The sequence below is a fragment of the Novipirellula caenicola genome, from assembly GCF_039545035.1.
Classification (GTDB): domain Bacteria; phylum Planctomycetota; class Planctomycetia; order Pirellulales; family Pirellulaceae; genus Novipirellula; species Novipirellula caenicola.
The window spans coordinates 1-115343 of the sequence record NZ_BAABRO010000006.1 but is presented as its reverse complement, the minus strand read 5'-3'; the positions used below and the strand labels follow the sequence as shown (position 1 = coordinate 115343).

Annotated in this window: 83 protein-coding genes (1 of these 83 running past the window's edge); 40 read left to right on the top strand and 43 right to left on the bottom strand. The window is 55.0% G+C overall.

The window, feature by feature from the left end; genetic code table 11:
* The 3 genes in view from ABEA92_RS14290 to ABEA92_RS14280 are tightly spaced (at most 25 nt apart) and all read left to right on the top strand, a layout consistent with a single transcriptional unit that may run on beyond the window.
* A protein-coding gene (locus ABEA92_RS14290) for a ribonucleoside-diphosphate reductase subunit alpha (RefSeq protein ID WP_345684523.1) crosses the window boundary here: on the top strand, window positions 1-31 show its 3' end. Its footprint begins 2831 nt before the window's first position; the window shows 31 of its 2862 coding nt (coding positions 2832-2862); its start codon lies beyond the left edge, outside the window; it ends in the stop codon at window positions 29-31.
* Window positions 32-56: 25 nt separating this feature from the next.
* Window positions 57-338: a hypothetical protein gene (locus ABEA92_RS14285; protein WP_345684522.1), complete on the top strand. Its 282-nt coding sequence runs from the start codon at window positions 57-59 to the stop codon at window positions 336-338.
* Between the two features lie 3 nt (window positions 339-341).
* Entirely contained in the window at window positions 342-1388 is a 1047-nt protein-coding gene (locus ABEA92_RS14280) for a ribonucleotide-diphosphate reductase subunit beta (protein ID WP_345684521.1), read from the top strand.
* Between the two features lie 568 nt (window positions 1389-1956).
* Here ABEA92_RS14280 and ABEA92_RS14275 read toward each other — a convergent pair.
* Window positions 1957-2394, bottom strand: a complete 438-nt coding sequence (locus ABEA92_RS14275; RefSeq protein WP_345684520.1) for a DUF3859 domain-containing protein — start codon at window positions 2392-2394, stop codon at window positions 1957-1959.
* Between the two features lie 220 nt (window positions 2395-2614).
* On the opposite strand from ABEA92_RS14275, the gene ABEA92_RS14270 reads away from it, so the two are divergent.
* From ABEA92_RS14270 to ABEA92_RS14240, 7 genes are all read left to right on the top strand, one after another.
* Window positions 2615-3613 (top strand): TIGR00266 family protein, encoded by a 999-nt coding sequence (locus tag ABEA92_RS14270; protein WP_345684519.1) that lies wholly within the window; start codon window positions 2615-2617, stop codon window positions 3611-3613.
* A gap of 14 nt (window positions 3614-3627) precedes the next feature.
* Window positions 3628-4326, top strand: a complete 699-nt coding sequence (locus ABEA92_RS14265) for a tRNA (adenine(22)-N(1))-methyltransferase (protein ID WP_345684518.1) — start codon at window positions 3628-3630, stop codon at window positions 4324-4326.
* 267 nt (window positions 4327-4593) lie between these two features.
* Window positions 4594-5097, top strand: a complete 504-nt coding sequence (locus ABEA92_RS14260; RefSeq protein ID WP_345684517.1) for a hypothetical protein — start codon at window positions 4594-4596, stop codon at window positions 5095-5097.
* A gap of 61 nt (window positions 5098-5158) precedes the next feature.
* Window positions 5159-6418, top strand: coding sequence for an outer membrane protein assembly factor BamB family protein (locus tag ABEA92_RS14255; protein WP_345684516.1), 1260 nt, complete (start codon window positions 5159-5161; stop codon window positions 6416-6418).
* Window positions 6419-6612: 194 nt separating this feature from the next.
* On the top strand, window positions 6613-7935 hold the full coding sequence (locus ABEA92_RS14250) for a Gfo/Idh/MocA family protein (protein WP_345684515.1): 1323 nt from the start codon (window positions 6613-6615) through the stop codon (window positions 7933-7935).
* 291 nt (window positions 7936-8226) lie between these two features.
* Entirely contained in the window at window positions 8227-9024 is a 798-nt protein-coding gene (locus ABEA92_RS14245; protein WP_345684514.1) for a 3-keto-disaccharide hydrolase, read from the top strand.
* A 166-nt stretch (window positions 9025-9190) separates the two neighbouring features.
* Window positions 9191-11269 carry an FAD-dependent oxidoreductase gene (locus tag ABEA92_RS14240; protein ID WP_345684513.1) on the top strand — a complete coding sequence of 693 codons (2079 nt, stop codon included), beginning with the start codon at window positions 9191-9193 and terminating at the stop codon, window positions 11267-11269.
* Window positions 11270-11275: 6 nt separating this feature from the next.
* Here ABEA92_RS14240 and ABEA92_RS14235 read toward each other — a convergent pair whose 3' ends face one another.
* From ABEA92_RS14235 to ABEA92_RS14225, 3 genes are all read right to left on the bottom strand, one after another.
* Window positions 11276-11536 (bottom strand): BON domain-containing protein, encoded by a 261-nt coding sequence (locus ABEA92_RS14235; RefSeq protein WP_345684512.1) that lies wholly within the window; start codon window positions 11534-11536, stop codon window positions 11276-11278.
* 258 nt (window positions 11537-11794) lie between these two features.
* Window positions 11795-13522: a Na/Pi cotransporter family protein gene (locus ABEA92_RS14230; RefSeq protein WP_345684511.1), complete on the bottom strand. Its 1728-nt coding sequence runs from the start codon at window positions 13520-13522 to the stop codon at window positions 11795-11797.
* Window positions 13523-13565: 43 nt separating this feature from the next.
* On the bottom strand, window positions 13566-14558 hold the full coding sequence (locus ABEA92_RS14225) for a potassium channel family protein (protein WP_345684510.1): 993 nt from the start codon (window positions 14556-14558) through the stop codon (window positions 13566-13568).
* 460 nt (window positions 14559-15018) lie between these two features.
* Between ABEA92_RS14225 and ABEA92_RS14220 the strand changes: the two genes are divergently transcribed.
* On the top strand, window positions 15019-15969 hold the full coding sequence (locus ABEA92_RS14220) for a universal stress protein (protein ID WP_345684509.1): 951 nt from the start codon (window positions 15019-15021) through the stop codon (window positions 15967-15969).
* 554 nt (window positions 15970-16523) lie between these two features.
* On the opposite strand, the gene ABEA92_RS14215 is transcribed toward ABEA92_RS14220, so the two are convergent.
* Entirely contained in the window at window positions 16524-17465 is a 942-nt protein-coding gene (locus ABEA92_RS14215) for a DUF4238 domain-containing protein (RefSeq protein ID WP_345684508.1), read from the bottom strand.
* A gap of 471 nt (window positions 17466-17936) precedes the next feature.
* Window positions 17937-18839, bottom strand: a complete 903-nt coding sequence (locus ABEA92_RS14210) for a universal stress protein (protein WP_345684507.1) — start codon at window positions 18837-18839, stop codon at window positions 17937-17939.
* A 362-nt stretch (window positions 18840-19201) separates the two neighbouring features.
* Here ABEA92_RS14210 and ABEA92_RS14205 point away from each other — a divergent pair, with 362 nt between their 5' ends.
* Complete coding sequence (locus tag ABEA92_RS14205; RefSeq protein ID WP_345684506.1) at window positions 19202-19615, top strand: hypothetical protein; 414 nt, start codon at window positions 19202-19204, stop codon at window positions 19613-19615.
* A gap of 100 nt (window positions 19616-19715) precedes the next feature.
* The gene (locus tag ABEA92_RS14200) at window positions 19716-20978 is read left to right on the top strand and encodes a WG repeat-containing protein (RefSeq protein WP_345684505.1); all 1263 of its coding nucleotides are present in this window, start codon (window positions 19716-19718) and stop codon (window positions 20976-20978) included.
* Between the two features lie 60 nt (window positions 20979-21038).
* On the opposite strand, the gene ABEA92_RS14195 is transcribed toward ABEA92_RS14200, so the two are convergent.
* Window positions 21039-22913: a heavy metal translocating P-type ATPase gene (locus ABEA92_RS14195; RefSeq protein ID WP_345684504.1), complete on the bottom strand. Its 1875-nt coding sequence runs from the start codon at window positions 22911-22913 to the stop codon at window positions 21039-21041.
* Between the two features lie 347 nt (window positions 22914-23260).
* Here ABEA92_RS14195 and ABEA92_RS14190 point away from each other — a divergent pair, with 347 nt between their 5' ends.
* The 4 genes from ABEA92_RS14190 (at window position 23261) to ABEA92_RS14175 (ending at window position 26710) form a co-directional block, all read left to right on the top strand.
* Window positions 23261-23857, top strand: a complete 597-nt coding sequence (locus ABEA92_RS14190) for a hypothetical protein (RefSeq protein WP_345684503.1) — start codon at window positions 23261-23263, stop codon at window positions 23855-23857.
* Window positions 23858-23918: 61 nt separating this feature from the next.
* Window positions 23919-24914 (top strand): helix-hairpin-helix domain-containing protein, encoded by a 996-nt coding sequence (locus ABEA92_RS14185; RefSeq protein WP_345684502.1) that lies wholly within the window; start codon window positions 23919-23921, stop codon window positions 24912-24914.
* A 136-nt stretch (window positions 24915-25050) separates the two neighbouring features.
* Window positions 25051-25464, top strand: a complete 414-nt coding sequence (locus ABEA92_RS14180; protein ID WP_345684501.1) for a hypothetical protein — start codon at window positions 25051-25053, stop codon at window positions 25462-25464.
* Between the two features lie 196 nt (window positions 25465-25660).
* Entirely contained in the window at window positions 25661-26710 is a 1050-nt protein-coding gene (locus tag ABEA92_RS14175; RefSeq protein ID WP_345684500.1) for a beta/alpha barrel domain-containing protein, read from the top strand.
* A 109-nt stretch (window positions 26711-26819) separates the two neighbouring features.
* Here ABEA92_RS14175 and ABEA92_RS14170 read toward each other — a convergent pair whose 3' ends face one another.
* From ABEA92_RS14170 to ABEA92_RS14155, 4 genes are all read right to left on the bottom strand, one after another.
* Window positions 26820-28565: a carbohydrate binding domain-containing protein gene (locus tag ABEA92_RS14170; RefSeq protein WP_345684499.1), complete on the bottom strand. Its 1746-nt coding sequence runs from the start codon at window positions 28563-28565 to the stop codon at window positions 26820-26822.
* A gap of 62 nt (window positions 28566-28627) precedes the next feature.
* A complete protein-coding gene (locus tag ABEA92_RS14165; RefSeq protein WP_345684498.1) occupies window positions 28628-29449 on the bottom strand; it encodes a PKD domain-containing protein in 822 nt (273 codons plus the stop codon).
* A complete protein-coding gene (locus ABEA92_RS14160) occupies window positions 29446-31113 on the bottom strand; it encodes a PulJ/GspJ family protein (RefSeq protein ID WP_345684497.1) in 1668 nt (555 codons plus the stop codon). The genes ABEA92_RS14165 and ABEA92_RS14160 overlap by 4 nt, the downstream gene beginning before the upstream one ends.
* Complete coding sequence (locus ABEA92_RS14155; protein ID WP_345684496.1) at window positions 31110-31619, bottom strand: prepilin-type N-terminal cleavage/methylation domain-containing protein; 510 nt, start codon at window positions 31617-31619, stop codon at window positions 31110-31112. The genes ABEA92_RS14160 and ABEA92_RS14155 overlap by 4 nt, the downstream gene beginning before the upstream one ends.
* 214 nt (window positions 31620-31833) lie before the next feature.
* On the opposite strand from ABEA92_RS14155, the gene ABEA92_RS14150 reads away from it, so the two are divergent.
* Window positions 31834-33645 (top strand): secretin and TonB N-terminal domain-containing protein, encoded by a 1812-nt coding sequence (locus ABEA92_RS14150; RefSeq protein ID WP_345684495.1) that lies wholly within the window; start codon window positions 31834-31836, stop codon window positions 33643-33645.
* Window positions 33646-33686: 41 nt separating this feature from the next.
* A complete protein-coding gene (locus tag ABEA92_RS14145) occupies window positions 33687-33857 on the top strand; it encodes a hypothetical protein (protein WP_345684494.1) in 171 nt (56 codons plus the stop codon).
* A gap of 20 nt (window positions 33858-33877) precedes the next feature.
* Here ABEA92_RS14145 and ABEA92_RS14140 read toward each other — a convergent pair whose 3' ends face one another.
* Window positions 33878-35515: an HD-GYP domain-containing protein gene (locus ABEA92_RS14140; protein WP_345684493.1), complete on the bottom strand. Its 1638-nt coding sequence runs from the start codon at window positions 35513-35515 to the stop codon at window positions 33878-33880.
* Between the two features lie 223 nt (window positions 35516-35738).
* Between ABEA92_RS14140 and ABEA92_RS14135 the strand changes: the two genes are divergently transcribed.
* From ABEA92_RS14135 to ABEA92_RS14090, 10 genes are all read left to right on the top strand, one after another.
* Window positions 35739-36146 (top strand): prepilin-type N-terminal cleavage/methylation domain-containing protein, encoded by a 408-nt coding sequence (locus tag ABEA92_RS14135; protein ID WP_345684492.1) that lies wholly within the window; start codon window positions 35739-35741, stop codon window positions 36144-36146.
* Window positions 36147-36276: 130 nt separating this feature from the next.
* Window positions 36277-36684 carry a response regulator gene (locus ABEA92_RS14130; RefSeq protein ID WP_345684491.1) on the top strand — a complete coding sequence of 136 codons (408 nt, stop codon included), beginning with the start codon at window positions 36277-36279 and terminating at the stop codon, window positions 36682-36684.
* 16 nt (window positions 36685-36700) lie between these two features.
* Window positions 36701-38143 carry a PAS domain-containing sensor histidine kinase gene (locus ABEA92_RS14125; RefSeq protein WP_345684490.1) on the top strand — a complete coding sequence of 481 codons (1443 nt, stop codon included), beginning with the start codon at window positions 36701-36703 and terminating at the stop codon, window positions 38141-38143.
* Between the two features lie 14 nt (window positions 38144-38157).
* Window positions 38158-38493: an STAS domain-containing protein gene (locus ABEA92_RS14120; RefSeq protein ID WP_345684489.1), complete on the top strand. Its 336-nt coding sequence runs from the start codon at window positions 38158-38160 to the stop codon at window positions 38491-38493.
* Window positions 38490-40226, top strand: a complete 1737-nt coding sequence (locus ABEA92_RS14115) for a GspE/PulE family protein (RefSeq protein ID WP_345684488.1) — start codon at window positions 38490-38492, stop codon at window positions 40224-40226. Before ABEA92_RS14120 ends, ABEA92_RS14115 begins: the two co-directional genes overlap by 4 nt.
* 18 nt (window positions 40227-40244) lie before the next feature.
* Complete coding sequence (locus ABEA92_RS14110) at window positions 40245-41453, top strand: type II secretion system F family protein (RefSeq protein WP_345684487.1); 1209 nt, start codon at window positions 40245-40247, stop codon at window positions 41451-41453.
* A gap of 13 nt (window positions 41454-41466) precedes the next feature.
* A complete protein-coding gene (pilM, locus tag ABEA92_RS14105; protein WP_345684486.1) occupies window positions 41467-42576 on the top strand; it encodes a pilus assembly protein PilM in 1110 nt (369 codons plus the stop codon).
* Entirely contained in the window at window positions 42567-43175 is a 609-nt protein-coding gene (locus ABEA92_RS14100) for a PilN domain-containing protein (RefSeq protein ID WP_345684485.1), read from the top strand. Before pilM ends, ABEA92_RS14100 begins: the two co-directional genes overlap by 10 nt.
* Complete coding sequence (gene pilO, locus ABEA92_RS14095) at window positions 43172-43756, top strand: type 4a pilus biogenesis protein PilO (protein ID WP_345684484.1); 585 nt, start codon at window positions 43172-43174, stop codon at window positions 43754-43756. Before ABEA92_RS14100 ends, pilO begins: the two co-directional genes overlap by 4 nt.
* Window positions 43753-44421 carry a hypothetical protein gene (locus tag ABEA92_RS14090; protein WP_345684483.1) on the top strand — a complete coding sequence of 223 codons (669 nt, stop codon included), beginning with the start codon at window positions 43753-43755 and terminating at the stop codon, window positions 44419-44421. Before pilO ends, ABEA92_RS14090 begins: the two co-directional genes overlap by 4 nt.
* Window positions 44422-44431: 10 nt before the next feature.
* On the opposite strand, the gene ABEA92_RS14085 is transcribed toward ABEA92_RS14090, so the two are convergent.
* The 11 genes from ABEA92_RS14085 to ABEA92_RS14035 all read right to left on the bottom strand — a co-directional run bounded on the left by ABEA92_RS14085 (window position 44432) and on the right by ABEA92_RS14035 (window position 56557).
* Window positions 44432-45292, bottom strand: coding sequence for a ferredoxin reductase domain-containing protein (locus tag ABEA92_RS14085; protein WP_345684482.1), 861 nt, complete (start codon window positions 45290-45292; stop codon window positions 44432-44434).
* Window positions 45293-45311: 19 nt separating this feature from the next.
* Complete coding sequence (locus ABEA92_RS14080) at window positions 45312-45512, bottom strand: hypothetical protein (RefSeq protein ID WP_345684481.1); 201 nt, start codon at window positions 45510-45512, stop codon at window positions 45312-45314.
* 1 nt (window position 45513) lies between these two features.
* The gene (locus ABEA92_RS14075; protein ID WP_345684480.1) at window positions 45514-46095 is read right to left on the bottom strand and encodes an electron transport complex protein RnfA; all 582 of its coding nucleotides are present in this window, start codon (window positions 46093-46095) and stop codon (window positions 45514-45516) included.
* On the bottom strand, window positions 46092-46751 hold the full coding sequence (gene rsxE, locus ABEA92_RS14070; protein ID WP_345684479.1) for an electron transport complex subunit RsxE: 660 nt from the start codon (window positions 46749-46751) through the stop codon (window positions 46092-46094). Before rsxE ends, ABEA92_RS14075 begins: the two co-directional genes overlap by 4 nt.
* Window positions 46748-47470 carry an RnfABCDGE type electron transport complex subunit G gene (locus ABEA92_RS14065; RefSeq protein ID WP_345684478.1) on the bottom strand — a complete coding sequence of 241 codons (723 nt, stop codon included), beginning with the start codon at window positions 47468-47470 and terminating at the stop codon, window positions 46748-46750. The genes rsxE and ABEA92_RS14065 overlap by 4 nt, the downstream gene beginning before the upstream one ends.
* Window positions 47467-48489, bottom strand: a complete 1023-nt coding sequence (locus ABEA92_RS14060) for an RnfABCDGE type electron transport complex subunit D (protein ID WP_345684477.1) — start codon at window positions 48487-48489, stop codon at window positions 47467-47469. Before ABEA92_RS14060 ends, ABEA92_RS14065 begins: the two co-directional genes overlap by 4 nt.
* Window positions 48486-49844 carry an electron transport complex subunit RsxC gene (gene rsxC / locus ABEA92_RS14055; protein WP_345684476.1) on the bottom strand — a complete coding sequence of 453 codons (1359 nt, stop codon included), beginning with the start codon at window positions 49842-49844 and terminating at the stop codon, window positions 48486-48488. Before rsxC ends, ABEA92_RS14060 begins: the two co-directional genes overlap by 4 nt.
* Window positions 49841-54760 (bottom strand): 2-oxoacid:acceptor oxidoreductase family protein, encoded by a 4920-nt coding sequence (locus ABEA92_RS14050; RefSeq protein ID WP_345684475.1) that lies wholly within the window; start codon window positions 54758-54760, stop codon window positions 49841-49843. Before ABEA92_RS14050 ends, rsxC begins: the two co-directional genes overlap by 4 nt.
* A 154-nt stretch (window positions 54761-54914) precedes the next feature.
* Window positions 54915-55778: an RnfABCDGE type electron transport complex subunit B gene (locus ABEA92_RS14045; protein WP_345684474.1), complete on the bottom strand. Its 864-nt coding sequence runs from the start codon at window positions 55776-55778 to the stop codon at window positions 54915-54917.
* 8 nt (window positions 55779-55786) lie between these two features.
* The gene (locus tag ABEA92_RS14040) at window positions 55787-56188 is read right to left on the bottom strand and encodes a hypothetical protein (protein WP_345684473.1); all 402 of its coding nucleotides are present in this window, start codon (window positions 56186-56188) and stop codon (window positions 55787-55789) included.
* 54 nt (window positions 56189-56242) lie between these two features.
* Window positions 56243-56557 (bottom strand): TraR/DksA family transcriptional regulator, encoded by a 315-nt coding sequence (locus tag ABEA92_RS14035; protein WP_345684472.1) that lies wholly within the window; start codon window positions 56555-56557, stop codon window positions 56243-56245.
* Between the two features lie 194 nt (window positions 56558-56751).
* On the opposite strand from ABEA92_RS14035, the gene ABEA92_RS14030 reads away from it, so the two are divergent.
* Together ABEA92_RS14030 and ABEA92_RS14025 are read left to right on the top strand one after the other, a co-directional pair.
* Window positions 56752-58371 carry a sulfatase gene (locus ABEA92_RS14030; protein WP_345684471.1) on the top strand — a complete coding sequence of 540 codons (1620 nt, stop codon included), beginning with the start codon at window positions 56752-56754 and terminating at the stop codon, window positions 58369-58371.
* Window positions 58372-58436: 65 nt separating this feature from the next.
* A complete protein-coding gene (locus tag ABEA92_RS14025; protein WP_345684470.1) occupies window positions 58437-59843 on the top strand; it encodes a sulfatase family protein in 1407 nt (468 codons plus the stop codon).
* Between the two features lie 1756 nt (window positions 59844-61599).
* On the opposite strand, the gene ABEA92_RS14020 is transcribed toward ABEA92_RS14025, so the two are convergent.
* The 6 genes from ABEA92_RS14020 to ABEA92_RS13995 all read right to left on the bottom strand — a co-directional run bounded on the left by ABEA92_RS14020 (window position 61600) and on the right by ABEA92_RS13995 (window position 71839).
* Window positions 61600-62592 carry a quinone oxidoreductase family protein gene (locus ABEA92_RS14020; RefSeq protein ID WP_345684469.1) on the bottom strand — a complete coding sequence of 331 codons (993 nt, stop codon included), beginning with the start codon at window positions 62590-62592 and terminating at the stop codon, window positions 61600-61602.
* Window positions 62593-62646: 54 nt separating this feature from the next.
* Window positions 62647-65652: an FG-GAP-like repeat-containing protein gene (locus tag ABEA92_RS14015; RefSeq protein WP_345684468.1), complete on the bottom strand. Its 3006-nt coding sequence runs from the start codon at window positions 65650-65652 to the stop codon at window positions 62647-62649.
* A 146-nt stretch (window positions 65653-65798) separates the two neighbouring features.
* Window positions 65799-68903, bottom strand: coding sequence for an FG-GAP-like repeat-containing protein (locus ABEA92_RS14010; RefSeq protein WP_345684467.1), 3105 nt, complete (start codon window positions 68901-68903; stop codon window positions 65799-65801).
* Window positions 68904-69051: 148 nt separating this feature from the next.
* Window positions 69052-69246: a hypothetical protein gene (locus ABEA92_RS14005; RefSeq protein ID WP_345684466.1), complete on the bottom strand. Its 195-nt coding sequence runs from the start codon at window positions 69244-69246 to the stop codon at window positions 69052-69054.
* 115 nt (window positions 69247-69361) lie between these two features.
* Entirely contained in the window at window positions 69362-70570 is a 1209-nt protein-coding gene (locus ABEA92_RS14000) for a DUF1559 family PulG-like putative transporter (protein WP_345684465.1), read from the bottom strand.
* 261 nt (window positions 70571-70831) lie between these two features.
* Window positions 70832-71839 carry a LacI family DNA-binding transcriptional regulator gene (locus tag ABEA92_RS13995; protein ID WP_345684464.1) on the bottom strand — a complete coding sequence of 336 codons (1008 nt, stop codon included), beginning with the start codon at window positions 71837-71839 and terminating at the stop codon, window positions 70832-70834.
* 254 nt (window positions 71840-72093) lie between these two features.
* On the opposite strand from ABEA92_RS13995, the gene ABEA92_RS13990 reads away from it, so the two are divergent.
* The 3 genes from ABEA92_RS13990 (at window position 72094) to ABEA92_RS13980 (ending at window position 78356) form a co-directional block, all read left to right on the top strand.
* Window positions 72094-73809 (top strand): MFS transporter, encoded by a 1716-nt coding sequence (locus ABEA92_RS13990; protein ID WP_345684463.1) that lies wholly within the window; start codon window positions 72094-72096, stop codon window positions 73807-73809.
* A gap of 106 nt (window positions 73810-73915) precedes the next feature.
* Window positions 73916-77377: a hypothetical protein gene (locus tag ABEA92_RS13985; RefSeq protein WP_345684462.1), complete on the top strand. Its 3462-nt coding sequence runs from the start codon at window positions 73916-73918 to the stop codon at window positions 77375-77377.
* A gap of 52 nt (window positions 77378-77429) precedes the next feature.
* On the top strand, window positions 77430-78356 hold the full coding sequence (locus ABEA92_RS13980; RefSeq protein WP_345684461.1) for a glycoside hydrolase family 16 protein: 927 nt from the start codon (window positions 77430-77432) through the stop codon (window positions 78354-78356).
* Between the two features lie 188 nt (window positions 78357-78544).
* Here the strand turns inward: ABEA92_RS13980 and ABEA92_RS13975 are convergent, their stop codons facing one another.
* The 6 genes from ABEA92_RS13975 to ABEA92_RS13950 form a co-directional block, all read right to left on the bottom strand.
* Entirely contained in the window at window positions 78545-80344 is a 1800-nt protein-coding gene (locus tag ABEA92_RS13975) for a TolC family protein (RefSeq protein ID WP_345684460.1), read from the bottom strand.
* 432 nt (window positions 80345-80776) lie between these two features.
* The gene (locus tag ABEA92_RS13970) at window positions 80777-83947 is read right to left on the bottom strand and encodes an efflux RND transporter permease subunit (RefSeq protein ID WP_345684459.1); all 3171 of its coding nucleotides are present in this window, start codon (window positions 83945-83947) and stop codon (window positions 80777-80779) included.
* A gap of 318 nt (window positions 83948-84265) precedes the next feature.
* A complete protein-coding gene (locus ABEA92_RS13965) occupies window positions 84266-85507 on the bottom strand; it encodes an efflux RND transporter periplasmic adaptor subunit (protein WP_345684458.1) in 1242 nt (413 codons plus the stop codon).
* Between the two features lie 759 nt (window positions 85508-86266).
* A complete protein-coding gene (locus ABEA92_RS13960) occupies window positions 86267-88495 on the bottom strand; it encodes an acetylxylan esterase family protein (RefSeq protein ID WP_345684457.1) in 2229 nt (742 codons plus the stop codon).
* Between the two features lie 144 nt (window positions 88496-88639).
* Entirely contained in the window at window positions 88640-90088 is a 1449-nt protein-coding gene (locus ABEA92_RS13955) for a DUF1501 domain-containing protein (RefSeq protein ID WP_345684456.1), read from the bottom strand.
* A complete protein-coding gene (locus ABEA92_RS13950) occupies window positions 90085-93165 on the bottom strand; it encodes a PSD1 and planctomycete cytochrome C domain-containing protein (RefSeq protein ID WP_345684455.1) in 3081 nt (1026 codons plus the stop codon). The genes ABEA92_RS13955 and ABEA92_RS13950 overlap by 4 nt, the downstream gene beginning before the upstream one ends.
* A 248-nt stretch (window positions 93166-93413) precedes the next feature.
* On the opposite strand from ABEA92_RS13950, the gene ABEA92_RS13945 reads away from it, so the two are divergent.
* The 3 genes from ABEA92_RS13945 to ABEA92_RS13935 all read left to right on the top strand — a co-directional run bounded on the left by ABEA92_RS13945 (window position 93414) and on the right by ABEA92_RS13935 (window position 100402).
* Window positions 93414-94772, top strand: a complete 1359-nt coding sequence (locus ABEA92_RS13945; protein ID WP_345684454.1) for an enolase C-terminal domain-like protein — start codon at window positions 93414-93416, stop codon at window positions 94770-94772.
* Between the two features lie 76 nt (window positions 94773-94848).
* A complete protein-coding gene (locus ABEA92_RS13940; protein WP_345684453.1) occupies window positions 94849-96120 on the top strand; it encodes a serine hydrolase domain-containing protein in 1272 nt (423 codons plus the stop codon).
* Window positions 96121-96190: 70 nt separating this feature from the next.
* Complete coding sequence (locus tag ABEA92_RS13935; protein ID WP_345684452.1) at window positions 96191-100402, top strand: DUF7133 domain-containing protein; 4212 nt, start codon at window positions 96191-96193, stop codon at window positions 100400-100402.
* A gap of 184 nt (window positions 100403-100586) precedes the next feature.
* Here the strand turns inward: ABEA92_RS13935 and ABEA92_RS13930 are convergent, their stop codons facing one another.
* The 4 genes from ABEA92_RS13930 to thiD all read right to left on the bottom strand — a co-directional run bounded on the left by ABEA92_RS13930 (window position 100587) and on the right by thiD (window position 104790).
* Window positions 100587-101582 carry an adenosine kinase gene (locus ABEA92_RS13930; RefSeq protein ID WP_345684451.1) on the bottom strand — a complete coding sequence of 332 codons (996 nt, stop codon included), beginning with the start codon at window positions 101580-101582 and terminating at the stop codon, window positions 100587-100589.
* A gap of 417 nt (window positions 101583-101999) precedes the next feature.
* Window positions 102000-103121 carry an FAD-dependent monooxygenase gene (locus tag ABEA92_RS13925; protein ID WP_345684450.1) on the bottom strand — a complete coding sequence of 374 codons (1122 nt, stop codon included), beginning with the start codon at window positions 103119-103121 and terminating at the stop codon, window positions 102000-102002.
* The gene (locus ABEA92_RS13920) at window positions 103118-103879 is read right to left on the bottom strand and encodes a methyltransferase domain-containing protein (protein ID WP_345684449.1); all 762 of its coding nucleotides are present in this window, start codon (window positions 103877-103879) and stop codon (window positions 103118-103120) included. Before ABEA92_RS13920 ends, ABEA92_RS13925 begins: the two co-directional genes overlap by 4 nt.
* Window positions 103880-104019: 140 nt before the next feature.
* Window positions 104020-104790 (bottom strand): bifunctional hydroxymethylpyrimidine kinase/phosphomethylpyrimidine kinase, encoded by a 771-nt coding sequence (thiD, locus tag ABEA92_RS13915; protein ID WP_345684448.1) that lies wholly within the window; start codon window positions 104788-104790, stop codon window positions 104020-104022.
* Between the two features lie 337 nt (window positions 104791-105127).
* On the opposite strand from thiD, the gene ABEA92_RS13910 reads away from it, so the two are divergent.
* Together ABEA92_RS13910 and ABEA92_RS13905 are read left to right on the top strand one after the other, a co-directional pair.
* Entirely contained in the window at window positions 105128-106534 is a 1407-nt protein-coding gene (locus tag ABEA92_RS13910) for an L-serine ammonia-lyase (protein ID WP_345684447.1), read from the top strand.
* 186 nt (window positions 106535-106720) lie between these two features.
* Window positions 106721-108310 carry an aspartate:alanine exchanger family transporter gene (locus ABEA92_RS13905; RefSeq protein ID WP_345684446.1) on the top strand — a complete coding sequence of 530 codons (1590 nt, stop codon included), beginning with the start codon at window positions 106721-106723 and terminating at the stop codon, window positions 108308-108310.
* A 138-nt stretch (window positions 108311-108448) separates the two neighbouring features.
* On the opposite strand, the gene ABEA92_RS13900 is transcribed toward ABEA92_RS13905, so the two are convergent.
* From ABEA92_RS13900 to ABEA92_RS13890, 3 genes are all read right to left on the bottom strand, one after another.
* Window positions 108449-108652 (bottom strand): cold-shock protein, encoded by a 204-nt coding sequence (locus ABEA92_RS13900; protein ID WP_040769577.1) that lies wholly within the window; start codon window positions 108650-108652, stop codon window positions 108449-108451.
* Window positions 108653-108820: 168 nt separating this feature from the next.
* Window positions 108821-108952 carry a hypothetical protein gene (locus tag ABEA92_RS13895; protein ID WP_339941552.1) on the bottom strand — a complete coding sequence of 44 codons (132 nt, stop codon included), beginning with the start codon at window positions 108950-108952 and terminating at the stop codon, window positions 108821-108823.
* Between the two features lie 158 nt (window positions 108953-109110).
* On the bottom strand, window positions 109111-110409 hold the full coding sequence (locus tag ABEA92_RS13890) for a DEAD/DEAH box helicase (RefSeq protein ID WP_345684445.1): 1299 nt from the start codon (window positions 110407-110409) through the stop codon (window positions 109111-109113).
* 634 nt (window positions 110410-111043) lie between these two features.
* On the opposite strand from ABEA92_RS13890, the gene ABEA92_RS13885 reads away from it, so the two are divergent.
* Window positions 111044-111979 carry a histone deacetylase family protein gene (locus ABEA92_RS13885; RefSeq protein ID WP_345684444.1) on the top strand — a complete coding sequence of 312 codons (936 nt, stop codon included), beginning with the start codon at window positions 111044-111046 and terminating at the stop codon, window positions 111977-111979.
* 116 nt (window positions 111980-112095) lie between these two features.
* On the opposite strand, the gene ABEA92_RS13880 is transcribed toward ABEA92_RS13885, so the two are convergent.
* Complete coding sequence (locus ABEA92_RS13880; RefSeq protein WP_345684443.1) at window positions 112096-114807, bottom strand: bifunctional acetate--CoA ligase family protein/GNAT family N-acetyltransferase; 2712 nt, start codon at window positions 114805-114807, stop codon at window positions 112096-112098.
* Window positions 114808-115343: the final 536 nt, after the last annotated feature.

Below are 115343 nucleotides of genomic sequence, written 5' to 3'. Positions count from 1 at the left end.
CGACGATCCCGATTGCGAGGCGTGCCAATAGTCGTGGCACGAACGAATTCGACGCAATGCTGTTTTACGTCAATTGGCTCGAACGCGGTTTCCGTGTTGTTCACACCCCAGGCATCGCGCGTGCGTTTGTTCGGGTCGAGAACAATGGCGACCATTTTACGCTGACGGACCTAGGCGGATTCGATTTGCCACAGCGAAACGGGCCTTTCCAAGCAACCCACTTTAACAAACACGATGAAGTGATCGAAGGTCCGATCACTTGCAACACCCGTCTTGGCTTAGCCGCTTGGCTTCGCTCTCGATCCACCATTCCCATTCCTACCGACCCGAGGATGTAGGCCATGAACGCACCCCAAAACACTCAACTTCAAGCCGATCGTTTTGCCGCTAACGAAAAACGTTTGATCAACTGCAGCCAGGTGGACGTCAACCAATTGATGCCGCTGAAATACAATTGGGCGTGGGAGCACTACCAAAACGGATGCGCCAACCACTGGATGCCAACCGAAGTGCCGATGACCAAGGACATCGAAACATGGCGAAGCGACCGATTGAGCGACGCGGAACGCCGCGTGATCATGCGAAACCTCGGCTTCTTTTCGACCGCTGAAAGTCTGGTTGGCAACAACCTGGTTCTCGCGATTTTCAAACACGTCACCAATGCCGAATGTCGTCAATACCTGCTTCGACAAGCGTTCGAAGAAGCCGTACATTCGCACACGTTCTTGTACGTCGTCGACAGTCTGGGGCTAGACGAAGGCGAAGTGTTCAACATGTATCACGAAGTCCCCGCGATCGCTCGCAAGGATGCGTTTGAAACCGAGTTGACCGCCGAAGTGCTTGATCCGCACTTCACCACGTCCACGGACGAAGGAGCTCAAGCGTTCCTGAAAAACTTGATCGGCTATTACCTGATCATGGAGGGGGTGTTCTTTTACACCGGCTTTGTGATGATGTTGTCGTTTCATCGCCGCAATCTGATGACCGGGATTGGAGAGCAGTTCCAATACATCTTGCGAGACGAAACGATTCACCTGAATTTTGGGATTGATTTGATCAACGGCATCAAAGCCGAGAATCCTCACTTGTGGACCGAAGCGTTCCAAAACGCGATGATCGACCGCGTCAAGCAAGCGGTCGAATTGGAACTTGATTACGCACGCGATTGTTTGCCGACCGGAATCTTGGGACTCAATCACGACCTGTTCCGCGACTACGTCCAATACATTGCCGACCGGCGACTCGAGCGGATTGGGTTACCAATGCAATATGGATCGTCCAATCCATTTCCCTGGATGAGCGAGACGATGGACTTGGCCAAAGAGAAAAACTTTTTCGAAACGCGTGTGACCGAGTACCAATCCGCCGGCAGTCTCAGCTGGGATTGACCCGCTAACGCCGCGACGCTTTTTCGAGTAGCTACCTTCGCCAGAAGGTGGTGATTCGTATTGGCTGGTGACCATCCACGCTCTGGCGAGCGTAGCTACAGGACGCAGACGCTGAAATTTGCAGTCTTAGGCCGGAGGCCGACACGCCCCATGTCGGTGGCGTGAGCCTGGACAACTAAAACGTTGCGGTTCTTGTGATTTTTGGTTGCGTTAGTATTCTGCCACCTCTCCACCAACTTCGTTGGGGGAGAGGTCGAATGGAGCCTTCAGCGACATTCGGGTGAGGGGGCTGACCGAGCAACTCGCTCACCAACGCAAAAGCCGTTTGCACCTGAATTGCTCGGATAATAGCGCGGTCGCCCCCTCACCCGAGCAACGCCTTAAGGGCGTGCTCGACCTCTCCCCCGACTTCGTCGGTGGAGAGGTGACTACGTTATAGGCTGGAAGAAAAACTCACCCCAATATCCGACATCAATACCAGAGTTTTAGCGGCTCAGCGCTAGCCACCGGCACCGAATTTCCGCCTATGTTCTCTCGCATGTCCGCTACCGCATCGGTACCGCTGGATTTACGGCCGTTCGTTTGGTGGAGCGAGGGTGTATTCCGCGGGGCCCTCATCGTCGCGGTAGAGTTCAAACGTTTTCTCGGCGACAACCTTTTCGTCCATCTCGATCGTCAACTGCCACAGCCCTAACTTGTCCTCGATCGGTTCCCAGATCGTATCACCGAGATAAAAATTCCAATCGTTTTGTTTGACGTACACGATCCCGTCAAACGGGGGTCTTCTCTTGCCGTCGGCGTCTAGGATGCCGGGGTGATCGATGCAATAACGCAGCGATTGGTTCTTGGCGTTTTTAATGTTGACCACAAAGCCAAATTCGACGCCGACCTCGGCTCGCACGGAGGTGGTTGATTTGCAGAATCGCGGAAGCTCTTTGGAATCGGCATCCCATTGGGTGTAGATCCCAAACGTACGCATCCGAATCTCAGGTTTTCGTTTCGCCATAAAAAGGTGGGAGAGGGAAAGCGTGTCGACGTGTGTGTTCGGGGGCGGATCATACCCGGTGATTCGCCCAGTGGCGCCCCCTGTGATGATTTCTTACGCTATAAATAGCAGGCTGTTTTAAATCATCCAGTGGCTGCGACGCGGGACGTTTTCCTGCGAAGCCCCTTGATTCAAAGACGAGCCGCAAAACATTCCTTGTCGATTTTGCCAGAGTACTCACATGACCCTCAATCTCCACTGCCAATGCGGAAAGCAATTGGCGATTCCTGAAACTTACGCCGGAAAACGAGTCAAATGCCCGTCTTGCGCTGCGGTCCTGCAAGTGCCTGCATTGCCCGAACCGATCGATGTGGTCGCCGATACGCCGGTCAGTTCGTTTCCGGTGTCCGCTGCCCCCAAAAACATGCATCGATCGGGGCATGGCGGCGGTGCCAATCGCCGTAGCCATGAAGTGGATTACGAAATCGTCGGCAACGACATGCAGATGGTGATCGTCGAATTGGATCCAGGCGAAACGGTGATCGCCGAAGCCGGCGCGATGACGTACATGGAAGAAGGTATCCAGTTCGAAGCCAAGATGGGGGACGGATCGGAACCCGATACCGGTTTCTTTGGCAAGATGATGAGCGTCGGCAAACGCGCGATCACCGGCGAATCGCTGTTCATGACCCATTTTACTCACACTGGTGCGGGCAAAAGTCACGTGGCGTTTGCGGCGCCCTATCCAGGCAAAATCATTCCTATCGATCTCGCGACCATTCCTGGCAACGATTTGATCTGTCAAAAGGACGCATTTTTGTGTGCCGCCTTTGGAACCCAAGTCACCATCGCGTTTAACAAAAAAATCGGAACCGGTTTGTTTGGCGGTGAAGGTTTTATCATGCAAAAATTGGTCGGCGACGGGTTGGCATTTATCCATGCCGGCGGCACGATCATCGAACGAGAACTGCATGGCGAGACGCTGCGTGTTGACACCGGATGCTTGGTCGCGTTTGAACCTCATATGGAATACAACATCGAACGTGCAGGGAATTTGAAAAGCATGTTCCTCGGAGGCGAGGGATTGTTCCTGGCCACGCTGCGAGGGCACGGACGAGTGTGGTTACAAAGTTTGCCGATGCGACGACTGTCCGAACGGATTGTCGCGAACGCTGGACCGTCCGGAAAAGGCGAAGGGTCGATCCTCGGCTCGCTGGGCAATCTGTTGGACGGCGACTGAGTGTCCTGATTGCCATGCCGAAATTAGATATTCGTTTGCGAACCGTCGCTGCGCTGATCAACCCGCACGGCGATTCGTCGGTCGTCCATGGAGACATCGGATCGGATCACGGTGGGCTGCTTGTGTCGCTGTTGCGAAGCAAGCGGATTGCCAAAGGGATCGCGGTCGAGAACAAATCGCAGCCGTACGAAAATTCGTGCTTTGCGCTAAAGGGGCTATCCGCCGACGTCCGCTTCGGCGATGGCTTGGCCGTGATTAAACCGGGCGAGCTGACCAGTTTGAGTATCTGTGGCATGGGCGCCGAAAGTATCGTCAAGATCCTCGAAGCGTTCTCTGATCGCGTTCCCGATCACGTTGTGCTGCAGCCCAATCGCCAACATGAACTCGTTCGTGGTTGGGGATTGCGGAACGGTTTTCATTTAAATGAGGAACAGATCGCTTGGGGGCACTGGCCGTACGCGGTGATTTCGTTGCAACGAGCGACGGACGCCACGCATAATGCATCCACGCCAAACGACCCCGCCTACGCCGATGTCGACCTCGATGCCGCGTTGCTGTTTGGGCCGTTGATCCTGAAGCGGTGGGAGCCCAAATTTGCGGCCCGGCTTCACGAAGAACAAGCCTACCTGCAAGGACTGACAAAACTCGACGGCGACTACGAACACCGGTTGCATCAGATTCAAAAAGTGCTGGCATCACATGCGGTTCGCTAAGCAGCTAGGCAGGAATCATACCGTGAAGCATTTCGTAGCGGAACTCGTCAAGAGTTTCGGGGGATGCGTCAGGGAACAAAAGTCTTGACGGCTTGTTGATTTATTGAGCCGTGACGCGTCAGCGGCCGGGTCCCACGCGGTACCCGGTGCCTTACGGCCCACGGCTCCCCCCCCCGTTCCGACCACCCAAATCGCTCTGGACGCCGCGTGCTTGAATAGGCGAAAAGATGCCAAACGCTTCCCTTCCTTTGGATGTCCTGTCGCATCATGTCGGACTCGAATTCCAGCAAATACGCGTCAATCCGTGATGGATTCGCCGCAATACGCGAGCTGATCATCGTGATGGCGATGCTGGCACTGCTATTCGCTCCGGCCACCATTCGGGAAATCCTCAGTGACGCAGGGATTCGCTCCTTTGCGGGAGTTGAATTCGACGAGCAAACGCTCGATGAAGTCGAATCGGCTCATTCACGCGTTGCCGAACTCGAACAACAATTGGCAATCGCTCAACAACAAATCGACAGCATGTCGCAATCGAGTGTGGTGCGCGCAGACCCCCGGTTTGGAACCGTGTCAAAGATGATTGCCGAAGCTCAGCAATACGCCTCCGAAACCGAAGACGATCTACGTGAGGTCAAGGAGAAACACGTCGAGCTTTGGAAGCGTGCGGGCCGACCACCTCGCACCCATCCCTCGACCGTGACCGCCGAAACGGCTCGCCCCAGCGAGCAGCAAGCCCTGATATCGCCCAGCGAAGTGCTCTCACGCTGAGTCAAGCTTGCCCCCCGACGACGAGTCGCCAATTGCGTCGCGGGCGTGCTATACTCGCTGCATGAATGCTTCCACCTTCGCAACCATGCCCACCTTCGTTGCTCTCAAAATGCGGTCGCTTGCGATGTTGACACTCGGCGTCTGCATCGCCACATGGCATTTCCCCACCACGCTACATGCCGAGGATTGGTATCGATGGCGAGGCCCAGACCTAAACGGCATCTCGACGGAAACCCATTGGCAATCCGAATGGCCTTCGGGCACGATGCCGATTGCCTGGACGATCGACGTGGGAACCGGGTTTTCCTCGGTGGTGGTTCAAGACGACCGAGCCTACACGTTAGGACATGTCGACGATCATTCCGTGGTGTACTGTGTCGACGTCAACGATGGTCACTTGATTTGGAAACACGCATATCCGGCCCCCTTGGATGCTCGTGACTTCGAAGGCGGTCCCACCACCACACCGACCATCGACGGTGATCGCGTGTACGTTCTCAGCCGTGCTGGTGAACTGTTCTGCTTTGACGCCGGCTCCGGCGAAGTCCGCTGGCAAAAACAAATCGCGGACGCGGCAGAGGTTCGCGTTCCTGGATGGGGATTCGCTGCGGCGCCACTTGTCGTCGGTGACAAACTTGTGCTGACCTTGGGTGAATCAGGAGCGGTCGTCAACAAACATGATGGCGAATTGATCTGGGCATCCCCGGACCGCGAGTGCGGCTACGCGTCACCGGTTCCGATTCCAAACACAAAGACCATCGTGTTTCCGTCTGGCCGATCGTTTACCGGAGTCGATTTGGAAACGGGACAGCCGCAATGGTCACTTCGCTGGTTAACCAGTTTTGGTTGCAATGCAGCCGAACCGATCATTCACGATGGCAAGATGTTTCTTTGCTCGGGATACAATCGCGGCGCGGCGTTGTTCAAATTGACCGACGGCGAACCCGAGTTGATTTGGAAGAACAAGAACATGCTGAACCAACTGCATGGCTCGCTACTGCACGATGGGCATTTGTACGGGATCGATGGCGACATGGAATCCGGTGCCCGGTTGACCTGTCTGAACTGGGAAACCGGCGACGTGGTATGGTCCGAAGACGATTTAAAGCCTGGTGGACTGAGCCTGGCCGATGGCAAACTGATCCTGTTGACCGAAGCGGGCGAATTGGTCTTCGCCGCAGCAACGCCGGCAGGATTCAGCGAAATTTCGCGAGCCAAGGTGCTCGATGGCAAATGTTGGACGGTCCCGGTGTTGTCATCAGGACGCGTTTTTTGCCGATCGATCCAAGGCCAAGTCGCTTGCGTCGATCTCCGCGATTAAGATAAGCAGCTCGGTAGGAGTCGTTCCACACAATGACCTGAGCCGCGGGCCGTAAGGCACCGGGTAATGCGTGGAACCCGGCCGCTTACGCGTCACGGCTCACTAAATCAACAGTCGAACTAGCGCCGTCGGCTTACCGAATAACCTGCTTAGAAGCCTCGCCCTTCCTTTCCCCAACCAAGGATCATCACTCGATGTCTCTCGATCGACGTGCCTTTATTGCCTCCACCGTTGCTGCTTCGACGTTGGCAGCCGCTCCCAAAATTCATGCAGCATCGAAGGACAAAAAGTATCGCACCGCGCTGATCGGATCGGGTTGGTGGGGCATGAACATCTTGCGCGAAGCGATGGCCGCGGGGCAAACCAAAGTCGTCGCCCTCTGTGATGTCGACCAAGACAAATTGGAACTCGCGGCCGAAGAGGTCAACGATCTTTCGGGCGAAGAACCAAAGCTGTATTCGGACTTTCGCGAGCTGTTTGAAAAGGAAGAGGTCGAGATTGCGATCATCGCGACGCCGGATCATTGGCATGCGCTAAACACGCTGGCAGCGATCGAAGCGGGCGCCCACATTTTCATCGAGAAACCGACCGGCCATACGATCGGAGAAAGCCAAGCAATTTTGAAGGCCTCGCGCGCGGCCGATCGCATCGTCCAAGTAGGACTGCACCGCCGCATTGGACCGCACCATGTTTCGGGAATGAAATTCTTGAAGGACGGCGGGGCTGGCGACATCGGTCTGGTGCGAATGTTTGTTCACAGCCGCGGCGGCGCCGAAACACCGACCAAAAACAGTGCTCCGCCGGAGACACTCAATTGGGACATGTATTGTGGTCCGGCTCCGCTGCGTCCGTACAACCGCAAGATCCATCCGGGCGGTTTTCGCCAATACCTCGATTTTGCTAACGGCACACTCGGCGATTGGGGCGTGCACTGGCTTGACCAAATGTTGTGGTGGTGTGATCAACAATCACCCAAGAGTGTTCATTCCACCGGCGGTCGTCCAGTGCGTGGCGAAGCCGTATTGAACGAGGACGTGCAAACCACGGACGCCCCGGATTCACAAATCGCGACCTATCAATTCGACGACTTCACCGCGATTTGGGAACATCGCCAATTTGGGGGCGCCGGTCCAGAGAAGTCGACCGTAGGCTGTAATTTCTACGGCAGCAAGGGAACCTTCCACATGGGATGGCGTGACGGTTGGACTTTCTATCCAGACGATGCCCGCAAACCTGTGGTGCATGAAGACCATCAACTGCAAGAACCCGACGGGCACAATCTAAAATTGTTATGGGCCGACTTTTTGCAAGCGATTGAATCAGGTCGACATCCGACTGCGGATATCGAAATCGGTCATCAAGCCACCACACTGAGTCTGTTGGGCATGTTGTCGCTCAAACTCGGACGCAGCGTGCGGTGGGATGGCGACGCGCAACGCATCATTGGTGATGACGAAGCCAACGGACTGCTAAAACGCAAATATCGAGCTCCGTGGACCTATCCTGAGATCGGTTAGGTGCGATTTTCGGCACTCCCAACCATCCTGCGATCCGCCGTAGCGATGCCGGCATGGGATAGTGAATTCGCGATCTGCCCCCACGATCCGAGCAACCGCGTCTTGTGGCAGCGAGATTAAGCCAAAAGGGCGTCGTCGCTCTCGAACCAATCATCCCTCTTGTTTTTTCGTTGCCGAGGCGGTTGCGACAACCGAGGGGGCGAAAAGGAGGGTTGCTCGTGTTAGGATCTTGCTATCAAAAACCAGTGTTTTTCCTTGTATCTAAAACTTGCATCCAAAACAGGAATCAAAATGTTGCTTCAATCCATCACGGTTTGCAAACCGTGGATCATGTTTAGTCTCGTTTGCGGAATGGTGTTCAGCGGAGCCGTCGCAGCGGCCGGCGAAGTCGATCCACAGCAAAAGGATTGGTACGAAAAGTACAAGAATCAACAGAACATTCCGCCCGCCGACGAGATGTTATTGAACACCGACGCGGAACCCGACTTGTCCGAAGGGTTCACCTCGCTGTTCAACGGAAAAGATTTGACTGGTTGGTCCCCCAAGGGCGGCACGTGTACGTTCGAAGCGAACGACGGAGTGCTGAAGGGAACCTGCGTCCCTGGATCGCCAAGCACTTACCTGTCCACCGACAAAGATGACTACCGTGATTTCATCTTTACATGCGAGATGAAATGGGAAGTCAACGGCAACTCGGGTGTGATGTTTCGCGCTCAGTCGAAAACGTCCGAATCGAAGAAGGGCGTCAAGTCGGAAACCGTGTTTGGACCGCAAGCGGAAATGGAAGGCATCACCGGCGACCGCCATTGGTCCGGCGGAATCTATGGTCAAAGCTGTGGTGGTTACTTCTACCCGCTGTGGTTGAAAGAGCATCAGAAGGTCCGCGCGGCACTGAAGAAAACCGACTGGAATCGCTTGACGATCATGGCCAAAGGCAACGTCGTCAAAACATGGCTCAACGGTGTCCCGGCAGCCCACTGGGTCGACGATGGCACTTATCCCGAAGGCTTCTTTGGACTGCAGATTCACAAAGGCAACAGCGGCACCGTGCTGTGGCGTGACATCCGCGTCAAAGAACTGACGCAGTAACGAGCGCTTTTTTTAGGCCGCAAATTACCGCATTTGCGTTTCGTAGCTACGCTCGCCAGAGCGTGGATTGTTGACGACCAATGCGGATCACCACCTTCTGGCAAAGGTAGCTACCAGAAAATCGTTCACGGCGTTACCCTCGCCCCACCTCAAGATCATTCCCACCATGGTTTCCATTACCAAGACGCTACTTCCTTCCCTTTGCACACGAGTTCCCCTGGCTGTCGCACTGCTGATCGGCATCAGCGGCCCGTCCCCAGCGGCGACCGAAGCCGATGTGATCGTCTATGGCTCGACGCCGGGCGGTTTCTGCGCGGCGATTGCTGCGGCCCGTGAAGGTGCCTCGGTGATCCTGCTTGAACCCACCGATCACGTGGGCGGCGTCAACACCGGCGGTCTCTGCTTTAGCGATTCCAATCAAACCGTTCGCACCACCGTGATGGGGCTGTTCGATGAATGGCATCGCCGAATCGAGCAAGACTATCAATCCCGCGGCGTCACATTGCCTTACGACGTCAGCGTCAAAGATCAAAGCAAGTGGTCCTACGAGCCGCACGTGGCCGCGCGGGTGACCCAGCAAATGCTCGGCGAGGCCAAGGTGACCGTGCTGACCGAACGTGTGCTTGAGTCGGTGGTCAAGGATGGCAGTCGCATCCAAAGCTTGCGAACAAGCGACGGAGATTTCGCGGCCAAGGTGTTTATCGATGGAACCTACGAAGGCGATTTGATGGCCGCGGCTGGCGTTAGCTGGACGATCGGACGCGAAGGCAAAAGCGAGTACGGCGAGTCGTTGGCGGGGAAACAGTATCCCAAAGCGAAGATGAACATTGCGGGACTGGATGACGACGGAAATCCATTGCCGTTGATCACCACCACCGACGCCGGCCCTGTGGACCAAGGCGATTCGAATGTGATGGTTTACAGTTTCCGATTGTGCTTGACTGCCGATCCAAAGAATCGTGTCCCGATGCCCAAGCCGGACCATTATGATCCGGCTCGCTTCGAGGCCGTTCGCCGCCACTTGCGGAACAACGGCAGCGGTGTTGGTTTTGACCTGTACGATGTGCCTGGCGGAAAACTGGACGGCAACAATTCGATCGGCGGCCAATTTTCGTTTGGGTTTGTCGGAGCCTGCAACGGATGGAGCGAAGCCGACGCGGCGAAGCGTCAACAGATCTGGGAAGCTCACAAACAATACACGCTCGAGTTCTTCCAATTCTTAACGACCGATCCTGCGGTGCCCGAGTCCACGCGCAAACACTACGCTCGACTCGGGTTGTGCAAAGACGAGTTCGCGAAATACGGCCACTTCTCGCCGCAGCTTTACGTTCGCGAAGGCCGCCGGATGAAGGGCATGTATGTGGTCAGCCAAAATGACATTTTGGTCGATCAACAGAAAGAGGATCCGATCGTGGTTTCCTCGTTTCCAATCGACTCGCACGATTGCCAACGCGTCGCGCTGCGTGACGGGGGCGTGGTCAACGAAGGGACGATTTTTCCCGTGCGGATGAAGGGAAAACGACACGGCTATCCGTACCACATTCCCTATCGTGCGATTTTGCCAGTGCCGAGCGAATGCTCGAACCTATTGGTGCCGGTGGCACTTTCATGCACCCACGTGGCCATTTCGTCGATTCGGGTCGAGCCGACTTGGATGATTCTTGGACAATCTGCCGGGATCGCTGCGGCGATGGCGGCTGATAAAGAGGCGGCGGTGCAGGAACTCGATTATCCCGAACTACGTGAGCGGCTGGTGAGACAAAAACAGGTGTTGGAAATCCCAGAGGGAATTTTTGATCAAGACACTGTGGATGTGTCCAAGTTGCAGGGGATCGTGTTGGATGATGAAGCGGCTCAACTGAGCGGTGTCTGGAAGCACTCGACGAATTTCTCGCCCCATGTCGGCCGCGGTTACGTGCATGATGACAAGATCGCCGATGGCGGTTCGAAAGCCACATTTCGCTTAACCGTACCCAAGTCGGGCAAGTACGAACTGCGAATGGCTTATTCGGCCCATCCGACGCGCGCCACCAACGTGCCCGTGCTCGTGACCAGTGATTCGACAGAAGCGAAGTTCAGTGTCGACCAAACTCAAACGCTGCCCGCAGGCGAATTGTTCCGCTCGATCGGTGTCGCGGATCTCAGCGACGCTGGCGAGACCGTCATCTCGGTAACCAACACCGGCACCGATGGGTTCGTCATCTTGGACGCACTGCAATTGGTGCCATTGGCGAATACGAAGTAACGATCATTATCGAGCAACGACAAGACGATTGTCGATTTGTTCGACATGCAGCACGTGTCGAATCAATTCCTGAGCGGTTTGCTTCATGTGGAACGAGGGCACTTCGCCACTGAGAATCAGGACGCCTTCGTGAAAGCGGCAGTGAACGTTTCGGAGGGACGAATAGGGGCAGGTGTGAAACAGTTCGTTCGCCTTGAGGGCCACGTCCAACGAGATCACGGAGGGCAATTCGGCGGCGTGGGAGGAAGAGGCTGTTGTTTGAATCATTACGGGAATCCGTAGGGGAGATAGGATCGAAACCGACGACATGAATATTGAAAGCAATCCGATGATTGCATTTGTGGATGCGTGCCAGATCCTTAGGGCAGCCAATAAAGAATTCGCGTGGCGAAGCTCGTCAGATTGAGGTGCCACCGTCTGACGAGGGTAGCGACTTCCTGTCGATACGTTTTGATGTTCACCTTCTCGCTATTCAACTCTAGCGGCATCCCGCCATCGGTCAAGAACGATTGTCGAGAAATGCGTTTAGGTGTTCACGTGGTCCGTTGCGTTGGTTGCGGACCACGACTCGTGCGGAGGCGGAGAGACGACTTCGTTTTCCAGAAGCACGCGGGCGATCCGCCGCGTCAGTGTGTTGATCCGTTTAAGGTTCTCGATGATATCCGTTTCCACTTTGAACGAAGCGAGCCGATTCGGTTCGTAGGCCACCAGTCGCTGGGCCAAGTGAAACGCGGCCTTCTCGGCAATTTTGTTGACTTCGGTTTTGCTTTCCGCTGCATCACGGGCTGCGTCGAAGTCTCGCTCTCGAAGCGCCGTGATCAACCGATCAAATGCCCAACAGACCTGCTTGTGCACCGTGCTTAGCACTTCGATCGTTCCGAGGCTAACAGCCACGTTGGACTGGATTCGTTTGGTCGCGTCGGTCAGCACATTGTTCTCGACGACGTCCCCAACATTCTCCATGTAATTGGCGACGCCGATGTAGCGATACAGCTGGGTGGATTGAGGATCCATGATATTCTTTTGCGAAAGCCGGGCCAGGAACGTGATGATTTCGCCGTGCAGATGGTCCACATCGGCGACCCGCTCGCGAAGCCGGACGATGTCTCGACGATTGCCTTGCGTTGCCACTGCAAGCGATTGTTTCAACAGACTCTGATTCAATTCGCCTAGACGCACCAGTTCGCGATGCACTTGGTCAAGTGCCAAGGCAGGATGTTCGAGAAACATTGCATCGAGATAGATTGCGTCGATTCCTTTGGGCTGCTCACGTTCGGGCACCATGCGATTGACCAATTTGGCCAGCGGCCCGGTGAACCCAATGAACAACAACGTATTCACCACGTTAAAAACCGTATGCGCGTTGGCGATTTGACGAGGTGTATCCGCCGCCAACCGCGCGGCGCCGTGCAAGTCATTAGCGGTCGGCGAAATGACACGCACGATCTGCGCAAATTCGGGGATAAAGAACATCCATAACAATACGCCGCCGACGTTAAAGAGAACATGGATCCAAGCGGCTTGCACCGCTTCACGCGGTCGGCCGAATGCGGACAAGATTGCGGTCACACAGGTTCCGATATTGGCGCCAAAAATCAATCCGATTCCCGATTCGAGCGAAATCAGTCCTTGGCTTGCCAACACAATCACGATCCCCGTGGTTGCCGAGGAACTTTGCACGATGGCGGTGAAGACAAAACCGATCACGATGCTCATCAGCGGGTTTTGCATATTCTGGATCATGTCGATAAACAATGGCAGCTGACGAAGCGGAGTGGTCGCCTCGCTCATCAGATTCATGCCAAAGAAGATCATCCCCAGCCCCATCAAGACCATGCCCCACTGTTTGATCTTTTCATTTCGGGCCACCACGTCGGTTAAGAAGCCAATGGCAATCAGCAACAAGCCGTATTGGTACACGCGAAAGGCGATGATTTGGGCGGTGATCGTGGTGCCCACGTTCGCACCAATAATCACTCCGATGGATTGGCTTAAGGTCAACAACCCTGCCGAGACAAAACCGACGATCAGTACCGTGGTGACCGACGAGGATTGAATCACCGCGGTGATAATCATGCCCGCGATCGCTGCGGTGAATCGGTTTGCGGTCAAGCGTGCCAGCAACGTCTTCATGCTGCTGCCAGCCACCGTCTTTAGACTCTCGGTCATCTGACGCATGCCAAACAGAAACAGAGCTAATCCGCCGCCGATTCCGGTGATGAGATTTCCAGCTTCGATCGCGACGGCGGACATGAACAGCAACCTTGGTGGGTTCGAGATGCATGCAGCGGGTTCATCAGGATGCGTCTTGGTATTCGCATGACAGCACGGCGGACACAGCAGCGACTTTGCCTAACGCGATCAGCACGTCGTCGGCGTGAATCACGGTGCTTCCCGCCGGTGGCAGCAACACTTCGCCATTGGGGCGACGCACCGCAACCACGATGACACCGCGGCTGCGGAAATCGGTCGCCGATAACGTTCGCCCTGCACATGGAGAATTGGCACCGACGCGAATTTCGGCAAGGTCCAACGTCGCTCCCGTTCCCGAGACGAACTCGAAAAAGTCTTCGACGTGCGGATTGATCAACAGCTGAGCCATGGTGGCCGCCCCATTGGCGAACAAGCTGACGACGCGATTGGCCCCCGCCTTTTCCATCTTGTGTGCACTGCTCTCGTCCGTGGCACGTGCGATGATTTGCAGCTCGGGCGCAATCAAACGCGCCGACAACACGACGTACAGATTATCAGCGTCGCTGTCTAAAACGACCGCCAAGCCGCGAGCACGCTCGATCCCTGCGTCCAGCAGCGTACAGTCGCTGGTCGCATCATCACGGACGCACGGCCAACCAAACTGCTCGCATTCGGCAAGTGTTTTTTCGTTTTGGTCGACCACCACAAACGGCAATCGACGATCTGCCAAATGATGACAAATCGTTCGTCCCATGCGACCAAAACCACACACGATGAAATGGTTTTTCACCGATTGAAGTGTCGAATTCATGCCTCGTTTCCTTAACCAAGTTCGCAGCTCTGCACGGACGATCATCTCACCGAGCTGGACGACCGCAAAAAGAAAGACGCCCAGACCGCAGACCAAATAGATCATCACAAAGACACGACTGCGGTCGCTCAATGGCCGGACTTCGTTGTACCCCACGGTGCTCAAGGTAATCACGGTCATGAACGCAGAATCCACCAGCGGCCAACCTTCGACCAGCCAAAACCATCCGGTTCCGACGCCAGTGAGAACCACGAGGACAACGATGATCCAGGCCAATTGACGCATCTTCGCTCCTCGTGCTTACGGCCCGCGTGAATTGAGTTGACTAGGGTTCGCATGAAACGAATTGCATTCATCATGCCAAAGAATCCAAGCGAGGGTGTTCGCGTAACAAAGACGCAAAACGCTCATCTCCACGTGCGATGGAGCACACTTCATCCCTGGATGACCCTCTACACTGGATCTATAACGCACACTAAAAAAAGGATCGCCGCAGACGGAACGTTGGCCTGTAGCCGAAGTGACGCTACGGCCAGGTGAGCGAATCGTTCCATTTGCTGCTTGGCACATCATTTGCCATTTTCCTGGCGAGTCAGCTCTAACGCGAATGCAATTGCATGGGTTGCACACGAACCCGCGTTCACGCCATGGGGGCGTGGATCGGGCGATCGCGTGTATTTGGGTAATGCGTGTATCAGGGTAAGGCGTGTATCTGGGTAACAGGAATCGGAGATAGGAAACGAAGATGAAGCGATTTAAATCCATCTTGGTGGGCGTCGACCTTTCCGAGGGCGACCGCCACGTCGTCGACACGATTCCCGCGGCGTCAATGAAAGCGGTCACGCGGGCGATTTGGTTGGCCAAAATCAATGCCGCCCATCTAACGTTCCTGAACGTGCTGTCGCCTTGGGCGCCGAATCTCGATGCCGAAACGCAGTTGCCGGTACAACAGGGGCATGACCAGCGTACCGTTCGCGATCATGCCAAGGAGGTGATGGCCAAGTTGGTGCAACATGCCAACGACGAAGGCGTCCGCGCGGACAATCGCGTCGTGTTCGGCAAAAGTTGGATGGAAACCATCCGGCAAGTGATTTGGAAGCATCACGATCTGGTGATCGTGGGTGCCAAGGACGAACACCCCAAGCACCCATTTTCAACCGGCAGTCATACGGTCAAGCTATTGCGAAAATGTCCCTGCGCGGTGTGGGTCACCAAGTTGCCGCCCGAGCAAAAGCTTCGCTCGGTCCTGGTCGCTCACGACCTGCGTCCGGTCGGTGACGAAGCGATGGAACTAGGCGGCGCGATGGCCGAATTGCACGATGCGGAACTGCATGTGTTACACGCGATCGAATACCCCGAATTTGACCACGTTTTCCCAGCCCCCGTGTCGGCTGAACAAGCGGCTCAATACCGTCACGATGCCGAGCAAAAGATCAACGACCAACTGAAACAATTCAATCTCTCGCGAGAAGCCCATATCCACTTTGCCACGCGGCCGCCGGACTTCGCGATCTGGCACTGCATCGAACAATACAACATCGATTTGTTGACGATGGGCACGCTGGGCCGCTACGGCATCTCGGGTCTGATCACCGGCAACACCGCAGAGCGATTGCTGCCGCTGGTTCCCTGCTCGATCCTGGCGGTCAAGCCGCTCGGGTTCGAGTCTCCTGTGACGCTTCCGCATCATCCTTAGCGCAAGGTGGTCAATGACTTGCCCAATCTATGCCTTACCCGAAAGTTAACGATCAATACGAAAATTTTGAATTTGCACTTTTGGGGCTAAAGCCACTTTGTGTGATAGTTTTAGTTTTAAAATAGACGTCAAGTTACATAGCGACGTTTTGCGTCGATCTATCGAAACGAGAAACTTCCGCCAAGACTCGATTGAACGTGATGAATATACTTTCGACGAAAGTCCAGTGTCGTCGAAAGGTCTTGCTTCTCGACAGCAGTCTATCAGCTACAATGCGATGGTTGATAGAGATTCAGTAATGTACCGACTTAATCGTCCAGCGCACTTGCCATCGCTGACAGTTGCAGTTTTGTTGTCACAAGAATTGTTGCGACAGAAACAGGAAAACACGTGATTGGGTTATGGAAATCGTGCTGTCGATTTAGTTTCCTGTCTATTCCTGGATGGTCCCCCAAAAATTGAGATCGCACGTCGCAGACGGCTGCCGAAGGGAAACAACGGCGTTTGTCCGAAGTTTTGAGCAGCAACCGTCTTAGAATGCGTTCTGAGATTGATCAGGGGCCCAATACTTCGCCAATAAGGTCTGGCAATTCTAGCCGGAAGTCTTGCTCCATGACGAGTAACTCCATCACCGAGGGCAATTTCCGTGAAGCATAAACGAAACGATTCGCCATTAATACAGTGAGGCGATTAAGCTCGAAAACGCGCGAGGACGATGCCGATTTACGGGTCCTCGGTGTGTCCCACGACGCGATTAAAAACTTTGAGGGACTAAGTGCAACGTACACCTCGGCGCCTAGATCATCGCGTTCAAACCCGACTAGATGTGTATCCCTTGGACGTCCACGGCGACGCACAAAAACTGGGTTGTCCGAAGTTACAAAAAACTGGTTGCAAGGCGCACGCTCAATTCTCCAATTCATTCGAAATATTGTATCGGTAAGTCTTGGAAGACCGATGAATGCGTGGAGGAGCGTCTGTTGTCTCGGAACATTGAGTCCCATTCCTGTTTCTATTGTACGATTTATTAACTTGTCTACTTCGAGCTGTCCAAACCGTTTTTCGAGGTCAGCATGATGTTTCTCTATATAAGCGAGGGTGTTTTCAGGGCGTGCAAAATCGGAGGCATGCGAATCACGATGCTGAAGCATTGCAGTGGTCCGTTTGAACTGCACCGCAAATAGTTCGGATATTCTGTATCGTTCTACTTTTTTTAAGCTCTCGATTCTTTCGCCACGCCTAAGCTTCAATAGCGGCAGACTGGCTTCAGACTCCAATTTCATGAATGAGTCCTCGAGAAAAAGTTCATGCACAAGAGGGTGATCGGGAATCGAGTAGGCGTGATTCTGCACCGTTGCTTTCCGAATCGCGACAGGAAAAACGTCGAGCGATTCTCTTGAGTATTGAAAGATCTGGTTTTCGTTCTCTTCACATGCGAAAGCAGACAGGAACATTTTTGGAACGGTATGCTGGTGTTTCTTTTTTGGCTGCTGCATCTTTGATTCGCCGATTGTATCTGAAGTGCCCCGCATCCTTTTGTTGCTTAGTTCTGGATAATATGCAAGTCGCAGTCCATCCAAGTTCAACGAAGTATGGCACCGAAATTTTACGCAATTGCCGGGCAACTGGATTGACACCACCAGTTGAAAGGTAGTTCGTCGAGCCACAACAATTTTCTAAAACTGCACATTGTCCTGCCGACCGTGCCGAATCTAGATGTCCGGCAATTCCAGATCTAGACCGGTTATTCGGTGTGACTTTGGCTATGATATTCCCGGGTTTTATATGTCCTGAACACCAAAACCGGTATCTATTGCTGCCGCTTGACGGCGTCGAGGCTCCGAATTCGATGCGACGCATGGTTTTAGTTACTGCTTCGGATCAAGAACGTCACATGATACGCTTGCATCTATTTTGCCCATCGAAGTCGAAGATAGCGGGAGACGCCCCCTCGTGTTTACGTTCGTTCATTCGCCTTCGGCTGTGTGATGATGGCGTGAAATCCACACGCTGCAGGGCGCATGACGCAAGACGTATTTGGTGGTGCTGCCAAGAAACAGATCGTGCAGCAAACTGTGCCCTGTGTCCCCTAGAATCACCAGATCACTCTGCTGATGCTCGGTAAAGCGAACAATGGCCTCGCCCTCGTGTTGGCTGCGAATCACATGCGGGTGCGTGTTAGGCAGTTTCTCTGCAAGTTGCTTGGCCATGTACTCGGCCTTACCCTTGGTTTGTTCCAAGGCTTTCGCTTCGTCCTCAAGGACGCCTGCCGCCACTCCCTCACTCATCAGGTAGTCGTAACTTGGCGCAATGCTGAGCACGCTGAACTCACAATCCGGATCCCACGTTAACTGCATCATTTCGTTGATGGCTTCGCGTGACGCGATCGACCCATCGTAGGCAATCGTGATCTTCTTGGGACAGACATGTGGGCGATGATCTTGATCGGGCGGTCGCACGACCAAAACCGAACATTTTGCATGGGTCGCGACGCGATCCGAAATGCTGCCCAATAACATCCGGCTGACCAACGAATGGCCGACTGCACCGATCACGATCAGATCCGCAACGATGCGTCGCGAGACCTCCAAAATCGACTGGGCCACATTTCCCGTGTGATGCAGTTTCGAGAAATAGTCGGGACACTGATCTTTGAACATCGCTTCGAGTTCGGCGTGATGCCGGGCGACGAACTCCTTTTCTTCTTCCTCGCGGGTCAAGTTCTGAAGATTACCGTGAATGGTCAGCTCAGGCCCTAACGAAACGGTAAGCACCGAAAGTTTCAAGGGCTGCTGGAATTTTAGATGGTGCAGCAACTCCGCAGCATTCTTCGCTAACGATGACCCGTCGGTCGCAAGTAGCACTTTCATCGCAGTAGACTCCCATCGAGGCAGAGGAAGGATCAATTCAGGATACCACAATCGCCTGCTAAAGTCCCGTTTTTTGTCAAAACGCAAGCAACGGTGACGGCTAACCCTGTGCTCACATCTTGCAAGTAATCAAAAATAGATCGGTCCTAGCGTGGCTGGAATCCTCGCAAGGCGATAGGCGCCAAACCACGTCGATCCGGTGGCGCAGTCGCACGATCAGTATCAACATTTTTTTGCGGGCACACCGACTCAGGTGCGTTGACAAGCAGACCGCATGCCGTAAGATTCCCAGACGCAACCGATTGCTATCCCTGCACACTCCCTCTGCCAAACTCAACACCATCTGGACCGGCGAGCATTTGATGGCGATTGACACATTCAAAGGCAATCGCACGGTGGTCCAAAAGCCATCAATCATCAGCGGCCCTTCCCATGGCGTGATCACTCGTTTGGGGCCAAACAGTGGTTTTACTTACATTCCCAATGATTACTCACTCCCTGGTTTGATTGATGCCCTAGGGCCTTCCGAATACCACATCGTGATTCCGAAAGATGAATCCTCCGTTGAACTCGTTCTCACTCCGCTCGCCGACGACGATCATGATGAGGGTGACAAATCGGCGACTCTCGAAGTGATTCACGCCAGCGGTTATCATGCTTATGGAATCGACTCAAACCTCAGGTCTGCAACCGTTGTGATCTTAAGTTCGAATCCCTGTTTGGAGCTTCAGCTAACGCCACTTCGATCGGCTGACTTCGAGTACCTCACCGACTGAATACCAACCCGCTCGATATTCAAGATGAATTTGACGCGACGTTGGAAGCCATCGCCGAAGCCGTGATTTGGCCGCTTGAGGGTTAGAGATGACAGGATTTATGAAGAAGCAAATCACGACCAAGCGAATCATCGTCGCCACTGCGATTTGCACGGCAGTTTGGTTCGGCTATTGGTGGCTCTCCGGTGGCATGCGTCTGTATCTAGAAAATCGCGACCGAGTCGTTCGCGATGAAGCCTACTACGAAAAACGCTATACCATCCCCGAGGGAGTTGAAGTCTTCTACCCGTTACCTGGTACAGAACATAATTTAGCAATTAGCCGTTCGGGAACGGCATTGTTTGACGGGCGGCCGATGGGAATTTCTTATTGCTATCTCAGGCCGCCTCGAAGTTCGTATGCCAAGCTAAGTGGGCAATCGACGGTCCTATTGCCAACTAGCAACTGGTGGGGGTTCGGCGATCGATATGGCCTTCAGAAACTCCCCCCTCCCATCCAGTATGTTTCAAAGATCCGAAACTTGGGTGACTCGCTTTTTCTCGTCTGGGATCTTTCCCGACGCGACGATGCGTTTGGACGTGTCCCCGCGATCACCTTCGATCCTTTGAAGAAATGGCGTGCGCCCGTGGAGTATGTGGCTCGTAGCCGGATTGCCGAGGATCGGGTCTTCGTCACGCACGAAGGGATCAACGGCAAGGTGGGATTGGCAGACCGAGAAGGAAACATTCTTGTGCAGCCCAAGTTCGAAGGATTTCAGGAATTTCGTGAAGGGCGAGCCGCCGTCAAGCTCGATGGCAAATGGGGATTCATCCAACGCGATGGGAGTTGGGCGGTCGCCCCGGAGTACGAAATCGTCACTTGGTACGATCAAGGCATGGCGATGGTACTGCAAGAACAGGGCGAGCGTCTGTTTTTTATCGATCCGGACGGCAAACGTTTGTCGGACTTCCCGCTGGATGCAACGCTGGAGCTATCACAACATCCCGACCACATTGCATACGAAGGTTTTGTCAATGGCCTGATCCGCCTAAGAGACCCCGCAAAACGTGGCAAGGACGGATATGACCCGACGATATACGATGAGCCCATTTGGGGCTATTGCGATCGTAGGGGCAAGTGGGTGGTGTCTCCGACGTTCCGCAGGCCGACACGCTACAGCGAGGGTTTTGCAATTGTCGAAGGGGACAATGCTGGAAAGTGGGGAACGTGGATCATGGACGAACAAGGCAACGAAGTTGCTCAAATTCCAAAAGGAAACTGGACACCGTTTTTTTATGGCATGAGCGCCGCGAACCATGTCGGCTACATCGACACAACCGGTAGGATCGTCTACAAGTTCAAACCCCGCCCCAAACCAAGGTAAGCCCAATGTATCCTTGCGACATCGCCCATTGCGGTCGACGACAAGGCGGAGCTTTGGCTTTCAAAAATCGACGAGCGTCTTAGGGGGCCAAGCGACTCGCAAGGCATTGAGCACTGCGATGACGTCGATCACCTCTTGGGTGACCGCACCGGCGACCGGCGGCAGGTAACCGGCCGAAGCGATCAGCATTCCAATAAAGCTCAGCGTCATGCCTCCCACGGCACTTTGCAACGCAATCGTTCGCATCCGCCGACTGATGTGCATGAACTCGTCCACCTTGGCCAGCGAACTGTCCATGATCACCACTCCAGCGGCTTCGCTTGTCACATCACTGTTTTGGCCGAAGGCAATCCCGATCGTCGCGGCCATCAAGGCGGGGGCGTCGTTGATCCCGTCGCCGACGAAGATCGTCTTGACTCGCTCGGTTTCCCGCCGCACAAAGTCCAATTTATCTTCGGGGCTTTGCCCACCATAAGATTCCGAGATGCCGACGAGTTCGGCTAAATACCGCACTTCGGATTCGCGATCCCCCGAAAGCAAGACAACTCGCTCGATCTGATGTCGCCGCGACAAATGGTTGACAAACAGCGCCCCCTCGGTGCGCGGTGCATCCCTTAATCGGTACGTCGCCGCATAGTCGCCATCGATCAAAACAAGGCATTCCAATCCGCCCACTTGCGGTGGCAGCAGATCGTTCGCCTCAGGATGACCCACAACGTATTTTTGACGGCTTGTGATGCGAATCTCCTTGCCCGCCACGATCCCGCGCAGTCCCTCGCCCGGACGCTCGCTCATTTGACTGGATTCTTTGAGAACCACATTCGCATTTCGACCGGCCGCAACGATCGCTTCGGCCAGCGGGTGCTTGGAATATTGTTCCAAACTGGCGACCAGCGAAAGTACCTCTCGCGGTTCGTACTCGGGCGAACAAAGCTGTTCGGTCAGCTGCGGCTTGCCGTAGGTCAGCGTTCCCGTTTTGTCAAAAATGATCGTCTTGCACCCATCAACTTGTTCCAGCACTGCTGGGTCGCGGATGATGATGGCGCGGCGTGCCGCCAGCGAGATGGATCCGATGATCGCTACCGGAATGGCGATCAGCAGCGGACAAGGCGTCGCGACCACCATGACTGCAAGAAAACGAATCGGGTCACCGGAAACACCCCAGGCGGCAACCCCCAAGGCGACCGCAAGCGGCGTGTAAAAGGCGCCCAATTGGTCGCCCAGTCGGCGAATTCGCGGTCGGTGTTGTTCGGACGACTGCATCACTTGCATGATCTTGGCGTAGCGTGAATCGACCGCCAACTTCTCTGCACGAATCGTCAAAGCGGAATCCCCATTGATCGCGCCGGACAACACCTGCGATCCAGGCGTCTTGGACATCATGTAGGGTTCACCGGTCAAATACGACTCGTCCATCACTCCGTGGCCTTCGACCACCGTACCGTCGATCGGACAGATGTCATGAGGCAACACGAGCAATTCATCGCCAATATTCACTTCGTCCAGCGCGATGTCCTCAAGCATCGAGCCGCGTTTGCGATGAGCCACCGAGGGCATCCGTTTGGCCAGCGCGTGCAGGACCGACGATGCACTACGCACCGCGTATGCTTCGAGCGCTTCGCCACCAGATAACATCAGCACCACCAAGGTGCCCGCCAAGTACTCGTGCAAAACCACCGAGGTCACGATCGAAATACCCGCCAACAAATCGGAACCGAATTCACGCCGGAATAACTTGACCAACAGCTCCCAAACCAGCGGGACACCGCCAAAGATTAAGGCCGCAAGCAGCGGAAGCTCGGCCACAAATTGGTCCGTGCGGATTCCGAAACGCAATATCAAATGAACGGTGATCGCTACGACCGCAAGGACTGCGATCGCACTTTGTTTTCGACTGACGGACGCTTCCGTCGCCGGGGTTTTCGGGGTGAGCACAGAATCGGGTGGGGGTGGATGTTGAAGGTGTGACGTTTGTTACACGCGGACCGGGCAAACGATGCGCCAAGCAAGTGAAGGGTGATCGACAATGGCGAAGTTCATTTCGCTTGTGCACTTTTTTTCAATCCCCGAGGCAACAATTTGAACGCCTACAGTGCGACAACAGTGCACATGTGTGCTGCGGCGGCACACTTTAATGACTCGCACCCACTAAGGAGCGGATGCTTTCCACAACAAAACGGCACGGGAAGCATCCCCGACAGTGATGGCACAACGTTTGCAATTTACTCCACTCGTTGCAATCGCAACCAAGTTCAAACGGGCAATCAACATGGGAGTAAGTAATGGTGACGAAAGACGCATTCACCGATCGTCGTCAAGCATTGGAAGATGAATTTTTCCATCGAGTCGACGAGCGACTCATTGCAAACATGAAGGCAAAAACGGAACTGGAAACGCACCGAAGACAACTAGCCGAGGTGACAGGGATTAGCGATGCCAAGTTGATCGACGAATTGTTGGCAGCCGGTGCGAATGCGGAAACGGTCGCCGCGTTATCGTTGGTTCCGTTGGTCCTCGTTGCCTGGGCCGATGGGAAAGTGGATCCCGAGGAACGCCAACCCATTTTGGCGGCGGCGCATGAAAAAGGGATTACCGAGGGAACGCCTGCTGCGGATCTGCTCGAGCATTGGTTGTCCAACAAACCGAAAAAGCAACTTGCGTTGACTTGGAAACATTACATCACCGAGTTGATCAGCCAAATGAGTGATGATGCGTTATTGTCGCTTCGCACGGACATCATGGATCGCGCCAGGGCGGTAGCGAATGCTTCGGGTGGCGTGTTGGGGTTTGTCAAAACGACGATCGACGAGCGACGCGTTCTTTCGTTTCTTGACGAGGTACTCGCTCGGGATGTCTCGCTTCCTCGGACACCGAAGTAATTCGGCAAGACCTGTCCGTTGAAACAGCAACGTTCTCTCCAACAAATCGCAGGTGGCTGTGATGGTCGCGATTCAGTCTCATCAACCCGACGAAATCGCTCGCGAGATCGAAACGGTTTCCGCGTCGTCGCACTTGGCGTTAGAGAATCAAGCCATTGCGGAACTGCTTGACGAAATCGCCAACCTGTTGGCGGAACAAGGTGCAGGTGAGTTTCGCGTTCGAGCTTATCAAAACGCCAGCAAGACACTCCGTTCGTTGGCGACGCCGGTTCGCAACATCATGCTGCACGAGGGTGTGGTGGGGTTGATCGAGTTGCCGACGATTGGGCATTCGATCGCAAACCTAATCGAACAGTACCTGCGATTAGGCCGCATTCCTTTATTGGATCGGCTGCGTGGCGAAGAGACTGCCGAACGATTGTTTGCGACTTTGCCCAGCATCGGTCCCGAGTTGGCGCACCGGATCCATGACGAACTCGAGATCGAAACGCTTCTCGAATTGTGGGCCGCCGCCAAGGACGGACGTCTTGCAAAGGTACCGGGGATGGGTCGCAAACGGATCCGAGCGATTCGCGAAAGTTTGGCGGATCGACTTCGCCATCGCGGCCCAAGCGGAACCGCCGCGGACTTGACACGATCAGAACAGGCTGTTTACGAGCATGCCGATTCCGCAATGAAGGATTCCGATCACACCGTCCCGGTGGCGGAGTTGTTGGACGTGGACGAAGAGTACCGCCGGCTTGCTTCACAGGGCGAGTTGCCAAAAATCGCACCTCGGCACTTCAATCCTGGGTCTGTCGCTTGGCTTCCGATTCTTCATTGCCAACGAGGCGATCGGCACTACACCGCGATGTACTCGAACACCGCGCGTGCACATCAGCTCAATACAACCAAGGATTGGGTCATTCTTTATCGCGACGATCCCAAATCACATGATCGATGGACGGTGATCACCTCGCAATTTGGCAAACTTCGTGGCTGCCGCATCGTTCGAGGACGCGAAGAGGAATGCTGGCAACATTACCGACACCACCGCTCGGGGGACACCCACGCATAACCCTCCTTCGGCAACACCATCCCGTTTCGGCGGTGCGTTCCCAAAGTGACCGGTTGGGTCGTTCGAACAAGCCACTTTTTTCCGGCTCAATCCCATTTGTTTCCTTCTCCCCCTCACCCGCGTCGCTGGAGTATCGATGATGAAAGTTGTCAGTGTCCTGGTATTGGCCATGTTTATCGCAACATCCGCTTGGCAGATCAGTTGTGCCGATCCCCCGAACGAAGAACCACCTCATCGAATCACTCCATTGATGAAAATGAAGCTCGACAAGTCGAAAGCCATCCTCGAAGGCCTGACGCTCGAAGATTTTGATGCCATTACCAAGAATGCCAAAGCATTAAAATTGTTGAGCCTCGAAAGTGGCTGGAATGTGTTACAGACACCGGAGTATGTCACTCAAAGTCAGGAATTTCGACGTACCGCGGATATGATCGCCGAAGCGGCCAAGGAAAAGAATATTAGCCGAGCCACACTTGGGTACGTGTCGATGACCGTTCGCTGTGTGGAATGCCACTCGTACATGAGAAAGCATCGAATGGAGCTGAACTGAAAAGTCGGGTCATTCAGTGGATTCGCACCTGCGAACCTTGCTGCTTTGTTCACACCACTGAAGTTCGACAACGTCGGCTCCGCGGATGTTTTGTTGAGAATAACTTGTGCCGGGGACCTTATAATCAAAGACGAGAAACTCGCAATCATCATGTGGGCGTTTGCGAGTTCTTGACTTCAAGATACAAGGGTTGCCAATGAGCATTGACCTGACCACCCACTTTGGCGGCTTGAGGCTCAATTCCCCGATCGTGGTCGGCGCCTGCCCCTTGACCGCAGAAGAACAAAGCCACGCTGCGATTGCTGCAGCCGGTGCAGGAGCGATCGTTTTGCCCTCGCTGTTTCAAGAACAGGTGCTGCAGTGGAATCAGCGGAGGGGACAAGAGGTCCGCGAAGCAGGGCTGCATTCGTTTCAGTACGGACGATTGGCATCGCTGAAATGGTGTTGCCAAAGTGCCGACGCCTATTTGTCTTTAGTCCAACGTGCGAGCTCTCGATCCACAATTCCGATCATTGCCAGTTTGAATGGCGAATACGGAGGGCATTGGTTGGACTTTGCCGGCGAACTTCAATCGGCCGGCGCTGCCGCAATTGAACTGAACGTGCATCATCCGCCACCGAGTGAATACGCGGGGCCGCGTGAAGTCGAAGATGCACTGATCGAGTTGGTTACCCAGATTGATGCGGCGATCACGATTCCGCTGTTTCTGAAACTCGATCGCTACTACACCAGCCCCAGCCATCTGGCACATCGACTGCTGTCGGGTTCCCAAGGATTGGTCTTGTTCGGACGCGCCCCCGACGTAGATATCTGTCTTGACAGTTTCCAATTGAAAACGAACTGGGCATTAACGCACGCAGGATCGATCGTCGAGTCGCTTGGAAAGATCATGCGAATTCACAGCTATTGCCCGGCCATGCCGCTTGCCGCTTGTGGCGGGATCGGTACGCCAAGCGACGTGCTGCGAGTGTTGTTGGCCGGCGCCGATGTCGCCATGGTGACGTCGGCTGTGTACCGTGAAGGCCCTGGCGTCGTCCGGACGCTGGTCGATGGTTTGCGAATGTTCATGGACAAACATCATCTGACGTCCATTCCTGAACTTGAAACCAAACGTCCGATCGAATTCAGCGGTTTTGAACAGCGTCAACAGTACATCGAAACGCTGTCGAAACGACGCGAAATGCACGAGATGGCACACCAATCAAACGCGACTCAGGGTGACCGCTGGGGACACCCCACGTTGTAAGTTCGGCCTTGTTAGCCTCGCCGAGTAAATCGTGTGATCCCGTTTCAGAACGACTCGCGACTCCGGACAGCTCGCGACACAGGATTATCGGACAATCCGGCGTGCTGCGTTAATTGACCTGTCGCTGCCATGTCCCTGGCACGACTTTCATGGTCACCGTCTCGGCATCGAATCCCGGCGGAGGATTTTCTAAGTAACTGCTGTCGTAATTCAGATTCAGCGATGTCGCCTCGATCCGTATTTTTTCCTCGGCGATCACAATCCCGCAAATCGTCGACTCTCCAGAGAACCTCAAGTCTCGCGTGGAGTAGATCAATCCCGAAATCTGCGAAGGATACGAGTCGGTGTCCGAGAACGACGAATTGGACGTTCCGCCATTGATCGGATACGGTGTTTCGGGTGGATTCAAATTGGTACCCACCTGAGTTTCATTAAACCCGGCCGCCGACAACCCAATCCACAACGTGGCATCGGTCAAAAGAGCCGGATAATTTTGTTCCGCAGGTTCCCACACCAAGGGCCCATGAATGATCGAATCGGAGCCGGGATTCAGAAACACCAACGTGCCGACGATCCTGGATTTTCCTACCCTCACATCCTTGCCCGCGCAATTAATCAAATAGATTCCTTTTGCGTTGGTCGATCCTCCAAATGGATTGTGGTGGGGAGTCAACAAACCATCCAACACGTACGAATCAGCCGGATAGGTTGTATTGAGCAAACTGACGCTGTCCATGAAATAGTCGTCGGCAATATCCATCAATAGATGCAGCGTCGCTTTCGTCAACGTCCCCGACCACGTCGGTGTAAGACGGCCGCCAACGCGGCCCCACTGGTTGCTATCCAGTGTGGTTTCCGATGTCATGAAGGACAGCGATGCTGCATCGGAGGTTTCGAGGGTCAACACCGCTTGGACTTTCGCATTGGCGGTGGGATACACATTCAACAAGACGTCGTAGGTATCGCCGCTGCGAAGTTTGTCCGGCGAAATGGCTTGGACCGCCACTGCATGTTGGTCAGCACGACCGGTAACTCTCAGCGAATAGAGTCCGTCCTTCTTTTGCATAAGACTGCGTTGCAGCGTACAGTCGCCCTGTGCCACCCAGTTCTGGGTGCCAGACTCGAACGTCGTATTGAGCAAGATTTCCGGCTGAGGCCATGTTCGCAGCGATGAATAATCGATCGTCGTGCCGTTGGACAAATAATAGTCTAACGCATGCAGTGGATCAGGCATGGTCCGCCGTGTCGTACGTTGCTGAGTTGATTTCGTATAGCTTGATCCATCGATGTTGTCGTACGCTTCGACATTGGCGTTGATCACCGCGCCACCACCGGCGTCCACTTTTTCGTTGGAGCAAATCGATTGGTCGCTCGAAAGCGTGGTGCCATCCACATCCAGGTCGTCGCCGCTGATCATCGATACCTCTAAACAAGATCCTGTTTGCGGGCCGACTTCCAAACGGACCGAGATTTGGAACCGTGCGTCTCCTTGCTGCCCCGTCCCGGTTAGGACAACCGGGTGGTTGTCGCCGACGGTCACATCGCCATCGACCGGATCGGTCGCGGAGAGCGAAAATGTACCGCGATCCATTGATTGTCGGGTGATCCAATCACCGTTACCCAATTGGGTGCGCCAAAACGGATCGCGGCGAACCCGAAGCATGCCGATATCCACCGCAGCGCGGGCGTACACGCGTGCGGCAATAAAGTCGTCACTCTCCTCGGCACTTCGACCTTGTAAACGCATCAATTGCAGTGACGCCAATCCGATCGAGGCCACGATCAGCGACGAAAACAAAACGATCGCATAGATCGCTCCATCGCGTTGGCGGGCACCGAGTCGATTGGGATTCACGTGACTGAATTCCGGTAACAAGGATTGCGAGTGTTTAGACACAAACGTTTGCGGGGGACTCATCATGGCGCAATCACCACGGTCAACGCAGCCGACGCGGCCCCCCCGCGACCGTCATACACCGTTAGCGTGCAGGTGTAATTTCCAGGCGTGTTGTAAAAATGACTCGTGCTGATTCCACTGCCCGTGTCGCCATCGCCAAAGTCCCATACGTAAGACAAATAATCGCCGTCTTGGTCACTCGATTGATCCGCATCGAACTCGACGGTTTGCCCCACATCGCGACTCAGATCCGGGGACGTTGCGACCGCGACCGGAGCATGATTGCCAGTTGCATCCGAAGGCGTTGGAATGGTTTGGACCCAACCGATGCTGCGGTAACCGACCAACGTGCTAACGACTTCATCGTTTTGAGAGACGGTCACAATGATTTTCTTTAACCCTGTGTTGGTGGCGGTCGTTTCGCTCAACGTTTCGGCGTCCGCCCAAGCAACGCGAACATGTCGCGACCATTGATCGAATCCGCTGATCGACTCGCCGCTACGATCTTGTGGCGGCGATGCAATCCAATCATGAAAATCGTCGACATCGTCAAACCGCGAACGATTTCCGGTCGACTCTCCTGATTCCGTTCCAAACGTGGCCTCGTTGTCCGTTTCCGGTTCGCGGTACGCTTGCAACAGGATTTCATTCATCATTGCGCCAGCCAATTGTTGGCCCAGCAAATGATCAAGCGTCGCGGTCTCGCGACGCTTCGATGCACCGATCGTCTGTAATGCTCCGACCATCAAGATGCCGACCAGCATGACTGAGACCACGGCATCCAACAGCGCAAAACCGCTACGTCGCACGTGGTCATGGTTTACGGGTGATGATGGTGTCATGGCGATGGCTCCATTACCCGAACGCGAACATAGGAGAACTCCGATTCGCTTGCATCCGACCCTAGACATACCGATCGAGTCGTATCGGTGGATTCAAACGCAGACAATGCATACGTGCCGTAATGGACCTCGTTCACTCGCAAACTGACGCTGGACGTTTCCGGATCCAGGATCAGATGTAAAAACACAGGCTGGTTCGGCAACCCCGGCACTTTCAGCAAGGTGCGTGTATTGGTATTGGACGATTTGGTCGCCAACGTCAACGTTTGGCTGCCATCGGATTGTTTTGCCAAAGAAGCAAACACCGGAGCACACATCGTCCCAGATCGAAACGCGTTAAGCTTGATTGTCGCTCCGGTTCCTCCCACCGTCGTGTTCTGGAATTTGACATCCACAACGGTGGGCGTATCAAAGTCACAATCCGGCGTGGTGTTTAGCTGAGTTCCGTTGGTCCGCCAAACTCCATCGACCAGCGAGTCGACATCGAATGGGTCCGGGTCGTCGACGATCCAGTCACCGGTGGCGTCGCCGTTGACATCCAACGTCGTTGGATCTTGGGTGAACTCGGTTTCCCATCGCATCGAAAGCAATTCGGGATGATTCAGGCAAGCAATCGTCCAGTTCAAGTTGGGCGTATTGGGCTTCATTCGCATCGTGACGCCCATCGACGTCAAATACTTGCTGTTGATCGAAAGCGTTCCGTTGGAGCGTGTCAATTTTCCGTACAACCGCGACACCAACGCTTTGCCGCTGTGGTAAGACCACGACGTGCCTCCGTTGGCTGACTTTAGCATTCCCGCCGCTGCAGTGGTGCTTTGCAAATCAACACCGGAACTTGAATGGCTGCGGTCCAGCACTAGGCACACCGCACCGCCCGAAGCCAGCGGATCCAATTCGTCGAATGTTGCTTGGTACCACTCGTGACTGTTTAACAACACATACACGGTGTCTTGTTCGTCGGAGCTGCCATGCGGAGTCAGATTGATCGTCGCAGGAAGCATCCGAGCACGAATCGAGCGAGGAAAAAAAGTGAAGGAAGACTTTCTCGCCACCAGCAACACACGGGTGGGACGCCATGCATAAGCGCCCGCAGGTAACGTCATGGCAAAATGTTGGCTCACCCAGGCATCGGAGCTTATTTCATGGTTATCAAGTCCCGTGGTACCCGAGTAATCGAGCAATAGCGATTCATTCGCGTCTTCGATGCCCACGCTCGGATAGGTCTCTGCCACACTTTCAAAGCTTGGCGTGAGGTTGAATTGATCGACATCTTCGGCAATCGTTATCGGTGTCGACTCGTTGTACTGCCGTGTCAACGGTCCTCCGGGCGTTCCGGTCCATGCGTAGCGAATTCGTTCGTCCCAACCATCACCATCACGGTCGGGTACCGTAAATCCGATCGTGGTCGCCGAGCGTTCGGTGATATGGACCGCCGTTTCGAGGTCTGTCGCCAATTGATCCGCAATGCGAGTTCCTCGCAGCGCCGACGCGGTGCTTCCATCGGAATCAGGGATGCTGCGAACTGAAATTGCAAGACAGGCATGCAGCCCCGCAACGATGATGCTTGACACCAACAGCGCAACGACCAATTCCATCAGCAACATGCCGTGTCGCTGGTCACACCCGCGAACTGCCATCTTAAGACGTGTCGAAGATACGGTCATTGAATCACCGCCGTTCCTGTGACCGCATCAACCGAGATAATTGCTTGCAAATCGCCTGATCCAACGACGATGTTTCCACCTTGGTTGGGGATCCCAAATCCGTCGAAGGTCAGCGTCTGAGTCCCCGTTCGTCCCCAAACCGAAACCAGCGACGATTTATAAGGCGACTCATTTAGCTTGATAACGTAATCCCCCGAAGGACGTTCAAGCGGCGTCACCCCCGCGATCGAATATCGCTCGTGGTCGACGTCAAAGGTGATCGTCTTTGCGGTACTCGAGCGAAACGCGGTCAATTGGGTTCGTTTGAGATCGGCAAGCACCCGGTTCGCCGTGTTAGCGACGCGGTAACGTTGCAACGAATCGGCCCAACGCGGTGCTGCGGCCGCCGTCATGATGCCTAGGATGACCAGCACGATCGTGATTTCGATCAACGAAATTCCTGATCGAAGCGGACCAAGTTCCGGTTTGTCTTGCGTCGATGCGGTCTTCTCTTTTGCAGCCTTCATCAAGTTGCCTAGCCAAACCGAAAACCCGAGCCTATTGCTACCAATTCACCAAGCAACTCTAACCCGCAATTAAGGACGCAACCTGAACAAGCTGTGCGTTAAACTAGGAAAGGCGGTCCGATTTTTCCGAGTTTTCTGATTATGCGGGCCGATGAGCGCCGATAGAAGCTGTAACGATTTTTCCGTTTACAGACTTTGGACGCTCCATTCCCCCATGAATCCGCCGTCGTTACCAATTCGAAACTACGGCATCTTCGATCTTCGTGGACCGGGACGTTGTGCAGCCATCATGCTAATCGCGTGGATGTGTCACAGTCCCCCCGCTGCGTTTTCAGATACGATTGCCCAACAGATTCGTAATCACCAGACGCGGCAATCCACTGGATCAGCGGAAAAGGTTGATCGTTCATCCCCACCGCTAACAAAACCTGATCCCGAGTGGCACAAAAAACCGACCGCAGTCGCCCAGACCGCTTGGCAGTCGGCGGATCCGTCCCCACGTGACCAAGTCGGATTGGTTGCACCGGCAACCAATCAGCAGCGTTTGTATTCGGACGCGATCCATCATGGGATCTCGATCACGGCCATGGATACCACCGTCGACTCGGTGCTGAATGTGATCGCCGAGCAACAGGGACTCAACGTCATCACCAGCGGCGATGTCAGCCAGCGGATCACCGTGAAACTGACCAATGTATCGCTGGCGGACGCGTTAAATTCCATTCTTCCCGCCAATGGACTGACGTGGACCCAGCGAAACAACATTATCGTTGTCTCCAATATTTCCAGCGAGAATAAAGGCCCGGCGAACCTTCAAGGCCGTGAAATGCGTGTGTTCACGCTGGACTATATCTCGGCCGAGGATGCAGAGAAAATTATCACGGGAATGCTCTCGCCGGTCGGTCAAGTATTCATCAATCAATCGATGGCCACCGACCACCGACGGACTCAAGAGCAGTTGGTGGTCGAAGATTTGCCAATGTATTTGTCGCGAGTCGAAGAATACATTGCCCAGGTCGACCATGCGCCGCGTCAAGTATTGGTCGAAGCCCATGTCTTGCAAATTAATCTTAGCGATGAAAACAAGCATGGGATCGACATGAACAATATGCTCCGCATTGCGGGGTCGCCGATCAAATTGGAATCGAAAAACTTTGCCGAACTGGGAACTCAAGCCAGCGGTGTATTGAGTGTCGAAGGCCGCGATCTAAACGGGGTGATCGAAGCGATCAAAAGTACGACCGATTCGAAAACCCTCGCGTCGCCAAAGATCGCCGTTTTGAACGGACAACAAGCTCGCATCCAAGTGGGCGGGCAAATTGGTTACCTACTAACCACCACGACTCAGACCAGCACGCTGCAGAGTGTCAATTTTCTCGATGTTGGCGTCATACTCGAAGTCACTCCCACGATCACCGACGATGGTCAAATCGTGATGCAGGTCAGCCCAGAGGTCTCCACCGGGCGAATCAACACCAACACCAATCTTCCCGAAAGTGAAACAACTCAGCTGCAGACGCGTATCATGTTGGCTGACGGTGAAGCGATGCTGATCGGCGGTCTGATCAAAGAAACCAACAGCGATGGTAGAAATCGGGTTCCATGGCTGGGTGATCTTTGGTTGGTTGGAAAATTGTTCCAACGGCACGAGGTGTCACGTCAGCGAAGTGAAATCATTATCGCGTTGTTGCCACGCATCCTGCCCGATGTCCCAGGATGCCGCAGCATCAATCCCGTCGAGGTGGAACAAGCGAGCACGCCGCTGTTCTACAACGGATTGCAACCGACCGATCGACGTTACTGGGAACCCGAGCTGCCCGACCCAAGTGCGACGCGACGCAAATCAAAGCCGTTCTTGTCCCGTTCACACGATGTCCCGTCCTCACGAATCGACGTTCGTGAGTATGTCGATCAATCCGCCAAAGCAGTGATCATCGACGCCCCAGCGGTCACGGACGATTACTCATCGGGGTACCACGATCCGGAATCAAATTACTTCCAACCTTCGCACTTGGATGCCCAATAACTGCGATCCAAGTGGCTTTCTTGCACGGAGATCTTCTGACGATGCCTAACGATCCCGACATTCCCGAAGAACTAATGCACTTGCTCGAGAAACGTGATACCCCAGATCGCCGGAAAGAAAACCGACGCAAACAGGACACGAAGCTGCCTAAATCGATGGAGCGTCGTGGGATGAATCGCCGAGTCAAACTGCGGCGAAAAAAAGAGAGCTAAGTTCCCACCCGCGTTTGCGGCTATTTGCTGAGCGACAAATTCACCATGAAATCGATTTCATCCCACGCGGCTTCCTGGCTGTGACATGAATTCATCAGCTCGGCCGGATGTTGGCGGTTGGCTTGGCAAATGCTATAGATTTCATCCGAACATCGCATGAACGCCGCGATCAGTCGATCGTCCCACTGTTCTCCCGCTCCCGCTTGCAAAATCGCTTCGGCTTTCGCACGCGGCATTCCATCTCGATAGGGCCGCGTGCTCGTCATTGCATCGTAGGCATCGACGATCGCAAGGATACGTCCCATCAACGGGATCTCGTCACCAGCCAATCCATAGGGATAACCACTACCATCGAAACACTCGTGATGGTGCAACACGCCAGGAAGCACAAAGTCGAGCTGTTTGAGGTGTTTCAAGATCGAATGGCCGATCTCGGGATGGCGTTTGACGATCGCAAACTCTTCCTCACTGAGACGACTCGGTTTACCGAGCACTGAGTCGGGAACCCCGATCTTACCAATGTCATGCAACAGCCCTGCCATATAGACATTGTGTTGTTCGTCGGCATCGAGTCCTAATTCGGCAGCGAGCGTTCGTGCCATCGCTGCCACGCGATCGCTATGACCGCGTGTGTAGCTGTCTTTTGCATCGATCGAGTTGATCATCGCGCGAATCACCCCGACAACGAGGTCTTCGATCTGTCGAAACGATTCCAAATTGCTGGCGTGAGCCGCCAAGTTAAGCGCGGCCGACTGTAACAATCCCGCTTCGAACGTGCCGAATTCGCAAAGCTGGGGTGATAAATCCGAGCACTGGACGGCATCGGGCTGAGCCAATTTGTTGACCATCACCAACCAACCGAAGCGCTGCGTGTTGTTGGCGATCGGGACCAATGCGCAACTGCGAATCCCCTCCAGGTCCTGCCACCCCTTATGCAGGCTATTGGAATTGCGAACGACTGGTTGATCAATCGATTGACCAGCATACTGGGCCACCAATTCGTTCATCGTGTGATCGCTGACCGTGGTCTCGCCAGCTCGAAATGCCAGCGTATCCGAATCGGTTTGCGCATCCGAAACAAACAGAAAAATTGCTTCGACGGACAAAACGTCGCAAAGTGGGGGGAGGATGACGTTGGCAATATTGATCAAATCATTCTGGGGATGCCAAAGCTCAGGCATCTCCGCAAGCGATCGAAGCCAACTGAGTTCTTCGAAGTCCCGAGTGACCTGCGAGGCGTATTCTTCGAGCTGCCGATCTCGCGACGCAAGTTGCTGCTGTTGCTTGACATTCTCGAGTGCCATCTTTGCCAATGGGATACTCAAATTGATGTCACTGGCAGCGATCTTGCCACACAATGCGAAGGGTTTGATTGGGTTTCCCATGGGGATCACCAAAACGGCTTTTTCCGCGGAAATCACGTGCACCGTAGGCTCTTTGCCTGCCAATAACGCATCGAGTTGGAGCTCGTCGGGCAGCCCACCATCCGCGTCGACCAGAGGCAACGACGATGGTGGCGAAACCGATAGCCGCACAGCGCCTTCAGGGGTGACCAACGAGAACGTGGTACGAAAGTGTTTGTGCAGGATCTCAGCGACCTTGCGAGGTTGCTGAAGATGTCTCGTTTCGAGCGGGCGTTGAGCACGGTGTTCGGACATCGGAAGAACTCATCTCGACTGGATTCAGGTGAACAAACGAGACGAGCGAGGTCTCGCAACTGTGCAAGGTTAGCCCGCAAAATTGCGAATCCCCCCGGAAATTACGTGAGAATAATTTTCTTGACTTTCCGTGCATTCCTTAATTGCGTTCTATGTTTTTACGTAAGCCGGGATTGTTTTAGTCACTCGGCATGAATCGTACTTCCGTAGGGGTAAATGCAAAGTGTTCAAGACAAGACGTTGGGGTCGCAAGGGATTTACGCTCGTTGAATTGGTCGTGGTGGTTCTGATCTTGGGCATTCTCGCAGCCGTTGCCGCACCTCGCATGTTTGATACAGCAGGCAATGCACGCGACAACGCCACACGGCAATCGCTTGTGGTGATTCGAGATGCCATTGATCTGTATAAAGCACAAACCGGTGGCTATCCGGAACGAGCTACATTGACCAGTGATTTGAAACCTTATTTACAAGGCGCCTTTCCCGCGACGCAGGTTGGATCCAATCCCGGTGCAGGCATCGTTGCTGGAACGTCACCGATTTCCACGGCTACCGAAGCGGGTGGATGGATCTATGACGAAGCCACAGGCGAATTTTGTGTGAACGACGACGAGTATATTACCAAATGGTAATTTCGTCCGTAAACGGCCGGCCTCGGCCTGCGATCACCCCACACAACGCAAAGACACATGTCCTCCCATGACGATTGCGTTCACCGGCCCTCCGCGCGGTGAACGCATTCATTCCTATTAGGCCAATCCAATGAGTGATGACAAAAGACGGATCTTGATCACCGAGGACAATCGTGTTCTCGGCGATGTGCTGCGATTCAATCTTGAGCGTTCAGGATTTGAGGTCACCATTGCGCATGATGGCGCCGAGGCGATGGATTTGATCGACGATCAAGCATTCGACTTGCTTATCACTGATTACCAAATGCCCAACGTTGACGGAGCGGAGCTCTGTCACTACATCCGACAAAACCGATCGCTCGACGGCATGTTCATCATCATGTGCTCGGCCAAAGGGATGGAATTGGACCGAGAACAGTTACGCAAGCAGTGGGATATCGCCAAACTTGTTCTCAAACCGTTTAGCGTCCGCGAGATCGTCGCCGCCGTAAACGACTTGCTCGCTGCCAGCGAAGACACTCGCGCCGTGTATTCGTGAACCCCAAACCGCATTCATGAATAATATCACCAACGCAATCCCGTCACTTAGCAGCCGAATCGTTGACCGATATTTGATGTGCGGTCTCGCTTCGATCTTGGGCGTCGTCAGCGTCGCATTGACACTTGCTTGGCGAGGTGCCCTGATTGAATCCATCTCGATCACCGTCGCCGTCCCGTTGTTTCTGCTTTTGGTGGGCAGTTTCATCATGCGCCGATCGGTTCAAATCAACGAATCGATCGAAAACCAATTGCAACACATCACCACCGGCGTCTGCAATTCTCCGGCCGACTTGGTCCCGCTGATTGCCACCACCCCGGTTGCCGCGGGATGGAACAAGCTGTTGCGACAAATCAATGAACAGGGAACGCTCGGATCCCTCGAAGAACGGCTTCGCGAAACGCTCGACGCTTCAGCCGGGAAACGATGGGAAGGGATTTTCAATGCGCTCTCCGAAGGGGTGGCATTGACCTCGCCCAATGGCAACGTGGTGCTTGTCAACAACGCATTGGTGGCGATGGTCGGCGCCACGTCCGGCGATGATGTCGTCGGCCGTGATCTTGGCCAGTGGTTTGCCACCGCGGTCAGTCCCGCCAGCGCAGCGGAACTCGAGCAACTGCAGCTGAAATCGAACAGTTTCACACTTGAACTGTTGCTCGGCACGGAACTTTCCGCTGGCGTATGGCGATTGAGCCGCACTCCGCTGATCGGCGAGGCATTTGAACAAGGCAGTTCGTTGTGGAGTCTTCGCGATGTGACGCAGCAGAAACTTGCCGAAGAAATGCGGAATCAATTTGTCTTTACCGCGACCCACGAACTGCGAACGCCGTTGGCGAACATCAAGGCCTACGCGGAAACATTGATCGACAATGACGACATCGATGTTGAACACCAAAAGGGCTTTTACAATATTTTGATGTCCGAAGCGACGCGGTTGGCCCGCTTTGTCGACGACCTGCTTGACGTCAGCCAAATGGAATCTGGCGCGATCTCGGTGGTGCGACATGAAACCGACATGCAGCGTTTGATCGAAGAAGCGGTCGAAAAAGTTACCCCATCGCTGCAAGAGAAAACGCTTGCGTTTGAGAGTAAGTTGCCTGCGAAATTGCCAAAGCTGCGAATCGACAAAGACAAAATCGCTGCCGTGCTCGTCAATTTGCTCAGTAACGCAGCCAAATATACGCCCGCCGGCGGCAGTGTTCGTTTGTTGGTCGAAACCGATGCGGACGTGATTCGATTGCAAGTCGAAGACACCGGGATCGGGATCGCGGCGGACGAGTTGCCACGACTTTGCGAAAAATTCTTCCGCAGCCACGACACGCGTGTTCAAGAGATCAGCGGTAGCGGACTAGGACTCGCGTTTGCGCAAGAAGTCGCGCGGCTGCACGGGGGTGACATCACCGTTTCGAGCGAACTGAATGTAGGATCCCGTTTCACGCTGACCTTACCCCTTAACTGAATGGAGTGAATCGAATGTTCGAATGCTCCAAGCAAGGCAGCGTATTTGTGCTGGCGGGAAACGATCCCCTAAGCCGAGATCATACCGTCGAATTAGCGGGTCATTGCGAGAAATGTTTTGGGCACGGCCAACCCAAAATCGTATTTGACCTGCGCAACATCCCGCTGTTTGATAGTGCCGGTCTGGAATTTTTGTTGGATTTGCGAGACCGTTGTTTGCAACACGGCGGCGCGATCCACCTCGCCTCGCTCAGTCCGCTGTGTAGTGAAATTCTGCAGGCGACGGAACTCGACCGTGATTTTGCGATTTTCGATGACGTGGTTTCTGCCGTCGGGAGTTTCTCGCGATGAGCATCGTTCTTGAATCCGCAACTCGAAATCACACCGCCGTTGCCGAAACGCCAATGCCGCTCGGTGAGCGTTTGGTTCGCGCCGGAGTCCTGACCCGCGATGAACTCGAAGCCGCACTCACCGAACATACCGCCAAAGGTGCGCGGTTGGGTGAGACGTTGCTGGAATTGGGTTTGATCGATGAAGGCACGTTACTGCGATTTTTGAGCCAACAACGTGACGTGCCGTACGCGCTGCTTCGTGACGGCATGGTCGATCCGGCGGTCGTGCAATTGTTACCCAAGGCCAAAGCCGAAGCGTTACAGTCGCTCGCGTTGTTCAAGGTGCGTGGCAAGCTTAGCGTTGCCATGGTTGACCCGCACAACCTTCAGCACGTCGATGAAATCGAACGCATCACGGGGCTTCAAGTCAACCCGGTTTTGACGCTGCGTTCGGTGATCGAGCGGATGCTACCGCGTTGCTACGAGAACGACTTTGCGGTCGACGCGGTAACTGCGGACATGGATCCAGACGCCGTCAATTTAGAGGCGGACCATTTCAATATCGACATTGCTGATTTGCAGTCGTTGGCCAACGGCAGCCCAATCATCAATTTGGTCAACTACATGATCGTCAGCGCGGTTCGTCAAAAAGCGAGCGACATTCACGTCGAACCGGGCCAGCGATGCACCTCGGTTCGCTTCCGTGTCGATGGATTGCTGCGTGAAACGCTACGACCTCGCCGCGATTTTCATCCGGCCATCATTTCGCGACTCAAGGTGATGGCGAAGCTCGACATCGCCGAACACCGTATTCCTCAGGACGGACGCATCCATTTGACCGTCGAAGGTCGTGAAATCGATTTGCGGGTATCCACGCTGCCGACCAATCATGGTGAAAAGGTCGTGATTCGCGTGCTCGATCGCCAAAACGTCACATTCAACCTCGATCAATTAGGCGTTCCGCCAAAATTGCTAAGTGACGTCAAAGGGATGTTGCATCGCCCTCATGGTTTGGTGCTGGTCACCGGGCCAACCGGCAGCGGCAAAACAACGACGCTTTATTCCGCTCTAGAACTAATCAAGTCGGTCGAACGAAACATCGTCACGGTCGAAGATCCGGTCGAATATGACTTGGACCAAATCGTGCAGGTTCCCGTCGGCGGCAACAAACCGATGTCCTTTCCTGGAGCGATGCGAGCCATTCTGCGGCAAGACCCCGACGTGATCATGGTCGGTGAGATTCGTGACGCGGAAACGGCAGCCGTTGCCATCCAAGCTGCACTGACTGGCCACTTGGTGCTTAGCACGCTGCACACCAACGATAGTTTCAGTGCCGTCACCCGGCTTCGCGACATGGGCGTCGAACCGTTCAAAATCGGGGCGGCGCTATTAGGTGTGATCGCTCAGCGTTTGGTGCGGATGGTTTGTCCCACCTGCAAAGAAACCTATTTCCCCAGCCCTGAAATGCTCGATTCGTTTCAATACCAAGGGGACCGGCGTCGTACGTTTGTACGTGGGGAAGGGTGTCGCAATTGTTACGACACCGGATCACGCGGACGAACCGGGTTGTACGAAGTCCTATGTGTTGACCGCGAAATGCGTGAAATCATCTCGGCCGGTGCTGACATCGAAGCGATCCGAAGTCAACACATGAAACAATCCGGAACGTTCTTGGTCGATGAAGGCATGCGTTTAGCCGAAGAAGGCAAAGTCAGTCTCGAAGAAGTGGCGCGAGTGGCTTTCGTTGATTAACGCGAGAGGGAACCTATCATGAAATTCAATTACCGAGCCAAACAACGTAGCGGCGATATTACCGTTGGTGATATCGAAGCAAACTCGTTGGCCGAAGCGCGTTCCCAGCTTCGGCAACAGGGACTGTTTCTGCTTCAGATCAGCGCCGAAGAGACCAAAGCGGTACGTCCGGCGTCCTTTTCGTTTGGCAATCGCATCAAGAAGAACGACATTGTGATGATGTTGTCGCAAATCACGATCATGAGCCAATCGGGCGTGGATCTGTCGGAAGCTCTGAAATCGGTTGCTGCCCAGTGCACCAACCCTGCACTGCAAACGGTGATGACCCGCGTCAGCGATGACATCGAAGGCGGATCCACGTTTGCCAGCGCCCTACGAAAACATCCTCACGTCTTTGATGACACGTTTATCGCCGGGATCGCCGCAGGTGAACAGAGCGGTTCGATCACCGAGGTGCTCGAGCGGTTGACCTATCTGCTGCGTAGTGATTTGCGGATGCGACAAACCGTGGTGTCAACCTTGATGTACCCGCTGGTACTCTGTGCCGTGACGCTGGTGGTGTTGTTCGTGCTGTTCTTCTTCATTCTTCCTCAATTCGCAAAGGTGTTTGCGGATCTCGAAAAAGCACCGCCTCCGTTCACTCAAATGATGTTGAGCATGGGCGAATTCGTTCGCGATCATTTCCTGTTGCTCGGCGGTGTTTGTGTCGGATTAGCGTTTTTCGCTTATTCGCTTCGAAACGCAAACTTCATTCGCGATGCCTGGGATTACGCATCGCTGAACTTCGCATTTGCCAAAAAGGCCACGCGTTCGCTATCGACCGGACGGACGTTCCGTTTGTTGGGAACGATGCTTAGCAGTGGCGTCCCGCTGATCGAAAGCATTCGGTTGTGCCGATCCGCTTCAAGCAACACGCTGTTTCGATCCATGTACGAACGGCTCGAATCCGAAGTGCTCCGTGGTGAAGGCCTAGGGCCAACGCTACTGTCGTCGCCCTTCCTGCCGTCGGGTGCGGCACAAATGGTTGCCACAGCGGAAAAAACAGGCAAACTTGGCGATGTTTTGAAGATGGTCGGTGAGTATTTCGAGGACCAAGGCGAACGTCATCTGCGTGACTTGGTCAAATTGCTCGAACCGGTCGTGATCGTCTTTCTAGGGATGGTGGTCGCCGGCGTGGCATTCTCGGTCATCCTGCCTCTGCTGGACGTCTCGTCCATGCCTCAATAAAGGAGCCGACATCATGTCCGTACTGACAACATTACCACAGCATGCAACACATCGGTTTGCCGCGATGCGAGGGTTTGGCTCGACACCGCGAGGTTGGATCGGAATCGATATCGGCAGCCGTTCGATCAAGTTGACTCAGGTCCAACGATCCGGCGACCGCTACCAAATTTGCCAACGTTGGTGCGTCAATCGCGAACAACATCCAAGTCAAGATTCGCCCACGACCGCGATCAACCTTGCGGACAAGCATCTTCGGCTCGCCGAACTACGTGAACTGTTTACCCGCTCGGAATGTGCCGCTGCGGTCTCGATGGCTTATCACTCGCTACGGTCGCTCGAGTTACCTGCGGCGTCGCCCGATGAAACACGTGACATGGTTTCCGAAGAACTTGCCGCAGACGACGAAATCGGTGACACCGACTATGTCTTCGATTTTTGGAGTACCAACAAAGCGGCGGATCAAGCAGCAACCGTCACCGCCCTGCGAATGCCGGCGACGCTCGCGACGGGCGTGGCCGAAGGGCTGACGTCCGCGGGTTACGAATGCCAGGTGCTCGATGGATTACCCTGTGCGCTGGCCCGCGCGGTGACGATGATGAACGGCCCCACTGCGACGCCCATTGTCGCACTGGACCTCGGTGATAGCGAATTCACCTTTGTGTTGGTGGTCAATGGGATGCCCATCTACACGCGTCCGCTGCGTGGCGGAGGGCTCCGCAGGTTGATCAAACCGGTACAGCAGGCATTCAAGCTGACACACGACGAAGCAATGCAACTGCTGGTTCGATACGCGATCGCACCTCCGGATCAATCGCTGCGTCGTGCGGTTTCGGGCCCAGCCCAAATGCTTGAACAACCGATGGCGCGATTGATCAATGAATTGAAACGGACGCTCGACTATGCAGTGCAACAGTTTGGCACCAGCATTCCAACGGAATTGGTTTTGTTCGGTGGTGGTGCATCGATTCGTCATCTTCCTGATTGCCTAAGTGAACAGCTTGGGGTTCCGGCGTTGACATGGCGACTGCCCACCAGCAAGCCGCACGAAGCTGCGGATGACTCGCAATTTGGGGTCGCCGCGGCGCTCTCGGCGCTGCGTTGGGAGCAACGATCATGTTCATAAACCTGTTGCCCGAAAAACTTGTCATCAAGATGCTGGTGCGACGACGACTGCGTCAATGGGCGTTGGTGTGGGCGGCGTTATTGATTGCCGGAATCGTGGTCATGGCCGGTAACTATCGCGAGGTCCAACAGAGCCAACTGCAGCTCGACGCGTTAACAAGCGAAATTCAGCCGCTGCAGCAGCTGCAGGCCCAAACTGCCAGCTTGGATTCGCGGCTGAACGTTTTGCAGCGTGAAGTCGAGGTGCTTGAATCAATTTGCGTCCCTGACCGCTCGCTCGCATTGCTGGCGGTGTTGGGCAATGCCGCAAAATCGAGTCGCGGCAAAGTCCAAATTGAACGGATGCATTTGTCGTCGAGCGCCAACCGAGAGGCCGCTAAGAAATCCACTGCGACAACACCGCCTGGTTACCTTTGCACCGTCTCGCTACAAGGCGTTACCGATGGCGACCAAAGCTTGGCTAGTTTCGTCGAATCGTTGCGAAATTCACAAGTGTTTCACCAAGTCGAACTGAAGTCGTCGCTGATGTACCAAATCGACGAAACTCATGGTCGTCAATTTCAAATAGAGTGCAAGTTTGCGGAGTCACCGGGAACATGAGTGAAATCTTCACAACGAAACGATCCTACAACCTGATGCTTCACGGCGGGGGCATCGCGGGCGTGGTCGTGATCCTGATCTTGATGTTGTTTGCCCGTCACGAACTGCAAGCAACACGCATCCAAAACGACGCTGCTCAATCCGAGTCGTTGGCGTTGATGGACAAACGCAATGACATTCATGAAACGCATCGAGACACCGAACAACGGGTTCAATCCACCGAGAATCGCGTTTCCCAGTTCAAAACAAAAATCCCAACAAAGGCGGGCGAAATCGACTTTCTCAGCGAGTTGTCCGAACTTGCCAAAGCGAGTCAGTTTCAAATCCGTGATTTTCGTCCTGGGGCAGTGGTCAACAAACCGCTACACAGCGAGATGGACATTCGCTTTGTCGGCGAGGGGCAATATGCCGGGCTGTGTCGATTCTTGGATGGACTTCAGCAGCTGCCGCGAAGCTATCGCATCGCCCGGTTGAGTGTGACGGCGCCTAAGAGCAGCGAACAAACGTTCTCGGCTGAGTGTCAATTGCGATTGCTGTTCGATTTAGACCCCGAATTAACGACGTCAGGAAAACGCAAATGAGTCAATCCGAGTTTCTATCGACTTCCAGCCTCACACCGAAAAAGCTCGCGTTGATTGTGGTGTTGGTCGGCGTGCTGGGCTTTGTGCTGTTTTCGCCTGCGCAGGAAAGCACTGAATTTGAGATACCGTCAACGCGACGAGACTATCGCGCGATCACCAATACATCGTTTCAAAAGTCTCAAGACAACGTCACAGCGCCGATTCGCTGGCCCGACGTCCGTCTGCAGCAGGTCTTGCAGACAAATCCGTTTGAAACCATTTTTGTCAAAAAGCAAGAATCGGTATCTACAGAACCTGAAGTCAAAGCGGTTGAGATTCCTACCGAACCGGTCGTCGAACCGATCGCCGCAGTGGAACCCAAGACCAAGATTGAGCATCGACCGCATGACGCCGTCGAGATCATTTACCAAAACACCTCGGGACGCATCGCCGTGATTGAATCCCAACTGGTACGCGTCGGAGACGTGTTGCCCCAGGGACGTGTCGTCGAAATCACGCCCAGCCATGTGATCATCGCCGTGGAGGTCCCCGTCGAGTCCGCTGCGAGTGAACCGGCATCGAACGAACCGGCATCTAAAGAGCCGGTCACAGGCGAACCGGTCACAGGCGAGCCAAGCACTGAATTGCCTGCGGTTTCAGGCATTCCAGGCAGTCTGAACGACTAATCGGCCCCGATCAATACAGCAGTTCGATCCAGCGGCCTTCGGCTTCGAGATCCTCTTTCCAGCGGAACCAGGTTTGGTTCGAGCCCGCGATCTCGGCCATCACTTCGTCCAGTTGGTCGCGGATGACCTCGAGCCCTGCCACGTAGACATAGGTTGTCGGTTCAGAGAGTAGTCGACACAGTTCTTCGCCACGATCTTCAATCGCCGCTCCCCAATCGGCCGTCTCGGACCAACCGGGGCGGTTGCTCAGTGCGTTGAACGCTTCGAACGTGTCGCGGTCGTAGTACAGCGCAAAATCATCCTTCTCTTGATTGCGATACAACAAATCGATCCCGGTTTGGCCACCGTGAAATAGCCAAACACGGCCTTTGAAATCACACGCCTCGGAATAAAGGTATTTGACGAAAGCGCGGAAGGGGGCGATCCCGGTTCCGGCGCAGATCAGAATCAAGGTAGCATCCGGATCCGAAGGCGCTTCAAACGTTTGACCGTACGGCCCGGTAATCGTCAGGGTTTCGCCGCGGGTCAGGTCGCACAGGTAGTTCGACGCCACACCGGGATACTGTTCGCCTGTGAATTCGTCGATCGTGTTGCAGCGACGCACACAGATGCGGATCTGCAGATAACCTTCGGGCGTGCTGTGCGGGACATCCGCGATACTGTACAGCCGGAAATGATACTCTTGGCCCATTTCCGCTTGCCCCGGCGCCAACACACCAATGTTCTGGCCCACGGCGACGTCGAATTCTTGACTTTCCACCTCGATCAAGATGTCGCGAACCTCCTCGTGGGAATCCACAGCAGTGATTCGTTTGCTGGCCCGCACCGTCGCTCGGTAGCGAGTCTTTGTATCGTAGTCTTGTAGTCGCATCCCAATTCTCCCTCGAAATCTAACCATCATGCGTAGGGTCATGTGTCGGTAAGTTTTCACAGTGCATTTTGCATCCGCATCCATGGCAACCGATTCGGCCAGCCAACACATCGACATCGGACGCTGCCCCCGTCACGATTCGCCAACGGTTTTGAACCCACAACCAACCGCCAAGGATGATCGAGACTCCGATGATGGCTTTGATTAGTGCAATCATCATCTCACCCCATTAACCCCGCGAACCCCATAAAACAAATCGAAAGCAATCCCGCAATGATCAAGGTCAATGCCGCCCCTTTGACAAGATCTGGTGGACGGGCAAGTTCAAGTTTCTCGCGAATTCCAGCCATCAGTACCAGAGCCAATGTGAAGCCCACTCCGGCACCGATCGCAAACACGATCGACTGAAGCCAGTCGTAGCCTCGGTTGGTTTGAAATAGGGCAACCGCCAGGATCGCACAGTTCGTCGTGATCAGTGGCAAAAAAATCCCCAATGATCGAAATAGACTTGGGCTGACCTTTTTAATGAACATCTCGACCAATTGGACCATCGATGCGATCACCGCGATGAACGAAATCAGTTGCAAATAAGGTGTGTCCAAGTACACCAACAACGTGTGGATTGCTGACGCGGCAATCGAGCTGACGGTCATCACCAGCGTGACTGCCGCCCCCATCCCCATTGCGGTTTGACGTTTGGCGGACACGCCCAAGAACGGACAAATCCCAAGAAAATAGGCCAGCACAAAATTGTTCACTAAACATGCGTTGATGAAGATCACGCCAAGCGACTCGTTGCTCATCGGACCACCTCACGCTGGGTTTCGGTGCCACCACGACGTTGTTCAAACCAGTGGATTAACAACAACCATGCTGCCAGCGTAAAAAATCCGCCCGGCGGCAGCATCATGATTGTCCACTCCTGGAACGACTCGCCGAACATTCGAAATCCAAACAGACTGCCATTGCCGAGCAGTTCGCGAACGGCGCCCAAGCAAAGCAACGCGACCGTGAAACCGACGCCCATCCCAAGTGCGTCCAGCGTCGAACGCCCCAGGCGATGTTTCGAGGCAAACGCTTCGGCCCGCCCCAGGATCAAACAATTGACCACGATCAGCGAAATAAAGGCTCCTAGCGACCGATGCAGCGGCAAACTGATCGCTTGGATTACGTAGTCGACAATCGTGACAAACGTGGCGATCACCATAATGAACGTCACAATGCGGACTTGGTTTGGAACGACGTGGCGAATCAGCGAGACGACAACGTTGGACATCAGCAACACAAACGAAGTCGCTAACCCCATCGCCAGCGCGTTGATCGCAGTGTTGGAAACCGCCAGCACCGGACACATCCCTAACACGTGGACAAAGACTGGATTCTGTTTCCAAATGCCATTAACGAGATCGTCCGTCGCGGGCGGCACTGCTTCAGGTTCGACGTGCGGAAAAGCCATCATCGCGTCTCCTGTGAGGTTGCCGTGAAATCGGCAAGGCGAGGATAGACGCGAGGGATCCAGTCCGCTGCACTGTCACCGATCATCGCCGCGGTAGCTCGCGACGAAATCGTTGCTCCGGTGATCCCGTCGATCTGCCAAGGGTCAGTCTTGTTTCCCGATTTGACAAACTCAATCGAATGGGCAAGCTGGTTCGAGGTGGATTCGAGCGACACATCCAATCGTCGAAAGTGACTCAGGAAATTGACATCCGTTTCAATGCGGTCGCCGAGCCCTGGCGTTTCACGGCTTTCTAGCACGCGAATGCCGATGATCGCTTGCTCGTGTGGCGAGTATCCATACATCAGCCGAATCGTGTCCTGATACCCCATCCCCTCGGTCTCGATTGCCAAACCGACAAGTTCTCCGCCCGGCCCAAAGCCTGCGTACACAAGATCGGAATCGGCGTCATCCGTCGCAGCAGGCTGGAACTGACCTAGGGTGGTGTCAAACTCGAACGGGATCACCGTCACTGCATCGGGCAGGACCGCCAGAATGGCGTCGTGACGCAGTGCCACTCGGTTACGGATGATCCGAGGCCCCGTCAACTGATAAACAATCACAACGGCAAGACTGCACACGATCCCGACACTCAACACCACTCCGTAAATCGATGCCGTTGGCGGAGGCGGCGTGCTTGCCAATCCGGACAACGTCGGGTCAGTGGGAAGCGAGCTATTCATACCACGTCTCCTCGAGATGCCGTGCCATAGACTCGCGGTTGAATCCAGTGGTCGATATGGGGCGAGATGGCATTGCCAATCAGAATCGCGTACATTACGCCCTCGGGCATGCCCCCCCAAACTCGAATGACGACGACCAACAAACCGATCAAAATCCCGTAGATGACACAGCCAAGATGAGTGATCGGCGAGGCAACCATATCGGTGGCCATGAAGACCGCTCCCAACATCAAACCGCCTGAAAACAACATCAACGAGGGTCCTGCATAGCGAGTCGGATCAATCGCTTGCAATAGCGTGCTGCCTAGGGCAACGGTGGAAAGGATCGCTACCGGGATCCGCCAACTCATCATTCGGCGAGCCACCAAGTAGACGCCTCCGAGCAAGATCAGGGCTGCACATGTTTCTCCGGTCGATCCCGAGACCGTGCCCATAAAAAGGTCCGTCGTGTCGGTTGGAATCTGCTCGAATTTCCATTTCGCCAGCGGCGTCGCCGCCGAGATGCCATCGTAAACCGGCTTGGTCAGTGGCAGCGCAAGTGTCGACGATGGGAGCGACGTGAACGAGGCGACGGATTCGGATGGCCACGTCGTCATTGCTGCAGGAAAGGCGGCCTGTAAGATCGCCCGTCCCACCAAAGCAGGATTAAACGCGTTGTAGCCAAGCCCACCAAAAAGGAACTTTCCCATCGCAACTCCGATCACTCCACCCGCAACCACCATCCAGAGTGGCAAACTTGGTGGCAGAATCAATCCATACAAGATGCCAGTGATCAGCACCGATCCGTCGCCGACGGTGGTTGGTCGGCCAGCGAACCAACACAGTAGGTGTTCCGTTAGCACGCAGGACAACACGGCCACCACCAAGATCAATGCGGCGGAAATCCCAAATACGTAAATTGCGAATGCACACACCGGCAGCAATGCAAACACCACGTTCCGCATGATCGAGTCGACACTTGACGTGGCACCAATGTGCGGCGAACTTTGGATCGTCAGCGTTTTGGATAACGGGGTCATCCCTCGCTCCTTGCCGCCTTGCGCATCGCCGCCTTGGCGACGCGAAATTGCTGGACCAAGGGAATGTGAGCAGGGCACACAAACGTGCAACAGCCACACTCGAAACAGTCCATCAAGTGGTGGTCGTTGACCATCGACGAATAACGACCATGTTCGGCAAGCAGTCCCAATTGTGACGGGTTCAAAAAGAGCGGACAGACGTCGACGCAGTCGCCACACTTGATACAGGGAAACTGCTTTCGTGATCTCAGCTTGCCCGTTTCACGCTCGGTAAACGCGATCACGCCGGTGGAGCCTTTGGTGATTGGGATATCCAAACTCGAGGCGGCCGCCCCCATCATCGGTCCGCCCATCACAACGGTCGAAATGTCGGGTTCGGTGCCCAAGGTTTCCAAAATAAACCGCAGCGTCGTACCGATCGGGATGCGGTAGTTGCCTTTCCGCTGGATCGCTGGTCCGCCCACCGTGACGACGCGTTCCTGCAGCCCGAGTCCGTGAGGAATCAATTTGCCAATCTCAGCCGCAGTCCCCACGTTGACGCAAATCGCATGCACATCGAGCGGCAATCCGCGTGAAGGAACCTCTCGGCCCAACAACGCGGTGATCAACATCTTCTCGGCACCTTGCGGATATTTCACGGGCAAGACTTCGATGGTGATCGGGACCGACGGCGGCAACACGCGTCGAAGCGATTCCGCCGCATCGGGTTTGTTTGCTTCGACCGCAATGATCGCCCGCTCGGCAGCGGTCGCGCGTAACAAGTAACCGACACCGGTGATCACGTCGTCGGCATGTTCAAGCATCACGCGGTGATCGGTCGTCAGATACGGTTCACATTCGATGCCGTTGATCACCAACGTGTCGGCAAACTTGTCGTCGGGGATTTTCAGTTTCGCATGGGTCGGAAATCCGGCGCCCCCGAGCCCGACAATGCCCGCGGACTGGATCGCGGCGAGGATCTGCTCACCGCTTGCCGAATCGATGTCCAGCGGAGTTCCCTCGACCACTTCTTGAGTCGATGCCGCAAACGGCTCAAGAAAAAATGCGGGTTCCATCTTTCCGTTGATGCTGGGGGTTGGGGCAATTCGGCGGATGATTCCTGACGCCGGAGCGTGGATCGCCACTGACATGAATCCGTCTGCCGCAGCGATCAACTGGCCGCGCACCACTTCGTCGTCTGCATCCACCACGGGAACAGCCGGTTTGCCGATGTGCTGCGAAAGTGGCACGATCAATAGCGGTGCAAACGGGAATTGTTGAATCTCGCGATGACAAGTCTCCTGTTTCGATTCAGGAGGATGAATCCCATGGGCGAATGTCTTACCGCGAAAAAAGTCAAACCGTAGATTTCTCATTGGTTGAACTTCTCAGCACGAGCGATCCATTTTCCAATGTCCTTTTCGCTGCGGTCTTTCGGCAACCCTGGGTGAATAATTTGGGCTGTACAGCGTTCGGCGGCCTTGACCAAGTCCTTGTAAGGCCCTCCTTCTGGATTTTGGATGAATGCCTTTTTCTTGTCGTTGTAGGCAAAGATATTGGGGTTCAAACGGACGCACTCGTCACACGAGGTACACTCGGGCGTGTCAATCCATGGTGCCATGAATTCGCTATTGGCATCCGCCGATGATTGGCGGTCGGGAATCGTCTGCACAGGGTCCGCGACGGCAACGGTCGCCCCGTTGCTTTCGCCAGTCAATAACTGCATCATCCCCGACGCGATACGGTTGGTCATTTCCCGCCGGACATCCGCTTCGATCGTGGTGCGATCCGGCTTCGTTTCGTTCACACGGGCGATCGCTCGCAGCATCGTCCAGAAGTCGCGACGATCCTCGCAGGATGCAACGATTGGCGGCGCGACCAATAAACGCATCAATTCCTGCTTGCGATTGACGCTCCACACATAAGGAAACCGTCCTTCACGTTCCTCCGCCGGAAGTTCCAAGAAATCGGCCAGAAGAATCATCTTGTCGTTCCACGTTTCCGGCGGTGCCGTCCGGAAATGTTTGCGGAATCGGATCTCGGTCGCGGCAAAATCCGCAAAGGTCATCGGCAGCGACATTGTCTTGTGACGACCATTCTCAGTGTACTTCAATTCGTAGCTAGGCCAATCTTGGTCGATCGCGGGATTACCTTCCAAATCGAAACACTGCTCGGGGCGATTGCCGTGATCGGGGTTGTAGCGAAACAGCGGATAGGCTCGCGATTCCACCGCCAAGCGGGCCTGATTAGCACTCATGTCATCTCCGATGCCATGCTCGGGTTGACACGAAGTGTAGAGATTGAAAAGCGCTGGTCGCCGTGACTTCAGCCCCTCGATGAATCCTTCGATCAAATGGTTCGGATGTGCAATCGTGCTCTGCATCACATAGGTCGTGCGATGCGCCATTCCGATCAAACCGATTTCTTTGCGAACCTCTTGTTTGCCCTGGATCGATTTGCCGTATTGAGCCATGTCAGAAATCTGCCCAAGAAATCCCGACGTGCAGGCTTGTCCGCCCGTATTGGAATAGACCTGCGTGTCCAAAATCAACACTTTGATCGGCTTGCCCGACATCATGGCGCGTGAAAGGTTTTGAAAACCGATGTCGTACATCGCGCCATCGCCACCGATGGCGACCACCGGCGGACAAAGTTCCCATTCCTCATCACTGAAATGCCGCCAATTGAAATAGGTCAACGACGAATCGGCTGGATCATTCCCATTGCCCGACAACTCTTGCTCGGCCAAGCGGATTGCTTTGAAACCGTCGGCCATCTTGCTCATGTGCCCTTCGAAAACTCCCATCGCCATCGAAGCGGCATCTTGAAACAAATGATTGGCCCAGGGGAAGGGATAGGGATTGAACGGAAACGTGCTGCCCCACACCGACGAACAGCCGGTCGAATTCAAAATTCCGGCGTTGGCACGCCCACGCCCGGTGACCCCTTCGACGTAGTTCCAGCGAAGACGTTTTAGTTTCGCCAACAAGCCGGTGACGCGGCGAAGCCATTGCTGATCAATCGGCTCGCCGCCCCGCTGGTTCTCGACTCGTTGCGCGATCCCTGAGAGCGTCACATCGGCAGTGCCTATTTCGTCCACGATCTTGGCAAGCGAATCGGGATCGCCGACATCGATTTCCTGCACCAATCGATGTTGGATGTGAGTTTCCAGTTTCGCAATCAAGTCGGTCAGTGAGGCGACATGCCGCTCGACACGAGGTTGCATGAGTGCTTCGACCGTTGCGGTAAACAAATGAATGACACTCTTTTCACCGCAACCGTTACAGGCGCCGTCGCCGCTTGCCAATGACGAATAGTTTCGTTTGTCCAACAACAATGTTTCGAGCACACCGATGCCCTCTTCGATGTTTTGCACGCGAATGTACTTTTTCGGTGTCGTGGGAAGGTCTTGCCAAACATCCCAATTTCGCCGCAATGTACTGAGCGACTCGTCCGTTTGCGGCACGACACGAAGTGCGTCGTCGTCACATACTTGCACGCATTCCATGCACCCTTTACAGGTATTGGGATTCACCGTGATACTCAATAACCCGCCTTCGCCAGGCGACTCTTTCTCTTTCAGCGTGTAATAAGGACGCGACAACGCAAACTGAAACTCGCCAATTTCTTCGCGGAACGCTTCGAGTTCGTGCTTGAGTTCGTCACGCGAACCCTTCTCGAGTTTGCTGTCGCGAAGAGTCTTGTTGATCGCCTCTTGTAACATTCCCAACACGTTGTCGTTTTCGCTCGCCTCGGCAAAGATCGGACGCAAATTTTTCTCGACGTCACGAACCGCTTTTGGCAGGTACTTTAAATCCATTCCCCGTTTGCGAAGCCGAGCGATGATCGTGTCAAAGACCTGAGTGACTTCGTTGACGAGTCCCGGAATCGCGGTATCGGGGCAAACGGTATAACAGCGTCCGCATGCGGTACAGTTCTCGGCGATCCATTGGGGATGTTGAAAGCGAATCCCGCTCATGTCACGAAACATCGTGGTCACCGCGGGGATGGTTCCCAAACCGATAAAGGGATCGGTGATCGTGTCGGATCCCATCCCACGTGCGTAAAGGTTGCCGGTTTGTTCCCAGAAGCGATGAATGTCCGACCGGCGAGACTTGCTTGCCGGTTGCGTCTTTAGTACCACCGGAAGTGCCGGTTCTCGCGTCGTCGTTTTACGAGGAGATTCCTCGTCGATCGCACCATAGGCAACCGCTTTGACTTCGTCGAACCCTCGTTTGACAACCGCCATGTTTTCTTGGACGACGCGAGCCCCTTTGCTGCCGAATTTGTGTTGCAATTGGCTGCGGATGGCCTCGATCAGACGTGCCTGAGACAATCCAGCTCTCTCAGCAACCGGAGACGCCGAGAAAAAGGCTCCTTGAAATGCAATGCCTTGCATACGCAACTGCAGATCGGGGTCACTCGCCTCGTCACGAGCAATTTGAAACGCATCCAAGTAGTAGAATTTGATCTTCTTATCAATCAAAATCCGGCGATACGGCTCCGGCACACTCTTCCACACCTCGTCGGCAGACGTCTTGTCACTTTGGATGATAAACACCCCGCCTTCCTTTAATCCCGCCAAGGCGTTGGTATGGTGGAACACGTTTGGATCGGGCGACAACACGACGTCAACATAGAAGTACTCGCTATTGATGCGAATTGGTTCGGGAGCCGCGGACAGGTAGTAGGTTGTCGGTTGTCCCTTCTTTTCCGAACCATATTTTGGGTTGGCCTTGATATGAAACCCAAGCAAATCGTATAGCGTTAACGCCAAGTTTTTGCCGGTCGTGATTGCGCCCCAGCCGCCAACCGAATGCATTCGCACCGTGATGCTACTTTCCGGCATCAAGTTCGGATTCTCCGATCCGCGGATCGCAAGTTTGCGGATGTCGGGATACTTCGATTCGATGTCTTGTTGGTGAATTCGCTGTTTGGGGCTGACCGGGTTTTCCCGCAGAAAGTCAATCGACAGATAGAAGAATTTACGATTCGGGCCTTGCGGAAGCATGTTCTCGATCGCTGCCACAACCCCCTCGGGTTGCAAATCGCGACTGCCCATCCCAAAGGAACCCGAATACAGCGAAGGTGCGTCCGTCAGCACGCGATAGGTTTCCAAGTTTGCAAAGGCAGGCTTCGATGGCTCACGCCCATTCTCGAGACAACGGCTCATCGTCGCGCGGACTTCTCGCATCAACGGCAAATCCACCGCAAGTGGTTGATCAAGTCGCTCGAGCAAAGCGACACCCTTTTTGCCCTTGAGTATTCGGCTGAGAAGATCGGCGGGAAAGGGGCGAAACATCACCAAGTTGATCACACCGACTCGAATGCCACGGCTTTCACGCAAATAATCGGCCACCGCCTCGGCCGTCGGAATTAGACTGCCTTGACCGACGATCAGGTATTCCGCATCGTCGACGCGGTAGCCGACTACACGATCGTAGCGGCGGCCGGTCAGCTGATAAAATTGCTCGAACGCTTGCTCGGTCAACTCCGGCAAATGATCAAAGAAATAGGGACGCTGGGCGGCGACGCTCTGCATGTACGAGTCTTGATTCTGAACCGTGCCCGTCATCACTGGGTTGTCGACGTCCCATACCTCGGGGATCCGTCGCCGTGTGTCGCCGTAAATAATCTGCTGCGCCGGGGTGGGCGTTTGAATAATGTCGTCGGGACGCCCCAGAAATTCTTGGATCAATTCGCGTTCGGGAACTTGGATCGATTCGATCAAGTGAGTCGTTAGAAACCCATCCTGTGCGATAACGCCCGGTGTCAATGCAAGTTCGGCGATGCGATGAGCGATGATGTTTAAATCGGCGACGCTTTGCGCATCTTTGGCAAACATTTGAAAGAAGCCGGTGTCATCCATGCAGTGATAGTCGTCATGCCCGGCGTGCACATTCAGCGTCGCTTTGGTCATTGCCCGTGCCCCGATATTCAGGACATAGGTCAACCGTTTTCCCACCGCTGCGTACAGCGATTCGTGCATGTAGGCGATGCCTTGGCCGGACGAAAAATTGCTCGCTCGCAACCCCGTCATCGACAGCCCCGCGGTGACCGCCGCGGCAGCGTGCTCTCCTTCCGGTTCAATAAAAATCAAGGGACGACCCGAGATATTCAAGTGGCCGCTCGCGGCGGCCTCGGCCCAATACTCGCCCATCTGCGTGGAGGGCGTGATCGGGTATGCCCCGGCCGCATCGGTCGACTCGCGTTCACACATCGCCACCGCAGTGTTTCCATCGACTGCGACACGAGTGCCTGGGTATTTGAATTCCCGTTTTGATTTCGTCATGGCCACCATCGCTCACGGAAAAAGCCGCTTCCATGCAATTCGGGCTGCGGCTCAAAAGCCAAACCTCAAAAAGCAAAGCATTCTCAAAAGTAACCATTCAGAACGCAAAGCCCATGCCGACGCAAAGCCCATGCCGCCCCCCGCGACGAATCGCTTACGAGATCCCCTCGCGTACATTGCCTTGGCGAATGATCTTTTTGGCCGCTCGGCCTTTCACGGGTCCAAGCGTTTTGTCGAGCCAAACGATCGCGCCGGTTGGACATCGCTGGGTGGGCATCGCCGACAACGAACCTTTGCTGTAGTCGATAACGGGCAAATGATGCTTCATCTGGATCTGGACCGGTGCGTCCATCGCACAGCGACCACATCCCGTGCAAGCGACTTCGCAATCGCTAAGGATTTCGTCCCCCTCGGCCAACGAAGCACACGCCACCCACAACCGCTGGTTCGCCGGGTGAAGTGAAAACAGATCCTTTGGGCACGCCTCGACACAATCGCCGCAGGCAGTACAGCGATCTTCGTCGACCACCGGAATCTGGTGCACATCCATTTCGATCGCATCAAAATCGCAGGCACGCTCGCAATCGGCTAACCCAAGGCATCCCCAAAAACAGGCTTTGCCACCTCCGGCAACCAATGCCACGGCGGCACACGAACCGAGTCCTTCGTAATGCGCGCGGTTTCGAGCCACATTGCTCCCACCCGCACATGCCAAACGTGCCACTCGCTTTGTTTGCGTGCCGACATCCACACCTAGAAAGGTCGCGATTTTGACGTGGTCCTCCGCCGTGCCGACGGTGCATTTCACAGGCAACGTCTCGCCCCGCACCAATGCCTCGGCAAACGCTCGGCATCCCGGATAGCCGCATGCCCCGCAATTGGTGTGCGGCAACATCGATTCCACCCGATCAATTCGGGGGTCCTCTTGGACGTGTAACCAGCGATTAGCGATCACGATCATCGACGCCAAAGCCAACGTCAATCCGGCAATCACCGCTACGGAGGTCACGATCGTCATGGCACAAACTACTGGCGTCGGATCAGCTGATGACAATTGACACAGGTGTGCATCATCTGGGTGTACGAGAGCATCGCTCCGTCGAGATTCTTTTGCTCCGCTGCCGTCATCAGCGTCCCGGTGGTAAACCAAAACACTTGGTTTTGGGTGCGGTAAGCAATCGAATCATTCTGCATCCACTTGTGTTTTGCCAGCGTGTTAAGCGATTTGGCATTGCCAAGGATTTTGTCGAAATCTTCGGTCACCAATCCATCGAGGATGTTTTTTGAATAGTCCAGCTTCTTTTGCATGTCCCGCTTCTGGACCTCCATCTGCGATCCGGGCTTTTCCGCCTGTTGCGACCGACCGAACATCGCGGACATCAAAACCATCGCGATACCACACACCATCAGGGGCAATCGAATGCGCATCACCGTCTCCGCTACAAGGGTCAATTTCGGTTTGATCGAGCGAGAATCACACGATCAACCACATCCGGTACACGTTGTGGCGTAGGGCACCACCTCGAGTCTCTCTTGCGGAATTTGTTTACCGCAGCGGGTGCACTTGCCATACGTTCCTTCGTCGATCTCGTGCAGTGCATGCTTGATCTGTTCAATCTCTTTGATTGCAAGATCGGCTACCGACGCCAGCACTTCGTCCCCTTCGGATTCCGCCGCCCGCTCTTCCCAATCTTCGTCGCCGGGTTTGCGGAGGTCGTTGTCGATCCCCTCGGCTCGGGCAACGAGCTCTTGAAGTTGTGCTTCGAGTTCCGTTCTCAATTTGGTGTAGTCAGTCATGAGACTTTCCTCGTGTAGGTCGGACAAGTTGCTAACAATCAAAAGCAAATCGCATACCGCAGAGGCAAACGGGATCATTACCCAGGTTGATGACACGCGTGCAGTCGCCGATGCCGCAGGCTACAATGAGATCCCTCCATCCCGTCGGCATGCCGAACCCTAATCCTTTCAAAAACCGCTTCGAGAGGCCCCTCGTGAAACGCAGCCCCCGTTCGACCTTTCTACGTTTCTTCGTCCTGGCGTCGTTCGCAGCAGTGAACGCGGCAACCCAGTCGCTCGCTGCGAATGACAACAACCATCCGGTTCAATCCAAACCCAACATCATCGTCTATATGGTCGACGACTTGGGATGGAATCATATCAGCGCGAAACAGGCGACCATGGGGACGACGAAAGAGGTCTACCAAACACCGACGATCGAAAGAATCGCCGCCGGCGGACTCAGCTTTACGCATGCCTATGCCCAACCCAATTGTGCTCCCACCCGAGCGGCGATGTTGTCGGGTCAATATCCGGCCCGTGTCAACAACAATGTTTATGTGGTCGGACATCTGAACCGTTTTGGCGGAGGCGGAATCAAAAAGGAAGCCGCTCGTTTCGAAGGGCCCAAGCAATCCGAGGATGTTGCTCCGGAGGCGATCACGGTGGCCGAGGCGCTTAAGCAAAACGGCTACGCCACCGCTCATATCGGCAAATTCCACGTTGGCGGTCATCGCGGCGAAGCAACGATGCCCGAAAATGTCGGCTTCGATATCAATTTGGGCGGATATGGCCAAGGTCATCAACCAACCTGTTTTGCTTCACAGAAAAACGACAAGTGGAAATTCAAAGGTGTCGGACTCGGACACTTTGATCGCTACGCCGCTCCGTATGACAACGCCTATTTGACGAAACGAGGACTGCCAAAATCGCTGCTCGATACGCCCAAGCACATCAGTGATGCGTTAGGCGATGCGATGCAAGACACCGTCAAAGAGCTTGCCAGCGGCGACAAACCTTTCTATTTGCAATTTCACACCTACGCGGTGCATGGACCGGTTCGCGCTCGGCCGGACCTAAAACAAGCTGCCATCGATCGCATCGGCGGTGCAAATAAAAAGATGGCCGAGTATGTCGGCTTCATCGCAGGCGTCGATGAAAACTTGGCCCGGATACTGGCGATGCTCGAGGATCCCAATGGCGATGGTAACCCCGACGACAGCATCGCGGCCAACACGCTGATTCTATTTACCTCGGACAATGGCGGTACTCACGCAGACAATCAACCGCTGCGAGGCGAAAAAGGAATGCTGACCGAAGGCGGCATTCGCGTTCCCCTGATCGCCTATTGGCCTAGCGTGATTCCGGCGGGCACCGTCACGGATCATAAAGTCCACTCGGTTGACTATTACCCAACCTACCTTGAGCTAGCCGGAAAAGAATGGGTTCCCCCGTCAGACCAACATCCGCTGGACGGCGAGTCGTTTGCCGATGTGTTGCGAAATCCCAACACGCAGCGAACGCGAAACACCGTGTTCTATCTGTTCCCTGGCTACATGGACAAACGAGCCGAACCGGCCGTTTCTGCAATCGCAGACATCGATGGCCAACGTTACAAGTTGATGTACGTCTACGAGACCGATTCGTGGGAGCTGTACTGTTTGAGCAAAGATCAAGGTGAAACCAAGAATCTGATCAAGACACGTCCTGAAATTGCCTCGACGATCTCCAAACAGATGAATGCTTGGCTGAATCAAAAACACCCCACTTGGCAACCGAAGTATCCGATCGACAAGCAGACCGGGAAACCGGCAGGGCCTCCGAAATCGCTGTAAGTTATTACCGTGATGCGAAAAGCGGCTTAACCATGGTTCAGTACGGAACAAAACAAGGAAATTCGATGCGTCTCCTCTTTGCATTTTCGCTGACGGTTTTGTTGGCATTGGAAGCGACCGCTGCGGATAAACCCAACGTCATTTTGGTCATGTGCGATGATCTTGGCATCGGAGATCCCCGGTGCTTTAACGCCGAGTCGCCCATCCACACGCCACACATTGACGCGATGGCAGCCGACGGATTGAAGTTCAATCGTTTTTACGCTGCTGCCCCCGTATGCAGCCCCACACGCGGCAGTTGTTTGACCGGCCGTCATCCGTTTCGCTACGGCATCTATTTCGCAAATACCGGGCATCTAAAACAGGACGAGATCACGCTTCCCGAGCTATTGAAAAAGCACGGCTATGCCACGGGGCATTTTGGAAAATGGCACCTCGGAACATTGACAACCACGGTCAAAGATGCCAATCGCGGCGGCCCCCAAGGAGCCAAACATTTCTCACCGCCACGACAACATGGTTACGACGACAGCTTTGTGACCGAATCGAAAGTTCCCACTTATGATCCCATGATCAAACCGGCCAATGCCAAAGACAACGGCCACTGGGATGCGATCTCTGACAAAGCGAATGCCAAACCCTACGGAACACACTACTGGGATCACGCCGGCAACCCGGTTACCGAGAATCTCGAGGGCGATGATTCCCGTGTGATCATGGACCGCGCGATCCCGTTTATCGAGAATGCGGTGTCCGAAGAAACCCCTTTCTTTGCTGCGGTTTGGTTCCACGCGCCGCACTTGCCAGTCGTCGCCGGTGAAGAGCACGCCAAACATTACCAGGATCACGAGAGTTATGAACGCAATTATTACGGATGCGTCACGGCGTTGGACGAACAGGTGGGCCGATTGCGAGCGAAGCTGGCTGAATTGAACGTCGCCGACAATACGATGCTGTGGTTCTGTAGCGACAATGGCCCCGAAGGGAGTGCCGGAAAAGCTCCGGGTTCCGCAATCGACTTTCGCGGCCGCAAACGTTCGTTGTACGAAGGCGGTGTTCGCGTACCAGGGATATTGGTGTGGCCGGGACATACCCAGGCTGGATCGACGACCGATTTCCCTGCCGTCACAAGCGACTACCTACCGACCGTGCTCGCGGCGATCGGAGCCGAGTATCCCGATTCGCGTCCGATCGACGGCATCTCGCTGATCGATGCGATTGCCAACCCAAAATTGCAGCGAAGCCAACCGATCGGATTCCAATCCGGCAAACAGCAAGCGTGGCATCAGGGCTCCTACAAAATCATCAGCACAGACAGTGGCAAGACGTGGGAGTTGTACGATTTGCATCAAGATCCAAGTGAAAGTCATGATCTAGCTGATCGTCATCCCGAGCGAGTCAATAGCATGAAGCAAGCCTTCACCGCATGGCAAGCATCATGCAAATCTAGTGACAATGGACAGGATTATTAGGTGAGTCCCCGCAGGGACGTCATGCCGCCACTTTGTGGCTGTTCCTGAGTCCCGCAGGGACGGCTTGTTGTAGCCGCGAGGCGTGAGCCCGTGGATGCGGGGGCAAACATGATCACAAAACCCCGAAGGGGTGACAGGAATCGCGGGTGTGGAATCTCCTGTCGTCCCTTCGGGACTTGCGACGCACAACGTGTACGCGTTCCAAGAGCTGACGCCCATGGCTACAACCTGTCGCCACTTCGTGGCTGTTCGTAAGTCCCGCAGGGACGGCTTGTTGTAGCCACGAGGCGTGAGCCCGTGGATGCGGGGGTAATCACGATCGCAAAGCCCCGAAGGGGCGACAGGAATCGCGGTCATGGAATCTCCTGTCGTCCCTTCGGGACTTGCGGTGTACAACGTGTACGCCTTCCATGGGCTGACGCCCATGGCGACAACCTGTCGCCACTTCGTGGCTGTTCGTGAGTCCCGAAGGGACGGCTTGTTGTAGCCACGGGGCGTGAGCCCGTGGATGCGGGGGTAATCACGATCGCAAAGCCTCGAAGGGGCGACAGGAATCGCGGTCATGGAATCTCCTGTCGTCCCTTCGGGACTTGCGGCGCACGACGTGTACGCGTTCCATGGGCTGACGCCCATGGCTACTACCTGTCGCCACTTCGTGGCTGTTCGTAAGTCCCGAAGGGACGGCTTGTTGTAGCCACGAGGCGTGAGCCCGTGGATGCGGGGGTAATCACGATCGCAAAGCCCCGAAGGGGCGACAGGAATCGCGGTCATGGAATCTCCTGTCGCCCTTCGGGACTTGCGGCGCACAACGTGTACGCGTTCCAAGAGCAGCCTGCCGCCACTTTGTGGCTGTTCGTGAGTCCTGAAAGGACGGCTTGTTGTAGCCACGGGGCGTGAGCCCGTGGATGCGGGGGCAAACACGGTCACAAAGCCCCGAAGGGGCGACAGGAATCGCGGTCATGGAATCTCCTGTCGTCCCTTCGGGACTTGCGGTGTACAACGTGTACGCCTTCCATGGGCTGACGCCCATGGCTACAACCTGTCGCCACTTTGTGGCTGTTCGTGAGTCCTGAAAGGACGGCTTGTTGTAGCCACGGGGCGTGAGCCCGTGGATGCAGGGGGCAATCACGGTCACAAAGCCCCGAAGGGGCGACAGGATTCCCGGGCGTGGATCTCCTGTCGTCCCTTCGGGACTTTCGGCGCACGACGTGCACGCCTTCCATGGGCTGACGCCCATGGCTACAACCTGCCGCCACTTTGCAGCTGCCGGTTAGTCCTGAAAGGACGGCTTGTTGTAGCCACGGGGCGTGAGCCCGTGGATGCGGGGGCAATCACGGTCACAAAGCCCCGAAGGGGCGACAGGAATCGCGGGCGTGGAATCTCCTGTCGTCCCTTCGGGACTTGCGGCGCACGACGTGTACGCGTTCCATGGGCTGACGCCCATGGCTACTACCTGTCGCCACTTTGTGGCTGTTCGTGAGTCCCGAAGGGACGGCTTGTTGTAGCCACGGGGCGTGAGCCCGTGGATGCGGGGGCAAACGCGATCGCAAAGCCCCGAAGGGGCGACAGGAATCGCGTGCATGGAATCTCCTGTCGTCCCTTCGGGACTTGCGGCGCACGACGTGCACGTCTTCCATGGGCTGACGCCCATGGCTACAACCTGCCGCCACTTCGTGGCTGTTCGTGAGTCCCGAAGGGACGGCTGTCGCCACTTCGTGGCTGTCCTTGCTCTTGATGGGATCTTTAGCAAGATCCACTACGGGGTTAGGACCAATTTGCCGGTGAGATTGCCTTGGTTTTTGAGCGTTTGCTTTTCTTGCAATGCATGCGCCTCGGCGGCTTCGCTGAGCGGCATCACTCGGTCGATCAACGGGCGAAGCTGTTTTGCGGATAACCAACGATTGATGTCATCGGCGGCAGCTTGTTGTTCTTCCGCACTCGCCTTGAGCAACATGAATCCGTGCAGCGAACAGCCTTTGACGTAAAACGGGCCCACGGGGAACTCCGGCCGCGCATCGCGACCTGCCATCACGACCATTCGGCCGCGTGCCGCCATGGCACCAATGGCAAAATCAAAATCGGGCTCCCGCAGCGTTTCGAAAAAAACATCGACTCCCTCTGCCGCCGCCGTTTGCAACTCACTGGCAACATCACTGGCGCGATAATCGATAACGACATCGGCACCGAGATCACGACACCGCTTCACCTTTTCTTCACCGCCAGCGGTCGCGATCACGCGTGCTCCGATGGCTTTGGCCATTTGCACCACGGCCGATCCGACACCGCCGGTGCCACCATGCACAAAGATCGTTTCCCCCGGCTGCAAACGTGCTTCGCGAACGATTCCCAAATGAGCCGTGATCCCAACTAGCGCGATCGCCGCAGCGTCTTCGTCCCGAACATCCTCCGGGATGGCATGCAGCCACTGTGCATCGACTGCGCACAATTCTGAAAACGTGCCTTGATGGCCAGCAGAACTGTGCTGCACTCCCCAAACTCGATCGCCGACTTTGAACCGAGTCACCTTGGCTCCGACTGCTTCGACGGTGCCGGCCAGGTCCGAACCGATGACGTAAGGACTTGGCAAATTGGCGGCCACCGCACCGCTGCGGATGTACAGATCGATCGGATTGACCGAGACCGCCCCCACTCGCACCAGCACCTGCGACTCGGTTATTTCCGGCACCGGCAATTCGCCATATTGGATCGACGAAGCAGGTCCAGTCTGTTCAATAAAAGCAGCTTTCATAGACGGCAACTCAAGTGAAGATGGGGGATCGAGCCAGAGATTTTTGCAGAAACGCTATTGTAGCGTAGTGTCCCAGGCCGATTCACCCTCGATCAACATCCAACGAGTGTCGCAGGTCAATCGCTCAAAAACCTGTTCCCGGCCGCTTGGCCACACCACGCTGACTCGATCGACCGAATCGGCTGCCCCGAGTCCAAAGCAAAGTACCGGCTCGTTCTTTGCACAGTAACCATCTCCGGTGTTGACCGTTTGCGTGATCGATCGCGAGTCAAACTCGACCGTCACTCGCGCCCCGATCGCGTCTCGTTCTGATGTCGTCCCTACCAACTCGAGCTGCAGCCAATGATGCGACGTGGAGGTTTGGTTTTCAAGCAAGACCGCATTCTGCTTCAGATCCGTGATGACAACATCGACACGTCCATCACGGTTGAAGTCGCATTTTGCCATCGCTCGCGAAAAATGCATGCCGTTCCAATAGCCATCGTCGCCAGAAACCTCTTGCAATTCAAATCGGTTTCCCCGCCCCGCCAAAAGTTGCGTGGGCATTGCAAATAAACTTCCGGTGGCGGTCAGATCCTCGATGTGCCCATTGCCGACGATCAAGTCCCACACGGCGTTGTTGTCATAATCAATCGCCTGGGTTCCAAACCCCAACATTTTTCGTGACACCGTGTCCAATTGATACGGCACTGCGGAATCGACAAACACGCCTGCGTCGTTCTGCATGTATTGATTGGACCACTCATTTTCAAAATTGGTGATATGCAAATCGGTTCGTCCATTGCCATCGAAATCGGCTGCAGCAATTCCCATGCACGCCATCGGCTTGCCCGCACTTCCGTACGCCACGCCTCGTGACACCGCGACATCCACCATTGCCGAACGCAAATCATCAGAGTCATGACGCACCCACAATTGATTCGCTCGTAGATCGTTTGCGACAAACACATCGTTACCAGGCGTTTGATCCAAATCCGTAACCAACAAGGCTAGCCCGGTACTAAAGCCGTCTGCATCTTGATCCCCGAGCGGTTTTGGCATCATCGTTCCATCGCCGACGGAAACCCAGACGCGATCCATTGCGGGTTTAAATTGCAACGGTCCCGGCAACGAGACGGGCTTGCCATCGGTGTCATACTGGATCGGATCAAAAATGCGTGGATCATCCAGATAGTTGATCTCGATAATGTCCGGAAGCGCGTCGCCTGTCACGTCGGCGATCGCCACACTGCTGGTGAACGACGACACCTCTGCGAGTGAGTCGTCGGCAAGCGGACGAAAGCTACCATCCCCTTGGTTGATCAACAGTTCGTTTCGCCCCAAGTTGCCGATCATCAAATCGGCGAAACCGTCTTGGTTAAAATCCCCCGCGGTCACCCCGACGGCGTACCCTCGATTGTCCGCCGCGGCCCCCGTGATGACGTTTGTAAATTGACCGTCCTGATTTCGAAACAACGCATTGGAATGAGCCGAAATCCCAGCGGGCGGAGTTGTCGCCGCTTGCCCAAAATAGAAGTCGATGTGTCCATCTCGATCAAAATCCAGACATGCGACTCCGCCTCCGAAGGCTTGAAAAATTAGGAATTCACGTTCTACCGGGACGGCGGCATTGCGATAGCGATACTCGAGCCCGACTTGCTCGGCGACGTTTGAGAAAACAGCTTTGATCGGAGGGAAATCGTCGCGAGTCGCTGTAACATGCGAGACGGTTTTGATCGCAGCCTCGGTGGTGGATGAAACAGGCTTGAGCATGGCGAACCAGCGATCCAGCGACGGCAACTCTCGTGGATCAAGCCCACACAAGATCGTCGATTCGTCGCTGCCGGAGGGAAACTCGGCCAGGACGCGTGACTTGTAACTGCCAATCTGATGACGCTGGGGTGACTGAGGCGAGAAAATAGCCAAGGCGAATTCCTGCCATGCAATCGCCTCCAACGACCGCCCCACACTCATCAACCCGGTCGCCACATCGACAAACGCTTGCGAATTCGGATGCGTTGAACCGCGGATCGTTCGGACGTTGTGTCCCAGCGTATCGAGCAACTGGGATCGTGTACGAAACAATTCGGCTTGCGACGTGCGTCCCGCATTTTCAAGCGACTGAATCATCCCATAGTGAGCGTCCAAACTGTGCGGTTCTTTCTGGATCGCATTTGCAAAACAAGCGATCGCTGCATCGTCTTTGTCGTGGATCGCCAAGTTGCCGCAAGCAATCCAGTAATCGGGATACCGCTGGCACTGAATCGGTGCCGAGGCAACCCAATCCCTTAGCAGCGGATACATCTGCGCGTCGGCCAGCGAGCGGGCATGCAATGACAAGATCGCTGGATCGGTGCGTCGCCCACTCGGGTCAAACTCACTCAAATACTGAAGTGCCCGACGAGGATTCCCGTCGATGCGATAGGCCAAAGCGACACTCATCAAGCTCAATTGATGCTTCGGCCACTCGCTGCGATCCTGCGGAATATCCTTCACTGCCACCCACGACCGATCGGGAAAGATCAAGCTGACCAGTTCGTCAAGCGTCATCGAATGGTCGCGAATCAGAATTCGAAGCTGCTCATTGGCGTCAAACAGGTATCCTTGTTGATTCAGCATTTGAGCCAACCGCCGCCGAGCTTCGTAAAACTCGGGCGACCGTGTCAGCAGTGACTCGAGCCGCGTGATCGCTTCTTCGACCGCTCCGTCGTGATACAACAGGTTTGCCGCATGAGCCTGCAGATCGTCGTGACGTTGCGGATGCACATCCACCATCCGGTCCAACAGCGATACCGCGCCCGCGATGTCCTGATCGGCGACCAACACCCGCAGCATCAACGTGTTGAATCGCAAATCATCAGGATCCTCGATCAACAAATCACGGATCACCAACGAGGCTTCCGACGTGGCCCCCGCGTCGATCAACCGCACGGCGGACTCCATTCGCTGTGATTGCGTCCGCGAAGATTCCGCTGCGGATTCCGAGTGGTTTGCGATCGGATCCACGTTTGCCGTGACTTCGTTTGCCTCACGACAGCCGACCACTCCCACGGTCATGACGAACCATAGCACCATTAACATGCAACTGCGGCTCCACGCGTCGAATCGCCGTCTTTCACCGAAGAAACATCTTCGATACAGCAAGAGGACGTTCACGAAATCAATGATCATGTCGGACCGCGACCGGCGATCCTTTTTACTTGAGCCAGGGATTGTGATTCGCATCGTTACCACCTAAATGCGTCCGCGTCTGCTTGCACGAGCAACCAGCGAGAATTGATCGACAGTCGATGGAATCGCTGTTGTTGACCATCGGGCCAATTCACCACGACATCGCAATCACCACTCGCGCTACCCATTCCGACTCGGATCACACGCTCGTTGCTACACAAAAATCCGTCACCCGAGATTTGCCCCGCGGTCCACTGTTGATCGCCCGACTCGATATGGACGGTCGCACCAATTGCGTCTCGCGAGCAATCGCGTCCGACAAGTTGTAATTCCAACCAATTTCCCGACGGTTTACTGTGGTTGATCAGCAGCGCAACAGGTTCGGTTTGGTGTGTCACGACCAAATCGGTTCGTCCATCACGATTGGCATCCAGTGTCCAGAGGGCACGTCCAACGTGGGGCGACTTCAAATATTCGCCGGCGATCCGATCAGCAATCGAAGTGAATTCGTTGGCGTTCGCACCATGGTCGAGCCAACGACGCTGAAACACCTGCATCGGTTGGGCATAGAACGCAGCACGGTCGCCACTGGGATAGTGGTCCACATGTCCATTGGACACCACCAGCTCGAGAACCGCGTCATTATCAAGATCAACCGCTTGGGTGCCAAAGCCGACCATCGGTAGCGTCGGTTGATACAGTTGGCGAATGGTCGTTTGGTCACGCCACAACCCGTCACGCTGTTGATCATGATAGGTATTGCCTTCGTTGACAAAGTTTGTGACATAGAAATCGGTGTCGCCATCGCGGTCAAAATCGGCCACGGCAATGCCCATCGAACCTTGAGCCGCAGAGCGGTCATCCGATCCAAGGCCACGCAAAATGGCGGATTCGGACATTTGATAATCGGCGGCCGATTGCGAGTCGTGACTGCGGGTCCAGTAATGGTTGCTGGTCATGTCGTTTGCGACAAACACATCCACGCCCGGTTGCTGATCGAACTGGCCTGCGATCACGCCCAGACCACGTCCCGGAACCGAGGCCGTCGCATTCCACTGAGTTGTTCGATCTATAAAGTCTCCGTCGCCGTGACTTTTCATGAACGAATCGGCTGCGGCGGGAAAAACGATTGGCGAGCAGGCTCGCGCGATCTCGGCGTCCGCACCGCGACATATTTTGCTGACTGGTTCTAGCCCGTCGCAGTAGTTGACAATCACCAGGTCCGCTAAACCGTCTGCGTCCAAATCCGCGATCGCGGCACTTGTCGACCAGGTCGACGCATTGCGGTCGCCCAAACGCTCGCTTGCATCAGCGAAGGTGCCGTCGCCGTTGTTGACCCACAACGTGTTGGGGCCATAGTTCAACACCAAGATGTCGGGAAATCCATCTTCGTTGACATCACCGATCGCCACGCCTTGCCCAAAGCCTCGATCATCGGCCCCCGCCTGAATCGACACATCGGAAAACCGACCACCGAGATTTCTGATCAACCCGTTGGCGGCCGAATCGAATTTGCCCGGTGTTCCGCCAGCGGCGGCTATGTAAAGATCAACCCAACCATCGAGATCGAAATCGATCGCCCCACCACCACATCCGACCGTTTGATAGAACATCACCCCCGGCCGGTCCAAATCATCACCGGTGCGTCCAAAGAATTCCAAACCACGCTGGTTTGCTTCGTCGACCAACGCCAACGTTTCCGCTTGACCTGCACGCCGCATCGAAGGTGCCCCCGACGACGTGGGCGACAAGCCGTTTTTGATCGCAGCACGATCCGAGGCAACCAATTGTGGCAGCGGCACATCACTCAAATCGAGCGTCAGCTCTGGGTGCAAAACCAAACTTTGCCAAGACGTGTCCTTGCGAAGCGCGGCGATGATTGATTGACGTACTTGTTTCACGGGAACATTGTCGCCGTTAACCAAAGTGGTGGCAAACGCGGCCCATGCCTCGGCTTCCCAAAGTCGCCCGAGCTGCTGCAACGTGGTGGCAATCTCGATCGCCGTGCGACGATCTGGATGCTCACGCCGCGTCATCGATAACTTTAGTTCAACTAATCGGCTGAGCTGAACTGCCCGATTTTCGATCGCGGCAATCGTCTCGGCGTCCAGACGACTGGGCAAATTTTGTAACCGTCTAAGTGACGTACTGAATTTCACCCACGCCTCGCGAGCATCCGCATCGCGACGTGTTGCTTCCCAATACGCCCGCGTTGCTTCCGCATCGCGTTGCTGCGAACTTGCGAAATCACCGATAGCGATCCAGTAATTTGGGTAGCGATCGATGGCATTGCCATGTTTTTTGGCAAGCTGGATCAATTCGCTTTCGCGATGCTGAGCGAACAACACACGGCACCGAAGCGCGAGCGCCGGGGCGTAATTCGGGTGAAAGCGAAGACTGTCCTGCAACCGTGATGCCGCATCCTGCATATTGCCCAGGTCGTATTGAATCTTTGCTTCGGCAATCATCGGACGATGATCCGTCGCATGTCGCCGTGCCATCTCCGTCAACGGATCCGCGGTTTCGGTGTGTGTTTCGCTACTGCATAGCGCCAACAACAATGGCAAATCAAATTGGCGGTGGCGAACCAGAAAACGTCCATGGGGAATGCCACGAACGTGATCTTCGACTCCGTTGTAGAAATTGAACAACATCCGCCGCATCGCATGTTGTTGCGGATGCCGATCAATGAACTCCTCCAACAAGTCGATTGCGTCGTAGACCCGACCGGTGACTGCGAGGGTTGCAACCGTTTGTTGTAGCCGTGATAAATTGTCGAGCGATTCGGCACGACAGGCATCGATCATCAGATCGCCAGCCAAATGTGGCTTTTGGTTTTCCAACGCGACGCGAGCTACCGAGGCGATCGCATCGGCGTCTTGCGGATAACGCGATAACACGACGGGGGACAACTCCCATGCCTCGGTCCAACGTTGACCGTCGATCGCGTCATTCAGCGATTGCAGCGAATCTGAAGCTTGCGGTGAATTGGACGCTTGCCGTGAAGCAGTGGACTGCAGTGAATCCGAGCCCAACTGCAAATCAGCGTTACTTGACCGATCGCAGCCGCTGATGAGAAACAACCAGAGCAGCGTCAGCCGGATGATCCCCCGCGACAACCGAAGGGAAGCGGCAGAGGGTCGATCCGCTGGGAATGTCATAGAAAAAACCTCGTCAAATTCCGACGAGTCATCGGTATCACGAGGTGGAAGCGAAGCGGTTCACCGCTTCGAACAAAGTGCCAATCGATGGCACAACAGGGCGAGCCATCAAGACACGCCCTGTCGACCATGCGATCTGGTTTCGCCATTATTGGCTACGATCGCCTTTTCTTGATTCGGCCATCGATTTAGCGTAGTCGGCATCTCGAGCATCAAGCTGTGCTTGGATTTCAGGAGTCGGACCACCGACGATCGCGGGCGTATCCGAATCGCCGCATCCGGTGATGGTTAACGTTCCAAGGAACAAAGCGGTGCAACACAGTTGCGTTAGTGAAATTTTCATGATTGGGTATTGGGTCGAGTGGAAAGTTTGAAGACAGAGTAAGCGGCGAGCGATAGGATTGCCGCCTCGTGCAACCGAGGGTTGCACGAGAAAACCGGGAGTGCCGATCGGCGGATTAAAATTCGCTGACCGTCTCTTTACTTGCTCGCGTACCAAGCGCCCCCCACAATCCATAAGGACTCTTTGAACCCGGAGCCGAAATGCCGGTTCGGCTGAATTCAACCATGTGAGCTTCTTGGTTACCCGATTCGATCGAATTGGTAACGAACTTGATCGCACCGTCGCCCATCAGCACATGACAACCACCTTGGTGGCGACTGCTCGGAGGTGCAATGCCTTCTTGACCAGGCCATTCGCCTTGGTAGCACAGCGTGCTATTGGGCGGCAGGATGGTCATCATGCCAGTATGCAAGTGCTCACCGGTCATCCACTGGTAACCACGACCGTAGATGGAACCGTGTGCCTTGATGATGGTGTTCGTTCCCGAGGCCCAGAAGCGAGGACGTTGGGGATCAACCGATCCGTCGGTTCGACAGATCGACGGAGTTGCTTTGACGGGCTTAAAAATAGCCGCATCGGTCGTGATGTCACGGTCGCCCAGATCCGTATTGATCTCGCCACCGATGATCGTATTGGAAAGACCGTCCAAGATATCGCGAAATGCCATCTTTTGGTGAACGACAAAGGCACCACGTTGTCCGGCTCGGCACCACTCTGCATCCGCCGACGTGACGACCAACGTTTGGTTCACCGCACCGGATTCTGCTTTGGAAAACGAATCCCCAAGACAACATGCATAGTTCGTACGTCCCATGCCTGGCAAGCCAGTGCCGGGATCCGACGGACAACGGAAACTTGGTAATTCGGTCATTCCCGGGGGATAAACATAGTTGCTGCCCGGCTTAGGTCCCATCGCAGTCCACGATGGTGTTCGCGGGACAAGTCCACCACCCGCACTGAGTTCAAAACCAAGCGGATTGGAGATTTGTTCCCAGATCGCTTGCTGCTCAATAAACGGCGTGATTGGAACAAGCCAACTGAGTTGACTTTGGTTGGTCACATTCGTTCCGTCCCACCAGGCCCCGGTTGTGGGATCCAACCCGGTCCCCGTTTTCTGCTTCGGCAACTGGTTGTAAGCGGAGTGGTAATTGTGAACTGCAAGCCCGATTTGCTTGAAGTTGTTGCTACAGCTCATGCGGCGAGCCGCCTCACGAGCCGCTTGGACCGCGGGAAGCAGCAGTCCGACTAACACGCCAATGATCGCGATCACGACGAGAAGTTCGACGAGCGTAAAACCCGCCTTGGAAGTTTGGGAGCGGAACATAATAAGATAGCCTTTGGAAAGAAAAGAGAGTAAAACACGACCGTGTTTTATGCTTGAGACGCTACGTAACATTCATTCTTTGTCGAAGCTCACCGATCACCCATGGATACAACCGCGGGCAATGAGGTAGCAGGGGTGCTTTTTAACTTGGACCTCCTCGCCATGGGCGTCGTAAGGATGATGGTGAGAAAACGAAAACGGGTTCAAAAACGAAACCTGCCGAAAAACCAGCTAAACGTCGGCGGAGCCGGGAGCGAACATTCATCGCAGTACCCTCGCTACCGATTCACGACATTTCAGTTCGGCTTGTAACGTTGGCAGCACGCAGGGTTTGCCTTGCATTAATTGGACGAGCCCCGCCGCGGCGGCCGCTCCCATCTCCGTCCCTGGTTGCCGGACCGTGGTTAACGGCGGAGTCACATAAGCCGATTCACCCTGGTCATCAAACCCGACAATGGACACATCCTCGGGAACACGAATCCCATGCCGCTGTAAAGCCAGTCTAGCGCCATAGGCAACCATGTCATTTGCACAGAACACCGCAGTGAAGGATTTGCCTCGCATCAACAGCGAGCTGATCCCGACAATACCCGACTGTGCCGAGAAGTCTCCTTCGAGCACCAAGCCCGGATCCAGCTCGATGCCCGCGTCAGCGAGGGCTTTGGCGTAGCCGTCGAATCGCCGCATCGCATCCTGATGCTGCTTGATCCCTTGGATGATCGCGATGTCGCGATGCCCAAAATCAATCAAGTGTTTCGTTGCGTCGTAGGCGGCGCTGATGTTGTCGATATAGACACATTGGTTTTCCCACCCCGGAATCTCTTTGCCGACGACGATCGTTGGCAATCGCTCTTTGAGTTCATTTAATTGTTGTTCAGGAAGATCACCGCCCAGCAGCAACATTCCATCCACTTTTCGTCCCAGCACCGCTCGGATCACTTCCAATGCAGTGCTCTCTTCCCATTGACCGTCGACGAATAGCGGCGAGTAACCGGTTCCGGCAAAGCCTTGGATGACCCCTTGCATAATCATGTCGTAAAAGGGGCTGCCAATTTTCTGAGTCAACACACCCACCGTCATCGAACGTCCGCTGGCGAGGCTTCGAGCGAAGGCGTTGGCTTGATAGCCAAGCGACTCCATCGCCTCGAGCACGACTTTGCGTGTCTGCTGATTGACCACCGACTTGTCGTTCAAGACACGCGACACCGTGCTCTTGCTGACGTTGGCTCGCGCCGCGATGTCGCTGATGGTGGTTCCGTTGAGTTTCATGGGGGCTCGCTTCGAGTAAGGCTTCTGCAACCGGTTTCATTAAATCTACGCACCTACCCCCAAGCACTGCAACCGGTTTCTCTAAAGTTTTCGCAAAACCCCGTTTTCGTGACGTCTTTCCGAAATCTGATTGCAACCGGTTTCAATGACTGCTACCTTAGCGTCTCAGAAGGGCCAATTGGACGCCGCTTGATTGCAACGGAGTCACTTTTCACGGGCCTTTCTCACTTTTCACCTACTGGATGACTGTGCCCGTGACTGCCTATGAACCCGCCGAAAGTCCTGGTGTCGCGACAAAACCGCCCGGCCAGGGAGCGATCGAAGGTCCAGTAACCTCGCCCCCTGAACGTGACCAACGCCTCAGCGTGGGTGAAAAATTGGGTTACGGGGTCGGCGACACCGCATCGAACCTGTACTGGAAAACGTTCGAATTTTTTCTGGTCTACTTCTATACCGATGTGTTTGGTTTGACGGCCAAGTCGGCGGGCACGCTGATGTTGGTGACCCGAATCTGGGACGCGATCAATGACCCCTTGGTCGGTTACCTTGCCGATCGCACGCGTACGGCGTGGGGACGATTCCGGCCCTATTTGGTTTGGATGGCCGTCCCCTTTGCGATCACGGGGATGATGACGTTCTACACGCCTAATCTCGGGCCCACCGGAAAATTGATCTACGCCTACGTCACTTACACCTTAGTGATGATGGCCTACACCGCGATCAACATTCCGTACGGAGCGTTGATGGGAGTGATCAGCTCGGATTCGATCGAGCGGACGAGCGTTTCGACTTACCGGTTTGTCGCTGCGTTTTGCGGAGGCATCGTGGTCCAGTACTGCACGTTGGGGATGGTTCGCTACTTTGGTGGCAGCGAAACCGCCGTCATCGATGGCGTGGCCAAAGAGGTCGTCGTCAACGAACAGATGGGCTTTTTCTGGACCATGGCGGTCTTTTCGGTTGCCGCCGTGATCCTGTTTTTGATCACGTTTGCCACCACCAAAGAACGAGTGCAACCGGCGGTTGCGATGAAGTCGACCTTCCGCGCCGACTTGCGGTTTGTGTTGACAAGCCTTCGCGTCCATCAAGTGATGTTAGGCGGATTGGCTCTATTGGCATGTTTGGCCACCGCGTTTTCGACCGACACGCTGCTGCCCATTTTGGGCGGTTACGTGTTCTTAAGCTTGGTTTCGTTGGCGGTCCGCCAAGTGGCGTTACATCGCTTCGACGATGTTACCGAGGCATCCACCTTGGAAATGGATTTCAATGACTTGATTTCCAATCGTCCTTGGATGGTTTTGTTTGGCTTTGGGCTACTGCAACTCTCTGGCTTATTTGTTCGCGGCGGTGCCATTTTGTACTACTTCAAGTACTACTGTGGCGACGCCTCGCTGGCTCCGATGTTCTGGGTCTTGGGCAGTTTTGCTGCGATCGCGGGGATGTTGTTGACCAAACCGCTCACACGGATCTTTGGCAAAAAGAACCTGATGATTGGGATGAATGCGGGAGTCGCCGTGTTGACCGCCTGCTTCCTGTTTCTTGAACCGGACCAGATCAAGACGATGTTTGCTCTGCAAATTGCCGCGTCGTTCATTGGCGGACCGGTTCCCGTGTTGTTGTGGGCGATGTACGCCGACACCGCGGACTATTCCGAGTGGCGTGGAGGCCGACGCGCCACCGGGCTTGTTTTCGCAGCCGCCACCTTCTCACAAAAAATGGGCTGCGCCGTTGGCGCTGCGATGACCGGATTTGCACTGGATTACTACGGTTATCTGCAACCGCTGTTGGGTGTCGAGCAATTGCAAACCCCCACGACGCTGGCGGGTTTGCGAATGATGATGAGCGTGATTCCCGCGGTGTTCCTGTTATCGGCCGCAGCCTGCCTGCTTCTGTACAACATCAACCAAACGCTGTCGGTCCAGATCGAGCGTGAGTTGCAAGCGAGAAGGACCGAGGACTTGCAACCGACATAGCACGCTGCTCGCGACAGCAAACACCGTCCATCGAGCTGGACACTTGGTTTTCCACAGGCACTCTTTTCAAAACAACATTTCGTCTCCCTTCTATCACTATATTCACATGACTTCTCTTCATTCCCCTGCGATCACGCGGCCAAGTGTCTCGGGACAATATGTCCAGCTCGAAGGAGCAACGTGGTACAAGATCTCCAACAGCCACTTGATGCCCCCGTTCTTCATGAGCGCCGTGAGCTCGAGCGACCACTGGATGTTCATTTCCAGCCGCGGGGCGTTGACGGCGGGCCGGCAAAATCCCGACTCGGCGCTTTTCCCCTATTACTCGTCAGACAAGATCGCCGACACCGCCGCCCATACCGGCCCCAAGACCTTGCTACGAGTTCTGCAAGACAACCACTGGGTGTTGTGGGAGCCGTTTTCGACCGCCCCGATCCGCGATGGTGGGCGGTCCCAAAACCTTTACAAAAACTCATTTGGCAATCGCATCCTGTTCGAAGAGATCCATCATTCGCTGGGAATTGCGTTTCGCTACGTCTGGACCTCGGGTCACCATTTCGGATTCATCCGCCGCTGTGAACTGGTCAATTTGAACGACGCCCCTGTGCAAGTCGAAGTCACCGATGGGCTGCAGAACTTGTTGCCAGCGGATTTGGGAAAGGATTTCCAGCTGCGTTACAGCAATTTGGCGGACGCCTACAAAAAGAGCGAGCTGCTTTCCGATGCGGGGCTAGCGTTGTATTACCTCAGCTCGATTCCGACCGATCGTGCCGAACCCAGCGAGGGACTTCGTGCAACCGTCGCTTGGCAACACGGATTGGATTCGCCCGCAATTGCCCTGAGTGATACTCAGCTCGAGCAAGTCCGCAACGGCGCCGACTTGGTATCGGAGCACGAGGTGCGGGGACGCCGGGGTGCATTTTTCGCATCAAAACGGCTTGAACTGCAACCGCTTGATCCTGTGCGATGGAGTATCGTCGCGGATCTGAACAATGACCACTGCGACGTTATCAAACTGCAACACCATCTGACCGCCGGTGGAGATATCGGCGACGCGTTGGAACAAGACATTTCGGCGAACGAAACGCAACTCCTGAAAATCTTGTCGGCGGCGGATGGCCGTCAACTCGGGGCAAACCAGCTGCGAATCCAGCGACATCAATCCAACGTGTTATTCAATGTGATGCGGGGTGGACTTCCGGCGCATGGATACGAAATCAACACCACCGACTTCCATGCCCACGTGCGAGGTGCGAACCGCTTCGCGGAACAGCGTAATGCGACCTTATGGGACAATTTGCCGAAGTCGATTGGCATGGACGAATTGAGTTTGCGAATCGCGGAAAGCAATGATCCCGATCTGATCCGCATCGCTTCAGAATACTTACCGCTGTACTTTAGCCGTCGGCACGGCGACCCCACCCGGCCCTGGAACACCTACTCGATCGACGTTCGATCCGAAGACGGATCGGAGAAATTGAGCTACGAAGGCAACTGGCGAGACATTTTTCAAAACTGGGAAGCACTCGCGGTCGCGTATCCTCATTTCGCTACCAGCATGGTGCTTCGCTTTGTCAACGCATCGACCGCCGACGGCTACAATCCCTACCGAGTCACCAAGGACGGTTTTGAATGGGAGGTCCCTGATCCTCATGATCCTTGGGCGAACATTGGATATTGGGGCGACCATCAAATCATCTACTTGTTGAAGCTGCTCGAACGTTGCCGGACAATGACGCCGGCCCAGTTAAACGCATGTGTGTTACAACCGTACTGCACTTATGCGGACATCCCATACCGTATCCGCCCCTATGAACAAATTTGTCGTGATCCTCAATCCACGATCGATTTTGATTTTGAACATGCGGCCGAAATCAACCAACGTGTCAAATCCATTGGCAGCGATGGCAAACTACTTTGGGGCGACGATGGCGAACCCTATCACGTGGGTCTGATTGAAAAGCTGCTGGTTCCGGCGCTCACTAAGTTGACGAATTTTGTTCCTGAAGGAGGCGTTTGGCTAAACACCCAGCGGCCCGAGTGGAATGACGCCAACAATGCATTGGTCGGCCGAGGATTGTCGGTGGTCACGGCGTGTTACCTTCGCCGCTATCTGACGTTTCTAATCGATTGGTTCACCAGTCCCGTCGATGGGCTGCCCGAAACGACACGGATCTCCCAATCGGTGTGCCAATTGGCCGAGGGAATCCAACAAGTTTTGCAGCAGCATGCCGAAGCATTCGATGGAGCGATTCCGGATGATCGCCGCAAACAAATCCTTGATGCGTTGTCCATCGTGGGAGAGAGATATCGCGACCAGTTGTATAGCGGTGCGATTTGCGACGAACAAGAAGAGGTGACTTTGGCGTCGCTGGTTGATCTGTTTCAACAAGCACGCACAATGATCGATCACACGATTCGCAGCAACCGCCGCGACGATGGCTTGTACCATTCCTATAACTTGATGCACCTTGAAAGCGACGTAGCGCCGCTTTCCCATTTGTACGAAATGCTCGAAGGCCAAGTTGCGGTGCTCAGTTGTGGATTGTTATCACCGGCGGAATCGCTCGAAGTGCTCGACGCATTGCGGGCCAGCAAAATCTACCGCGAAGACCAGCAAAGTTACATGCTGTATCCCGATCGCGAGTTGCCAAAATTCCTAGAAAAGAACCGAATCTGTCCGAACAATGCTTCACGTTCAGCCCTGCTAAAAAGCTTGCTCGCCGACAAGAACGACGCGATTGTGCGGCAAGACATCCATGGCGATTTGCATTTCAATAGCCACTTTCGCAACGCAGCGGACCTAAACCATGCATTGGACCGATTACAACATCACCCGCAATATGGCGACTTGGCACGCCAGGACCGGTCACTGCTAAACGAAATTTTTGAGCAAACCTTTGGGCATCGTCACTTCACCGGTCGCTCCGGCACCTTTTTCGGCTACGAGGGACTCGGGTCCATCTATTGGCACATGGTTTCCAAACTCGCCTTGGCGGTGATGGAGCAGTGTTGGCAAGCGCACAAGATGCCGCAACGATCCAACGCAGACGTACTCGAGCAGCTTCACCAGCACTATCGAGAAATCCGTGACGGCATCGGACTCACCAAAACTCCGCTGCAATATGGCGGTTTCCCTTCGGATCCCTATTCGCACACTCCGTATGCCGCGGGTGTCCAACAACCGGGAATGACGGGGCAAGTCAAAGAGGACATCCTGGCTCGCTGGGACGAACTTGGCATCCAGATCGAGCAAGGACGACTCGGCTTTGCCCCCGTCTTTTTCGAAACCAGCGAACAGCTGTTAACCGACAGCGAACTGGTCTATTTCGATGTCCATCGGCGGTGCATCACGCTGCCCGTTTCCGCAGGCTGTTTTGCGATGACGCTATGCCAAGTGCCGATTATTTATCGTTCGAGCGACCGTGAAAAGTTAAGCATCCATTATGCGAAACAGCCAAGTGTGCACCGCGACTCGCTACAGATGACAGCCTGCGAAACGGACGTATTGTTTCGTCGTCTCGGTGAAATCACCCGCATCGAAGTGAACTTTACTCCGCATTCCTGATCCCCGACCCGTTTACCTCGTTCTTTCTAATCCCCACAACGAAAGTGAAAACATGAATTCACAAATCTCTTACCTGGCAATTCAGCAACACTCAATCCATCTGTCACGGATTCCCGCGTGCTTCGGCAGACACGTTCCGCAAGCCTCGGCCATCCATCGGCTATTGTGTGTCGCCCTTTGCATGGGATGGATTGGTTTTACGGCGAGTCCGCTGGTTGCACAGGACAAAACCACCACGGCGGCCGATCCCGCGATGAAGCTGGTGTGGCAAGACGAATTCGATGGCGACTCACTGGACTATTGCAAGTGGGGAGTCGAAGTCAACGCGTTTGGAGGCGGCAATAGCGAGCTGCAAATTTACACTGACCGTTCGGAAAACGTCCGCGTCGAAGATGGCCATCTGGTAATCGAAGCTCGCAAAGACAACGCGGGAATCAGCGGTACCGAGCGTGAGTATTCATCGGGACGCGTGCGGACCAAACATCGCGGCGATTGGAAATACGGCCGCATCGATGTGCGAGCCAAACTTCCCGAGGGAGCCGGAATTTGGTCGGCGATTTGGATGCTGCCCACCGACGACGCCTACGGCGGATGGGCTGCCAGCGGTGAGATCGACATCATGGAAATGAAAGGACAAGAGCCCGATCAAGTCTTAGGCACGTTGCACTACGGCGATGCTTGGCCACGCAATGCATACAGCGGCGACAAGTACAAACTGCAGAGCGGCACTTTCGCCGACGATTTCCACACCTTTTCTGTCGTTTGGAAAGCGGGCCAAATCGATTGGCTAATCGATGGCAAGAAATACCAAACGCAAACCAAATGGAGCAGCACCGGAGGTGAATTCCCGGCGCCGTTTGACCAAGAATTTCACTTGCTATTGAACGTCGCGGTCGGAGGCAATTTCCTTGGCCCCCCAAATGATTCCACTCCATTTCCGGCAAAGATGTTGGTCGACTACGTACGGGTTTATCAATAGCAAAGAACGGAAAAGAAAAAACGCGTCGCCAAGGATGACGACGCATTTTGTTTTTATTGCGTCTGACGTGGACGCGGTAAAGCATTCTCGGGTAGCGACCTTCGCCAGAAGGTGGTAATTCGCAACCGACAGCAACCATCCACGCTCTGGCGAGCGTAGCTACAAGATTGCCCTGCGATGGGCATCGGCTAATTCATCCCTGTCACCGCACCGCCCCCGCCGAGGGCTTGATACGCGTTGACCGTGGCCGCCAATTGCTCTTGCTTGGTTTCGATCAAGACCATTTTGGCCTCCATCATGTCACGCTGAGCCAACAGCACCTCCATGTATTCGGCGCGAGCATTCTGAAACAACTTAGTTGCGCTGTCGACCGATGCTTCCAACGACTCGAGTTGTTGTTTTTTGATCTCGATGCTCTTGGCGTAGTTGTCCACTTTAGTCAGCTGATTAACCACTTCGGTATACGCATTTAACACGGTGCGTTGGTAGTCGTACACCGCTTGCAGTTGCTGAGCATTCGCACTGCGATAGGCCGCCTTGATCGCCTTCTTGTTGATCAACGGAGCGACCAAGTCTCCGGCGACATTGTAAATCAAGGATTCCGGCGTCGAGAACAAATACCCGGCATCGAAGGCTCGGTAGCCAACCCCTGCACTAAGGTTCAGCGAAGGATAGAAGCGAGCTCTTGCGACTTTCACATCCAACCCGGCTGCTGCCACTTCACGTTCGGCTTGCCGGATGTCCGAGCGGTTACGCAGCAATTGGGCTGGCACCCCGGCGCTGAGCGAGTGGAGGTTCAAGTCGATGTATTCCACCGAGGATCGCTGGACGGGTTGGGGGTAGCGACCGAGCAGAAAGTTGATGCGGTTTTCGGCTTCGACGATCCGCTGCTGAATGATCAGTTTTTCGCTTTCATTCTTTTGCACTTCGGCCAAGAATCGCTGGACGGCCAATTCGGTGCCGCGGCCGGCATCCTTCATCTGTTGCGAGGTCTCGAGACTTCTTTGTTGAATCTCGATCGTCTTGTCGAGTGTCAGCAATTGGTTGTCGAGAGCCAACAGCTCGAAATAGTTCTCAGCCACCTCGGCGACCATACGGGTGACGATGTAATTCCGTCCGTCGACTGATCCGAGATAGCGTAGACAAGCCGCGTCTCTCGCATTGCGTAGTTTACGCCAGATGTCGATCTCCCACGACACGTTGGTCGCAACCAAGAAATCGGGCAGCGGATCAGGAAACGATTTGCCGCGAGCATCAAGATGTTCTTCGACCGCCCCTTCTCGCGAATAGGCACTGGACTTTTCAACACCGGCACCGCCGCCAAGCGTGACGAAGGGAAGGTACTCACCGCTTCGAGCCTGAACCTCGTTCGATGCGATCCGGATCTCTTCGTTCAGAATCTTCAGTTCCTGGTTGCCCGTCAACGCTTGGTGGATCAGACCGGTCAGGTAGGGATCGTTAAAGAATTCAAAGCGAGGGACCTGTGACGAGTTTTCCCAATTGGATATTCCGATCTCCACGGCATCGTAGCCGATCTCCATCGGGTTGGGTCCAACCCCAGATCCGCCCGGCAGATCACTCAAATAGTAAGCCTGGTCCTTCACCGGACTCGTGTTAACCGCTGAGTCATCGGCTTCATTCAACTCCAGTGCAGTGGCTGGCTTGACAAAGCTTGCCAATTTGAATGATCCCAACAGGCTCTTCGATTCGCTTGAGGAATCATCCGCGTCGACAAGGTTATCCGGCGGTGAAGTCGCATCACTCGCGCTAACAACATCCGGATCCGCAGCATCTGGAGCCTCAGCAGAAGCTCCATGGATCCACTGGGTATTTAGATTGTAGTTTTCTGGCATCATCGGTCCCGGTTGGGCTCGGCGGAGCGGCGGGACAGAACACGACGGTAACACCACTAGAAAGCTGGTCACAACCGCCGTCGATATGGCGACGTTCTTTAGCTTCGTATGCGGGACATTTTTCAACAGGTTCATCCGTCTACTCCTTGACGTTCTGAGCCACGATCTTCAGCTCGCATTGTCTGACCACATCCATATGGACGAAACACGCTACCTTTTGAACATTTTCAAGCGTTTCAGATCTCGGTCAAGCAACAACCACTTTGCGCTCGGGATGCTGGATAAAAGCGGTCCCTTTAACGCTCGGTTCCGTCGACGTCTAACGTTGACCGGGGCCTGGCCTCGATGGCAAAACCTGCCGCAAACTGCGAGCGATCGCCACTGCTTCTACTTTCGACCGATGCGTCCGACGGCCTTTATCGGTTATGCGACTAAACCTCGCAAATCCTCGCATAAAAGTGACATGGATCTGCAATTTCTTGCAGCCAATCGGCATTTGTTGCCGATGGCCTTCACCGTCGGCGTCCGATTGCACAGGAGGCATCGAGTTTGGCGATTATGCCGCATTTAAGCTTCGTGTTCGAATCGCTCGCTGAGGGGTTCATCGGTTTCGTCTTGCAGCAGTTTTTTACCGTCGGCCAACTTGCCAAAGATGTAATAGAGTCCGGGAATCAACAACACGCCAATCACCGTCCCCACCAGCATGCCGCCGACCGCCGTCGTACCGATCGTGCGGTTTCCGATCGCCCCAGGGCCAGTGGCACGGACCAACGGGATCAAACCGGCAATGAACGCGAACGAGGTCATCAGAATCGGCCGGAACCGCAGCTTTCCACCTTCGATGGCCGCGTCCTTTAGCGACAATCCATCATGCCGCCGCTGCACCGCGAACTCGATGATCAGAATCGCATTCTTGCCCAGTAGACCGACCAACATGACCAACCCAATTTGTGCGTAGACGTCGTTAGCTAAGCCCATTGCTTTGAGTAACGCAAAGGAACCGAACAGCCCCACCGGCAGGGAAATGATCACCGCCAACGGCAACAGAAAGCTTTCGTATTGCCCCACCAAAACGAGATACACAAACATCACGACGACCAAGAAAATATAGAAAGCAGTGTTCCCTTTTTTGGCCTCGTCATAAGAAAGGCCTTGCCAATCGATGTCGTAACCGCGTGGCAACACCTCTGCGGCCACTTCTTGGATCGCCGCAATAGCTTGCCCAGTACTGTAACCTTCAGCCGGTGCTCCTTGGATCGCCGCGGTCGTGTACAAGTTGTAACGGCTGATTTCATTCAGGCCCTGCATTTTCTTGAGTTTCATGAATGCTGAGTAGGGAACATTCTCGCCTTTATCGTTCTGGACGAATAAATTCTCTAGATCCTCGGGATACCGACGAAACTCGGGCGCCGATTGAACATAGACCTTATAGAATTGGCCAAACCGGACAAAACCTTGCTCCCACGTGCTGCCGACAACGATGGAAAGATTCTCCATCGCATCGGCGATCGAAACTCCCTTTTGCATCGCCACATCGTTGTCGATGACAATTTCATACTGCGGATAGTTGTTCGCAAAGAACGTGAACAGACCTTTCAACTCTTTGCGTTTCCCCAGGGCTTCCATGAAGGTTTCCGTCACTTCGCCCATCTGTTGGTAGTCGCCACTGTTTGTTTTGTCTAACAAGTTCAAAGAGAAACCGCCCGCCGCACCAAAGCCGGGAACCGCCGGTGGTTCATAGAACTCCAGATGCACATTGGCAATCTCACGACCTTTTTCTTCAAGTTCCTCGATCAACTGCTTCGAAGTAAGTTTGCGTTCTTCCCAGGGCTTCAAATTGATCAAGCATGTCCCTGCGTTGGATCCCCGCCCTTGAGTCAGAACTTCGTAACCAGCGATCGACGAAACCGAAGTAACCTCGTCAAAGCTTTTGCAGATCTCGGCCAATTCGTGCGACTTGCTATTGGTGTACTCAAGTGTTGATCCCGGCGGCGTTTGGATAATCCCATAAATCATCCCTTGGTCCTCAAGCGGAATAAAGCCGGTGGGAAGCACGGTGTTGACCAGAAAGATACCGACACTAAACGCCATGATCACGAGCATGGTTAGCAGTCGCTTCGTGACGAGACCACGCAAGATCCAGGCATAGCCTCCGGTCAGCTTCACGATTGCCGAGTCGATCACCCGCAAAAAAATGGCGAGCGGACTACGGCTCTTCTTTTTGTTCGGATTGATAGGTTTCAGAATCATCGCACATAGCACCGGTGTGAGCGTCAGAGCCACTAACCCCGATAGCACAATCGACATCGCCATCGTGAGTCCGAATTGGCGATAGAAAACGCCAACTGGTCCGGTCATGAAGGTCACTGGAATAAACACGGCGGTCATGACCATCGTGATCGCGATGATCGCGCCGCTGATTTCATGCATCACCTCTTGGGTCGCCTGATACGGCCCCACATGTTTGGTGTGCATTTTTTCGTGTACTGCTTCGACCACGACAATCGCATCGTCCACCACGACACCGATCGCCAACACCAATGCAAAGAGCGTGATTAGGTTGATCGACATGCCGAACATCAACATGAAAAAGAACGCTCCGATCAACGACACGGGAACGGCCAGTGTGGGGATCAACGTGCTGCGAAAATCACCGAGAAACAAATAAACCACCAGCGAAACTAACACAAAAGCCTCAAGCAGCGTGTGAAGTACCTTTTCGATCGACGCATCCAAGAAGTTGGAAACGTCATAGGTGACTGAATAGTCCATTCCCGGAGGGAACTGTGCCTCTTTGATCTCTTCTAGCTTCTCTTTGACCTTATCGATAACTTCGCTGGCGTTCGAACCAGGCGTTTGCTTGAGCACGATGGCGGCCGATGGGTCGCCGTCGATGTCCGAGTACAAATCGTAGAATGACGAACCGAGTTCGACCGTCGCAACGTCTTTGATCCTCAGGATTTCACCTTCCGCGTTGGACTTTAGAATGATGTCCCCATATTGCTCAGGCTTGTCGTAGCGTCCCACCCAAGTCAATACGTACTCCAACGTCTGCGAGGTTTTCCCGGTCGCTTGGCCGAGACGTCCTGGCGAACCGATGATACTTTGTTCCGCCAAAGCATCCATCACTTCCTTGGCCGATACGTTATAAGCACGCAATCGTTCTAAATTGAGCTCGATCCGCATCGCATAGGCACGGTTGCCAAGGATCGTCGCACTGCCAATCCCCTGGATCCGCTTGATCTCGGGCAACACGTTGACGGAAGCGTAGTTGTAGAGAAAATTTTGGTCGACGTTTTTGTCTTTGCTGAACACATTCACGTACATCAGCATGCTGGACATGTTCTGCATGACGATGATGCCTTCGCGATCCACGATCGGCGGAAGGTTGTTCTTCACCGCTTGGATCCGATTGTTCACGTTCATGACCGCCACGTTGGGATCCGTCCCAGGTTCGAAAACAATCTGGATCGTTGCCTCGCCAGCACTGGTTGCATCAGAGATCATGTACCGCATGTCCTGAACGCCGTTGATCGCTTGTTCTAGGATCACCAAAGTCGAATCGACCAAGATTTTTGCGCTCGAGCCCGGAAACGACACCGAGACCACCACGCTTGGTGGCGCGACTGAGGGGAACTGAGAAATTGGCAGTGAAACGATCGACAACCCGCCCATAAACAGGATCAGCAGCGAGATGACGATGGCCAGTGCGGGACGATGCAGAATTCTTGCAAACATAGGTCTAGATGAAACTGAGTTGGTTTTGGACTTTTGATCGTAAGCAGGGCAGGCGGGAACCGGTAGGTGAATGCTCGTTAAGCATATTGGCCAACGCTGTGAGGCATTCCGGAGCGAAAACTTGCCAAGAGTTTCGGGGGCATATGTCCGCGGAACGAACGTCGTTGACGGTTTGTTGATGTACTGAGCCGCGACGCGTCAGCGGCTGGGTCCCACGCACGCCCCGGTGCCTGACGCCACACGGCTCACCATTTCGATTTGCATTTGGATTAAATCAACAAGCCGTTGACGGCTTCCGCTATCGAGCGGTCGAAACGACTATTCGGCGTGGTATTTCAGACTGCGAAGAACGTCCTCAGCAGCTTGAAACTCATACTGCACGTGCTCGCCGTCACGGACTTGTCGGATCCCTTCGAGCACAATCTTTTCGTTGACGTCGAGTCCATCCTTGATCAGATAAATGTCGTCCTGTTCGCTCTGAACGACAATCTCGCGTTGTTGAGCAACCCCATCGTCGCCAACAACAAACGCATACTTCTTAGCAAGAATCTCGAAGGTGGCTCGCTGAGGGATGACAATCGCATTGGCGACGACACGGCTGAGCAACACGGTGCCGGTTTGACCATGCCGCAACAAGTGTTGGGGGTTGGGAAAGTCGCCTCGGAACGCGATATTGCCTGTCTCGTTATTGAAGTCGGCTTCGATCGCGCCGATCGTTCCCGCATGAGGAAACTTGTTGCCGTCAGCCAAGACAAGCTCGACCTTGACATTGTCTTTGTCCGGGCTGGCTTCGTATTGCAGGTAGCGAGCTTCAGGCACGTTGAAATACGCCCACATCGTGCTGTTGTCCGACAGCGTGGTCAGCACGTCGCCTTCCTCGATTAGACTGCCCTGTTGTTCGTGTTGCTTGTCGACGATGCCATCAAATGGTGCTCGTAACGTGGTGAAGTTCAACTCTGCCTGTGCCAAATTGACCTTCGCTTGGGCCTTTGCCAACTTTGCTTTGGCCAATGCGACTTCGGGCTGGGCGACAATGTTTTGTTCAAACAATCTCTCTGTGTTTTGCAGTTCAATTTGTGCCAGTTGAGCTTCGGCCATATCCGATTCCAATCGGGCTTCGTACAGCGTCGGAAGGATTTTGAATAGCAAATCACCCTGCTTCACCCGCTGCCCTTCCTGGACCGCAATGGTCTCGAGATACCCACCTTCCAACGCACAAACTTCGATGTGACGCCACGAATGAATTTGGCAAACGAACTGCTGGGTACTCACCACGTCCTTGGCAACCGGAGTGGTGACCACGATCTTGTGTGCTCCATGGTGTTCACTTCGGTGTTCGTCTTGATGGCCATCATGATGATCAACTTGGTGGTTTTGATCCTTGTGGGAACCCGGCTCGCCAACACGATGCTCCGCGTGCGACGCTAAGCCCTCGCTTGGAAACGCTTCGGCGTGTGATACGTAGTACTGGTTCTTGAGATCGCTGAGCTTGTTGCAAGCAGGAAGCAATACAAGAAAAGACACCCCAAGGATGATGGTGCGAAACGCTGAGATTTTCATAAGGTTGATGATTTGTAGTGGATGGTTTCCGAGTGGAGCGTCGCCCGATTTAGTTGCCAACGTTCATGGCCTTAGGAAACCACATGCTGGTGATCGCCAGCGTTTCCGTTTCTCTCAGTCATGTCGTTTTCGTGCAACGCGGGCAACAAGCGATGGTCTGCAATAAAGAGCACTAACCTGCAAAAAGTTGCAGTCTTCGGTTTTCGTTTGCGGTAAAGGACTTCACGCCCGGAGGTGAGGACAAAAAGGCCGAAAAACCGGGAAAAAACCGCATCGTTTCGCCCCCAGACGGCCTAACCGCTGAAAGGGTTTTCCGGTCGCGGTGACCTAAATGCAAAAGGGGGGCCAAACCGCGTTTTGCAGTCCCACACCGGACTCGGCAACCAACTTGTGCGCATAGAGAACACCGCAAGTGGCGAGGGGATTCCACACGTGGTTACAGATCCGCAGCTGCAGCCGAGCGGCTGCATGCTAAGTTCCGCCGGTGCGAAAGAAGAATGGCCTCGAGTTCGATCGAATGGGCCAAAAATGGTGGCGCGGGGCTGGTTTGCAGCACGCGGCTTGTTGATTTAGTGAGCCGCGACACGTCAGCGGCCGGGCCCCCGCACCGCCCCCAAAGTAGATAGCATTGGCCTTAAGGCATTCGGCTCACCGCTGCAAATTGCATTTGGATCAAATCAACAGGCCGTACACGAGTTTAGCTACATCGTGATGACATCCGAAACTCTACGCGAGTTTCGCTACGTCATAAATGTTCGGCTATCGTGATTGCCGGATCCAATCGATGGCGGCCGCGGTCGAATCGGCGTTCGGTGAGCCCATTGTTACCGCGTCCGGATTTCCAAGCGTGTAAAAGGCCGTGGTCACGATCGCAGGAATCGATTTCTCGCCGCCGATCCACAGCGAGTTCGGTGCCGACAAAGCCAACAACGTGGGCAGGTCGCCATACTTGATCGCTCCTGGCAGAAAATTCACGTGACGCCAATCATTGAGCATTTCAAACCGAAACCCCTCGGTGTCGATTGCAACGCGATCCATCTTCGCTCCGGCAATCACTCGAGCCGCGGCAACCAGCGGGCCGCCTCCGTTGACACCCAGCACATGAAGCGATTTGGGTTCGTGATCGTCGTTACGAATCCATGCCGTGACACTTAGGATGTCGTGAACGCGGCGTGCAAACACGGTGTCGTTGTAACCGTAGGTGTATCCCGCAAACGGACGCGGATTCTTGACCGTCGGATTCTCGGTTAGCGAATCCGACTCGCTTGTGAATTCGCCCTGTCCATACAAATCGGCGGCGACCACCGCAAAACCTGCCTCGACCAACTTCAGCAAACCAGGATCGGGCTTGCCACCGGGAAACATTCCCGATTTGCCCTGGCCATCGACCCACAACACGACTTGCTTGTTCCATTTGTCCGACTTGGGGTAGACCGAAACGACGGGCAATTGTTCGCCTTTGTCGGTCAGCGTGATCAGATCGCCAAATTCGATGTACTGTTCGCGTGGTTCTTTCCAGACCTTGGTTCGCTTGATTTCCGAAGCCTTGGGCAGCTCTCGTCCGATCAAGGTCTGCCATGCCGAGCGGACCGTGGCGAGGTAGGACTGCGTTTCACGATCCCCCGTGGGCGAATGGTTTGACAACACGGCGAGATCTCGCTCGTTTAACTGCTGAAGCAATTTGCGTTCGTAAACGTCACCGCCTTTGGGTGCCGGGTGGCTGTCGTTCCATACGGTGTACTCCTCGGGTGTTAGCGGTTTCCAATCAAGTTCTTGGATCGGTTCCTCTAATCCGAGGTCAAGATATTTGTTCATCCACGAATACATCACACTGCGAGAGACCGCGTTGTAATTGTGAGGAAATTGCAACATCGGTTCGCAGTACACGTCCTCGGCGACACCGAGCATTGCATACAGCTCACGAAGTTGCGGATAACCTTTCGTCATCATCTCTTTGGTCCAATCGTTGGCCGCCGTCATCGCTTGCGGACGCGGGGCGAACAAGGCGGCAAGTTCGACGTTGCCGGTACCGATGCGAAGCAGGCTGCAGTTCTCGCAGGTACAGCCTCCCTGCATGCTGGTCGACACCATGCCATTGGGAAAACCCACGATGTGCCGATCATCAATCGCTCCCATCAAAATCGTCTGCGTTCCGCCGCCGCTGCCACCGGTGACCGCCAAACGGGCCGGATCGACATCCTCTAGACTCTCCAAAAAATCAAGCGATCGGATACAGTTCCACGTTTGCAAACCAAGAATGCTGTGCAGCCGTCCTTCGGCTTGAGCGGAGTAAAATCCATAGTTTTCACGGCCTTCTAATTCCGCGTCGTGCTTGGCATACCCATGCGCACGATCTTTCGAAATTTGTTGACTGTCGACGTAGCCGAGCATGTCAAAAATAAACGTGACGCAGCCCATTCGTGCAAGTTGAGCGCAGCGAGCCAGTTTAGGAAAACGCCCCGATTCGCGATGCAGCTCGGCACCCGATTTGATCAGTTCGTCCATCTTGGCTTCGCCGTAGTCGTATTGTCGCCCTCCGTGACCGTGAGGCGACAAGACTGCAGGCCGCTTTTGGGTCACTTCGCCCTCAGGCCGAAACAATAGTCCCGAAACAAAATGTCCCGGCAAACTTTCAAAGTAGACCTTTTCAACTGTGAAACCGTCACGCTCGACTTTGCCGTGAATCACTGCGTTAAGAGGCGTTTTCTCGGGCATCGGGAACAAACCGGTCGCCACCAATACCCGTTGCTTCAATTCCGCCCGACGCTGCTGCCACGCTTCTTTCGATTCAGGTACCTCAAACGGAAAATATCCATTCAGATCCTTCGGCTCGCTCAGCCGCACGTCATCAGGGCGGACGTCGGCGTCGAGAACACGATGATGGGTGGGATCGCCAGCGACCAACGCGGACGAACCACAAACCACGAAGCCAATCGCAACAAACAGTAGCGGCACTTGGAATCGTACCAGTGGAAATGAGACTTTCACGGAGGGCTCCGAATCAGGTAGGAGGGTGTAGAAGCGGACGCCCATTGTAACCGATTTCGCGACACAAAGATCGCGAAGCCAGCGAAAGTGCATAGAGTTCACGGTGTCCGTTTTTTAAGGAGGACGATCGAGCTCGGCCCGGGCTTATGCCAATAGATCGTGAACCACACGTGCTTCTTCGACGCCCGTCAATCGCTGGTCCAGCCCTTGGAAGCGGTGTGTGAAACGGGCGTGGTCGATCCCCAGCAGATGCAAAATCGTTGCTTGCAAGTCGTTCACTTCGACCGGGTTGTCGGCGACGTTGAATCCAAACTCATCCGACTCGCCGTACGTGAACCCTCGTTTGATGCCGCCCCCTGCCATCCACAGCGAGAAGGCATAGGGATGATGGTCGCGGCCACGATTGGCACCCGGCCGGTTTTGCTGGAACGGAGTCCGTCCGAACTCGCCCCCCCAAATCACCAACGTGTCTTCGAGCAGCCCGCGTTGCTGCAGATCCTTGACCAACGCTGCCGAGGGCGCATCGGTGTCTTGGCATTGGATTTCGAGCTGCGTGTCCAAATTGGTGTGTTGATCCCAACCGGCGTGCATCAGTTGGATGAACCGGCAACCACGCTCTGCCAACCGACGCGCCATCAAACAGTTGTAGGCAAAGCTTCCTTTCTCGTGAACTTGCGGTCCGTACATCTCCAGCACATGTGCCGGTTCATCACGCATGTCGGTCAACTCAGGCACCGACGATTGCATCTTGTACGCCATTTCATACTGCGCGATCCGAGCGGCAATCTCGGGGTCACCAAGTCGATCCAAGTTCATTTGATTTAGCGCCGCCAAATCATCCAATTGGGTACGCCGTGTCGAGCGAGTGATCCCATCGGGATTGGAAAGATACAGTACCGGGTCGCCGGCACCGCGAAACTTGACGCCTTGATACTTGCTGGGCAAAAAACCGTTACCCCAATAGAAATCGTAGAAAATTTGACCACACGAAGCTTGCCGATCACGGCTGGTCATCACCGTAAAGGCGGGCAGATTCTCGGTCTCGCTGCCGAGTCCATAGGTCAACCAAGCTCCCATGCTCGGTTTGCCGGGCAGTTCGGAACCGGTCAAAAAGTAAGTGATCGCCGGCGCATGATTTACCTGCGTCGTCCTCATCGATTGGACAAAACAGACATCGTCAACGATTTCGGCGGTACGCGGCAGAAAGTTATCGGCTACCCATTTGCCGCATTCGCCATGACGAGCAAACTTCGTGATCTCGGGCAAGAACGCTTTTTCCTGACTCGCGGTCATCGTGCTAAATCGTTTGCCTTCGGTCAATTCATCAGGCAACCCCTTTCCGGCAAGCTCGCGCAGCTTTGGCTTGTAATCAAACAAATCGACGTGCGACGGACCGCCGTTTTGGAACAGATAAATCACCCGTTTCGCTTTGGCAGGAAAATTCGGTAGCGTTGGTGCCGCCGGATCCGGCAGCGCCGCTTGGGCCTTGCCACCGATCAGCGTGCTCAGTGCGGCCGCCCCAACCCCCAATCCCATTTTCCCTAACAGATGACGGCGGGTGAGCAGCGCGGCATGTTCATGGATTGGATTCATAGTTTCACCAATACTTCGTCGAGATTCATCAGCGTGTTGCACAAGGTGGTGTAGGCCGCGTGTTCGGCCGGGTCCAGCGACGTGTCTCGCGGTTTGTCGCCGATCGCCAATAGCTCGGCGGCTTTATCCGGAGTCTTACGAAATTCGTCGACGTAGGCATCCACACGTTTTGTTAGCAGTTCGAGTTCCGCCGAAGTGGGTGGTCGTGAGGTCAGCTTGACGAACGCCGCGGTCATCCGATCGCTTTTGCGTTCGTGTTCGTTGATGATTCGTTCTGCCAACACGCGAGCCGCCTCGACGTAGGTAACGTCGTTTAATGTCGTCAGCGCATGTAGCGGGGTGTTGGTCAAGTTCATCTTGACTTCGCATGTTTGTCGTTTGGCCGAATCAAAGAACACCGTCGGCCCTACGATGCGACGCCAAAATGTGTACAACGAGCGGCGATACAGTTTCTCGCCCGTATCGGCTTGATAACGAATTTTGCCAAACGTCGCCTCGGCCCAAATCCCGTCGGGTTGGTACGGTTTGACGGGCGGTCCGCCCCGCGTCGGATTCAATAACCCGCTTGCCGCCAATGCATGATCGCGAATCATCCACGATGGCATGCGATAACGTGGTGCCCGTGAAAGCAGGATGTTCTCGGGGTCCTGCTCTAGCAACTCGGACGTCACCTGGGCGGATTGTCGATACGTATCGCTGGTCACGATCAAGCGATGCATCTTCTTGACGTCCCAGCCGGACTCGACAAATTCAACCGCTAACCAATCCAGCAAATCGGGGTGCGTCGGCTGCGTCCCCTGCAAACCAAAATCGTCCATCGTCGAAACAATCCCGCGGCCAAAAAAAGTCTGCCAATAGCGGTTCACGGTCACACGAGCTGTCAGTGGGTTTTCGGGCGATACGATCCAGCGGGCGAGATCGAGTCGTGTCGGCGGCGTGCCGTCCGCTTTCTCGGGCAATGGCGGCAACATGCTCGGGACGTTGGCAACGACTTTATGATCCGTCACATCGTTATAGATTCCTTTGACTAAAACAAAGGTTTCGCGAGGTTTCTCTCGCGTGTCCATCACCATCACTGGCACGGGTTTTGACTTGGACTGCAGTTGGGAAAGCTGGCGGCGAGCCGCGGTCAGTTTGCGAGCGATTTCATTCGTCGGTTCCCAGTGATACATGCGAAAATGTTCTCGCAGTGCCGCTCGATCCGCATCGCTTCGTTGTGAGGGATTCTTTAGCAAGATCTCGGCGACTTTGGCGTCATCTCCCTCGGGCTGCTTGATGTCGGTCGCGCTCAAACGGAACCGAGCCAGCGTGTGGTGCGTGTGCTGCGATTCAAAACGAAGCGTGATACTCAACACGGTCGTGTCGCCGAGTTTGACGGGTTGATCGAAAAAGAACTCCGCCCAACGCGGTTCTTTCTTTGTGTGTCCGCTAACAGACCAACCGTTATCCTTTCCGCTTTTACCGTCAATCGCCTCGCTAACGGGAAGTCCGCTTTGAGAAAAATCGGCTTTCGCACGTGCCAATTTGATCGGCGTGCCTTTAGCGTCAGCGAGATCCGCGGGACGCGTCGCAACTTCGATTTCGCTCAACACAAAGTTGCCATTTTCGTCTCGTCCCGTTCCTTTTCCTGGCGACGTTGGATCCACCAACGCATCCAACCGGATACCGCTGATGCGGTCCATTCGGGGAGCAAACGTGATTTCATAGACATCCTTCTCAGGACGTTCGCCAGTCACATGCAACGAAAAATCATCTCGTTTCGTGATCGTGGCCCCGCCGGTCGAACGCGACTGCGTTGCATCGAGCGGATGCCACTGCGGCGAATCCTTCGTCAAACTCGCTTCGTTCCAAGGCAATTCCCAAGCGACTTGGGCCGCGTCTGCTTGGTGGGACGGTTCTAGCAACTGCGCCGTCAACTGATCGATGCGACGCTGCTGTTGTTCAAGTTCGCTGCGTGTTTCGGCGGGCACATAGTCCATTGCCGGTGGAACAGCCAGTCCACCGACGATACGCCCTTCTTCGGAGGTTTGGTTGAAGAAATCGGTAAAGGCAAAGTAGTCCACGTTGGAGGTCGGATCGAATTTGTGGTCGTGACAACGAGCACACTGCAGCGTCAGCCCCAACCAAACCGTGCCCGTCGTTTCGGTGCGGTCAAAGACATTATCGACGCGCGTTTCTTCGGCGATTCGGCCTCCTTCGCCATTATGCATGTGATTGCGATTGAACCCAGACGCAAGCTGCTGTTCCGGAGTGCGATTCGGAAGCAAGTCGCCCGCAATTTGCTGAATCGTGAATTCATCAAACGGCATGTTGTCGTTCAGCGCGTTGACCACCCAATCACGCCAAGGCCACATCGAACGCACCGGATCGCCTTGGTAACCGCTGGTGTCGGCATAACGAGCCGCGTCGAGCCATGGCCACGCCATCCGCTCGCCATAGTGCGGCGACTGCAACAAACGGTCGACCAAGTTTTCGTAGGCAGCGGGTGAATCGTCAGCAACAAACGCCTCGACCTGCTCGGGCGTTGGCGGCAATCCGGTCAAATCCAAGGTGACACGGCGAATCAGAGTCCGCCGGTCGGCCTGAACCGACGGTCGCAAATTATTTTGTTGCAATCGTTTGCGAATAAAAAAATCGATTGCATTGGCTTCTGACTTCGGTACTTCCGGACGCACCGGTTTCTCAAACGCCCAGTGGCTGCCCCACTCGGCCCCCTCGGCGATCCAGCGTCGCAGAATCTCGATCTCCGATTGGCTCAGCGGTTTACGATGCGACTGCGGCGGTGGCATCAACCTATCTTCGTCGTCAGTGATGATCCGCGAAAGCAACTCGCTTTCATCAGGCTGCATCGGCACGATCGCCCCAATCTCATCGACAGCCGATTCACGACGGTCCAATCTGAGATCGGCTTCGCGGTGTTCTTCGTCAGGGCCGTGGCAATGAAAACAGCGGTCCGACAAAATTGGCAACACGTCCCTGCTAAACCGCACCGGGGTGTCCGCAGCGCAGACACGAGGAGCGATTAACAAGGAAACGGACAACAGTAGCAATGAGGTGGGAAAGCGTGGTGGGATCATGCACGCCATTTTAAACGACAACGAGGGCGAGTTCATGCGGGTTTGCACACGTTAGAGCTGGATTTTTGACATCCCCATTTTTGATGTTTAATTTCGGACTGTTTTTGTGATCTTTCGGACTTGGGCCACGTTCTCATTTCCACCGTCCTAAACACTACGTCGCGGTCGTTTCAGCTTACGTGACGGCGAGCGTGCGTGACGCTAAGATGATTTGCCGCTTCTACTGCCCCCCCTCGTCTGGTTCTCGCATGTCCAATCGCAGCATCCAAATTACCTCGGCAAACGTTTTCGATCTTCGCGTTCCGACATCCGACCAATTGTTAGGGTCCGATCCGTTTCATCTTCAGCCCGACTACTCGTCAGCGGTCTTGCACCTGGAAACCGACTCGGGATTGCGAGGCGTTTCGATTGTGTTCACCGTCGGCGCGGGCACCGACTGGATTTGTCACGGCATTCGAGACCTTTGCCAACTCTTGATCGGAACGACGCTCGACGAATTTGCAGAATCTCCGATCACCTTGTATCGCCGTTTGATCGACCACCATCAATTGCGCTGGCTGCACGACGGTGTGTTCCGCATGGCCGCCGGCGCCGTGATCAATGCAATGTGGGACCTGTGGGCCAAGTCGCTTGAGAAGCCGCTTTGGAAATTGATGGTGGATTTGGAACCTGAATTTGTCGTTCAGTGCATCGATTGGCGGAACCTTCGCGATGCGTTAACCGAACAAGAAGCGTTGGCTCTCTTGCAAAACGCTCGCCGCCGCGTCGCCGACCGAGAAACTGAATTGCGAGAGCGAGGTCCCAAGGCGTACTGTACCGCAGGATGGCTGGGACTGAGCGACGCAGAGATTGTGGCCACCATCGACAAGTTACGCGCGCAAGGGTTTGATTCGTTCAAATTGAAAGTCGGTCGCGACCTGGACCATGACGTCAAACGAATTGCGTTTCTTCGCAGCGTTGTCGGCCCTGAGTGCAATTTAATGGTCGATGCCAACCAATACTGGGGCGTCCCGGAAGCGAAGCGACATTTGGAACAATACCGTGATTTTGATTTGAAGTGGGTCGAAGAACCGATCGCGCGAGACGATGTATTGGGCTACGTCGATCTCGCTGAAACCTTCGCCGATGCAAGTTTTGGTTTCGCTTGTGGCGAACACGCCGCGTCGCCGGTGATTTTCAAACAACTGCTAAAAAGCAAGGCGATCAAATACTGCCAGATCGATGCCACTCGCGTCGCCGGAGTGAACGATGTGATGGCGATCATCTTGATGGCAGCCAAATTCGGTATCCCGGTTTGTCCCCACGGAGGCGGCATTGCGTTGTGCAACATGATCCAGCATTACAGTGTTTGGGACCAAATCGCCGTCTCGGGAACATCGGAAACCCAGTTGGTGGAATACATCGACTTTCTGCAGGAAGCGGTCGAGCATCCGGTTCGCACTCGCAACGGACACTACGTCACGCCCACCGCTGCGGGATGGGGGCTGGAATTTGTACCTGCGTTTATCGATGAGTACTGTTTTCCAGACGGAACGGCATGGCGAGACCGCAGTCATCTGCGAAAAGGAGCGGCCTTTGAAGCCATCCCGCCGCAATCGCCCCGGTAGCCCCCGTAGTGGCCAGCAACCCTTTGCCCCCTTCCCGCCATCCAATTCATCTTCGTCCCTCTCCGGTGTTCCTAACATGATTCGCTCGATCCTTTGCATGATTGCCCTATTGACCATCGGCCACGAATGCTTGCAGGCGCAAACCGCAGATGTCGCAACGAAGAAGTTACCCACTGCGGACGCGGCGGACGTTGGCATGTCGGCCGACACGCTCGCCAAAGTGGACGAGGCGATGCAGGAATCGATTGACGATAACCGCATCCCCGGCGGGATCGTGATGATCGCCCGTCACGGCAAAATCGTGATGCATCAAGCCTATGGCAAAATGGATCTCGAAGCCGACAAGCCAATGAAGCCCGATACGATCGTGCGAATCTATTCGATGAGCAAAGCGATCACGACCGCGGCGGCACTGATGCTGTACGAAGATGGAAAACTGGATATCAACGATCCCGTTTCAAAATATCTACCTGAACTTAAAAACGTGCAAGTTGCCTCGGACGGCGAAACGCATCCGGCCACACAGACGATGACGATCGCTGATCTGATGCGGCATACCGCGGGCTACACGTACGGCCGATCGGGGAACTCGCTTCATGACGAAGCATTCAAGGAACTCGACATGCTGCAGCGAGACGACTCGCTCGAAACGATGCAAACCAAACTCGCTAAATTGCCATTGGTGTTTGAACCGGGGACCGATTGGCAATACGGCATCTCGATCGATGTGCTTGGCCGTGTCGTCGAAGTCGTCTCGGGTGACTCGCTTGGCGATTTTCTTCGCAATCGAATCTTCGATCCGCTTGGGATGAAGGATACCGGCTTCTTTGTTCCCGCCGACAAAGTGAACCGTTTTGCCGCAAACTACAACACCGACGGCAAAGGCGAATTGACGCTCGGCGATGCGCCGGCCGAAAGCCCTTATTTAAAAGCCCCTGCGTTTGAATCGGGTGGCGGCGGTCTGGTCTCTACCGCCGAGGACTACATGCGTTTTTTGCTGATGATCGCGGGGGGTGGCGAATTCGACGGCACCCGTTTGCTGAAGCCTGAAACGGTCGCGATGATGACGACCAACCAAGTCCCCGAAAGCGTCGGCTGGATCAAGTTTGGCAAGGAGGTTCGCGGCGGAGTCGGCTTTGGATTTGGGTTCTCAGTGCGTGAATCGATGAGCGATTGGGATCCCGATGGCCGTGTCGGCGAATACGGGTGGGGCGGTGCCGCCAGCACGCATTACTGGGTGTCCCCAAAAGACGAATTGGTGGTCATCACGCTTGAACAGATCATGCCGTACCAATGGCTGACCGAATTCAAGCTAAAAGGCCTGATCTACGACGCGATTCTCGAGTAGAATTCCGCCCAGTAGAATCGCCCGCCTACCCCAGCCCTGCCATCTCGCCCTCCTTACCACCCGCCTTTTTATGAACTCACTCCGTTTTCTATCGGTGATCGCCGCGTCACTCTGTTTCGTAGCGACTGCAAGGCCAAGCTTTGCCGACGCCCCTGCCCTCAAGCCGCTTCGAGCGTTATTGATCGCCGGCGGTTGTTGCCACGATTACGCCAACCAGCAAGAGGCGTTGTGCAAGGGAATTCAGTCGCGGGCCAATATCCAGGTCGATGTCTATTGGACCGACAATTCGACCACCGCCCCCGTGTTGCCGATCTATGAAAATCCAAACTGGGCCAAACGCTACGACGTGATCATTCACGACGAGTGTGCGGCGGACATCAAAGATCAAGCAATTGTCGACCGGATCGTGCAAACGCATCAGACGATTCCCGCCGTGCACCTGCACTGTGCCATGCATAGCTTTCGCACCGGAAGCGACGCGTGGTTCGAACATCTCGGTTTGCAATCGAGTGGGCATGGACCGCAAGAACCGATCGAGATTCAGTTCGTCGACACCAAACATCCGATCACCGAAACGCTAAGCGATTGGACGACGATCAAAGAAGAGCTCTACAACAACGTCAAACTGTTCGGGGCTCATCCCTTGGCCATCGGCAAACAAGCCGTTGGCAGTGGGGACAACGCACGTGTCGACCAAGCGGTTGTGGCGTGGACCAATGAAATGCAAGGAGCTCGCAGTTTTAGCACCACGATTGGTCACAATACGGAAACGGTTGAGGATCCACGCTACTTGGAATTAGTCACGCGAGGAGTGTTATGGGCGTGTGGAAAATTGTCGCCAGAGTATCTGCAACCGTTCGCTGGCGAAAACAAAGTCACGTTCATCGACAAAGAAAAATTCAAGGCACCACTCTCAATCAGCCTAGGCGACATGCCCGACGACGCGACACTGGTGAAAGCCAAGTCATCATCCACCCAAACCTCGCAAGACGCCTACCTCGCGGTGGACGGCAACAAGGAAACGCGTTGGTGTGCCGATGGAGCGAGCTATCCTCAGTGGTTGCAACTTGAACTGGACAAGCCGCACGTGGTTCGCGAGATTGAAATCACATGGGAGTTCCCCGACCGAACGTATCAATACAAAGTCGAAGGCTCGATTGACGGCAAATCGTGGTCAATGCTTTTGGACCAATCCAGTGCATCCACCGCGATCAACGAACCTCAGGCATTGACCACCCATTCCCCAACGAAGTTCATCCGCATCACCGGTATTTCAAGCAGTGGCGGCTGGTGCAGCATTCGCGAGGTCAAATTGAGCGGCGAGGGCATTGGCCCGTTGTGGCCGGCCGACGCAGAGAAGAAAGCGTTTGTTCCGCTCAGCCCCGATCCGTATGCGAAACAAGGCAATGTCTATCCGACGATTCAAACGTTGACAGCGGACCAAGAAGCGACGCTGTTAGCAGACGTCAAAGTGCCCGACGGTTTCGAGGCGACGCTATTCGCCGCTCCTCCGGCAGTGAATTATCCCGTCTTTGTCGCAGCCGACGTTGATGGAACCTTGTACGTCAGCTCGGACGGCAACGGCTCGCTCGGCCGCAATCCACGCCGAGGCCGCGTGATCCGGTTGCGTGACCTCGACAACGACGGCCGCGCCGATGAGACGAAAGTGTTTTGCGAAGTCGATGCGCCGCGTGGCTTGGTGTGGGACCACGACCGATTGTACTTGATGCACCCGCCGCACCTCAGTGCGTTCATTGACCACGATGGCGACGGCGAAGCGGACGAGCAAAAGATACTTGTTAAAAACTTGGCCTTTGATTATGGCAAACGGCCCGCCGACCACACCACCAACGGTGTCAGTCTCGGGGTGGATGGATGGCTTTACATTGCCGGCGGCGACTTTGGCTTTATCAACGCCGAGGGCACCGATGGCCGGCGGCTGACGCATCGTGGCGGCGGAGTGATCCGCGTGCGTCCCGATGGAACGGGACTGGAAATCCATTCGACCGGAACCCGCAATATCCTGGAGGTGGCGATCAGTCCCGAAATGGAAATGTTCGCCCGCGACAACACCAACGATGGTGGCGGATGGGACGTTCGTCTACATCACTTCACCGGCACTGACGACCACGGCTACCCGCGGCTGTACAAAAACTTTTCCGAAGAGTGTGTTCAGCCGTTGGCCGATTACGGCGGCGGTTCCGGGTGCGGCGCGGTTTACATCGACGAGCCCGGCTTTGGTGAATGGAACCACGCTCCGTTTACCGCGGATTGGGGCACCGGAGCGTTGTACCGACATACCGTCGCCCCCAAGGGAGCCAGTTACGAAGAAACCAAATCGCCCGAGCCGTTCATCCGCATGACACGTCCCACCGATGCCGACGTCGACGGCAACAGTCGGGTGTATTGTGCCAGTTGGCGAGGAGCGACGTTTGATTGGAACGGTCCCAATGTGGGCTACATTGTTTGCGTCAAACCCAAAGCGTTCAGCCCCACGCCGTTGCCAAAATTTGAAAGCCTAAGAGACGACCAGCTTGTTGAGGTGATGAATTCGCCGAGTGCACGCCGGCGAATGGAAGCGGAGCGTGAATTAATGCGACGTGGAAACGCGGTGCATCGCCAACTGCTACGGCGTGGATTGGCAAAACGAAATGAACAACGCACGCTCGTCGAATCGCTGCAAGGCGACACAACCGACCCGGATTCGATCGCTCGCTGTATCGCGGCGCTCCGCAGCGATGATCCGGTAATCGTCCATGTGGCGATTCGCAGTTTGGCAAAACGCAACGCGTATGATGCGTGCTTTGCGGCGCTGGACGACCAATCGGTTTCTGCGCAACCTGTGCTTCGCAGTTTGGCGATGATGCACCACCCGACGGTGGTCGCGGGACTGATCCAACGGATCGCTAAGGAAACCGCCCCTGATCGACGCGAAGCGATTTTGGAAGCCCTTTGCCGACTGCACTTTCAAGAGGGCCAGTGGAACGGCGACTCGTGGGGCACGCGCCCTGATACGCGAGGCCCTTATTACCAGCCGACCCCTTGGAGCGAAACCGACAAGATCGCGGCGGTGCTGAAGCAAACGCTTCGCGAGGCTTCGGGAGACGCCGCCGCGAAGCTGATCACATTGATGAATCGCAACCGCATTGAATCGAGTGATTCACTCACTCGCTTGGTTCAACTGGCCAAACAGGACTCAAAGTTAATTGGCCAATTGGTCACGCAACTTACCGCCGAGAACACGGTGCCTCGTGACGCGGTCCACGTACTCGTCGCGGCCGCCAACCGCAGCGACTTGTCGGCCGCCACCTTGGCGGACATCGTGAACCTGCTAAGCACTGTGGATGATCGCGATTCGGCCGTGTCGATGATCGCTGCACTTGCCACACTGCAGCAGCATGCCGAATCAAAAAAACAAAATGCCAAAGAACTCGTGCGAGCTCGCAACGCGTTGATCAATGCACCGTGGCTCGATACGCAAACATCGACCTTGGTCAACCTTGCATCGTCGTCAGATTCAGCCGACGCATTGTGGGCCGAAGCCGCAATCATCGCCGTGGCGTCTCGATCAAACGCGAGCCCCGAAAATCGCGAACTGGCCAAACAAACGATTGACAATGCATGGCAAGACGCGAACCGCCGGGTGCGGTTGATGCAAGCGGCGGCAGCCATCGAGAACCATTTTCTCGATGCAGAAATCCTTGCCGCACGATCCGACGCCGATACATCGATCGCGAACACGGCCAAATCGATCGTAAAACAGATGCAGATCGCCGAGATCGCCCAGGATGATTCGGCAATGATCAGCTCATTGACCACAAGCGAAGCAGCTGAGCAGGCGGTCGCGATGGAAGGGAATCTTGCCATTGGCAAGCAAATCTTCACCAAAGCCAACTGTGTGGCATGCCACACCATCAGCGAAGACGAGGTGCAAAAAGGGCCATTCTTGGGCAACATTGCCAAGACCTACAAGCGTCCTGATTTGGCAACCGCGATTTTAGAACCAAGCAAAACAATCGCTCAAGGTTTTGTCACCAATTCGATTTTGACACTCGATGGCGTGGTCTTGACCGGGTTCGTCACGAACGAACAAAGCGACCGCGTGACGATCCGAGACCAGCAGGGCAAAGAGACGATGATTTTGAAAGACGACATCGAAGTGCGTCAAACCTCGCCGATCTCGGTCATGCCCGAGGGGGTGATGAAAGACTATACGACGCACGAGTTGGCATCGTTATTGGATTACCTTGAATCACTTGCCGCGGCAAACGCGAAGCAATGATTTTGCAAGCCGCTCGGACGTGAGCGGCGGGAGTTTGAGAGTGGAGTGCGTCCGGTGGATGCGGACGCACCATGAACTTCCGAAACTCTTGGCGAGTTTCGCTACGGAGTTTCGCTACGGAGTTTCGATACGGGTGTTTCGATTCGGCGAGTTTGTCGACTCGATCGATTGCCGCAAAACCGACCTAGGCCAAATCGCTCAGCGATTTGATTTCTTCTTCGGTAAACTTTCGCTCCAGTCGTGCGCCCATTTGCGAGACAACGCGTGCGGATGCTTGCGAAGCCAAGTGGCCTGCTTGTCGCCAAGTCATGCCATTGGTGATGCCGTACAGCAACGCCCCGGCGTACATGTCACCGGCTCCGGTGGTGTCGATCGCTTTGACTTCGACACCTTCGATCGGGACGGCTTCGCCACCGTGCATCACAATCGAGCCTTTGGGGCCGAGCGTCAATGCGACGTTTTCTGCGTGGTCATGGATTTTGGCCGCACATGCGATTGGGTCTGATTCGCCCGTCAAACTCTTGGCTTCTTCTTCGTTACAGAAGAACAAATCGACGGGGCCGGTGATCAAGTCCCAAATTTCGTCGCGGATCATGTTGACCAAGAAAGGATCCGAAGCGGTGAACGCCACTTTCACGCCATGCTTTTTGGCGAGATCCATCGCATGGTAAGCAGCCGCTTTGGTGGTTTCGCCGGTCAACAAGTAGCCTTCGATGTAGACGTACTTGGCCGCCTTGATCAGCGACTCGTCGATATCGGATGATTGCAGCGTGGCCGAAGCGCCCAGATTGGTCATCATCGATCGTTGAGCATCGTCGGTGATCAAAACCGCACAGGTTCCGGTGGGCGCCCCGTTGGCCGGTGCGATGTCCATTTTGACTCCGAGATCTCGCATGTCCTTGATAAAGAACTCGCCGACTTCGTCATCACCGATTTTTGCGATAAAGGCTGCGGTGCCGCCAAATTCCGCGAGTGCGACAATCGTGTTGGCAGCCGAACCACCTGCACAACGATTCAAGGGGCGGCCATCGAGCCGACTCAACACGCTTGCTTGTTGTTGATCGTCGACCAGCGTCATGATTCCTTTATCGATCGACAATTCGCTCAGGATCGAATCTTCCACTTGTGCTTGAATATCGACCAGTGCGTTCCCTACACCCAATACATCGTACGACGTCATTCGCTTTGCAGCCTTCAATTAACAGGTTTTCATTAGTGCATTCACCGACCCACAACTTAGTCCGTCCGGGCGTCAGCGTGTAGAACCCTAACAGAAACACCGTTTTTCAGCGGTTTTGGAGGACGCCGATGCTTCTCGGTCGCCAACAATCGGGGGGAAATCGCGAGGGGATCCGAGGGGGCCGATTAAATCGTGGATCGAAACGCTTAGCGGCTTGTTGATTCATTGAGCCGCGACGCGTCAGCGGCCGGGTCCCACACGAGACCCAGTGCCTTACGGCCCACGGCTCACCCTTGCGATTTCCAATTGGATTAAATCAACAAGCCGTTAGCGAGTTTCGCTATGGCGAGCGTCAGCTACAGTGCGTGACAGCTACAGTGAGCCGCGGGCACGGCGAATTTTTGCGATTGCGGCCAGCTAGGCTTTGTTCATGCTCCGCAATAGCGGGGTGGCAAGTCTCGGAAACAGCTGCAGCGTTCCTGCGGCGATGCGACACGCCGCCGGCGACCGCAGCGCCGTGGTGACAACGCGACAAGTCCGTTTTCGGCGACGCAATAGCACGGCGAGTTTCTGCTCCCAATCATCGCCGACGTGACCCCAGTCGCCGACCGTTGACGCGATCAAATCGGCCGCCGCGATCGCTCCCTGCATCCCCCACGTCATGCCTTCGCCGGTAAAGGGTTCGACGTAACCGGCGGCGTCCCCAATTGCCAAAACACGACCATGCCCAGCGCGGCGTGATCGACGCAGCGGCGGTGTGGTCATCGCAGGACTGAATTCGGTAAGCGAAAGTGATGCAAATTGGCTCGCTGCCAGTATCCGCTGCACTCGCGTGACCGGATCGCCACCGGCAACCGAGGATTGTCGTGATTGCAGCGCCGCTGCGACATCGACTCGTCCATCAGCCAGCTTGACCAGCCCCACGTAACCATCTTGATTACAAGCCATATAGATCACGCCGGGATCCACGTCGACCGACGAAGCCATCATTGAAATCCCAAAAGGCCCATGCGGCAGTTCAGTCCAAGGCAACAAACCGCTGCAGTTACCGGAGCGGAGTCCTGAGGCAACCACCACACAGCGGTAGTTTTTCATGATGGTTGCGTCGTTTTGATCCAGCTGCACCGAAACGTAATCGCTTGAGCTTGCTTTGATCGTCGCGGTGCAGTTCATTGACACGTCGGCTCCACTGCGAACCGCAGCCTGCATCATCAACGGGTCCAACACTTCGCGAGAGATCGCCACGCCGAGTGGGATCGACAACTCGATGCGTCGCCCCGCAAGCGAAGCACACCAACGCCGTGTCGTCATTCCATGTTCGAGCACCTCGTCACGAATGCCAAGCTGGGAAAACGCATTCAATCCAGCTTCACCGATGCAACATCCGCACACTTTCGTTCGCGGAAACGTGGCCTTTTCCACCAAGTCCACCGCGACGCCATGCGAACGCAAACGAATGGCACATGCGGCACCGGCCACGCCACTGCCGATGATCAGCACCGGCGAACAAGACAACGACTCGTGCCTGCGATCGCTCATACGGCAACACTTGAAACCGTTGGCACGCCGCCAATGTTCGGCAGTGCCGATGGGGTTGCCGCCACCGGCTTCTCGTACGATGCAAGGAAACGACACGGAAACGCAGCGTGCATTTCAATCGAGCCGTCGAGGGCATGCTGCGCCAACGTTTGAAACTCAGCATGCGTGTAGGCGCCTTGGACGCTGAGCACGCTATCGGAGTGAACCACCGGAGAACGCGACAAAACCCGCCCGGCAAAGGCAACCATCGCAAGGTTCATTCGCGACCGATGCAGGTCACAAATAAGGATGCCGCCGTCGGTCGCCACTTTCATCGCACGCAACAGCGTTGCAACCTGTTCGTCATTCAAATGGTGCATGAATAACGAACTGGTGACGACATCAAAACCACTAGGAAGTGGCTCAGCTAGACAATCGGATCGCAGCGACCGCACGCTCACTTGCGCTTCGGTAGCGCGTCGCTGTTGCGTTTGCACGGCGACGGGGCTGACGTCTAGCATGGTGATCTCCATCGCAACCCCATCGCGTCGGGCGCGTCGGGCCCAATCGATGGGAACATCCCCCGCCCCGCTGGCAACATCCAAAATCCGCAGTGGCCGTCCCGCTTTCATGGTGCCTCGTCGCCTCAGATGACGATACATCAAACCGGCGACACCGGTAAAGCGATTAAGACGAGACAGGCCCTTCAAAGCCAATTCGTGTTGGTCACGAGGCAGATCTGGATCGTCCATCCGTTCGTGCTGGAGATTCCGTTGCATAAAACAAATTCCTGAGATGAAGCGGGAGTGGACCTAAGCGGTTGAGCAAACTTTGCGCCAACCTTGATCACCCGCATCTTCTGGAATTATCGAGGATCGGATTGCCCGAAGCAACGAAATTGTCCTGAGTGCCCGCTGGATTAGGGAATCAGATTCAGCGGCCCCGTTCCTTTGCCCAACATCGGCGCCGTGCGAATTGCCTGGATCACAAACTGTTTGGCGTGCTCGACCGCATCGAGCAAAGGTTTGTTCCTAGCAAGACTTGCGGTAATCGCTGCCGAGAGGACACATCCGCTTCCGTGCGTATTTTCAGTGTGGATTCGTTCGCCGCCAATCTGATGGAATCGATCGTCGGTGAACAGCAAATCGACGGACTCATCGCCGATCTGCCCTCCTTTGATTAGCACGTTTTCCGCGCCCATCGCATGGATCATCTTGGCGGCAGTTTTCATGGATTTCAAATCCTCGACTTGGACGTTGGTCAACCGAGTCGCTTCCATCGCATTGGGTGTGACCAAAAATGCGTGTGGCAACAACAGTCGCCCGAGCACCTCGACCGCAGCATCGTCCAACAGCGGCATGTGATGCTTGCTGATCATGACGGGATCCACCACCAAAGGAAAGCCAAACGAGGCGGCCCGATCGGCAATCGCCTCGATCATCGCGGCGTTTCCCAACGCACCGGTCTTGGCGGCGGTCGGCGGGATGTCGTCGAGCACGGCGTCCAATTGAGCCAGCACAAAGTCGGGTTTGATCATTTCGATCGCATCGACGGTTTGCGTGTTTTGAACCGTCAATAACGTCACCACAGAGGTGCCGTAAACACGATTGGCGTGAAACGTTTTTAGATCCGCTTGTAAGCCTGCTCCGCCCGAAGGGTCCGAACCGGCAATCGTTAATGCAACGTGCAATGTAAGAGTCCTCGCAATCAGGCTCGCAATTAGGATGGATACACCCCCGTTATGTTAGAATAGATACGTGTCGTGTGCTTGAAAAAACCAGTGGTGTTTTGTGCCGAATCCCAGATGATCCCCAACACCGATTCGCCATAAGTGGCATTTGATCCCCGTCCGCTTACACATTCGCAGTTCACTCGGTCAACTAACGGTCGCGGAAGGATTTGGGGCAAACCGCAATGCGAGCGGCAAACGATGATCTCTGCGAAGAATTGACCGCCTGTGGCTAAAACAAGTCGACGTCCACTCGTTCGGGTCGACACGCTGCGTTTGTGATCGAAGGACATGCACCATGATCAGTTTGTTTGATTTGCTGAAAATTGGGATCGGCCCCAGTAGTTCTCACACCGTGGGCCCGATGATCGCGACCCAACGTTTTGTCAAACAGCTGGACCAAACCGATGCATCCGATTCGGTGGTTCGTATTGTTGTCGATCTGTATGGTTCTTTGGCGTTAACGGGAAAGGGGCACCGCACCGATCGAGCGGCCGTTCTTGGGCTTTGTGGCGAACATCCGCGCACCGTGGATCCTGAATCAGTTGACCCCCGATTCGCCAAAATTCAATCCGAACGCGTCCTGCGTTGGCTCGGAAAGCACTCGATCGAATTTGATATCGAACGCGACTTGCTGTTTCATCGCGACACCTTTCTTCCCGAACATCCCAATGGAATCCGTTGCACCGCGATGACGGGATCAGGTGCGACGTTATTGCAAAAGACGTACTTATCGGTCGGTGGCGGATTTGTGGTCGAAGCGGATGAAATCGCCGAAGCCGCCAATCCCCTCAGCCGCGACCACACCGCCCCCTTCGTTTTTCACAGTGCCGATGAATTACTCCGTCTATGCAACGAGCACCATCTGACGATCAGTGAACTGGTACAACAAAACGAACTTAGTTTCCGCACCGCCGAGGAGATTGACCGCGAGCTGGATCAGATTTGGGACGTGATGAACCACAGCATCGAAATGGGGTGTCGCCATGAGGGCATCCTGCCAGGCGGTTTGAAAATTCAGCGTCGAGCCCCAGGGATCTACAAAAAATTGATGGGCATGTCGCTGGAGGGGGAAACATTGTCATTGCCCAAGGATCACATCGACCCGCTCAGCCAAATCGATTGGGTCACGCTGTTTGCGTTGGCGGTGAACGAAGAAAACGCAGCGGGCGGGCGTGTCGTGACGGCACCCACCAACGGGGCGGCGGGCGTGATCCCGGCGGTTTTGGCCGCGCAGGCTCGCTTTGACGCAAGCGTCGATCGGCAAGCGATTCATACGTTCCTACGCACGGCATCGGCGATCGGCATGCTGTATAAACGCAACGCTTCCTTGTCCGCAGCGGAAATGGGATGCCAAGGCGAAGTCGGGGTTGCCTGTTCGATGGCCGCCGCTGGACTCGCGGCGATGATGGGTGGGACGCCCGCACAGATTGAAAACGCAGCCGAAATTGGCATGGAACACAATCTCGGACTGACTTGCGATCCGGTCGCCGGTTTGGTGCAAGTGCCTTGCATTGAACGCAACGCGATGGGCGCCGTCAAAGCGATCAATGCGGCTCGGCTTGCCGTGTTGTATGGAAACGGCGAACACTGCGTTTCGCTGGACAAAGTGATCGAGACGATGCGACAAACCGGCGTCGACATGCAATCGAAGTACAAAGAGACCAGCCTTGGTGGTTTGGCGGTCAACGTCATCAATTGCTAGATTTGATCAACAAAAGTCATCGAAGTCGGTTTGCATCACTTCCCTTGGGCGGGGAACTGGGGGAATTTGAGTTCCGACGCATTTCTTTTTGACCTCCGACGATTTTGTTGGCGTCGCAACGAAACAGCCAATCGGTTAGAAACATCCGCTGATTTGTGTTTCGTATCCGGCTAGGTAGACGCTAAAATGTCCCCGCTTGTCATTCTGCTCTGTATCATTGCCGCTGGTCTGTTTATCGGCCGATTGTCGATTCTCGGCATCTCGTTTGGAACCTCGGCCATTCTGTTCGTCGCCCTGCTGGTCGGCCACTTTGGCTGGACGATCCCCGATGGTTTTGGGACCTTGGGGTTGGCACTTTTTGTTTACTGTGTCGGCGTATCGGCGGGCCCTACGTTTTTTCGCGGATTGGCATCGCGAGGCAAGGTGATGGCATGTCTCGGGGCGATGATTGTCGTCACCGGCGCTACGGTAACGTGGTGCAGTGCCAAGCTGCTCGACCTGCCTGCGGATTTGGCGGGCGGCTTGATGGCCGGAGCGATGACCAGCACCCCGGCACTCGGGGCGATCAGCGAATCGGTCGAGGATCCCGCAGCCGTCGCGGTCGGTTTCGGGGTCGCCTATCCGATCGGAATCATTAGCGTTGTTTTGTTCGTCCAGCTCGCCTTCAAATGGGCATCGCCCGAATCCATTGCCCCCAGCTCATCAAACGGCCAATCCGAAACGGCGCAAGATACGACGATCCAGCGACGCATGGTCGAGATCGTCAATCCAGGCATTGTGGGAAAACGGCCAAGCCAAGTCGAAGTGCTTTCGAATTCTCGCTGCCAAATCTCGCGTGTCTTGGTCCATTCGAGGTGGATCCCGACGCCGCCGGATTATGCATTCGCCATCGGGGACCGCGTGATGCTGCTCGGTGAATACGGCGAGATTGCTCGCGTGGCCGAGACGCTTGGGGTATTGCACGCAGAAGAAAAAGCAATTTTGGATGCAGACCACGAACGCAAAACGGTGGTCGTCACATCACCGGAGATCTACGGCCACACGCTCAAAGCGCTGAGGCTTCGTTCACGCTACGGAGTCACCGTCGCGCGAATCCGCCGATACGAGATCGAGTTTGTTCCCTCCTCCCAAACACAGATCCTATTTGGCGACCGTCTCACCTTGGTCGGCGAATCGGCCAACCTTGCCAAAATCGAACCGATCGTCGGCCATCGTCCACGGACGCTGGACGAGACCGACCTATTATCGGTGGTGATCGGAATTGCCATCGGGATTTTTGTCGGGCATGCCGAATTGGATTTAGCCGGTTTGACGATTTCACTTGGTATCGCCGGAGGTCCGTTGATGGTCGGACTGCTGCTGGGTCATTTTCGCAAGATCGGACCGATCCGCGGCGCCTTTCCTCCCGCGGCGATGCTGTTGATGACCGAAGGCGGGTTGGCGTTGTTTTTAGCGGACGCCGGAATCAAGGCTGGTAAAAATGTCGGGCCCGTGCTGGCGCAACATGGATTGATCCTCTGTTTCGTCGCACTTGCGATCGTGTGTTTTCCGCTGCTAATCGGCTACTGCATGGCGCGATTCGGTTTCGGTTTATCGCTGCTACAAAATCTCGGCGCCACGTGCGGCGGCATGACCTCGACCCCTGGGCTTGCGGTACTCACCGGCTCGACCGAATCAAGCCAACCGGTTACCAGCTATGTCGCGGCCTACCCCGTCGCCTTGGTCATGATCACGATCCTGGGGCCGATGCTGGTCGAGATCCTCAACTGGATGTGAACTCGGTTGCCGGGCCCCGCCAACTGCTGCGATGCTGCCAATTCCGATGTTGCCTGCTTGGGTGATCGGCGCATAAAAAAACACCGAGAGTTTTTTAGGCTCTCGGTGCTTATGTTAAATATCGATCAGATTGATCAATCAATCTTCGACAAGTTGTACGTTTTCAGCACGAGGGCCCTTCGGTCCGCTGCCCACGTTGTACGAAACGAGTTGACCTTCGCGTAGGTCATCATAGTTCACACCTTCCAGTGCGGAACTATGAAAGAACATGTCGCTACCCGAGTCGGTTTCAATGAAACCAAATCCCTTGTCGGTAACTCGCTTGATTTTGCCTTCTGCCATCTCTTCTTCTTCCAATACTCTCAAAACAATTGTGCCGTTTTCAATCACAAGAAACGTTCCTGCGAATCGAACTGCACCGAGGTCTACGTTAACGACTCCGTCCTCGTAGGTAATAAACCATCCTTAGCGGGGTCGATTATATCAAATCAATCGGGGTGTTGTTGCAATTTAAACGTCGTTATCCAAATCTTCTTCGGATTCTTCGTCGATTGCAACGACCGGAACGACTCCATTCTCTTGATCCAGCTTGCGTTGTGCACGTCGGTTCAGCTTTTCCTGAGCCTTGTACTTCTTCTCCATTTCGCGTTGTCGCTTGGCGAAGGTATTTTGGTTTTTTGCGATAGTCTCTCTCCAAAAAGGGATCGTTCGGTCGTGCTGCTTTAATGACGGGGATTAAAGCGAATTGCTTCCTATTGCCTGTTTTCACCGCCGCAGGGCGGGCTTTTCTAACAAAAAACTTAGTTGATTTGTTTTGCGCGTTGTTTGCGTCTGGGGCGGCGACTCGTCTGGCTGCCCGCGGCGGCCGCATGGGATCCGCTGCGATTGGCTCGGCCTCCACCGCGGAACGGAGCACGACGAGCCCCTTTGCCCGATTTAGGTTTGGCCGCATTGGGATCGCGTGGTTGCTGTGGCGGTTGATTGGGTGCCAGCGGCAATTTCAAGCTAATAAATTTCTCGATTTCCCGCAGTTCGCCTCGCTCCGCATCGCTGCAAAACGAGATTGCGACCCCTTCCGCTCCCGCACGACCGGTTCGCCCGATGCGGTGTACGTAGCTTTCGGGTTCATTGGGGATGTCGTAATTGACCACGTGCGTGACGCCATCAATATCGATTCCTCGTGCCGCAACGTCGGTCGCCACGAGAACTTGGACCTTGTTACGCCGGAATGCTTCGAGTGCACGTTGCCGAGCACTTTGTGACTTGTTGCCATGAATGGCGACCGCTTTGAATCCGTTGCGATCTAATTTTTCTGCCAATACGTTTGCGCCACGCTTCGTGCGAGTAAAGACGATCGCACGATCCGCTTTTTCATCGACCAAGATTTTTTCCAACAACTTCAGCTTTCCGCCCTTTTCGACGAAGTACAGCTGTTGGGCAATGCGTTCGACGCTTGTCGATTTCGGAGTCACATTCACGGTCACCGGATCACGCAACAAACTTTGCGAAAGCTCGGTGATTTTTGGCGGCATGGTCGCAGAGAAAAACAGCGATTGGCGACGATTCGGCAGCTCGCTGATGATGCGGCGAAGTGCAGGCAGAAAGCCCATGTCGAGCATGCGATCGGCTTCGTCCAAGACGAACATCTCGAGCTGGCGAAGATCAATGTGCCCTTGATCCATCAAATCAATCAAACGGCCCGGAGTCGCAACCAAAATATGGGCACCGCGATTCAACGCGCGAACTTGGTTGCCTTGGCTAACGCCTCCATAGACCAACACCTGTCGTAGACGCAGATGTTTGCCGTAGGTGGCAAAGCTTTCGCCAATTTGAATGGCAAGCTCTCGTGTCGGAGCAAGCACGAGGACCAAAGGCCGATTTGGAGCCGCTTTACGATGTTCGCCACCGATTTCATTCAAGATCGGCAAGGCAAAGGCAGCGGTTTTTCCGGTTCCGGTTTGAGCACAGCCGAGGACATCGCGTCCTTCGAGTGCTGCGGGGATGGTTTGTGCTTGGATGGGGGTCGGCGTGGTGTATTTCTCGTCGGCAATTGCGCGTTTCAGGGGAGCAATCAAATCGAGTTCGTCAAATGTCTTCAAAAAAGTTTTCCTAAGAAGATTGTTTTTGGGGATCCATCGACGCCTCATTGCCAACCGAAACACTTCGGAACAGGCGTGACCGCCGCTCGGCATTCAATGCAAGCCGCGTCGGTCTAAAATGGGCAGATGGAGTAATCGTTGTGTTTGAATCCGCAGATGTCCGTGTCGTGCTTTCCAACAGGAACGCGACAACCACGACAAAGGGGAAACGTTTGACCGCCCGTGCAGGACGATAACTCTGGACAAACAAGAAAGTCACAGAATCCGGAGCGTCGAATCGTCGACGCCGACAGCTTTCCAGAGCGGTTAACACAACCGATAGTTGGCAGCAATTTTGTGCGGCGAATGTGCCGGCACCCATTTTACGGGGTAGCAAGAGGGTCCAACTCTGCGATCAGAAATCCCGTTTGGCCGAAAAACGCGTCCGTTTCAAATAAGACTCTACGAAGCAAAACGCTCCACACTTATTCGAAAAATCCGCGTTACTCGCTTATTTTCGACCACCATCCCCAGAAAATCTTGACGAAATGCTGGGGCTTCACTGCGAAGTGTACTCACCTAGCCGCGTGAAGCCAAGTGACAATCCAAAGAATCTCGGTGCATAATGAAGGCACGCGTAGGGATTCAAAGGCTTATGACACTGCTTTATTACGACTATCTGTTTCAAGAACACGACACCGGCGAACATCCCGAGAATGCGGGACGATTGGCGACGGTGATGCGGCGGCTGAACTTTCTCGGGCTCGATGCGGTCTGCCAACGACCGGCGTGGGCCCCCGCGTCGATCCAGCAGCTGAGACTCGTCCACACCGCCGACCATATCCAAGCGGTTCGCAGCTTGTGTGAGCGTGGGGGTGGTGCGATCGATGAAGACACGGTCGTCAGCCCGCGGTCGTACGATGCCGCGACGCTGGCCGCGGGAGCCGTCGTGGATGCCGTCCAGCGGGTGGTTGCCGGCGAAGACAAGACCGCACTCTGCTTGGTCCGCCCCCCCGGCCACCATGCCACTGCCGATCAAGCGATGGGATTCTGCCTGTTCAACAATGTCGCTATCGGAGCCCGCGTGGCCACCCAGACACTAGGGCTTGAACATGTCATGATCGTCGACTTTGACGTCCACCACGGCAATGGCACTCAAGATATCTTCTATGCCGACCCGCGAGTCAGTTTTCTCTCGATGCATCGCTCTCCGCTTTATCCCTACAGCGGTAGCGAAGACGAAACAGGACTAGGGGAAGCCGCTGGCACGACCATCAACTTGCCGATCAAATTTGGTACCTCCGCAGAAACCCAACGGCAAAACTTTCGCGATGCCATGTTGAGTCTTGCTGAAAAAAATCCTCCCCATTTGCTGATGGTTAGCGCGGGCTTTGACAGCCACCGACTCGACCCCATCGGATCACTCGGGCTATCGAGCGATGACTTTACCTTGATCACGCAAGACATTGTCGAGGTGGCAAAACAATACACCGGCGGACGGATCGTCAGCACGCTCGAAGGAGGCTACCACCCCCATGCGTTAGCCGAAAGCGTGAGCAATCATCTGGAAATTCTAATGGAAGAGAGCTAACGAGGCTTCTACAACAAAACCTCCGGTTTGGCGGAACGACGAGAGCGGCTGGTTGGTTTCACCAGCTATGTGAGTGTGATCGTCCAGGGTTCCGCAAATTACCCAGTGCCCTGCAGCTACAGCACTTTCTTGGCGATGACAACGTCGGCGCCGATCCGCCGGTCAAGCGTAAAGCCTCGCGACGCAAACATGTCCAAGATGCGGCGGTTTTGCGGTGCGACCTCGGCCACGATTCGCTTCCACTTCATTTGTTTGCTGATCTGTAAACAGTAATCCATCAATGCAGCACCGAGCCCGTGCCCCTGCCAAGCATCGCCCACCAAAATGGCAAACTCCGCTTCATGATGATCGGCATCGGCCACCAGTCGCCCTACTCCGGCGAGCTTATTGCGTCCGTCATGATTCACTTCGGCGACAATCGCAATCTCGCGATCGTAATCGTTAAAGCAATAGCGTGACGCGAGCTCGTGGGTTGCCGAACGAAACATATAGCGAAACCGCATCTGAATCGACTCGGCCGAACACCCGGCAATCAACTCACACCACATCGGTTCGTCTTCGGGCTGAATCGCTCGCAACAAGACGCCGACACCGCTGGACAATTTTAGTGGACGAGTGAACTGAGTCGGGTAGGGACAGATCGCAAGGTGCGAGTAGGGCGAACGAGGGTGCAGCACAGCATCCCGCTGAAACGCAATTCTCGCATCCAATGCCACCACTTCGGTCGGCGTCGCCAACAGCGGATTGATATCCAATTCCATAATCTCAGGGGCATCGGCCACGAGATAGCTGATCCGCATCAGCACTTCGATCAAGCGATCCAGATCCACGGGAGCTTGGCCCCGATACGCCCCCAACAGCGGCCACGCCCGTAGCGACTCGAGCATCCGCCGCGCCAACCGTTCGCTCAGCGGGGGCAGTTCAAACGTTCGGTCCCACAACAATTCGGTCGCAGTGCCGCCCAGCCCTACCATCAGCACACTGCCAAACACCGGGCCTTGTTTTGAGCCGACAAAGAGCTCTCGCCCCAACGGGCCCACCATCATTCGCTGAACCGTAACGCCATCAATCCTTGCATCGGGACGTTTCTGTTGCGTTTGCCGCATGATCTGGTCATATGCCTTGGCCGCGGCACTTCGGTCAATCAAGTTCAACGCGACTCCGCCGACATCACTTTTGTGAACGATCGACGGCGAGTGAATTTTCATCACGACCGGATAGCCAATCTCGTCGGCGATTTGAAGTGCAGCGGCTTGGTCACTCGCAGCATACGTTTCGCAAACGGGGATGCCGTATGCGGCCAACATCGTTTTTGAATCCAATTCGGAAAGCGTTTCATAGTCCTGCGAATCACCGTCGCACGCCGCGACTCGTTCACGAAAAATCGTCTGCAGATGATCGCGATCAATTTGAAATCCGATGGGCACCGAACGAGGCGTCTCGTAAAGCATGCTGCGGTTGCGAGCATACTTGACTAAATACATGAACGATGCGACCGCTTTTTCCGGCGTCGCGTAAGTGGGCACGCCAGCTTGCCGGAGTTGTTCGATTCCGGTTTGCACCCGCAAACCTCCCAGCCACGTGGTCAGTACCGGTTTGCGAGATCGTTTGGCGGCTTCGATGACCGCATCGGCGGTTTCCAGGGGCAACGTCCAAATTTGTGGCGACAAAACCACAAGGACGCCATCGACGTTTTTGTCCGCAAGTGCCACGGCGACCGCGTCGCCAAAACGCGACGCATCGGCGTCGCTTAGCACGTCGATCGGATTGCCGTGTGACCATGCCGGCGGCAACAAAGCATCGAGTTTCTCGAGACTTGTGTCGCTCAGTTCCGCAAGCGAGCCGTTTCGCTGCAGCAGCGCATCGACGGCCATCACACCGGGACCACCCGCGTTCGTGACGATCGCAAGCCGAGGTCCTGCGGGAGCTTCTTGTCGAGCCAGCAACTCGGCACAGTCAAATAGATCGGCAAGTTCCAAAACACGAACCGCACCAGCGCGAGTCAGTGCGGCCTCGTAAGCGTTTTCCGATCCAATCATGGCACCGGTGTGAGTCGCCGCTGCCTTTTGCGATTCGTCAAAACGTCCCGCCTTGTAGACGATGATCGGCTTGTTGCGAGTGAACGCGCGAGCGGCCGACATGAATTGACGAGCGTGCGCAATCGATTCCACATACAAGATGATCGAATCCGTCCAACGATCTTGGGCGAAATAGTCGATCAAGTCGGCTACGCCTACATCGAGCATGTTGCCGATCGACACGAAATGAGAAAATCCGATCCCTTCGCGCGCCGCCCAATCCAAAACGGAAGCACACAGGGCGCCCGACTGAGAGATAAAAGCGACTCGTCCACGCGTGGCAACGTCCGCTGCAAAGCTGGCATTCAATTGATGGTAGGGCGACATCAAACCGAGCGAGTTAGGACCGATAATCCGCAGCCCTTCGAATCCCTTTGCCGTCTTGCGAATCTCGGCCTCAATCTGCTCGCCCTGACTGCCCACTTCGCGAAAACCGGCCGACAGTATCACCACTCCCAAGACACCCGACTCGCCACATTGCCGGACCACATTGGGGACACTGGCCGCGGGAGTGCAGATGATCGCGAGATCGACCGGGCCACCGCTGACGTCAATCTCGGCTAGCGATCGATAACACCGATGCCCCTCGAGCTCGCTGTAGTTCGCGTTGACAGGATAGATATCACCGGCAAATCCACCAGCGATCAAGTTCCGCAGCGCTCGCTGCCCGACGCTTTCGTCGCGGTTGCTGGCGCCGATGACGGCAACCTTTTTGGGCCTGAAGATTTTCGCGAGATTACGCGTCGGCATCTAAAACGCTCCTTGCCGTCGAGACGCAGTGGATCGCCACCTGGGTCCGCAAAGCTCCCACGACCCCATCACCACGTCTGCTCAACCAAACTTGGTTTAGTGTAACAAACAACCCAAATCACCGCAGCCAAGAATGATTTCGCCATTGCCGCGATCTCGACGTCCCGCCAATGCGAAATGCTGTCTACTTCGCTAGCGGCACCACGCAAGCCGTCCGGTTGCAGCGAGTAAAACGTTCGATATTGACCGGGCGGCTCGCGCCGCACCGCTAGGTCGTGGATGGTTGGCGGGCAACTGCGAGTTCTTCGGGTCAAAGGCCCGGCCATTTGCTAGCCGCCCTCATTAAGTCCCAGGAAACGGCCGGGCCGTTGGCCCTACAGTTCATTGGTTTTCTTGGTCCCAGCCCGTTGGGCTTGTCTTTACCCACGTTTCGGTCGGGTGCCGTGAAACATTTTTGTGGAGAATGCAACGAATCCTCGGGGCAGTCGGGCCGTGGAACTGACAGCCGTTTGACTGATCCGAGGCTGATGCAATGA

Excerpts from the sequence above, each read along its gene's own strand:
- ABEA92_RS14285 (WP_345684522.1), top strand. The coding sequence starts at position 57 with ATGCTGTTTTACGTCAATTGGCTCGAACGCGGTTTCCGTGTTGTTCAC.
- ABEA92_RS14280 (WP_345684521.1), top strand. The coding sequence starts at position 342 with ATGAACGCACCCCAAAACACTCAACTTCAAGCCGATCGTTTTGCCGCT.
- ABEA92_RS14275 (WP_345684520.1), bottom strand. The coding sequence starts at position 2,394 with ATGGCGAAACGAAAACCTGAGATTCGGATGCGTACGTTTGGGATCTAC.
- ABEA92_RS14270 (WP_345684519.1), top strand. The coding sequence starts at position 2,615 with ATGACCCTCAATCTCCACTGCCAATGCGGAAAGCAATTGGCGATTCCT.
- ABEA92_RS14265 (WP_345684518.1), top strand. The coding sequence starts at position 3,628 with ATGCCGAAATTAGATATTCGTTTGCGAACCGTCGCTGCGCTGATCAAC.
- ABEA92_RS14260 (WP_345684517.1), top strand. The coding sequence starts at position 4,594 with ATGTCGGACTCGAATTCCAGCAAATACGCGTCAATCCGTGATGGATTC.
- ABEA92_RS14255 (WP_345684516.1), top strand. The coding sequence starts at position 5,159 with ATGAATGCTTCCACCTTCGCAACCATGCCCACCTTCGTTGCTCTCAAA.
- ABEA92_RS14250 (WP_345684515.1), top strand. The coding sequence starts at position 6,613 with ATGTCTCTCGATCGACGTGCCTTTATTGCCTCCACCGTTGCTGCTTCG.
- ABEA92_RS14245 (WP_345684514.1), top strand. The coding sequence starts at position 8,227 with ATGTTGCTTCAATCCATCACGGTTTGCAAACCGTGGATCATGTTTAGT.
- ABEA92_RS14240 (WP_345684513.1), top strand. The coding sequence starts at position 9,191 with ATGGTTTCCATTACCAAGACGCTACTTCCTTCCCTTTGCACACGAGTT.
- ABEA92_RS14235 (WP_345684512.1), bottom strand. The coding sequence starts at position 11,536 with ATGATTCAAACAACAGCCTCTTCCTCCCACGCCGCCGAATTGCCCTCC.
- ABEA92_RS14230 (WP_345684511.1), bottom strand. The coding sequence starts at position 13,522 with ATGTCCGCCGTCGCGATCGAAGCTGGAAATCTCATCACCGGAATCGGC.
- ABEA92_RS14225 (WP_345684510.1), bottom strand. The coding sequence starts at position 14,558 with ATGCGTCAATTGGCCTGGATCATCGTTGTCCTCGTGGTTCTCACTGGC.
- ABEA92_RS14220 (WP_345684509.1), top strand. The coding sequence starts at position 15,019 with ATGAAGCGATTTAAATCCATCTTGGTGGGCGTCGACCTTTCCGAGGGC.
- ABEA92_RS14215 (WP_345684508.1), bottom strand. The coding sequence starts at position 17,465 with ATGCAGCAGCCAAAAAAGAAACACCAGCATACCGTTCCAAAAATGTTC.
- ABEA92_RS14210 (WP_345684507.1), bottom strand. The coding sequence starts at position 18,839 with ATGAAAGTGCTACTTGCGACCGACGGGTCATCGTTAGCGAAGAATGCT.
- ABEA92_RS14205 (WP_345684506.1), top strand. The coding sequence starts at position 19,202 with ATGGCGATTGACACATTCAAAGGCAATCGCACGGTGGTCCAAAAGCCA.
- ABEA92_RS14200 (WP_345684505.1), top strand. The coding sequence starts at position 19,716 with ATGAAGAAGCAAATCACGACCAAGCGAATCATCGTCGCCACTGCGATT.
- ABEA92_RS14190 (WP_345684503.1), top strand. The coding sequence starts at position 23,261 with ATGGTGACGAAAGACGCATTCACCGATCGTCGTCAAGCATTGGAAGAT.
- ABEA92_RS14185 (WP_345684502.1), top strand. The coding sequence starts at position 23,919 with ATGGTCGCGATTCAGTCTCATCAACCCGACGAAATCGCTCGCGAGATC.
- ABEA92_RS14180 (WP_345684501.1), top strand. The coding sequence starts at position 25,051 with ATGATGAAAGTTGTCAGTGTCCTGGTATTGGCCATGTTTATCGCAACA.
- ABEA92_RS14175 (WP_345684500.1), top strand. The coding sequence starts at position 25,661 with ATGAGCATTGACCTGACCACCCACTTTGGCGGCTTGAGGCTCAATTCC.
- ABEA92_RS14165 (WP_345684498.1), bottom strand. The coding sequence starts at position 29,449 with ATGACACCATCATCACCCGTAAACCATGACCACGTGCGACGTAGCGGT.
- ABEA92_RS14160 (WP_345684497.1), bottom strand. The coding sequence starts at position 31,113 with ATGACCGTATCTTCGACACGTCTTAAGATGGCAGTTCGCGGGTGTGAC.
- ABEA92_RS14155 (WP_345684496.1), bottom strand. The coding sequence starts at position 31,619 with ATGAAGGCTGCAAAAGAGAAGACCGCATCGACGCAAGACAAACCGGAA.
- ABEA92_RS14150 (WP_345684495.1), top strand. The coding sequence starts at position 31,834 with ATGAATCCGCCGTCGTTACCAATTCGAAACTACGGCATCTTCGATCTT.
- ABEA92_RS14145 (WP_345684494.1), top strand. The coding sequence starts at position 33,687 with ATGCCTAACGATCCCGACATTCCCGAAGAACTAATGCACTTGCTCGAG.
- ABEA92_RS14140 (WP_345684493.1), bottom strand. The coding sequence starts at position 35,515 with ATGTCCGAACACCGTGCTCAACGCCCGCTCGAAACGAGACATCTTCAG.
- ABEA92_RS14130 (WP_345684491.1), top strand. The coding sequence starts at position 36,277 with ATGAGTGATGACAAAAGACGGATCTTGATCACCGAGGACAATCGTGTT.
- ABEA92_RS14125 (WP_345684490.1), top strand. The coding sequence starts at position 36,701 with ATGAATAATATCACCAACGCAATCCCGTCACTTAGCAGCCGAATCGTT.
- ABEA92_RS14120 (WP_345684489.1), top strand. The coding sequence starts at position 38,158 with ATGTTCGAATGCTCCAAGCAAGGCAGCGTATTTGTGCTGGCGGGAAAC.
- ABEA92_RS14115 (WP_345684488.1), top strand. The coding sequence starts at position 38,490 with ATGAGCATCGTTCTTGAATCCGCAACTCGAAATCACACCGCCGTTGCC.
- ABEA92_RS14110 (WP_345684487.1), top strand. The coding sequence starts at position 40,245 with ATGAAATTCAATTACCGAGCCAAACAACGTAGCGGCGATATTACCGTT.
- pilM (WP_345684486.1), top strand. The coding sequence starts at position 41,467 with ATGTCCGTACTGACAACATTACCACAGCATGCAACACATCGGTTTGCC.
- ABEA92_RS14100 (WP_345684485.1), top strand. The coding sequence starts at position 42,567 with ATGTTCATAAACCTGTTGCCCGAAAAACTTGTCATCAAGATGCTGGTG.
- pilO (WP_345684484.1), top strand. The coding sequence starts at position 43,172 with ATGAGTGAAATCTTCACAACGAAACGATCCTACAACCTGATGCTTCAC.
- ABEA92_RS14090 (WP_345684483.1), top strand. The coding sequence starts at position 43,753 with ATGAGTCAATCCGAGTTTCTATCGACTTCCAGCCTCACACCGAAAAAG.
- ABEA92_RS14085 (WP_345684482.1), bottom strand. The coding sequence starts at position 45,292 with ATGCGACTACAAGACTACGATACAAAGACTCGCTACCGAGCGACGGTG.
- ABEA92_RS14080 (WP_345684481.1), bottom strand. The coding sequence starts at position 45,512 with ATGATGATTGCACTAATCAAAGCCATCATCGGAGTCTCGATCATCCTT.
- ABEA92_RS14075 (WP_345684480.1), bottom strand. The coding sequence starts at position 46,095 with ATGAGCAACGAGTCGCTTGGCGTGATCTTCATCAACGCATGTTTAGTG.
- rsxE (WP_345684479.1), bottom strand. The coding sequence starts at position 46,751 with ATGATGGCTTTTCCGCACGTCGAACCTGAAGCAGTGCCGCCCGCGACG.
- ABEA92_RS14065 (WP_345684478.1), bottom strand. The coding sequence starts at position 47,470 with ATGAATAGCTCGCTTCCCACTGACCCGACGTTGTCCGGATTGGCAAGC.
- ABEA92_RS14060 (WP_345684477.1), bottom strand. The coding sequence starts at position 48,489 with ATGACCCCGTTATCCAAAACGCTGACGATCCAAAGTTCGCCGCACATT.
- rsxC (WP_345684476.1), bottom strand. The coding sequence starts at position 49,844 with ATGAGAAATCTACGGTTTGACTTTTTTCGCGGTAAGACATTCGCCCAT.
- ABEA92_RS14050 (WP_345684475.1), bottom strand. The coding sequence starts at position 54,760 with ATGACGAAATCAAAACGGGAATTCAAATACCCAGGCACTCGTGTCGCA.
- ABEA92_RS14045 (WP_345684474.1), bottom strand. The coding sequence starts at position 55,778 with ATGACGATCGTGACCTCCGTAGCGGTGATTGCCGGATTGACGTTGGCT.
- ABEA92_RS14040 (WP_345684473.1), bottom strand. The coding sequence starts at position 56,188 with ATGCGCATTCGATTGCCCCTGATGGTGTGTGGTATCGCGATGGTTTTG.
- ABEA92_RS14035 (WP_345684472.1), bottom strand. The coding sequence starts at position 56,557 with ATGACTGACTACACCAAATTGAGAACGGAACTCGAAGCACAACTTCAA.
- ABEA92_RS14025 (WP_345684470.1), top strand. The coding sequence starts at position 58,437 with ATGCGTCTCCTCTTTGCATTTTCGCTGACGGTTTTGTTGGCATTGGAA.
- ABEA92_RS14020 (WP_345684469.1), bottom strand. The coding sequence starts at position 62,592 with ATGAAAGCTGCTTTTATTGAACAGACTGGACCTGCTTCGTCGATCCAA.
- ABEA92_RS14015 (WP_345684468.1), bottom strand. The coding sequence starts at position 65,652 with ATGTTAATGGTGCTATGGTTCGTCATGACCGTGGGAGTGGTCGGCTGT.
- ABEA92_RS14010 (WP_345684467.1), bottom strand. The coding sequence starts at position 68,903 with ATGACATTCCCAGCGGATCGACCCTCTGCCGCTTCCCTTCGGTTGTCG.
- ABEA92_RS14005 (WP_345684466.1), bottom strand. The coding sequence starts at position 69,246 with ATGAAAATTTCACTAACGCAACTGTGTTGCACCGCTTTGTTCCTTGGA.
- ABEA92_RS14000 (WP_345684465.1), bottom strand. The coding sequence starts at position 70,570 with ATGTTCCGCTCCCAAACTTCCAAGGCGGGTTTTACGCTCGTCGAACTT.
- ABEA92_RS13995 (WP_345684464.1), bottom strand. The coding sequence starts at position 71,839 with ATGAAACTCAACGGAACCACCATCAGCGACATCGCGGCGCGAGCCAAC.
- ABEA92_RS13985 (WP_345684462.1), top strand. The coding sequence starts at position 73,916 with ATGACTTCTCTTCATTCCCCTGCGATCACGCGGCCAAGTGTCTCGGGA.
- ABEA92_RS13980 (WP_345684461.1), top strand. The coding sequence starts at position 77,430 with ATGAATTCACAAATCTCTTACCTGGCAATTCAGCAACACTCAATCCAT.
- ABEA92_RS13975 (WP_345684460.1), bottom strand. The coding sequence starts at position 80,344 with ATGAACCTGTTGAAAAATGTCCCGCATACGAAGCTAAAGAACGTCGCC.
- ABEA92_RS13970 (WP_345684459.1), bottom strand. The coding sequence starts at position 83,947 with ATGTTTGCAAGAATTCTGCATCGTCCCGCACTGGCCATCGTCATCTCG.
- ABEA92_RS13965 (WP_345684458.1), bottom strand. The coding sequence starts at position 85,507 with ATGAAAATCTCAGCGTTTCGCACCATCATCCTTGGGGTGTCTTTTCTT.
- ABEA92_RS13955 (WP_345684456.1), bottom strand. The coding sequence starts at position 90,088 with ATGAATCCAATCCATGAACATGCCGCGCTGCTCACCCGCCGTCATCTG.
- ABEA92_RS13950 (WP_345684455.1), bottom strand. The coding sequence starts at position 93,165 with ATGATCCCACCACGCTTTCCCACCTCATTGCTACTGTTGTCCGTTTCC.
- ABEA92_RS13945 (WP_345684454.1), top strand. The coding sequence starts at position 93,414 with ATGTCCAATCGCAGCATCCAAATTACCTCGGCAAACGTTTTCGATCTT.
- ABEA92_RS13940 (WP_345684453.1), top strand. The coding sequence starts at position 94,849 with ATGATTCGCTCGATCCTTTGCATGATTGCCCTATTGACCATCGGCCAC.
- ABEA92_RS13935 (WP_345684452.1), top strand. The coding sequence starts at position 96,191 with ATGAACTCACTCCGTTTTCTATCGGTGATCGCCGCGTCACTCTGTTTC.
- ABEA92_RS13930 (WP_345684451.1), bottom strand. The coding sequence starts at position 101,582 with ATGACGTCGTACGATGTATTGGGTGTAGGGAACGCACTGGTCGATATT.
- ABEA92_RS13925 (WP_345684450.1), bottom strand. The coding sequence starts at position 103,121 with ATGAGCGATCGCAGGCACGAGTCGTTGTCTTGTTCGCCGGTGCTGATC.
- ABEA92_RS13920 (WP_345684449.1), bottom strand. The coding sequence starts at position 103,879 with ATGCAACGGAATCTCCAGCACGAACGGATGGACGATCCAGATCTGCCT.
- ABEA92_RS13910 (WP_345684447.1), top strand. The coding sequence starts at position 105,128 with ATGATCAGTTTGTTTGATTTGCTGAAAATTGGGATCGGCCCCAGTAGT.
- ABEA92_RS13905 (WP_345684446.1), top strand. The coding sequence starts at position 106,721 with ATGTCCCCGCTTGTCATTCTGCTCTGTATCATTGCCGCTGGTCTGTTT.
- ABEA92_RS13900 (WP_040769577.1), bottom strand. The coding sequence starts at position 108,652 with ATGGCAGAAGGCAAAATCAAGCGAGTTACCGACAAGGGATTTGGTTTC.
- ABEA92_RS13895 (WP_339941552.1), bottom strand. The coding sequence starts at position 108,952 with ATGGAGAAGAAGTACAAGGCTCAGGAAAAGCTGAACCGACGTGCACAA.
- ABEA92_RS13885 (WP_345684444.1), top strand. The coding sequence starts at position 111,044 with ATGACACTGCTTTATTACGACTATCTGTTTCAAGAACACGACACCGGC.
- ABEA92_RS13880 (WP_345684443.1), bottom strand. The coding sequence starts at position 114,807 with ATGCCGACGCGTAATCTCGCGAAAATCTTCAGGCCCAAAAAGGTTGCC.